The 115,343-nt window shown below is 55.1% G+C and carries 103 protein-coding genes, 1 tRNA gene, 1 other RNA gene, 4 pseudogenes and 1 other annotated feature (1 of these 110 running past the window's edge); of the genes and pseudogenes, 60 read left to right on the top strand and 49 right to left on the bottom strand.

Annotated elements, in window-relative coordinates; genetic code table 11:
* From cyoA to EKN38_RS16950, 3 genes and pseudogenes are all read right to left on the bottom strand, one after another.
* Positions 1-809 (bottom strand): annotated as a pseudogene (gene cyoA, locus EKN38_RS16960) (cytochrome o ubiquinol oxidase subunit II) (it extends 139 nt beyond the left edge of the window).
* 479 nt (positions 810-1,288) lie between these two features.
* Positions 1,289-2,764 (bottom strand): muropeptide MFS transporter AmpG, encoded by a 1,476-nt coding sequence (gene ampG, locus EKN38_RS16955; RefSeq protein WP_014830874.1) that lies wholly within the window; start codon positions 2,762-2,764, stop codon positions 1,289-1,291.
* A gap of 45 nt (positions 2,765-2,809) precedes the next feature.
* Positions 2,810-3,388 carry a lipoprotein gene (locus tag EKN38_RS16950; protein WP_014830875.1) on the bottom strand — a complete coding sequence of 193 codons (579 nt, stop codon included), beginning with the start codon at positions 3,386-3,388 and terminating at the stop codon, positions 2,810-2,812.
* Between the two features lie 305 nt (positions 3,389-3,693).
* On the opposite strand from EKN38_RS16950, the gene bolA reads away from it, so the two are divergent.
* The 9 genes from bolA (at position 3,694) to EKN38_RS16900 (ending at position 14,054) form a co-directional block, all read left to right on the top strand.
* Positions 3,694-4,011: a transcriptional regulator BolA gene (gene bolA, locus EKN38_RS16945; RefSeq protein WP_014830876.1), complete on the top strand. Its 318-nt coding sequence runs from the start codon at positions 3,694-3,696 to the stop codon at positions 4,009-4,011.
* Positions 4,012-4,341: 330 nt separating this feature from the next.
* The gene (tig, locus tag EKN38_RS16935; RefSeq protein ID WP_013095856.1) at positions 4,342-5,640 is read left to right on the top strand and encodes a trigger factor; all 1,299 of its coding nucleotides are present in this window, start codon (positions 4,342-4,344) and stop codon (positions 5,638-5,640) included.
* A gap of 258 nt (positions 5,641-5,898) precedes the next feature.
* Complete coding sequence (gene clpP / locus EKN38_RS16930) at positions 5,899-6,522, top strand: ATP-dependent Clp endopeptidase proteolytic subunit ClpP (protein ID WP_014069126.1); 624 nt, start codon at positions 5,899-5,901, stop codon at positions 6,520-6,522.
* A gap of 127 nt (positions 6,523-6,649) precedes the next feature.
* Complete coding sequence (gene clpX, locus EKN38_RS16925) at positions 6,650-7,924, top strand: ATP-dependent protease ATP-binding subunit ClpX (RefSeq protein ID WP_014830877.1); 1,275 nt, start codon at positions 6,650-6,652, stop codon at positions 7,922-7,924.
* 184 nt (positions 7,925-8,108) lie between these two features.
* Entirely contained in the window at positions 8,109-10,463 is a 2,355-nt protein-coding gene (lon, locus tag EKN38_RS16920; RefSeq protein ID WP_013095859.1) for an endopeptidase La, read from the top strand.
* A gap of 210 nt (positions 10,464-10,673) precedes the next feature.
* On the top strand, positions 10,674-10,946 hold the full coding sequence (gene hupB, locus EKN38_RS16915) for a nucleoid-associated protein HU-beta (RefSeq protein ID WP_002444653.1): 273 nt from the start codon (positions 10,674-10,676) through the stop codon (positions 10,944-10,946).
* A gap of 212 nt (positions 10,947-11,158) precedes the next feature.
* On the top strand, positions 11,159-13,030 hold the full coding sequence (gene ppiD / locus EKN38_RS16910; RefSeq protein ID WP_014830878.1) for a peptidylprolyl isomerase: 1,872 nt from the start codon (positions 11,159-11,161) through the stop codon (positions 13,028-13,030).
* Between the two features lie 148 nt (positions 13,031-13,178).
* Entirely contained in the window at positions 13,179-13,556 is a 378-nt protein-coding gene (locus EKN38_RS16905; RefSeq protein WP_014830879.1) for a helix-hairpin-helix domain-containing protein, read from the top strand.
* A 99-nt stretch (positions 13,557-13,655) separates the two neighbouring features.
* The gene (locus EKN38_RS16900) at positions 13,656-14,054 is read left to right on the top strand and encodes a YbgC/FadM family acyl-CoA thioesterase (RefSeq protein ID WP_014830880.1); all 399 of its coding nucleotides are present in this window, start codon (positions 13,656-13,658) and stop codon (positions 14,052-14,054) included.
* Between the two features lie 63 nt (positions 14,055-14,117).
* On the opposite strand, the gene queC is transcribed toward EKN38_RS16900, so the two are convergent.
* Positions 14,118-14,813: a 7-cyano-7-deazaguanine synthase QueC gene (gene queC / locus EKN38_RS16895; RefSeq protein ID WP_013095864.1), complete on the bottom strand. Its 696-nt coding sequence runs from the start codon at positions 14,811-14,813 to the stop codon at positions 14,118-14,120.
* 66 nt (positions 14,814-14,879) lie between these two features.
* Entirely contained in the window at positions 14,880-16,580 is a 1,701-nt protein-coding gene (locus EKN38_RS16890; protein ID WP_014830881.1) for an SgrR family transcriptional regulator, read from the bottom strand.
* 101 nt (positions 16,581-16,681) lie between these two features.
* Here EKN38_RS16890 and cof point away from each other — a divergent pair, with 101 nt between their 5' ends.
* Complete coding sequence (cof, locus tag EKN38_RS16885; RefSeq protein ID WP_014830882.1) at positions 16,682-17,500, top strand: HMP-PP phosphatase; 819 nt, start codon at positions 16,682-16,684, stop codon at positions 17,498-17,500.
* A 40-nt stretch (positions 17,501-17,540) separates the two neighbouring features.
* Here cof and EKN38_RS16880 read toward each other — a convergent pair whose 3' ends face one another.
* Positions 17,541-18,587, bottom strand: coding sequence for a PLP-dependent cysteine synthase family protein (locus EKN38_RS16880; protein ID WP_014830883.1), 1,047 nt, complete (start codon positions 18,585-18,587; stop codon positions 17,541-17,543).
* A gap of 115 nt (positions 18,588-18,702) precedes the next feature.
* Here EKN38_RS16880 and EKN38_RS16875 point away from each other — a divergent pair, with 115 nt between their 5' ends.
* The 5 genes from EKN38_RS16875 (at position 18,703) to amtB (ending at position 24,621) form a co-directional block, all read left to right on the top strand.
* A complete protein-coding gene (locus tag EKN38_RS16875) occupies positions 18,703-19,161 on the top strand; it encodes an Lrp/AsnC family transcriptional regulator (RefSeq protein WP_008503307.1) in 459 nt (152 codons plus the stop codon).
* A 30-nt stretch (positions 19,162-19,191) separates the two neighbouring features.
* Positions 19,192-20,964, top strand: coding sequence for a SmdA family multidrug ABC transporter permease/ATP-binding protein (locus tag EKN38_RS16870; protein WP_014830884.1), 1,773 nt, complete (start codon positions 19,192-19,194; stop codon positions 20,962-20,964).
* Complete coding sequence (locus tag EKN38_RS16865; protein WP_014830885.1) at positions 20,957-22,738, top strand: SmdB family multidrug efflux ABC transporter permease/ATP-binding protein; 1,782 nt, start codon at positions 20,957-20,959, stop codon at positions 22,736-22,738. The genes EKN38_RS16870 and EKN38_RS16865 overlap by 8 nt, the downstream gene beginning before the upstream one ends.
* A gap of 222 nt (positions 22,739-22,960) precedes the next feature.
* On the top strand, positions 22,961-23,299 hold the full coding sequence (gene glnK, locus EKN38_RS16860) for a P-II family nitrogen regulator (protein WP_008503304.1): 339 nt from the start codon (positions 22,961-22,963) through the stop codon (positions 23,297-23,299).
* 35 nt (positions 23,300-23,334) lie between these two features.
* A complete protein-coding gene (gene amtB / locus EKN38_RS16855; RefSeq protein ID WP_014830886.1) occupies positions 23,335-24,621 on the top strand; it encodes an ammonium transporter AmtB in 1,287 nt (428 codons plus the stop codon).
* 96 nt (positions 24,622-24,717) lie between these two features.
* On the opposite strand, the gene tesB is transcribed toward amtB, so the two are convergent.
* Positions 24,718-25,578 carry an acyl-CoA thioesterase II gene (gene tesB / locus EKN38_RS16850; protein ID WP_014830887.1) on the bottom strand — a complete coding sequence of 287 codons (861 nt, stop codon included), beginning with the start codon at positions 25,576-25,578 and terminating at the stop codon, positions 24,718-24,720.
* Positions 25,579-25,781: 203 nt separating this feature from the next.
* On the opposite strand from tesB, the gene EKN38_RS16845 reads away from it, so the two are divergent.
* The gene (locus EKN38_RS16845) at positions 25,782-26,309 is read left to right on the top strand and encodes a YbaY family lipoprotein (protein ID WP_014830888.1); all 528 of its coding nucleotides are present in this window, start codon (positions 25,782-25,784) and stop codon (positions 26,307-26,309) included.
* A gap of 28 nt (positions 26,310-26,337) precedes the next feature.
* On the opposite strand, the pseudogene EKN38_RS16840 reads toward EKN38_RS16845, so the two are convergent.
* A pseudogene (locus EKN38_RS16840) lies at positions 26,338-26,652 on the bottom strand (MGMT family protein); the annotation flags it as partial.
* Positions 26,653-26,818: 166 nt separating this feature from the next.
* Between EKN38_RS16840 and ffs the strand changes: the two are divergent.
* The 3 genes from ffs to EKN38_RS16825 all read left to right on the top strand — a co-directional run bounded on the left by ffs (position 26,819) and on the right by EKN38_RS16825 (position 27,644).
* An RNA gene (gene ffs / locus EKN38_RS16835) (signal recognition particle sRNA small type) lies at positions 26,819-26,915 on the top strand.
* Between the two features lie 265 nt (positions 26,916-27,180).
* Positions 27,181-27,432 carry a hypothetical protein gene (locus EKN38_RS16830; protein ID WP_014830890.1) on the top strand — a complete coding sequence of 84 codons (252 nt, stop codon included), beginning with the start codon at positions 27,181-27,183 and terminating at the stop codon, positions 27,430-27,432.
* Positions 27,429-27,644, top strand: a complete 216-nt coding sequence (locus tag EKN38_RS16825) for a hypothetical protein (RefSeq protein WP_013095877.1) — start codon at positions 27,429-27,431, stop codon at positions 27,642-27,644. The genes EKN38_RS16830 and EKN38_RS16825 overlap by 4 nt, the downstream gene beginning before the upstream one ends.
* Positions 27,645-27,725: 81 nt before the next feature.
* Here EKN38_RS16825 and EKN38_RS16820 read toward each other — a convergent pair whose 3' ends face one another.
* Positions 27,726-29,147 (bottom strand): PLP-dependent aminotransferase family protein, encoded by a 1,422-nt coding sequence (locus EKN38_RS16820; RefSeq protein WP_043951576.1) that lies wholly within the window; start codon positions 29,145-29,147, stop codon positions 27,726-27,728.
* A gap of 86 nt (positions 29,148-29,233) precedes the next feature.
* Between EKN38_RS16820 and EKN38_RS16815 the strand changes: the two genes are divergently transcribed.
* The 3 genes from EKN38_RS16815 (at position 29,234) to EKN38_RS16805 (ending at position 34,189) form a co-directional block, all read left to right on the top strand.
* Complete coding sequence (locus EKN38_RS16815) at positions 29,234-29,845, top strand: YczE/YyaS/YitT family protein (RefSeq protein WP_014830892.1); 612 nt, start codon at positions 29,234-29,236, stop codon at positions 29,843-29,845.
* Positions 29,846-29,922: 77 nt separating this feature from the next.
* Positions 29,923-30,993: a LacI family DNA-binding transcriptional regulator gene (locus EKN38_RS16810; RefSeq protein ID WP_014830893.1), complete on the top strand. Its 1,071-nt coding sequence runs from the start codon at positions 29,923-29,925 to the stop codon at positions 30,991-30,993.
* 103 nt (positions 30,994-31,096) lie between these two features.
* Entirely contained in the window at positions 31,097-34,189 is a 3,093-nt protein-coding gene (locus EKN38_RS16805; protein WP_126522458.1) for a beta-galactosidase, read from the top strand.
* 36 nt (positions 34,190-34,225) lie between these two features.
* On the opposite strand, the gene EKN38_RS16800 is transcribed toward EKN38_RS16805, so the two are convergent.
* Positions 34,226-35,104: a nickel/cobalt efflux protein RcnA gene (locus EKN38_RS16800; protein WP_126522455.1), complete on the bottom strand. Its 879-nt coding sequence runs from the start codon at positions 35,102-35,104 to the stop codon at positions 34,226-34,228.
* A gap of 134 nt (positions 35,105-35,238) precedes the next feature.
* Here EKN38_RS16800 and EKN38_RS16795 point away from each other — a divergent pair, with 134 nt between their 5' ends.
* Positions 35,239-35,514, top strand: coding sequence for a metal/formaldehyde-sensitive transcriptional repressor (locus EKN38_RS16795; RefSeq protein WP_014830896.1), 276 nt, complete (start codon positions 35,239-35,241; stop codon positions 35,512-35,514).
* On the opposite strand, the gene EKN38_RS16790 is transcribed toward EKN38_RS16795, so the two are convergent.
* Positions 35,495-37,072, bottom strand: coding sequence for an EAL domain-containing protein (locus tag EKN38_RS16790; protein ID WP_014830897.1), 1,578 nt, complete (start codon positions 37,070-37,072; stop codon positions 35,495-35,497). The genes EKN38_RS16795 and EKN38_RS16790 overlap by 20 nt on opposite strands.
* Before the next feature lie 232 nt (positions 37,073-37,304).
* Between EKN38_RS16790 and EKN38_RS16785 the strand changes: the two genes are divergently transcribed.
* Entirely contained in the window at positions 37,305-37,565 is a 261-nt protein-coding gene (locus EKN38_RS16785; protein ID WP_010428154.1) for a type B 50S ribosomal protein L31, read from the top strand.
* 2 nt (positions 37,566-37,567) lie between these two features.
* A complete protein-coding gene (gene ykgO, locus EKN38_RS16780) occupies positions 37,568-37,708 on the top strand; it encodes a type B 50S ribosomal protein L36 (protein ID WP_003859006.1) in 141 nt (46 codons plus the stop codon).
* On the opposite strand, the gene EKN38_RS16775 is transcribed toward ykgO, so the two are convergent.
* Positions 37,705-38,415, bottom strand: a complete 711-nt coding sequence (locus EKN38_RS16775) for a GNAT family N-acetyltransferase (protein WP_014830898.1) — start codon at positions 38,413-38,415, stop codon at positions 37,705-37,707. The two genes, ykgO and EKN38_RS16775, sit on opposite strands and share 4 nt — an antisense overlap.
* 101 nt (positions 38,416-38,516) lie before the next feature.
* Between EKN38_RS16775 and EKN38_RS16770 the strand changes: the two genes are divergently transcribed.
* Positions 38,517-39,977: a PLP-dependent aminotransferase family protein gene (locus tag EKN38_RS16770; protein WP_014830899.1), complete on the top strand. Its 1,461-nt coding sequence runs from the start codon at positions 38,517-38,519 to the stop codon at positions 39,975-39,977.
* Here EKN38_RS16770 and EKN38_RS16765 read toward each other — a convergent pair.
* From EKN38_RS16765 to acrA, 6 genes are all read right to left on the bottom strand, one after another.
* Positions 39,949-40,416 carry a YlaC family protein gene (locus tag EKN38_RS16765; protein ID WP_014830900.1) on the bottom strand — a complete coding sequence of 156 codons (468 nt, stop codon included), beginning with the start codon at positions 40,414-40,416 and terminating at the stop codon, positions 39,949-39,951. The genes EKN38_RS16770 and EKN38_RS16765 overlap by 29 nt on opposite strands.
* A gap of 115 nt (positions 40,417-40,531) precedes the next feature.
* Positions 40,532-41,083, bottom strand: coding sequence for a maltose O-acetyltransferase (gene maa / locus EKN38_RS16760; RefSeq protein ID WP_014830901.1), 552 nt, complete (start codon positions 41,081-41,083; stop codon positions 40,532-40,534).
* A 209-nt stretch (positions 41,084-41,292) separates the two neighbouring features.
* Positions 41,293-41,511, bottom strand: a complete 219-nt coding sequence (locus EKN38_RS16755) for an HHA domain-containing protein (protein WP_013095889.1) — start codon at positions 41,509-41,511, stop codon at positions 41,293-41,295.
* 27 nt (positions 41,512-41,538) lie between these two features.
* A complete protein-coding gene (tomB, locus tag EKN38_RS16750; RefSeq protein ID WP_008499288.1) occupies positions 41,539-41,913 on the bottom strand; it encodes an Hha toxicity modulator TomB in 375 nt (124 codons plus the stop codon).
* A 512-nt stretch (positions 41,914-42,425) separates the two neighbouring features.
* On the bottom strand, positions 42,426-45,572 hold the full coding sequence (acrB, locus tag EKN38_RS16745; protein WP_014830902.1) for a multidrug efflux RND transporter permease subunit AcrB: 3,147 nt from the start codon (positions 45,570-45,572) through the stop codon (positions 42,426-42,428).
* A gap of 22 nt (positions 45,573-45,594) precedes the next feature.
* Positions 45,595-46,788, bottom strand: a complete 1,194-nt coding sequence (acrA, locus tag EKN38_RS16740; protein ID WP_014830903.1) for a multidrug efflux RND transporter periplasmic adaptor subunit AcrA — start codon at positions 46,786-46,788, stop codon at positions 45,595-45,597.
* Between the two features lie 141 nt (positions 46,789-46,929).
* Between acrA and acrR the strand changes: the two genes are divergently transcribed.
* Together acrR and mscK are read left to right on the top strand one after the other, a co-directional pair.
* Positions 46,930-47,583, top strand: a complete 654-nt coding sequence (gene acrR / locus EKN38_RS16735; RefSeq protein WP_014830904.1) for a multidrug efflux transporter transcriptional repressor AcrR — start codon at positions 46,930-46,932, stop codon at positions 47,581-47,583.
* Positions 47,584-47,695: 112 nt separating this feature from the next.
* On the top strand, positions 47,696-51,043 hold the full coding sequence (mscK, locus tag EKN38_RS16730) for a mechanosensitive channel MscK (protein ID WP_014830905.1): 3,348 nt from the start codon (positions 47,696-47,698) through the stop codon (positions 51,041-51,043).
* An 11-nt stretch (positions 51,044-51,054) separates the two neighbouring features.
* Here the strand turns inward: mscK and rsmS are convergent.
* Together rsmS and priC are read right to left on the bottom strand one after the other, a co-directional pair.
* A pseudogene (gene rsmS, locus EKN38_RS16725) lies at positions 51,055-51,253 on the bottom strand (pleiotropic regulatory protein RsmS).
* Between the two features lie 12 nt (positions 51,254-51,265).
* Positions 51,266-51,793 (bottom strand): primosomal replication protein N'', encoded by a 528-nt coding sequence (gene priC / locus EKN38_RS16720; RefSeq protein WP_014830907.1) that lies wholly within the window; start codon positions 51,791-51,793, stop codon positions 51,266-51,268.
* A gap of 50 nt (positions 51,794-51,843) precedes the next feature.
* Between priC and EKN38_RS16715 the strand changes: the two genes are divergently transcribed.
* From EKN38_RS16715 to EKN38_RS16675, 9 genes are all read left to right on the top strand, one after another.
* Positions 51,844-52,221, top strand: a complete 378-nt coding sequence (locus EKN38_RS16715) for a DUF454 family protein (protein WP_014830908.1) — start codon at positions 51,844-51,846, stop codon at positions 52,219-52,221.
* Positions 52,222-52,372: 151 nt separating this feature from the next.
* Positions 52,373-52,924: an adenine phosphoribosyltransferase gene (gene apt / locus EKN38_RS16710; RefSeq protein ID WP_000127359.1), complete on the top strand. Its 552-nt coding sequence runs from the start codon at positions 52,373-52,375 to the stop codon at positions 52,922-52,924.
* An 88-nt stretch (positions 52,925-53,012) separates the two neighbouring features.
* On the top strand, positions 53,013-54,941 hold the full coding sequence (gene dnaX, locus EKN38_RS16705) for a DNA polymerase III subunit gamma/tau (protein ID WP_014830909.1): 1,929 nt from the start codon (positions 53,013-53,015) through the stop codon (positions 54,939-54,941).
* Positions 54,271-54,335, top strand: a sequence feature (DnaX frameshifting element). It overlaps the preceding gene by 65 nt.
* Before the next feature lie 53 nt (positions 54,942-54,994).
* On the top strand, positions 54,995-55,327 hold the full coding sequence (locus EKN38_RS16700) for a YbaB/EbfC family nucleoid-associated protein (RefSeq protein WP_003858972.1): 333 nt from the start codon (positions 54,995-54,997) through the stop codon (positions 55,325-55,327).
* Entirely contained in the window at positions 55,327-55,932 is a 606-nt protein-coding gene (gene recR, locus EKN38_RS16695; protein ID WP_014830910.1) for a recombination mediator RecR, read from the top strand. The genes EKN38_RS16700 and recR overlap by 1 nt, the downstream gene beginning before the upstream one ends.
* Positions 55,933-56,042: 110 nt before the next feature.
* A complete protein-coding gene (gene htpG, locus EKN38_RS16690; RefSeq protein WP_014830911.1) occupies positions 56,043-57,917 on the top strand; it encodes a molecular chaperone HtpG in 1,875 nt (624 codons plus the stop codon).
* Positions 57,918-58,112: 195 nt separating this feature from the next.
* Entirely contained in the window at positions 58,113-58,757 is a 645-nt protein-coding gene (gene adk, locus EKN38_RS16685; RefSeq protein WP_006809841.1) for an adenylate kinase, read from the top strand.
* A gap of 124 nt (positions 58,758-58,881) precedes the next feature.
* Positions 58,882-59,844 (top strand): ferrochelatase, encoded by a 963-nt coding sequence (hemH, locus tag EKN38_RS16680; protein ID WP_014830912.1) that lies wholly within the window; start codon positions 58,882-58,884, stop codon positions 59,842-59,844.
* Positions 59,845-59,906: 62 nt separating this feature from the next.
* Positions 59,907-61,211, top strand: a complete 1,305-nt coding sequence (locus EKN38_RS16675) for an inosine/guanosine kinase (RefSeq protein WP_014830913.1) — start codon at positions 59,907-59,909, stop codon at positions 61,209-61,211.
* Between the two features lie 92 nt (positions 61,212-61,303).
* Here the strand turns inward: EKN38_RS16675 and ybaL are convergent, their stop codons facing one another.
* Together ybaL and EKN38_RS16665 are read right to left on the bottom strand one after the other, a co-directional pair.
* Positions 61,304-62,980 carry a YbaL family putative K(+) efflux transporter gene (gene ybaL / locus EKN38_RS16670; RefSeq protein ID WP_014830914.1) on the bottom strand — a complete coding sequence of 559 codons (1,677 nt, stop codon included), beginning with the start codon at positions 62,978-62,980 and terminating at the stop codon, positions 61,304-61,306.
* 228 nt (positions 62,981-63,208) lie between these two features.
* Entirely contained in the window at positions 63,209-64,429 is a 1,221-nt protein-coding gene (locus tag EKN38_RS16665; protein WP_014830915.1) for an MFS transporter, read from the bottom strand.
* 163 nt (positions 64,430-64,592) lie between these two features.
* Here EKN38_RS16665 and ushA point away from each other — a divergent pair, with 163 nt between their 5' ends.
* Positions 64,593-66,245 (top strand): bifunctional UDP-sugar hydrolase/5'-nucleotidase UshA, encoded by a 1,653-nt coding sequence (gene ushA / locus EKN38_RS16660; protein WP_014830916.1) that lies wholly within the window; start codon positions 64,593-64,595, stop codon positions 66,243-66,245.
* A 110-nt stretch (positions 66,246-66,355) separates the two neighbouring features.
* Here the strand turns inward: ushA and ybaK are convergent, their stop codons facing one another.
* From ybaK to copA, 3 genes are all read right to left on the bottom strand, one after another.
* Positions 66,356-66,835: a Cys-tRNA(Pro)/Cys-tRNA(Cys) deacylase YbaK gene (ybaK, locus tag EKN38_RS16655; RefSeq protein ID WP_014830917.1), complete on the bottom strand. Its 480-nt coding sequence runs from the start codon at positions 66,833-66,835 to the stop codon at positions 66,356-66,358.
* Positions 66,836-67,034: 199 nt separating this feature from the next.
* Positions 67,035-67,829 (bottom strand): TraB/GumN family protein, encoded by a 795-nt coding sequence (locus tag EKN38_RS16650; RefSeq protein WP_014830918.1) that lies wholly within the window; start codon positions 67,827-67,829, stop codon positions 67,035-67,037.
* A 148-nt stretch (positions 67,830-67,977) separates the two neighbouring features.
* Positions 67,978-70,476: a copper-exporting P-type ATPase CopA gene (gene copA, locus EKN38_RS16645; RefSeq protein WP_014830919.1), complete on the bottom strand. Its 2,499-nt coding sequence runs from the start codon at positions 70,474-70,476 to the stop codon at positions 67,978-67,980.
* 108 nt (positions 70,477-70,584) lie between these two features.
* Here copA and cueR point away from each other — a divergent pair, with 108 nt between their 5' ends.
* A complete protein-coding gene (gene cueR / locus EKN38_RS16640; protein WP_014830920.1) occupies positions 70,585-70,995 on the top strand; it encodes a Cu(I)-responsive transcriptional regulator in 411 nt (136 codons plus the stop codon).
* On the opposite strand, the gene EKN38_RS16635 is transcribed toward cueR, so the two are convergent.
* Both EKN38_RS16635 and EKN38_RS16630 read right to left on the bottom strand, forming a co-directional pair.
* Positions 70,992-71,444, bottom strand: coding sequence for an NfeD family protein (locus tag EKN38_RS16635; RefSeq protein ID WP_014830921.1), 453 nt, complete (start codon positions 71,442-71,444; stop codon positions 70,992-70,994). The two genes, cueR and EKN38_RS16635, sit on opposite strands and share 4 nt — an antisense overlap.
* A complete protein-coding gene (locus EKN38_RS16630) occupies positions 71,441-72,355 on the bottom strand; it encodes an SPFH domain-containing protein (protein WP_014830922.1) in 915 nt (304 codons plus the stop codon). Before EKN38_RS16630 ends, EKN38_RS16635 begins: the two co-directional genes overlap by 4 nt.
* 155 nt (positions 72,356-72,510) lie before the next feature.
* Here EKN38_RS16630 and fetA point away from each other — a divergent pair, with 155 nt between their 5' ends.
* The gene (gene fetA, locus EKN38_RS16625; RefSeq protein ID WP_014830923.1) at positions 72,511-73,182 is read left to right on the top strand and encodes an iron efflux ABC transporter ATP-binding subunit FetA; all 672 of its coding nucleotides are present in this window, start codon (positions 72,511-72,513) and stop codon (positions 73,180-73,182) included.
* Positions 73,175-73,957: an iron efflux ABC transporter permease subunit FetB gene (gene fetB / locus EKN38_RS16620; protein WP_014830924.1), complete on the top strand. Its 783-nt coding sequence runs from the start codon at positions 73,175-73,177 to the stop codon at positions 73,955-73,957. Before fetA ends, fetB begins: the two co-directional genes overlap by 8 nt.
* 70 nt (positions 73,958-74,027) lie before the next feature.
* Here fetB and EKN38_RS16615 read toward each other — a convergent pair whose 3' ends face one another.
* From EKN38_RS16615 to tesA, 3 genes are read right to left on the bottom strand one after another with little or no spacing between them, the layout of a single operon-like run.
* Positions 74,028-74,882: a co-chaperone YbbN gene (locus EKN38_RS16615; RefSeq protein ID WP_014830925.1), complete on the bottom strand. Its 855-nt coding sequence runs from the start codon at positions 74,880-74,882 to the stop codon at positions 74,028-74,030.
* A 58-nt stretch (positions 74,883-74,940) separates the two neighbouring features.
* A complete protein-coding gene (locus EKN38_RS16610; RefSeq protein ID WP_013095912.1) occupies positions 74,941-75,711 on the bottom strand; it encodes an SDR family oxidoreductase in 771 nt (256 codons plus the stop codon).
* A gap of 28 nt (positions 75,712-75,739) precedes the next feature.
* A complete protein-coding gene (gene tesA, locus EKN38_RS16605) occupies positions 75,740-76,363 on the bottom strand; it encodes a multifunctional acyl-CoA thioesterase I/protease I/lysophospholipase L1 (protein ID WP_014830926.1) in 624 nt (207 codons plus the stop codon).
* Between tesA and ybbA the strand changes: the two genes are divergently transcribed.
* The 3 genes from ybbA (at position 76,334) to EKN38_RS16590 (ending at position 80,759) form a co-directional block, all read left to right on the top strand.
* On the top strand, positions 76,334-77,020 hold the full coding sequence (gene ybbA, locus EKN38_RS16600) for a putative ABC transporter ATP-binding protein YbbA (RefSeq protein ID WP_013095914.1): 687 nt from the start codon (positions 76,334-76,336) through the stop codon (positions 77,018-77,020). The two genes, tesA and ybbA, sit on opposite strands and share 30 nt — an antisense overlap.
* Positions 77,017-79,431, top strand: a complete 2,415-nt coding sequence (gene ybbP / locus EKN38_RS16595; RefSeq protein ID WP_014830927.1) for a putative ABC transporter permease subunit YbbP — start codon at positions 77,017-77,019, stop codon at positions 79,429-79,431. The genes ybbA and ybbP overlap by 4 nt, the downstream gene beginning before the upstream one ends.
* A 182-nt stretch (positions 79,432-79,613) precedes the next feature.
* Positions 79,614-80,759, top strand: coding sequence for a porin (locus tag EKN38_RS16590; RefSeq protein WP_014830928.1), 1,146 nt, complete (start codon positions 79,614-79,616; stop codon positions 80,757-80,759).
* 123 nt (positions 80,760-80,882) lie between these two features.
* Here the strand turns inward: EKN38_RS16590 and mnmH are convergent, their stop codons facing one another.
* The 7 genes from mnmH to ppiB all read right to left on the bottom strand — a co-directional run bounded on the left by mnmH (position 80,883) and on the right by ppiB (position 85,604).
* Positions 80,883-81,953 (bottom strand): tRNA 2-selenouridine(34) synthase MnmH, encoded by a 1,071-nt coding sequence (gene mnmH / locus EKN38_RS16585; protein WP_014830929.1) that lies wholly within the window; start codon positions 81,951-81,953, stop codon positions 80,883-80,885.
* 95 nt (positions 81,954-82,048) lie between these two features.
* Positions 82,049-83,116 (bottom strand): 5-(carboxyamino)imidazole ribonucleotide synthase, encoded by a 1,068-nt coding sequence (gene purK, locus EKN38_RS16580; protein WP_014830930.1) that lies wholly within the window; start codon positions 83,114-83,116, stop codon positions 82,049-82,051.
* Positions 83,113-83,622, bottom strand: a complete 510-nt coding sequence (gene purE, locus EKN38_RS16575; protein ID WP_013095919.1) for a 5-(carboxyamino)imidazole ribonucleotide mutase — start codon at positions 83,620-83,622, stop codon at positions 83,113-83,115. The genes purK and purE overlap by 4 nt, the downstream gene beginning before the upstream one ends.
* A 160-nt stretch (positions 83,623-83,782) precedes the next feature.
* Positions 83,783-83,968 (bottom strand): hypothetical protein, encoded by a 186-nt coding sequence (locus EKN38_RS16570; RefSeq protein ID WP_014830931.1) that lies wholly within the window; start codon positions 83,966-83,968, stop codon positions 83,783-83,785.
* A gap of 65 nt (positions 83,969-84,033) precedes the next feature.
* Complete coding sequence (locus tag EKN38_RS16565) at positions 84,034-84,243, bottom strand: YdgH/BhsA/McbA-like domain containing protein (RefSeq protein ID WP_013095921.1); 210 nt, start codon at positions 84,241-84,243, stop codon at positions 84,034-84,036.
* Positions 84,244-84,383: 140 nt separating this feature from the next.
* Positions 84,384-85,106 carry a UDP-2,3-diacylglucosamine diphosphatase gene (gene lpxH / locus EKN38_RS16560; RefSeq protein WP_014830932.1) on the bottom strand — a complete coding sequence of 241 codons (723 nt, stop codon included), beginning with the start codon at positions 85,104-85,106 and terminating at the stop codon, positions 84,384-84,386.
* Positions 85,107-85,109: 3 nt separating this feature from the next.
* A complete protein-coding gene (gene ppiB, locus EKN38_RS16555) occupies positions 85,110-85,604 on the bottom strand; it encodes a peptidylprolyl isomerase B (protein WP_126522453.1) in 495 nt (164 codons plus the stop codon).
* 174 nt (positions 85,605-85,778) lie between these two features.
* Here ppiB and cysS point away from each other — a divergent pair, with 174 nt between their 5' ends.
* Positions 85,779-87,164 (top strand): cysteine--tRNA ligase, encoded by a 1,386-nt coding sequence (cysS, locus tag EKN38_RS16550; RefSeq protein WP_014830933.1) that lies wholly within the window; start codon positions 85,779-85,781, stop codon positions 87,162-87,164.
* A 52-nt stretch (positions 87,165-87,216) separates the two neighbouring features.
* Here cysS and EKN38_RS16545 read toward each other — a convergent pair whose 3' ends face one another.
* From EKN38_RS16545 to folD, 5 genes are all read right to left on the bottom strand, one after another.
* On the bottom strand, positions 87,217-87,744 hold the full coding sequence (locus EKN38_RS16545) for a metal-dependent hydrolase (RefSeq protein WP_014830934.1): 528 nt from the start codon (positions 87,742-87,744) through the stop codon (positions 87,217-87,219).
* A 74-nt stretch (positions 87,745-87,818) separates the two neighbouring features.
* Complete coding sequence (malI, locus tag EKN38_RS16540) at positions 87,819-88,835, bottom strand: Mal regulon transcriptional regulator MalI (RefSeq protein WP_014830935.1); 1,017 nt, start codon at positions 88,833-88,835, stop codon at positions 87,819-87,821.
* Between the two features lie 83 nt (positions 88,836-88,918).
* Positions 88,919-90,418, bottom strand: a complete 1,500-nt coding sequence (locus tag EKN38_RS16535; protein ID WP_126522451.1) for a PTS transporter subunit EIIC — start codon at positions 90,416-90,418, stop codon at positions 88,919-88,921.
* Between the two features lie 234 nt (positions 90,419-90,652).
* The gene (gene ybcJ, locus EKN38_RS16530) at positions 90,653-90,865 is read right to left on the bottom strand and encodes a ribosome-associated protein YbcJ (RefSeq protein WP_014830937.1); all 213 of its coding nucleotides are present in this window, start codon (positions 90,863-90,865) and stop codon (positions 90,653-90,655) included.
* A 1-nt stretch (position 90,866) separates the two neighbouring features.
* Positions 90,867-91,733, bottom strand: a complete 867-nt coding sequence (gene folD / locus EKN38_RS16525) for a bifunctional methylenetetrahydrofolate dehydrogenase/methenyltetrahydrofolate cyclohydrolase FolD (protein ID WP_013095929.1) — start codon at positions 91,731-91,733, stop codon at positions 90,867-90,869.
* A gap of 310 nt (positions 91,734-92,043) precedes the next feature.
* On the opposite strand from folD, the gene fimA reads away from it, so the two are divergent.
* From fimA to sfmF, 6 genes are all read left to right on the top strand, one after another.
* Positions 92,044-92,607 (top strand): type 1 fimbrial major subunit FimA, encoded by a 564-nt coding sequence (fimA, locus tag EKN38_RS16520; protein ID WP_014830938.1) that lies wholly within the window; start codon positions 92,044-92,046, stop codon positions 92,605-92,607.
* Positions 92,608-92,675: 68 nt separating this feature from the next.
* Positions 92,676-93,221 (top strand): type 1 fimbrial protein subunit FimI, encoded by a 546-nt coding sequence (fimI, locus tag EKN38_RS16515; protein WP_126522449.1) that lies wholly within the window; start codon positions 92,676-92,678, stop codon positions 93,219-93,221.
* Between the two features lie 34 nt (positions 93,222-93,255).
* Positions 93,256-93,948 (top strand): type 1 fimbria chaperone FimC, encoded by a 693-nt coding sequence (gene fimC, locus EKN38_RS16510; RefSeq protein WP_014830940.1) that lies wholly within the window; start codon positions 93,256-93,258, stop codon positions 93,946-93,948.
* Positions 93,949-93,962: 14 nt separating this feature from the next.
* The gene (locus EKN38_RS16505; protein WP_014830941.1) at positions 93,963-96,527 is read left to right on the top strand and encodes a fimbrial biogenesis usher protein; all 2,565 of its coding nucleotides are present in this window, start codon (positions 93,963-93,965) and stop codon (positions 96,525-96,527) included.
* A gap of 13 nt (positions 96,528-96,540) precedes the next feature.
* A complete protein-coding gene (gene fimH, locus EKN38_RS16500) occupies positions 96,541-97,545 on the top strand; it encodes a type 1 fimbria D-mannose specific adhesin FimH (RefSeq protein WP_126522446.1) in 1,005 nt (334 codons plus the stop codon).
* 9 nt (positions 97,546-97,554) lie between these two features.
* Positions 97,555-98,079, top strand: coding sequence for a fimbria assembly protein (sfmF, locus tag EKN38_RS16495; RefSeq protein ID WP_014830943.1), 525 nt, complete (start codon positions 97,555-97,557; stop codon positions 98,077-98,079).
* Positions 98,080-98,130: 51 nt separating this feature from the next.
* Here sfmF and fimZ read toward each other — a convergent pair whose 3' ends face one another.
* From fimZ to EKN38_RS16475, 3 genes are all read right to left on the bottom strand, one after another.
* A complete protein-coding gene (gene fimZ, locus EKN38_RS16490; RefSeq protein WP_014830944.1) occupies positions 98,131-98,763 on the bottom strand; it encodes a fimbria biosynthesis transcriptional regulator FimZ in 633 nt (210 codons plus the stop codon).
* Positions 98,764-99,568: 805 nt separating this feature from the next.
* Positions 99,569-100,291, bottom strand: a complete 723-nt coding sequence (locus EKN38_RS16480) for a response regulator transcription factor (RefSeq protein WP_043951577.1) — start codon at positions 100,289-100,291, stop codon at positions 99,569-99,571.
* Positions 100,292-100,315: 24 nt separating this feature from the next.
* A complete protein-coding gene (locus EKN38_RS16475; protein WP_014830946.1) occupies positions 100,316-101,014 on the bottom strand; it encodes an EAL domain-containing protein in 699 nt (232 codons plus the stop codon).
* A gap of 278 nt (positions 101,015-101,292) precedes the next feature.
* On the opposite strand from EKN38_RS16475, the gene EKN38_RS16470 reads away from it, so the two are divergent.
* Positions 101,293-101,369, top strand: a tRNA-Arg gene (locus tag EKN38_RS16470).
* A gap of 84 nt (positions 101,370-101,453) precedes the next feature.
* On the opposite strand, the pseudogene EKN38_RS26175 reads toward EKN38_RS16470, so the two are convergent.
* The 4 genes and pseudogenes from EKN38_RS26175 to EKN38_RS16450 form a co-directional block, all read right to left on the bottom strand.
* Positions 101,454-101,573 (bottom strand): annotated as a pseudogene (locus tag EKN38_RS26175) (integrase); the annotation flags it as partial.
* 9 nt (positions 101,574-101,582) lie between these two features.
* A complete protein-coding gene (locus EKN38_RS16460; protein ID WP_014830947.1) occupies positions 101,583-101,879 on the bottom strand; it encodes a contact-dependent growth inhibition system immunity protein in 297 nt (98 codons plus the stop codon).
* 3 nt (positions 101,880-101,882) lie between these two features.
* Complete coding sequence (locus EKN38_RS16455) at positions 101,883-102,707, bottom strand: RNase A-like domain-containing protein (protein WP_126522444.1); 825 nt, start codon at positions 102,705-102,707, stop codon at positions 101,883-101,885.
* A 114-nt stretch (positions 102,708-102,821) separates the two neighbouring features.
* Entirely contained in the window at positions 102,822-103,379 is a 558-nt protein-coding gene (locus EKN38_RS16450) for a DUF6037 family protein (protein ID WP_014830949.1), read from the bottom strand.
* 310 nt (positions 103,380-103,689) lie between these two features.
* On the opposite strand from EKN38_RS16450, the gene EKN38_RS16445 reads away from it, so the two are divergent.
* The 8 genes from EKN38_RS16445 (at position 103,690) to pheP (ending at position 115,333) form a co-directional block, all read left to right on the top strand.
* Positions 103,690-104,910, top strand: a complete 1,221-nt coding sequence (locus tag EKN38_RS16445) for a cytochrome P450 (protein ID WP_014830950.1) — start codon at positions 103,690-103,692, stop codon at positions 104,908-104,910.
* Positions 104,911-105,260: 350 nt separating this feature from the next.
* Entirely contained in the window at positions 105,261-106,277 is a 1,017-nt protein-coding gene (locus EKN38_RS16440) for an iron ABC transporter substrate-binding protein (protein WP_014830951.1), read from the top strand.
* A 24-nt stretch (positions 106,278-106,301) separates the two neighbouring features.
* Positions 106,302-107,876: an ABC transporter permease gene (locus EKN38_RS16435; protein ID WP_014830952.1), complete on the top strand. Its 1,575-nt coding sequence runs from the start codon at positions 106,302-106,304 to the stop codon at positions 107,874-107,876.
* Position 107,877: 1 nt separating this feature from the next.
* Positions 107,878-108,918 carry an ABC transporter ATP-binding protein gene (locus EKN38_RS16430; protein ID WP_014830953.1) on the top strand — a complete coding sequence of 347 codons (1,041 nt, stop codon included), beginning with the start codon at positions 107,878-107,880 and terminating at the stop codon, positions 108,916-108,918.
* A 140-nt stretch (positions 108,919-109,058) separates the two neighbouring features.
* Positions 109,059-109,334: a DUF1471 family periplasmic protein YahO gene (yahO, locus tag EKN38_RS16425; RefSeq protein WP_126522443.1), complete on the top strand. Its 276-nt coding sequence runs from the start codon at positions 109,059-109,061 to the stop codon at positions 109,332-109,334.
* Positions 109,335-109,558: 224 nt separating this feature from the next.
* On the top strand, positions 109,559-111,742 hold the full coding sequence (locus EKN38_RS16420) for a TonB-dependent receptor (protein ID WP_014830955.1): 2,184 nt from the start codon (positions 109,559-109,561) through the stop codon (positions 111,740-111,742).
* A 126-nt stretch (positions 111,743-111,868) separates the two neighbouring features.
* Positions 111,869-113,842 carry a PhoX family protein gene (locus EKN38_RS16415; protein WP_126522440.1) on the top strand — a complete coding sequence of 658 codons (1,974 nt, stop codon included), beginning with the start codon at positions 111,869-111,871 and terminating at the stop codon, positions 113,840-113,842.
* Positions 113,843-113,944: 102 nt separating this feature from the next.
* Complete coding sequence (gene pheP / locus EKN38_RS16410; RefSeq protein ID WP_014830957.1) at positions 113,945-115,333, top strand: phenylalanine transporter; 1,389 nt, start codon at positions 113,945-113,947, stop codon at positions 115,331-115,333.
* Positions 115,334-115,343: the final 10 nt, after the last annotated feature.

Here is a 115,343-nt window from a genome sequence, read left to right as displayed (position 1 = left end):
TTCACGTTAGAGAAGTACTCCACCTTGTTGTATTCGCTAGGTGCAGCCACTTTTTCGAACGCCGCCATGTCAGACATGGTGTTTGGAGACTGCTTCGCTTTTGCAACCCACTGGTCGAAAGCGGCACGGTCCGGCGTCGCAATAGCTTTGAACTTCATACCTGAGAAGCCCGGGCCGCTATAGCTGGCGGAGATACCATCATAGGTGCCTGCTTCATTCGCGATCAGGTGCAGGTTGGTCTGCATACCGGCCATCGCGTAAATCTGGCTACCCAGACGTGGGATGAAGAAGGAGTTCATTACGGAGTTGGAGGTCACTTTGAACTGAACCGGAGTGTTCGCCGGGAAGGCGATTTCATTCACGGTAGCAATGCCCTGCTCTGGATAGATGAAGAACCATTTCCAGTCCATGGAGACCACTTCGATGGTAATAGGTTTTTCATCGTGAACCAGCGGTTTGCTTGGCTCAAGTGCGTGAGTGGTTTTCCAGGTCAGTACAGCGAGGAACAGGATGATCAGAATAGGAACCGTCCAGACCACAGCTTCCACTTTATTGGAGTGTGACCAGTTAGGGCTATACTTCGCATCTTTATTGCTCGCACGATACTACCAGGCGAAACCAACAGCCATCAAAATGGCTGGAATAACCACAATCAACATCAGGCCAAATGCCGTCAGTATCAGTGAACGTTGTTCCAGTCCAATCTGTCCTTTGGGGTCTAGTAGTGCAGAATCACAGCCACTGAGTAATACAGTGCCTGCAAATAATGACAACCATCCCAAACTTTTATTGTATTTCCTGAGTCTCATTTAACGACCTCAATTCCACGGGAGTCTGGTGGCGTTTAAAGTGTGGGGGCATTTTACGGGAAGGTTACATTACTGTAAACATCATTAGGCCTGTGTCAGGAAGGTGTTACCGGGTTCTGCCGCACGTGTCACAAGTGTTGCAAATTATGTCGGTTTTTATGACCGAAGCCGCATGGTATGGGCTTTATAACGAAAGGACCCCCAAGCATACCCTAAAAGGGGCAATTGGTATAACCATTGTTAAAAATAAACAAAAAATTAACAATTAATTATCAATAAAAAGACAACTAAAAAACGAAAATTCAATCTTTCTCATGCTGAATCGTTTAATGAAAAATAGCCAGATGGAAACGGCTCCAATAATTTCCAAATCCTATCCCGCACAAAACAACAAATATTTTTTTTAGCGTCTGTCGGTTATTTCACCGTTATAATTTCGGTTAGTGATTACAACGGGAAATAACCTTTCGTTTTTATCTTCAGGACATCTGCGTTTTACGCAACGCCACAAAATCGAGCAGCCCGCCGAGGAGGATCCCGGCGACCGCCAGCAGGGCGCCGACATCCAGGAGAAGGGCTTCGAGAGGAAGAGTCAGGGCGGTACTGGCATTGATAATGAGCACTACGAGCCATAACCCCAGCGCCAGACATCCCACCATTAACAGGCGTAGCGCAAAACGGTAGGCGCGCTGATATTCCGTTCGCGGCATAAAGTGTTCTGTCCTCTGGGTATATTCCAGCGTCTGGCGGCAGACCAGCAACAATAAAATGCCGGGTACGGCCGCCACCACGGAGAAGAGATAAAACGTCGGCCAACCGTGCGCCTCAACAAACCAGCCCGCAATCGGCCCAACATACACCCGACCCACGGCAGAAAGCGCCGACAGCAGAGCGAACTGCGTTGCCGAAAACGATTTGTTGCAGAGCGTCATCAGCAGGGCGACAAACGCCGCAGTACCCATTCCGCCACAGAGGTTTTCAAAGAACACCGCCGCCGCCATGCTGACCATGTGTTTATCGGTAATCGACAACAGCCAGTAACCTGCGTTAGACGCGCCCTGAAGAATGCCGAAGATTAGCAATGCGCGGAACAGCGTCAGGCGCTGCATCAACACGCCGCCGTACAGTGCGCCGACGATGGTGGCAAACAGTCCGAGGGTTTTATTCACTACTCCCACTTCACCGGCATCAAACCCGACACCGCGGATCAGAAACGTGGTGGTCAGACTCATCGCGAAGGCATCACCCAGCTTATAAAGGACGATAAGCAGCAGGATCAGCCAGGCATTGTTACGGCCAAAGAAATCACGCAACGGTTCGGCAACGGCCTGCTCCAGCGAACGGGGAACCGGGATTACGTCGCTCGGCTCGGGGGCGAGCAGGGTGGCAATAATGCACGGGATCAGCAGGGTGGCCATCAGCCAGTACATGCCCTGCCAGCCCAGATAGCGGTCCGCCAGCCATAACGCCAGACCGCCGGATACCAGCATGCCCAGACGATAGCCCAGCACGCTGATGGCCGCACCGGCTCCACGCTCTTCCGCGGGCAACACGTCCGTTTTCCATGCATCAAACACGATATCCTGTGAAGCGGAACAGAAGGCAATCACCACCGCAAGGGCGGCCATCCAGCGAAGCTGTGTTGACGGCTCCAGAAAGCCCATTCCTGCAATGGCCAGCAGCAGCAGGACCTGCGTCATCACCAGCCAGCCGCGACGACGGCCCAGGAACGGTGGGGTATAGCGATCCATCACCGGCGACCAGAGGAACTTAAAGACATACGCCTGGCCGACGAGCGAGAAGAAGCCAATGGTTTTGAGATCGATATTCTCAACCGTCATCCAGGCCTGCAGTGTGCCGGACGTGAGCGCGAGGGGTAAACCGGAGGCAAAGCCAAGGATCAGCAAAATGGCTGATTTGGGTTGCTGGAAAATGCGAAAGTAATGTCTGGACATGTTCTTAAAAACTGACCCGGCACACAACCGGGTCAGTCAGCAGGATTAACGCGCGTTTTGCTTGATAAAGTCGTGAATGCTCGTGTCCTGCGCCATATCGGCGATGGTATCGGTCAGCACGCTGTTTACGGCGTTAGCGATGTTCTGGTTAGATGCCTGGAAAGCCCCTTCTACGGAGTAGCTGGCGCGATAGTTTTTGGTCATCTTATTGCCGTTCTTCGCGGTTGCGATGATGGCAATGTCCGCTTTGGTAGCGATGTTGTAGCGAACGTTACCCTGGGAAACGTCAGCGTACAGGTTGTTAACGATGATCTGCAGATCAACCGCGCCGCTTGGGCCAATCATGTAACCACGGGAGGTCATCTGTTTCTCGAGCACTTCCTGCAGCAGGAAGCGCAGGTCACGGGAAGCGGTCAACGTCACCAGCTGGTTGTCGCGGGTCACTTTCGCCAGGGCCTGATCCTGACGCTGATCGGCACCGTTAATGCTCACGGTCACGCCCATCAGGCTTGGATCCTGCTGAGGCAGTGTGATTTTTGGTGAGACATCAATGGTGGTTGGTGGGGTAGCGCAGCCGGCCAGCATAAAAAGGGCTACCAACGGAAAGAAGAGTTTTTTTAACATTTTCGGGTTCTCAACGAATCGTAAGCATATAGAGAGAAAAATTGCCGCCATCATAACATCGCTAACGGCCAGGGGAAGTGGTCAACGCATGTAAATTCATCGCCTTGTCTGAAAACTGACCAGCTTACCCGTTTTCTCAACCTTAGAATGACAAAACGTATGAGTCTCACAGTGAACTTCATTCGTTTGAATGAGAAAATAAGATGAAAGCTAAATATTTGTTGTCTTGTTGTAATGGAACCGGTAAAAGCGGCTAACATTTAAAGGGATGGGTGACATCCTGGCGTTGTCGGAGGAGTAATTTCATGATGATACGTGAGCAGATAGAAGATAAATTAAGGGCAGCGTTCAACCCTGTGTTCCTCGAAGTCGTCGACGAAAGCTATCGTCATAACGTGCCGGCAGGTTCTGAAAGCCACTTTAAAGTGGTTCTGGTTAGCGATCGCTTCACGGGAGAACGTTTCCTGAACCGACATCGCATGATCTACAGCACCTTGACGGATGAACTCTCCACAACCGTACATGCCCTGGCGTTGCATACCTACACCATTAAGGAGTGGGAAGGCTTGCAGGATACGGTATTTGCATCCCCGCCTTGTCGCGGTGCAGGCACCATCGCCTGATAAATCGGATTTGCAACCGCTGGAGTTTTTCCAGTATGTTGCTTACAGATTTCCTCAAAACGGCCTCCGGGCCGTTTTGTTTTGTCTGAGTTTTGAGCGGATGGTGCGATTTTAAGGCTAAAAATAGCCTTAAAGTGTGAAAAAAGCCGCAGCAACATGCCCCAACCGTTCTCGACTCACCTAAGTGATGCCGCTATAATGCCGCGTCTTATTGAATGTCTTCGGGATGATTCTGGCGACAGGGAATGTGAATCTGCACTAAGAGAGCATCCCGGTAAAACAGACAGATTCAGAGTTGACCGAGCACTGTGATTTTTTTGAGGTAACAAGATGCAAGTTTCAGTTGAAACCACTCAAGGCCTTGGCCGCCGTGTAACGATTACTATCGCTGCTGACAGCATCGAAACTGCTGTGAAAAGCGAGCTGGTCAACGTAGCAAAAAAAGTACGTATTGACGGCTTCCGTAAGGGCAAAGTACCAATGAATGTTGTTGCTCAGCGTTATGGCGCTTCCGTGCGTCAGGATGTGCTGGGTGAACTGATGAGCCGCAACTTTATCGATGCGATCATCAAAGAAAAAATCAATCCGGCCGGTGCGCCGAACTACGTGCCAGGCGAATACAAACTGGGCGAAGACTTCACCTACTCTGTAGAGTTCGAAGTGTATCCGGAAGTTGAACTGAAAGGTCTGGAATCTATCGAAGTTGAAAAACCGATTGTTTCCGTGACTGACGAAGATGTCGACGGCATGCTGGATACCCTGCGTAAGCAGCAGGCTAACTGGAAAGAAAAAGAAGGCGCTGTTGACGCTGAAGACCGTGTCACCATCGACTTCACCGGTTCTGTAGACGGCGAAGAGTTCGAAGGCGGCAAAGCGACTGACTTCGTACTGGCTATGGGCCAGGGTCGTATGATCCCAGGCTTCGAAGACGGTATTAAAGGCCACAAAGCGGGCGAAGAGTTCACCATCGACGTGACCTTCCCGGAAGAGTACCACGCTGAAAACCTGAAAGGTAAAGCGGCGAAGTTCGTCATCAACCTGAAGAAAGTTGAAGAGCGCGAGTTGCCAGAACTGACTGAAGAATTCATCAAGCGTTTCGGCGTGGAAGATGGTTCTGTTGCAGGTCTGCGTACTGAAGTACGTAAAAACATGGAACGCGAGCTGAACGGCGCTGTGCGTAACCGTGTGAAATCTCAGGCGATCGAAGGTCTGGTGAAAGCGAACGAAATCGACGTTCCAGCAGCCCTGATCGACAGCGAAATCGACGTACTGCGCCGTCAGGCTGCTCAGCGTTTCGGTGGTAACCAGCAGCAAGCGATGGAACTGCCACGCGAGCTGTTCGAAGAGCAAGCAAAACGCCGCGTTGTAGTTGGCCTGTTGCTGGGCGAAGTGATTCGTACCCACGAGCTGAAAGCTGACGAAGAGCGTGTGAAAGGCCTGATCGAAGAGATGGCGTCCGCATACGAAGATCCATCAGAAGTTATCGAGTTCTACGGTAAGAACAAAGAGCTGATGGACAACATGCGTAACGTTGCCCTGGAAGAGCAGGCGGTTGAAGCGGTACTGGCGAAAGCGAAAGTGACCGAAAAAGCGACCTCTTTCAACGAACTGATGAACCAGCAGGCGTAATTTCGCCCCGAAGGTTTAAAGTTTGAACAAAAACCCGTTGCCTTCCGGCAACGGGTTTTTTTTATCGCACCAATAGCCCAGGAAGGGTGCTAAAACGCCCTTTCGGTGTTAGCGTAACAACAAAAGGTTGTTATGCTTGAAATAGGGCAATGTAAACCCCATAAGTGTGTAATCAGATGAATGAGACTGGCTGATAATCCGTCCGTAAGGTTACAATCAGTACAGCAGGTGTTTTCAATTTTGATCCAGGAGACGGAAATGTCATACAGTGGCGAACGAGATAACTTTGCACCCCATATGGCTCTGGTGCCAATGGTTATTGAACAGACCTCACGTGGTGAGCGTTCTTTTGATATCTATTCCCGTCTGCTCAAGGAACGCGTTATCTTTCTGACCGGCCAGGTGGAAGACCACATGGCGAACCTGATCGTGGCGCAGATGCTGTTTCTGGAAGCGGAAAACCCGGAAAAAGACATTTACCTGTACATTAACTCCCCAGGCGGCGTGATTACGGCGGGTATGTCCATTTATGACACCATGCAATTCATCAAGCCTGATGTGAGCACTATCTGTATGGGTCAGGCAGCATCTATGGGCGCTTTCCTGTTAACCGCAGGGGCAAAAGGCAAACGTTTCTGCCTGCCGAATTCCCGCGTGATGATTCACCAGCCGCTGGGTGGTTACCAGGGGCAGGCGACGGATATCGAAATCCACGCCCGCGAAATCCTGAAAGTAAAAGCGCGCATGAATGAACTTATGGCGCAGCATACGGGTCAATCTCTTGAGCAGATCGAGCGCGATACCGAGCGCGATCGCTTCCTCTCAGCTCCAGAGGCAGTAGAGTACGGCTTAGTCGACTCCGTTTTGACCCATCGTAATTGATGCCCGCGACGCGAGTGTGCCGCTATACTAAGGTAAAGCGGCACTCTGCTTGAGAGCAGCTTGCGTCTGAGAATGGCATTTGCGTCGTCATGTGCGGCACAAAGAACTTAAAAAGAGGTTTGGACTCATGACAGATAAACGCAAAGATGGTTCGGGCAAACTGCTGTACTGCTCTTTTTGCGGCAAAAGCCAGCATGAAGTGCGTAAACTGATTGCCGGGCCGTCCGTGTATATCTGCGACGAATGTGTTGATTTATGTAATGACATCATTCGCGAAGAGATTAAAGAAGTAGCCCCTCACCGTGAGCGTAGCGCGCTGCCGACACCGCATGAAATTCGTCATCACCTTGACGACTATGTCATCGGTCAGGAGCAGGCGAAGAAAGTGCTGGCGGTGGCGGTGTATAACCACTACAAACGCCTGCGTAACGGTGATACCAGCAATGGCGTGGAACTGGGTAAAAGTAACATTCTGCTGATCGGCCCAACCGGTTCCGGTAAAACGCTGCTGGCTGAAACGCTCGCACGCCTGCTGGATGTGCCGTTCACCATGGCGGATGCCACCACCCTGACCGAAGCCGGTTATGTGGGTGAAGATGTGGAAAACATCATCCAGAAACTGCTGCAGAAGTGCGATTACGACGTACAGAAAGCCCAGCGCGGGATCGTCTATATCGATGAGATCGACAAGATCTCCCGTAAATCAGACAACCCGTCTATCACCCGTGACGTATCAGGTGAAGGTGTACAGCAGGCATTACTGAAGCTGATCGAAGGGACCGTTGCCGCAGTACCGCCGCAGGGTGGCCGTAAACATCCGCAGCAGGAGTTCCTGCAGGTTGATACCTCCAAGATCCTGTTCATCTGTGGTGGTGCTTTCGCCGGTCTGGATAAAGTTATTTCCCACCGTGTTGAAACCGGCTCCGGCATTGGTTTTGGCGCAACGGTGAAAGCGAAATCAGAGAAAGCGAACGAAGGCGAACTGCTGTCCCAGGTTGAACCAGAAGATCTGATTAAATTTGGTCTGATCCCTGAATTCATTGGTCGTCTGCCGGTTGTCGCCACGCTGAATGAGCTGAGTGAAGAAGCGCTGATCCAGATCCTGAAAGAGCCGAAAAACGCGCTGACCAAGCAGTATCAGGCACTGTTCAATCTGGAAGGCGTAGAGCTGGAATTCCGCGATGAAGCGCTGGATGCGATTGCGAAGAAAGCGATGATCCGTAAAACCGGTGCACGTGGTCTGCGTTCCATCGTTGAAGCGGCGCTGCTTGATACCATGTACGACCTGCCTTCTATGGAAGATGTCGAAAAAGTGGTTATCGACGAATCCGTTATCGGCGGTCAGACCAAGCCACTGCTGATTTACGGTAAACCGGAAGCACAGCAGGCATCTGGCGAATAATTCACCAAATCATACAAGCAGTTAATCAAAAAGGGGGGATTTTATCTCCCCTTTACTTTTTCCGTATTCATGGCGTTGAATGTGTGGGAAACATCCCCATATACTGGATTACATGTTAATGGTTGTGTGAAGCACAGTTACATGACCAGTTTACCTGGCGGACACTAAACTAAGAGAGAGCTCTATGAATCCTGAGCGTTCTGAACGCATTGAAATCCCCGTATTGCCGTTGCGCGATGTGGTGGTTTATCCGCACATGGTCATACCCTTATTTGTAGGGCGGGAAAAATCTATCCGTTGCCTCGAAGCCGCCATGGATCATGATAAAAAAATCATGTTGGTTGCGCAGAAGGAAGCTTCAACGGATGAGCCGGGTGTAAACGATCTTTTCACCGTCGGGACCGTGGCCTCTATTTTGCAGATGCTGAAGCTGCCTGACGGCACCGTTAAGGTGCTGGTAGAAGGTCTGCAGCGTGCGCGTATTACCACCCTGTCAGACAATGGCGAACACTTCTCTGCCAAGGCAGAGTACCTTGATTCGCCTCAGCTTGATGAGCGCGAGCAGGAAGTGCTGGTGCGCACCGCGATTAGCCAGTTTGAAGGCTATATCAAGCTGAACAAGAAAATCCCACCAGAAGTGCTGACGTCGCTGAACAGCATCGACGATCCTGCGCGTCTGGCTGACACCATCGCAGCGCATATGCCGCTGAAGCTGGCTGACAAACAGTCCGTGCTGGAGATGTCCGACGTTAACGAACGTCTGGAATACCTGATGGCGATGATGGAGTCTGAAATCGATCTGCTGCAGGTTGAGAAGCGTATTCGCAACCGCGTGAAAAAGCAGATGGAAAAATCACAGCGTGAGTACTATCTGAATGAGCAAATGAAAGCCATTCAGAAAGAGCTCGGCGAGATGGACGACGCGCCGGACGAAAACGAAGCGCTGAAGCGTAAGATCGACGCGGCAAAAATGCCGAAAGAGGCCAAAGAGAAAGCGGAAGCTGAACTGCAGAAGCTGAAAATGATGTCTCCGATGTCGGCTGAAGCGACAGTGGTGCGTGGCTACATCGAGTGGATGGTTCAGGTGCCGTGGAACGCCCGCAGCAAGGTCAAAAAAGACCTGCGTCAGGCGCAGGAGATCCTGGATACCGACCACTACGGCCTGGAGCGTGTTAAAGACCGCATCCTTGAGTACCTCGCAGTACAAAGCCGTGTAAACAAACTGAAAGGCCCAATCCTCTGTCTGGTTGGACCGCCAGGGGTAGGTAAAACCTCTCTGGGTCAGTCAATTGCGAAAGCGACCGGACGTAAATATATCCGTATGGCGCTGGGTGGCGTACGCGACGAAGCGGAAATCCGCGGTCACCGTCGTACCTACATCGGTTCTATGCCGGGTAAATTGATCCAGAAGATGGCGAAAGTGGGGGTTAAAAACCCATTGTTCCTGCTCGATGAGATCGACAAAATGTCGTCGGACATGCGTGGCGATCCGGCCTCGGCTTTGCTGGAAGTGCTTGATCCAGAACAGAACGTGGCGTTCAGCGATCACTATCTGGAAGTGGACTACGATCTGAGCGATGTGATGTTCGTGGCGACCTCCAACTCCATGAACATTCCGGCTCCGCTGCTGGATCGTATGGAGGTGATCCGTCTGTCTGGTTATACCGAAGACGAGAAGCTGAACATTGCGAAACAGCATTTGCTGCCGAAACAGATTGAGCGTAATGCACTGAAAGCCAACGAGCTGACCGTAGAGGACAGCGCGATCATCGGCATCATTCGCTACTACACGCGTGAAGCGGGTGTGCGTAGTCTTGAGCGTGAAATCTCGAAACTGTGCCGTAAAGCGGTGAAACAGCTGCTGCTGGATAAGAGCCTGAAACACATCACCATTAACGGCGATAACCTGCATGCCTATCTGGGCGTTCAGCGTTTCGACTATGGTCGTGCGGACAACGAAAACCGCGTGGGTCAGGTCACCGGTCTGGCATGGACGGAAGTGGGCGGCGATCTGCTGACCATCGAAACCGCCTGTGTGCCAGGGAAAGGTAAACTGACTTATACCGGTTCTCTGGGCGAAGTCATGCAGGAGTCCATCCAGGCGGCCTTGACCGTGGTACGCGCGCGTGCGGAGAAACTGGGCATTAACCCGGATTTCTACGAAAAACGCGACATCCACGTTCACGTCCCGGAAGGGGCAACGCCGAAAGATGGCCCAAGCGCAGGTATCGCGATGTGTACCGCGCTGGTCTCCTGTCTGACGGGCAACCCGGTCCGCGCTGATGTGGCAATGACCGGTGAAATCACCCTGCGCGGTCAGGTTCTGCCAATCGGTGGTTTAAAAGAAAAACTGCTGGCGGCACATCGTGGTGGGATCAAAACCGTATTGATTCCTTACGAGAACAAACGCGATCTGGAAGAGATTCCGGACAACGTGATTGCCGATCTGCAGATCCATCCTGTTAAGCGAATTGAGGAAGTTCTTACTCTCGCATTGCAGAATGAACCGTCCGGAATGCAGGTTGTAACCGCAAAATAGTGACCTCGCGCAAAGAGCGTCAATAAAAACAAGGCTGGTAAGTCATTTCGCACTTGCCAGCCTTTTTTTGTATAGCTAATTTAGATTGCTGATTAGGTCAGCCATCAACAACGGGTGTTGTAAGGTCATGGCAGGCCTGATATAACTGCTGCGCGGTCGCGTTGTGAAGGATTCAGGCGCGATATAAATTATAAAGAGAGGAAGAGAACAGTGAATAAATCTCAACTGATTGACAAAATTGCTGCTGGTGCTGATATTTCTAAAGCTGCAGCTGGACGTGCGTTAGATGCATTAATTGCTTCTGTTACTGAATCTCTGCAGGCTGGGGACGACGTTGCACTGGTAGGCTTCGGTACTTTTGCTGTTAAAGAGCGTGCTGCCCGTACTGGCCGCAACCCTCAGACCGGTAAAGAGATCACCATTGCTGCCGCTAAAGTGCCGGGTTTCCGTGCAGGTAAAGCGCTGAAAGACGCAGTAAACTGATTGCTTTCCCGTTTCAGGGAAGCCGAAAAGTACAAGGGCGCATCATTTGATGTGCCTTTTTTGTTTGTCCAGACCTGATTTGTGCGAGTTTATGCGAGTTGTGGGCTGACAATCGCCCCGTTTTCTTGTCACAATACGTCTTTACGCGCGACGGTCAGGATTTTCCGTTAGCGTCAGGTAACCAGTCACCTACAGCGGAGTGTTGTTACACCATGATGGACAGCTTACGCACGGCTGCTAACAGTCTCGTGCTCAAGATTATTTTCGGTATCATTATCGTGTCGTTCATATTGACCGGCGTGAGCAGTTACCTTATCGGCGGTGGCGCGAACTATGCCGCAAAAGTGAATGGCCAGGAAATCAGCCGTGGGCAGTTCGAGAATGCGTTTGCCGGTGAACGTAACCGTATGCAGCAACAGCTGGGCGACCAGTTCTCTGAACTGGCAGCGAACGAAGGATACATGAAAACCCTGCGCCAACAGACACTGAACCGCCTTATTGACGAAGCGCTCCTGGATCAATATGCCAAAAAACTGGGTCTGGGTATCAGCGATGAGCAGGTTAAAAAAGCTATCTTCTCAACTCAGGCATTCCAGTCTAACGGCAAATTCGACAACGCCCGCTATAACAGCATTGTGAATCAGATGGGCATGACGGCCGATCAATACGCTCAGGCGCTGCGTAACCAGCTGACGACGCAACAGCTGATCAATGCGGTGGTTGGCACTGATTTTATGCTCAAAGGTGAAACTGACGAACTGGCAGCCCTGGTGGCGCAGCAGCGTGTCGTGCGCCAGGCGACCATCGATGTGAATGCGCTCGCGGCGAAGCAGCAGGTGAGTGATGCAGAGATTAACGCGTACTACGAGCAGAACAAAAATAGCTTTGTTGCACCTGAACAGTTCCGCGTGAGCTACATCAAGCTGGATGCTGCTGCGTTGCAGGAAACCGCCACTGATGCGGAAATCCAGTCTTACTACGATCAGCATCAGGATCAGTTCACTCAGCCTCAGCGTAACCGCTACAGCGTGATTCAGACCAAAACAGAAGCCGATGCCAAAGCCGTTCTGGATGAGCTGAATAAAGGCGCAGATTTCGCGACCGTTGCGAAAGCAAAATCCACCGACATCATCTCTGCGAAAAATGGCGGTGATATGGGCTGGCTGGAAGCGGCGACTACACCGGATGAGCTGAAAAATGCTGGTCTGAAAGACAAAGGCCAGCTGTCGGGTGTGATTAAATCATCCGTTGGTTTCCTGGTTGCGCGTCTGGATGATATCGAACCCGCTAAAACCAAGCCTCTGGCTGAAGTGCGTGATGATATCGCCGCCAAAGTGAAACAGGAAAAAGCGCTGGATGCTTACTATGCTCTGCAGCAGAAAGTGAGCGATGCAGCGAGCAACGACAATGAATCTCTGGCGGGTGCAGAGCAGGCCGCAGGCTTGAAAGCGGTTGAGACCGGCTGGTTTGGTCGCGACAACCTGCCGGAAGAGCTGAACTTCAAACCGGTTTCGGATGCCATCTTCAACGGTGGTCTGGTGGGCGAGAACGGTACGCCGGGCAGCAACTCCGATATCATTACCGTTGACGGTGACCGTGCGTTTGTTCTGCGCGTGAGCGAGCACAAGCCTGAAGCGGTAAAACCGCTGGCGGAAGTGAAAGATCAGGTTGTTGCGCAGGTTAAACATAACAAAGCGGAACAGCAGGCAAAACTGGATGCTGAGAAGATCCTGGCTGACCTGAAAGCCGGTAAAGAAGACGCCCTGAAAGCAGCGGGTCTGAGCTTCGGTGACGCGAAAACGCTGAGCCGCACCGGTCAGGACCCAATCAGCCAGGCTGTGTTTGGTCTGAGCCTGCCTGCGAAGGACAAGCCAAGCTTCGGCACGACAACCGACATGCAGGGTAACGTCGTTCTGCTGGCGCTGGACGAAGTGAAAGCCGGCACCATGCCAGAAGAGCAGAAGAAAGCGATGGTTCAGGGTATCACCCAGAACAATGCCCAGATTGCTTTCGAAGCGATGATGAGCAACCTGCGTAAAGAAGCCAAAATCAAGCTGGGCGATGTGATGACTCAGCAGCAGTAATTACGTATCTGCTCGCAGATTTTCGTAACGCTCTGCAAAACCTGAAGGCCGCTTTCGCGGCCTTTTCCATTTCTGCAATCTCATGTTTGAGCCTGTTTTTGCTGACGGCTATCGTGATGTGGCTGTCAACAAACAAGGAGATAACAGCATGAAATGTGGAATCAAAGCACTGTTAATTACACTGGCTATTGCCACCGCCGGGATGAGCGCAGGCGCACTGGCGGCCCCCGCAGCAAAAACGCAGTCTGTACAGAGCAAAACTGACCCCACTGCACAGGCTCCCGCCCAAACTAAAGCCGCTGAACCTGGCAAAAGCACAGAGGACGACGGTACACGCGTTAGCATCAATACGGCCTCGGCTGAAGATCTCGCCCGGGTGATGAACGGCGTAGGGCTCAAAAAAGCCCAGGCTATCGTAAGCTACCGTGAAGAGTACGGCCCGTTTAAAACGGTTGACGATCTCAGGCAGGTTCCGGGGATGGGCAGTTCACTGGTTGAGCGCAACCTCTCACACCTGACGTTGTAATCTCAGTTTTACTTGCACAGCCGCAAAAGTTTGCCAGGATAAAGAGGTCATACCAGTCTTGACCTCTTATCCTATAACAACAGTAAAGGCTATTGCGCTATGCAGACAAAAATCAAAGTACGCGGTTTCCATCTTGATGTTTACCAGCACGTGAATAACGCCCGCTATCTCGAATTTCTTGAAGAGGCGCGCTGGGATGGGCTGGAAAACAGCGAAAGCTTTCAATGGCTGACTGCGCACAACATCGCGTTCGTGGTCGTCAATATTAATATCAACTACCGTCGCCCGGCCGTGCTTGGAGATGTCCTTACCGTTACCAGCCAGGTTCAACAGCTAAACGGGAAGAGTGGTGTACTCAGTCAGGTCGTGACGCTGGATCCTGAAGGGCAGGTGGTGGCTGATGCGCTGATCACCTTCGTTTGTATCGATCTGAAAACGCAGAAGGCACTACCGCTGGAAGGGGAGTTGCGGGAAAAGCTGGAGTTGATGATCGTGTAGGGAGCATTTATCTGAATGCCTGTGCTGTCGACTTTATCAGTGCGACAGCACAGTGAAGTAACCTTATTTCAGCCCGGTTTTTTTCTGCATCGCGGCCATCACACCGGCTTTATCTGCCAGGTAGTGATTCAAGCCATTGGCACGCAGGTTACAGGCGGCGCACTGGCCACATCCGTCGCCTTTAATGCCGTTGTAGCAGGTCAGGGTTTCGCTGCGAACCAGATCCAGTTTGCCCCAGTAGTCCGCCAGCGCCCAGGTTTCCGCTTTATCAAGCCACATTAGCGGCGTTTCAAAGCGCGTCTCCTTGGCCATCCCCAGGTTTACCGCGTGATTTAGCGCTTTCACAAACTCGTCGCGGCAGTCCGGATAACCGGAGAAGTCGGTTTCGCAAACGCCGGTGATCACCGCTTCGGCTTGCACCTGGTAGGCGTAGATGGCCGTCAGGGTCAGAAAAAGAATATTACGGCCCGGCACAAAGGTATTGGGAATACCGCTGGCGTCAGGTTTGTAGTCAGGAACAGGAATGCTGTCGCGGGTGAGGCTACTGACGGCCAGTTCGTTTAACAGCGTGACGTCCAGCACCTTATGCGCGCGCGCGCCCAGTTTCAGCGCCAGTTCGCGGGCTACGTCGATTTCTGCGCGATGACGCTGACCATAATCGAAAGTCACACAATGAACTTCATCGTACTGATGAAGGGCCTGAACCAGGCAGGTAGTGGAATCTTGTCCTCCGCTGAACACGACGACGGCACGTTTCATAAATCATCTCGACAGTTACGGTAAAAACATTATGTTACCGTCTGACTTCGGCGGCGACCAGCTTCTTCACGACCTGGGTGCCGGAAGCCAGGCTTCAGTGAAATCAAACCAGCCACGGGTATTCAGTCGTATTCCGTTTACCCCCGGCGGCGCGCTGATTTGATACTGGTAATTAAACAGTGGCGTCAGTACCGCCTCTTCCATCAGCCGGGTGAAGATGGCCCTCAGGCCAGCGTGTCTTGCCTGTTCATCGGCCTGAGTCTGTACGGCATCCAGCGTGGCCTGCAGATGAGCAAAGTGCGGCGCGCTCAGCAGATGCGGCCAGAGGGGATCGCACCTAAGCCACTGTTCAAGCGTGTACTCCGGCGCTTCGCCAATCAGTCTGTCTCCCATCATCATGTCCGCATCGGCAAGCTGCTGACACCCATCCCACGTTTTAGCATCGTAAAAGATAACGGTGAGTTCACACCCTTGCTGCGCAAGGTACTGTTTTAACTGGTTTGCCATGGTGTGTAACTCAACGGGCAAATGGTAAACGAGGGTCAACGTTTCCGGTAAAGGAACATGGGTTAAATCTGGCCACTGGGGAATACGCAGGCCTGGAAGCAGCTCTTCTGTCGGTGTAATCAACCCCTCGTTCAGCGGGAGCGTATGCAGCAGCGTTGAGAGATGGATGATATTGATTAGCCGTCGTGCCTGCATTTTACTCATCCGCTCGCTCTGTTTCAGCGTGAGGTAACAGAACCCCAGGCTGGTGCTGTTACTCACCAGCCTCAGGCTCTCCAGTTCATCAGGCTCGCCAATGGCGATCTGCACTGGATGACGACAGCTGGTCCCCAGCCCGTAATCAAAGAGCGTCGGGGTGATCCAGTATTCAATCGCCTTGATCAGCGGGTGGCTAAGATGGTACTGCTCATGGCTTTCCAGACGCACCAGATCGGGATCAAACACGCTCAGCCTGAAGGGGCCACTGCCCGTCACAGGCAGGTCAGGATGGGCCAGACGGCTGCAGTAGGTCGCCAGACGATGCGGCAGCCAGTAGTCTGGCTGATGCAGGGTAAACGTCAGGCACTGTGGGTGAGTGACCTCAATGTCTGACACGCTCTGGAACAGTTTGCGCAGAGCAGGCAGCGTCAGCAGGGCTTTCAGGCTCCGCTGCAGCTGTGCCGTCTCAATTTTGTCGCCGTTATGCCAGTGCAGGGTGGAGCGGATGTAAAAATGCCAGCGCAGGCCGCCATCCGACACCTCCCAGTGGTGGGCAAGATCGCCCGTTGGTTCGCTGCTGTTGCCGTTAAAGCGCGTCAGCCCGGAGAAAACCTGGCCTGCCAGGTGCTGCTCCGCCCGGCCGGGTAAAAAGCCAGGCTGCAGCGCATCCAGCGAGCGATAATAGGGAATGCGCAGCGTCGGCGTATCGTTTTGCCACTGTCCGCCCAAAAAGGGATGCAGCAACTCCCGCAACTCTTCCGGCGCAAGCTGGGCCAGCTCCAGCGCGTTATGCTGCTGCCCCTGCTTCAGCGCCTCTTCCATCATCGCATTACGCAGCGATTCCGGGGTGACATGAAACGTGAGCTCGCCGCGCTTGCCGCGACCGGACTGCGCATGCCAGCGTAACCAGCCAGCCTCCTGCGCCTGACGCAGCAGGGTGCGCACATGCCGCTCGCTGCAAAAACAGCGGCTGGCGAGCTCCGCAATGGTGACCTGCTGCGGTGCACCTTCGGAGGGCTGCCACAGGCGTTGATACTGTTTGAGGCGGTTGAGCTGTCGCATAAAAAACCCGGAACAATAATTGTCATCTATTCACTATTACTTCCGTATATCTCACGCAATACTGATGCACAAGTTAACCGCATCACATTTCGGGAGTAATCATGGCTCGGCTCGCAGCATTTGATATGGACGGTACGTTGTTAATGCCGGATCACCGTTTAGGGGAGAAAACCCTGAACACCCTGAAGCGTCTGCGCGAGCGCGATGTGACCCTGACGTTTGCCACTGGCCGCCATGTGCTGGAGATGCGTCATTTGCTGGGGGCATTCTCCCTGGATGCATTTCTGATCACCGGTAACGGGACACGTATTCATTCGGTCGAAGGGGAGGTTCTGCACCGTCAGGATCTCAACCCGGAAGTGGCGGATATTGTGTTGCATAGTACCTGGGATACCCAGGCCAGCGTTCATGTCTTTAACGATAACGGCTGGTTTACCGGGCGCGAGATCCCTCAGCTTCTCCATGCGCATGTCTACAGTGGTTTTCGCTATCAGCTGATCGATTTGCGCCGTATCCCTGCCCATGCGGTGACCAAGATCTGTTTCTGCGGCGATCATGACGATCTCCGTCGCCTGCGTATTCAGTTGAATGAGGCGTTAGGCGACCGGGCACATCTGACCTTTTCGGCGGTGGATTGTCTGGAAGTGCTGCCGGTGGGGTGTAACAAAGGTTCTGCCCTGGCGGTCCTGAGCGACCACCTGGGCTTAACGCTGCAGGAGTGCATGGCGTTTGGTGACGCCATGAACGACCGCGAGATGCTGGGCAGCGTCGGGCGCGGTTTGATCATGGGGAATGCAATGCCCCAGCTGATTTCAGCGCTTCCTCATCTGCCGGTTATCGGGCACTGCCGAAATGAAGCGGTGTCCCATTTTTTAACACATTGGCTGGACAACAACACCCTCCCATATTCCCCCGAATAGTGAGACCCTTCCAGCAAGCCAGACTTCGGTCTGGCTTTTTTTATTTCACCAGCTGTGCAATTTGCGCTTTCCACGGCGCAATATCACCGATGTTTGCCTGCACCCATTCCGCGTTGTAATAGGTCTCCAGGTAGCGCTCTCCGCTGTCGCACAGCAGCGTGACGATGGAGCCCGTGCGGCCCTCTTCACGCATGCGTGCCGCCAGCTGCAGCGCGCCCCACATATTGGTCCCGGTCGAGGCACCCACTTTGCGGCCCAACTGCGTCTCCAGCCAGTGCGCCGTTGCGACGCTTGCGGCATCCGGCACGCGAAGCATTTCATCCACCACATCAGGAATGAACGACGGCTCAACGCGCGGGCGGCCAATTCCTTCAATTTTACTGCCCACCGGACTGCGCAGATTGGCATCGCGGCGTTGCCAGTAGTCGAGGAAAACCGAGTTTTGCGGATCAACCACCATCAGTTGCGTATCGTAGCCCTGACAGCGGATATAGCGGCCAATGGTGGCCGAAGTACCGCCCGTACCGGCGCTCATGACGATGTATGACGGAACCGGATGAGGCTCATGAGTCATCTGGCGGAAAATACTGTCGGCAATGTTGTTGTTGCCACGCCAGTCGGTTGCACGCTCGGCGAAGGTGAACTGGTCCATATAGTGGCCGTTCAGCTCACGGGCCAGCATTTCCGAGGCGGCGTAAATTTCGCAGGCACTTTCCACAAAGTGGCAGCGTCCGCCATAAAATTCGATCTGTTCGATTTTGCGTTTCGCGGTGCAGGAGGGCATGACGGCGATAAACGGCAGACCGAGCAGGCGGGCGAAATAGGCTTCGGATACGGCGGTTGAACCGGATGAGGATTCAATGATGGTCGTACCTTCCTTAATCCAGCCGTTGCATAACCCGTACAGGAACAGAGACCGCGCCAGCCGATGCTTCAGGCTGCCTGTAGGATGGGTGCTTTCATCTTTCAGATACAGCTGAATACCCGCAAATCCTGGCAGGGTGAGGCGGATTAAATGGGTGTCGGCCGAGCGCTGGTAGTCGGCATTGATTTCGCTGATGGCATGTTTAACCCAGTTGCTATTCATCGTAATTATCCGTTTGTCATTTTGTGCCCAGCATAGCGAAAAGCACAGAAAAAATTGTTGCTATCTGGCCTTTAAAATAGAATGAAGGGAGAAAAATTTTCTCTGTGAGGTGGGTATGCTAGATAAAATTGACCGCAAGCTGCTTTCATTGCTGCAAAGTGACTGCACCCTCTCTTTGCAGGCACTGGCAGATGCCGTTAATCTGACCACCACACCGTGCTGGAAGCGCCTCAAGAAGCTGGAAGATGACGGTATTCTGCTGGGGCGTGTCGCGTTATTAGATCCCGAAAAACTGGGGCTGGGCCTGACGGCTTTTGTCCTGATAAAAACGCAGCACCACAGCAGCGAATGGTATTGCCGCTTCGTGACCCAGGTGTCAGAGATGCCGGAGGTCCTCGGCTTCTGGCGTATGGCCGGGGAGTACGATTATCTGATGCGTGTCCAGGTGGCAGACATGAAGCGCTATGATGATTTCTACAAGCGGCTGGTGAACAGCGTACCGGGGTTGTCGGACGTTACCTCAAGCTTTGCCATGGAACAGATTAAATACACCACAGCATTACCCATTGAATAACTTCGTAAAATACCTTCAGGAACAAACCGCGTGCGATTATTTGCCCAACTAAGCTGGTACTTTCGTCGGGAGTGGCAGCGCTACCTCGGCGCAGTTCTCCTGCTTATCATCATTGCCATCTTGCAGCTGATCCCGCCGAAAGTGGTGGGATACGTCGTGGATGGCGTCACGGAACAGCATTACACCACCGCACGGGTGTTGATGTGGGTCGGCACGCTGGTGTTGACGGCCGTCATTGTCTATCTGCTGCGCTATGTCTGGCGCGTGCTGCTGTTTGGCGCGTCCTATCAGCTGGCCGTTGAATTACGCGAGGATTTTTACCGTCAGCTGAGCCGCCAGCATCCAGAATTTTACCTGCGCCATCGCACCGGGGATCTTATCGCCCGCGCCACCAACGATGTCGATCGCGTGGTGTTCGCCGCCGGGGAAGGGGTATTAACGCTGGTGGATTCGCTGGTGATGGGCTGTGCGGTCCTGATTGTGATGTCGACTCAGATCAGCTGGCAGCTCACCCTGCTGGCATTGCTGCCGATGCCGCTGATGGCGCTGGCGATCAACCGCTATGGCGAACAGCTGCACGAGCGCTTCAAGCTGGCGCAGGCGGCGTTTTCGTCGCTGAACGATCGCACGCAGGAGAGTATGACCAGTATCCGCATGATCAAAGCCTTTGGTCTGGAGGATCGGCAATCAGCTCTGTTTGCGGCCGATGCTGCAGACACTGGCGCAAAAAACATGCGCGTTGCGCGTATCGATGCGCGCTTTGACCCGACGATCTATATCGCTATTGGCATGGCTAATCTGCTGGCGATTGGCGGCGGGAGCTGGATGGTTGTACAAGGCACATTGACCCTGGGGCAGTTGACCAGTTTTGCGATGTACCTGGGGCTGATGATTTGGCCGATGCTGGCGCTGGCCTGGATGTTTAACATCGTGGAGCGCGGCAGTGCCGCCTACAGCCGTATTCGCGCCATGCTGTCTGAAGCGCCAGTGGTCAACGACGGTACCGAGCCGGTACCGGAAGGACGGGGTGTGATGAACGTCGATATCCGTACGTTTATTTATCCGCAGACAGAACACCCGGTGCTTGAAAACGTCAGCTTTACGCTGCAACCGGGTCAAATGCTGGGGATCTGTGGCCCGACCGGATCCGGTAAAAGCACTGTCCTTTCGCTGCTCCAGCGTCACTTTGATGTTACGCAGGGGGATATTCGTTTCCACGATCTTCCCCTGACGACCCTGCAACTGGATGACTGGCGTCGCCGTCTGGCGGTGGTCAGCCAGACGCCGTTCCTCTTTTCCGACACCGTGGCGAACAACATAGCCCTTGGCTGTCCGTCGGCCACGCAGGAAGAGATTGAGCACGTGGCGCGCTTAGCCAGCGTCCATGACGATATTTTGCGTCTGCCGCAGGGTTATGAAACCGAGGTGGGTGAACGTGGCGTGATGCTGTCCGGCGGGCAAAAACAGCGAATTTCCATTGCCCGTGCGCTACTGCTGAATGCCGAAATCCTGATTCTGGATGATGCGCTTTCTGCCGTGGATGGCCGTACCGAACACCAGATCCTGCATAACCTGCGCCAGTGGGGCGAGGGGCGGACCGTGATCATCAGTGCCCACCGTTTGTCGGCGCTGACGGAAGCCAGTGAAATTCTGGTGTTGCAGCACGGGCACATTGCCCAGCGTGGGCAGCATGACCAGCTTGCGGAGCAACCGGGCTGGTATCGCGATATGTATCGCTATCAGCAGCTTGAAGCGGCACTCGACGATGCTCCGGAACAGGAAGAGGAGGACGCTAATGCGTAAATCAAAAACGCAGTGGCCGACGCTAAAACGCCTGCTGGCCTACGGTTCGCCATGGCGAAAACCCCTTGCCCTTGCCGTCGTGTTGCTGTGGATTGCGGCGATTGCGGAAGTGAGTGGTCCGCTGCTGATCAGTTATTTCATCGACAATATGGTCGCGAAAAGCTATTTGCCGCTGGGACTGGTTGCGGGGTTAGGCGTGGCTTATGTGGGGCTACAGCTGGCGGCGGCCGGGCTGCACTATGCGCAGTCGCTGCTCTTTAACCGGGCGGCGGTGGGCGTGGTGCAGAAGTTGCGTACCGATGTTATGGATGCCGCACTGCGCCAGCCGCTGAGCGAATTTGATATCCAGCCGGTCGGGCAGGTGATTTCGCGGGTGACCAACGATACCGAGGTGATCCGCGATCTGTACGTGACCGTCGTGGCGACCGTATTGCGCAGTGCCGCGCTGATTGGCGCCATGCTGGTGGCAATGTTCAGTCTCGACTGGCGCATGGCGCTGGTGGCGATCACGATTTTCCCGGCGGTGCTGATTGTGATGGTTATCTATCAGCGCTACAGCACGCCCATTGTGCGTCGGGTGCGGACCTACCTGGCCGATATAAACGATGGCTTCAACGAAGTGATCAACGGCATGAGCGTCATCCAGCAGTTCCGTCAGCAGGCTCGCTTTGGCGAACGCATGGGCGAAGCCAGCCGTTCGCACTATATGGCGCGTATGCAGACGTTGCGCCTTGACGGTTTCCTGCTGCGTCCGCTGCTGAGTCTTTTCTCGGCGCTGGTGCTTTGCGGCCTGTTGATGCTCTTTGGCCTCAGTGCAGGCGGTACGATTGAGGTGGGGGTTCTGTATGCTTTCATTAGCTATCTGGGACGCCTGAACGAGCCGTTGATTGAGCTCACGACCCAGCAGTCCATGTTGCAGCAGGCAGTAGTTGCCGGAGAACGCGTCTTTGAGCTGATGGACAGACCGCGTCAGACCTATGGCGAGGATACTACGCCTCTGCAAAGCGGGGCGATCACGTTTGACCATGTCTCGTTTGCCTACCGGGAAGACAGGCTGGTGTTGCAGGACATCACTCTTGATGTGCCGTCGCGCGGTTTTGTGGCGCTGGTGGGTCATACCGGCAGCGGCAAGAGCACGCTCGCAAGCCTGTTGATGGGGTACTACCCGTTAACGAAAGGTGAGATTCGCCTGGACGGACGTCCGCTGGCGTCGCTCAGCCACAGCGTATTGCGTAAAGGCGTGGCGATGGTGCAGCAAGATCCGGTTGTGCTGGCCGATACGTTTTACGCCAACGTGACGCTGGGACGGGACTATACCCAGGAGCAGGTGTGGGCGGTGCTGGAAAAAGTGCAGCTGGCGGAACTGGCCCGCGGTTTTAGCGACGGAATCAACACCCGGCTGGGTGAGCAGGGGAATAACCTCTCTGTTGGACAAAAACAGCTCCTGGCGCTGGCGCGTGTGCTGATTGAAACGCCACAGGTGCTAATTCTGGATGAAGCGACGGCCAGCATCGACTCCGGTACCGAACAGGCGATCCAGCAGGCGCTGGCTGCCGTGCGTGACCACACGACGCTGGTGGTTATCGCGCACCGTCTTTCAACGATTGTCGACGCAGATACCATTCTGGTGCTGCATCGCGGGCAGGCCGTTGAACGCGGTACGCACCGGGCGCTACTGGAAGCGAAGGGGCGCTACTGGCAGATGTATCAGCTGCAGTTGGCGGGGGAAGAGCTGGCGGCCAGCGTCCGTGAGGAAGAGTCGCTTAGCGCCTGATGCACCAAAAACAGGCAACGTGCTAACAGTCACCACTGTTGGTGCAAAACCGAAACGCGCCATGCACTGCCATGGTGCGTTTTTTTTCACCTGTCGATTATTCATGGTCTTTTAACGCGCATTGCGCCGCTTTTCTCTTCCGTTTTCATTTCTGGCACATCCCTTGCAATGTCTCCTGCGTGTTAGCTGCGGCCATTACCGAATTCTGACTGGAGGGGATCTATGAAGCTGGTTACGGTGGTAATCAAACCATTCAAACTCGAAGACGTGCGTGAAGCGTTGTCTTCAATGGGTATTCAGGGACTGACTGTCACCGAAGTGAAAGGCTTCGGTCGTCAGAAGGGTCATGCCGAGCTTTATCGCGGGGCGGAATACAGCGTTAACTTCCTGCCAAAAGTAAAAATTGATGTCGCGATTGCTGACGACCAGCTCGATGAAGTCATCGACGTGATCAGCAAAGCGGCCTACACCGGCAAAATTGGCGACGGCAAAATTTTCGTTGCCGAACTGCAGCGCGTCATTCGCATCCGTACCGGCGAATCTGACGAAGCGGCACTGTAAGTAACTCCTGGCACACAGTGATAGGGATCGAGAAAATGAAGATAGCAACAATCAAAACGGGTCTGGGTTCGCTGGCACTGCTGCCGGGCCTGGCAATGGCTGCTCCTGCGGTGGCAGACAAAGCCGACAACGCCTTTATGATGATCAGCACCGCGCTGGTGCTGTTCATGTCTATTCCGGGCATTGCGCTGTTTTACGGCGGTCTGATCCGTGGCAAAAACGTTCTCTCCATGCTGACGCAAGTTGCCGTGACGTTCGCGCTGGTTTGCGTGCTGTGGGTGGTCTACGGCTACTCTCTGGCCTTCGGTGAAGGTAACGCCTTCTTCGGCAACTTCAACTGGGCGATGTTGAAAAACATTGAACTGACCGCGGTAATGGGCAGTTTCTATCAGTACATCCACGTCGCGTTCCAGGGGTCGTTCGCCTGTATCACCGTGGGGCTGATTGTCGGGGCGCTGGCTGAGCGTATTCGCTTCTCCGCGGTCCTGATCTTCGTGGTGGTCTGGCTGACGCTCTCCTATGTGCCGATTGCTCACATGGTCTGGGGTGGCGGTCTGCTGGCGTCGCATGGCGCGCTGGATTTCGCGGGCGGTACTGTTGTCCACATCAACGCCGCGGTGGCGGGTCTGGTAGGGGCATACCTGATTGGTAAACGCGTGGGCTTCGGTAAAGAAGCGTTCAAACCACACAACCTGCCGATGGTCTTTACCGGTACGGCGATCCTCTATTTTGGCTGGTTCGGCTTCAACGCCGGTTCTGCAAGCGCCGCTAACGAAATCGCCGCACTGGCCTTCGTGAACACGGTTGTGGCCACGGCGGGTGCGATCCTCTCCTGGGTGTTCGGTGAGTGGGCAGTTCGCGGTAAACCTTCCCTGCTGGGCGCATGCTCTGGTGCGATTGCAGGTCTGGTCGGTATCACGCCTGCATGTGGTTACGTCGGTGTCGGTGGTGCGCTGCTTGTTGGCCTGGTGTCAGGTCTGGCCGGTCTGTGGGGTGTGACGGCGCTGAAACGTCTTCTGCGTGTGGATGACCCGTGTGATGTGTTTGGTGTGCACGGCGTGTGCGGTATTGTCGGTTGTATCATGACCGGTATCTTCGCCGCCAAATCGCTGGGTGGCGTGGGTTACGCAGAAGGTGTCACCATGGTTCACCAGGTGCTGGTGCAGCTGGAAAGTATCGCCATCACCGTCGTCTGGTCTGCTGTGGTGGCCTTCGTTGGCTATAAACTGGCGGATATGACAGTGGGTCTGCGTGTACCGGAAGAACAGGAACGCGAAGGTCTCGACGTCAACAGCCACGGCGAGAATGCGTATAACGCATAATAAACAGCAAAACGGCAATCCCTGATTGCCGTTTTTAGTGTTTATTCCCTCTCCCCGTGGGAGAGGGCCAGGGTGAGGGCCATCAGGCCGCAAACATCACCCGCGATTACGCATCACCCCTTCCTGCACCGTAGAGGCGACCAGCACGCCATCCTGGGTATAAAACTCCCCGCGTACAAATCCGCGTGCGCTTGACGCCGAAGTACTCTCCACGCTGTAGAGCAGCCAGTCGTTCATATTGAATGGACGATGGAACCACATCGAGTGATCGATCGTTGCAACCTGCATCCCTTTTTCAAGGAATCCGACGCCGTGCGGCTGCAGTGCAACTGGCAGGAAGTTGAAATCTGATGCGTAGCCCAGCAGATACTGATGAACGCGGAAATCTTCTGGTACGGTGCCATTAGCACGGATCCAGACCTGACGTTTTGGCTCGGCAGTATGGCCTTTCATCGGGTTATGGAATTCAACCGGGCGGATCTCAAGCGGTTTATCACAGAGGAACTTTTCTTTGACCTGCGGTGGCAGCAAGTGGGCCAGCGCGCGGGCGATATCGGTCTCCGATTTGAGTTCGTCCGGCGACGGGGCCGCAGGCATCGCTTTCTGGTGCTCATAACCCGGTTCCGGTGCCTGGAAAGAGGCGGTCATGTAAAAGATGGGCTTGCCATTCTGAATGGCCGCCACGCGGCGCGCGCTAAAACTGTTGCCGTCACGCAGTACTTCCACATCGTACACAATGGGTTTTGCGCTATCGCCAGGACGCAGAAAATAGCTGTGAAAGGAGTGCACCAGACGGTCTGCCGGGACGGTCTCCTTGGCAGCGTACAGTGCCTGTCCGACGACCTGCCCGCCGAAGACCTGACGCAAGCCCAAATCTTCGCTCTGTCCGCGAAAGAGTCCTTCCTCAATTTTTTCCAGATTCAGTAATGTCAGCAGATTGTTCAGTGCCTGACTCATAGTTGTCCTCAATAAACGCCGTGGCGAAAGATAGGCAGAGTATAACGCAGAAATGAAAGTGGTCCGACGGGTAGAATTATCTGAATATCGGGGCGAATTTAGGCATTAATCAGTGATCTGTGCCACACTTGAATACGATATGTGTTTGAAACGACATCGGATGGGATCGATCCCGCTGGTGCATTGATGATAAGGAGACTTCAATGAAACTCGTGCCCATGCTAAGTGGTGTAGCTATTGCGGTGGCGTTGTCCGCCTGTGCAGGTAAGAGCGCCCAGGTGCCGGTGCCAGCAGCAGATCCAAACGGGATTAATACACTTTCACAACAATCCATTCAGCAACCTAACGTTTCCGGTACTATCTGGATCAAACAGCGAGTCGCTTTACCACCGGATGCGGTATTAACGGTCACGCTGTCTGATGCTTCTCTGGCCGACGCGCCGTCGAAAGTGGTGGCCCAGCGTGCTGTGCGTACCGAAGGTAAGCAGGCACCGTTTAGCTTCGTGCTGCCGTATAACCCGGCAGACGTACAGCCTAACGCCCGTATCCTTCTGAGCGCCGCGGTAACCATCAACGGTAAGCTGGTGTTTATTACCGATACGGTCCAGGAAGCCATCAACAACGGTGGGACGAAAATCGACCTGAACCTGGTGCCGGTGCAGCAAACCGAAGTACCTGTTGCACCACAGACGAACCAACCGTCTGTACCAACACCGCCGACGCAGCTGTAATGATTTCCCTTCTCCTTCGGGAGAGGGGTCAGTACACCCAGCGATATTTCTGCAAATCGATCTGTCCTGACCCGGACACCTGAATCCCTTCCGAAAGTAATGCCTGACGCTGGCGCTGCAAATCCGGCCCGGTCAGCGAGATGGCGCCATGACGATTCACAACCCTATGCCAGGGCAATGTACTTCCTTCAGGGAGTCGTTTTAGCACGCCACCCACCTGACGCGCCGCACGGGGGGAACCGGCAAGACGCGCGACGTCACCATAGGTTGTCACGTAGCCTTCCGGAATGGAGGCCACAATTTGCCACACTCGTTGTGGAAAGGCGTCGTGTTCGTCCATCAGTACACCTGTGGGGATGAGTGAAATGCCATGTTAAACGAAGATCGCCCCGATTGCTGCGCCTGTTTGCGCAAGAAACCACCATCCAGTTGCTGGCGGCTTGCAATTGACCGTTAGCACAGGGATAATGCGCCAGCGCGTTGGGTAACAACGCTCTCAATGGGGGCTCTGTTGGTTCTCCCGCAACGCTACTCTGTTCACCAGGTCAGGTCCGGAAGGAAGCAGCCAGGGCAGACGACGTGTGTGCCGGGATGTAGCTGGCAGGGCCCCCACCCATTTGTGCCTCCGGCAACATGCCTCCCGTTTTTACGCCTCCCTGCATGACTATCCCACAGAATTAAAAGGGTTTTAATTTGTGATGTAATATATATTTCATTTCGATGAAATATTACTGTCATAAACCTGTAATAATAGACTGTCATTTTATTTCTGGGCGTCTTTTTTCTGTCATAAGTCAAAAATATATATCTGGATTACATTGTTAACATCGTGTATTAAATAAAGCACTTATTCCGAAGGGAAGTGACAATTATGGCTACTGCGGTATTAAATGTTAAGATTGATGAAGCGCTAAAAGAAAGACTTCGCCACTATGCGGAAGTGAATAACGAGAACTTAAGCGTGACCACAGAGAAATTGCTGCTGCTGGCGTTTGAAGCAGCAGAAGAGGCGGGAGTATCGGAAGAGGATATTGATAATCAGCATACGGAAGAAGAGAGTGTTTCTCCTTTTACTCCTAAAGAAATCAAAGCTCTACGTAAACTTCTGAAGAAGAGAAAATGAAACAACAACTGTCAACCGCCAGTGACTACAAAGAGGCCTGCGATCTGTTGCGTTCGGGCTACGTGAAGCATGTACGTCTTGGCTGGAATGTAGGAAGTGATGAGTTCTTTCGTATTGCGTCTGACTGGTGTGATACCGGCGCGAAAATAAAGAAAGACGGTGAAAGCTTCGTTATTTCATTGAAAGGTTTCCCCATTCCTCCTCAGCACTGATTCGTGACTGGTGAAAACTGCTGACTGCCTGTATGACAGTCAGCAGTTTTTATTTTATGATCCACTTCAAATTTTTTAATATCAAACCAGGCTGCGTTTTATCGATGGCGCTGTTTTATTTAATGCAAGCCACAACGGTTTGATTCTCAGTAGCGCCTGCTCAAGCTCTGCCGGCTCAAGCGAGAAGGGCATACGTAGATAGCGGTCAAACGCCCCCGATAAACCAAACCGCGTGCCGGTTCCCAGATTAATCCCCAACATCTCTGCACGTGCGGCAAGCTGCGTCGCCTGCATGCCCGGCAGTTCGATCCAGTAGGAAAGCCCACCTTCGGCCTCCTGAAACCGCCACTGCGGGAAATGTTCGCGCAGCAACTCACTGCAGCGGTCGCGTCGCTCTGTCAGCATCTTCCGGCGCGCAGGCAGAAATGTCTCGCTGTTGTTGATAAGCCACAGTGTCGCCAGTTGTTCCAGCAGCGGCGAGCCTAAATCCAGCGTGTCACGCGTCTGGGCAAGCGTAGCAATGGTGCGTGAAGAGGCGCGGATCCAGCCGAGACGCAGCCCGCCCCAGAAGCTTTTTCCGGCCGAACCCAGCGTGATCACCGTTGCCTGCGGGTTAAACGACGCCAGAGGCGGTGGCGGCGGTGCCTCAAACCAGAGATCGACCATCGTTTCGTCGACCACCAGCGTGGTGCGGGTGTTTGCCGCAATGTCGGTTATCGCCTGGCGGGTGGCGATATCCATACACCGACCTGTCGGGTTATGAAAATCCGGCATCAGGTACGCCAGGTGCGGTGCAGTCTGAGCCAGCGTGGCCGCAAAGCCATCCGTGTCCCAGCCGGTTTCCGGTAATGACACGCCCACCGGCCGACACAGCGCCCCCTCAATAGCCGCAATCGCCAGCGGATAGGTAGGGTGATCGACCACCACGCGATCGCCCGGACCAGTCATCATCCGCAATACCAGCGCAAAACCACTGACGGCGCCATTGACCACCATCACTTCGTCAGCCCGGGTCGGCAGCCCGCGCGCGGTATAGCGGGCGGCAATGGCTTCACGCAGAGCCGCCAGACCGAGCTGGTCGTAACCGGTCAGCGCAAGGTGCTGGGTGATTGCGGTGAGCGCCCAGGTGTAAGCCTGGTGGATCTCTGGCCCGGCATTCAGGGCGGCAGTGGAGAGATCCAGCGCCGCACTTGCCGCTGAAAGCGTCGGTACGGCACGGGTATCGGGCAGGATCACCCGTGAACCGCTGCCGTGTCGGCTCTCCAGATACCCTTCCTCTCGCAGATGGGCCAGCGCGCTACTGATGGTCGTCCGGCTTACATCTAACGCCGTGGCCAGTTCGCGTTCACCGGGCAGGCGCGTACTCAACGCCAGCCTGCCGTCGAGGATCAGCAGACGCAAGGCGTCGGCCAACTGTCGCCAGAGTGGGGTTCGGGACGGGGTTTGTTGCCAGTGGCCCAAAAGGCGAACCAGCGACTGACTTCCGAAACGGCGTGATGACATATGCAGTCCACTATTTGAAAACTGGACATTAATCATAGTGCCATTTTCGAACAAGATGAAAGCCTGGTTCACTGGAGAAGCTAAAAATGGTACGTCGTCTGCTGCAACTGTACGTTGGTTTAGGCCTGTATGGGCTTTCAACCGCGATGTTTATTCGTTCGGATCTGGGGGTTGACCCGTGGGATGTGTTTCACCTTGGGGTGGGATTACAGCTGGGGATGACCATCGGTACGGTGATTATTTTGACCGGCGCTGCGGTGCTGCTGCTGTGGATCCCGCTGCTTCAGATGCCAGGGCTGGGAACGCTCAGTAACGTTGTCTGTATTGGCCTGGCGGCAGATGCCTCGATGGCCCTTATCCCCGAGCTGGATCTTCTCCCCATTCGGATTGCTCTGCTGCTTGGGGGCATTGTGTTGAACGCGATAGCAACCGGTATGTATATCGGTGCCGGGTTCGGGGCGGGTCCACGCGATGGACTGATGACCGGCATTCACGCCCGGCTGGGGTGGTCAATCCGCAGCGTTCGGACCTCAATTGAAGTGAGCGTCCTGCTGATTGGCTGCGTTCTTGGCGGAACGTTTGGCGTCGGGACGGTACTGTATGCCCTGACCATCGGCCCGCTTATCCAGCTCTGTTTGCCGTGGTTCCGTCAGAAGCCGCGTACGGAGAATGTTCCTCAGCCAGAGCGGGTTGTTTAATTTTGCGAAGCGCTCACAGGTATTAATGGCCGCGCTGTGCCACAATAGACGGCTCTGTTAACACGAAGCCGGAACGCATGAAAGCCATTACCCTCTATGATGTTGCCCTCCTTGCGGGGGTGTCTTATCAGACCGTTTCTCGTGTGATTAACGACGCGGAGCATGTTTCTGCCCGCACACGGGAAAAGGTGCAGCAGGCCATGGCGGAGCTGCACTACGTCCCTAACCGTGGCGCGCAGCAGCTGGCGGGTAAGCGCACTCGTACGCTGGGGCTCATCACTACCGATCTGGCGCTGCACGCCCCTTCGCAAATTGTCTCTGCGGTAAAATCCCGGGCGGTAGAAAAGGGGGCGAGCGTGCTGATCTCGATGGTGGAACATCCACAACAGTGTCAGTCCGCGCTTCAGGAGTTGCTGGCACAGCGCGTGGAAGCCCTGCTGGTGAACGTGCCGCTTGACGATCCTGACGCTGAACAACTCAAGGTACTGGCATCCCCCGTGCCGGTGCTGTTTCTGGATGTCTCTTCGTCGGCAGCGGTCAACAGTCTGGTGTTCAATGCCGAACAGGGCGCCCGACTGGGGGTTGAACATGTGCTCTCTCTGGGGCACCAGCGTATTGCGTTGTTAAGCGGGCCAGAAAGTTCTGTTTCCGCCCGCGCCCGTCTGGCGGGATGGAAAGCGACGCTGGCGCAGGCCGGGCTTGAGGCTGCGGCGGTGGCATACGGCGACTGGAGTGCGGCGAGCGGATATGAGAAGGGCCATGCCCTGTTGTCTGCTGCAGCGTTACCGGATGCCATTCTGGTGGCTAACGATCAAATGGCGCTGGGCGTGATGCGGGCCTGCGCGGAAAAAGGGGTGGCGATCCCGGGCCAGATAGCGATCGTGGGCTTTGACGATACTGCCGACAGCGCCTGGTTTTCGCCTCCGCTTACCACCGTCCGTCAGGCGTTTCGCGAGGCGGGCGAACAAAGTGTGGAGTGGCTGCTGGCGCCCACCCGCAGTGAAGCATGCTGGCAGGTTCAGTTGCCCGTTACGTTGATCAGCCGACAATCCAGTGCCCGTCGCGCGCCGCAGCAGTCCGATCGTGAGGATCTGGCGCAGCAGCTCCGAACCCTGGCCCTGCTGGCCGAGAAGCTTGCCCGCGAATAACGCTTTTGTGATCTGCCTCGCTATGCGGCGATCCCACGCTTTACCGCAGCAGTTTGTCAGGGCATGTTGACTTAAATTGTGAGCGCTTCGCAAAGAGGAAAACATGTCCAATACCGTATCGCTGTCGCTCAGCGCACTTCTGGCCCGTCGGGACTGGGAAAATCCCGGCGTCACGCAATGGAACCGGCTGGCGGCGCATGCGCCATTTCACAGCTGGCGTAAAGAAGACGCAGCCAGAGAGGACGCCGCATCCGTCAGCCGACCTTCCCTGAACGGGGAGTGGCGATTTAGCTTCTTTTCTGCGCCTGAACAGGTTCCGCAGGCATGGACAGGTGAAGATTGCCCGGATGCGGTTGCGATGCCGGTGCCGTCAAACTGGCAGATGCAGGGATTTGATACCCCCATCTATACCAACGTCACCTATCCCATTCCCGTCAATCCGCCCTTTGTTCCGGCAGAGAATCCGGTTGGTTGTTACTCGCTCACATTTGAGATGGAGGACGCCTGGCTTGAGTGCGGCCAAACCCGCATTATCTTTGATGGGGTGAACTCGGCCTTTCATCTCTGGTGCAACGGCCAGTGGGTGGGGTATTCCCAGGACAGTCGACTGCCTGCTGAATTTGATCTCTCGTCCGTGTTGCGTGCCGGGCAGAACCGGCTGGCGGTGATGGTTCTGCGCTGGTGCGATGGAAGCTATCTGGAAGATCAGGACATGTGGCGCATGAGCGGTATTTTTCGCGATGTGTCGCTGCTGCATAAGCCGGAGACGCACATCGCGGATTATCACGTTGTCACCGATCTGAATGCGGAGCTGGATCGCGCCGTGCTGAAGGTGGATGTCGCCCTGGCAGGGGCTCGCTATACGGAGTGCGATGTGGCAATAACGCTGTGGCGCAACGGTGAACGCTGTGCCAGCGCCACCCGGCGGCCAGGGTCTGCCATTGTGGATGAACGCGGTAACTGGGCCGAGCGGTTAACGGTGGCGATCCCGGTTACGTCCCCCGCGTTATGGAGCGCTGAGACACCCGAGCTTTATCGTCTGACGATCGCGCTGGTGGACCCGCAGGGCGACGTGCTGGAGATTGAAGCCTGTGACGTGGGCTTCCGCCGCGTTGAAATCAGCAATGGCCTGCTGAAGCTCAACGGCAAGCCACTGCTGATCCGCGGGGTCAACCGGCATGAACATCACCCGGAAAATGGCCAGATGATGGACGAAGCGACGATGCGTCGCGATATCGAAATCATGAAGCAGCATAACTTCAACGCCGTGCGCTGCTCGCACTATCCAAACCATCCTCTGTGGTACCGGCTTTGCGATCGCTACGGCCTGTATGTGGTTGACGAGGCCAATATCGAAACCCACGGCATGGTGCCGATGAGTCGTCTCGCTGACGATCCCCGCTGGCTGCCCGCCATGAGCGAGCGCGTGACCCGCATGGTGCAACGCGATCGTAATCATCCTTCAATTATTATCTGGTCGCTGGGCAATGAGTCTGGTCACGGTGCAAACCACGACGCACTGTATCGCTGGCTAAAAACCGCCGATCCGACGCGCCCGGTTCAATATGAAGGCGGTGGGGCGAACACGGCGGCGACCGATATCGTCTGCCCGATGTATGCCCGCGTCGATCAGGATCAGCCGTTCCCGGCGGTCCCGAAATGGTCCATCAAAAAATGGATCGGTATGCCAGATGAAACCCGACCGCTGATCCTCTGCGAATACGCCCACGCGATGGGTAACAGCTTTGGTGGTTTCGCCAGATACTGGCAGGCATTTCGCAGCCACCCGCGTCTGCAGGGGGGATTTGTCTGGGACTGGGTTGACCAGGCGCTGACGAAGAAAGATGAACATGGCATCCCGTTCTGGGCCTATGGCGGCGATTTTGGGGATAAACCCAATGACCGGCAGTTCTGCCTTAACGGGCTGGTGTTCCCCGATCGTACGCCGCATCCGGCGCTGTATGAGGCTCAGCGTGCGCAGCAGTTCTTCACCTTTACGCGGGTAAGCACGTCTCCGCTGGTGGTGGACGTACAAAGCGACTACCTGTTCCGTCGTACGGATAACGAGTTGCTCAGATGGTCGGTGACCCGTGACGGCACGGTGCTGGCGAACGGGGAGGTTACGCTCTCCATCGCGCCTCAGGAGACTCAGCGTCTGGAGATCACCCTGCCGGCGCTGACGGCAGAGCCCGGCGAGCTCTGGCTGAATGTTGAGGTTTACCAGTTGAAGGCGACACCGTGGTCACCGGCGAACCATCGCTGTGCGTGGGATCAGTGGCCACTCCCGGCACCGTTGTTTATCGCCCCGCCCGCACCGGTGGGTGTGCCGCCGGTACTGTCACAGACCGATGACGTGCTGACGCTGACGCACCAGCAGCAGCGATGGATATTTGACCGTACCTCAGGAAACCTGACGCAATGGTTGAACAATGGCGTTGAAACGCTGCTCTCGCCGCTGACGGATAACTTTACCCGCGCGCCGCTGGATAATGATATCGGCGTGAGCGAAGCCACCCGAATTGATCCGAATGCCTGGGTTGAGCGCTGGAAGGCGGCAGGGATGTACGCGTTGATCCCGCGGGTGCTGCGTTGTGACGGGGAGCAGCATACCGGTGAAGCGATAGTCACGACGCTGCATGCCTGGGAACATCGTGGCAAAGCGCTGTTCCTGAGCCGTAAAGTCTGGCGGGTAGACGATCAGGGTGTGTTGCACGGAGACGTTGAGGTTGAGATTGCGTCTGATATCCCCGAGCCTGCGCGTATTGGTCTGAGCATGCATCTTGCCCGGCCGCCGGAAGCCGTGCACTGGCTGGGGCTGGGGCCGCATGAAAACTACCCGGACAGAAAGCTGGCGGCACAGCAAGGGCGCTGGACGTTGCCGCTGCAGGCAATGCATACGCCGTACATCTTCCCGACGGAAAACGGTTTGCGCTGCGATACCCGCGAGCTGGTGCTGGGTGAGCATCAGTTCAACGGCCAGTTCCATTTTTCTGTGAGCCGCTACAGCCAGCAGCAGCTGCACGAGACAACCCATCATCATCTGCTACGTGATGAGCCGGGGTGTTGGCTCAATCTTGATGCGTTCCATATGGGCGTGGGCGGAGATGACTCCTGGAGCCCCAGCGTTTCACCGGAGTTCATCCTGCAACATCGCCAGCTTCGCTATCGCTTTAGCTGGCGTCAGAACCTCAACTGACCTCTGCGTGGCGGCCACGTGCAGTGGCCGCCTGGTTCAGGCCAGGATACCGCCTAACCCGTGCAGGATCATGTACCCCCCCACAAGGATGATCAGTGCTGCAGAGAACCACGGTGCTTTGCGGGAAAACTCGCTGAACCCCGGCCAGCGTTTTGTCGCATGTTTAAGGCTTAACGCGGCAATCGCGCCCGACGCCATCAGCGTTAACGCCAGACCAATACTGAAGCTAAACACCAGCGTGGCGCCCAGGGCAAAGTGCTTCAGTTGCAGGCAGATCAGCAGGACGGTGATTGACGCCGGGCAGGGGATTAGCCCGCCGGTGAGGCCAAACATCGCAATTTGTCCGGTGGTGACGTTTTGTCCGTTAAAACGACGATTGATATCCTGCGCATGGGCGCGCTGGTGGGCGTCTTGCCACTCCTCTGCAACCAGTTGATGTTCATGGTGGTGATGATCATGATGGTGGTCATGGTCATGGTCATGGTCATGGTCATGGTCATGGTCATGGTCATGGTCATGGTCATGGTCATGGTCATGGTCATGGTCATGGTGGTGGTGATGATGATCGTGCGGCTGATTCTCCTTCCAGGTACGCCACGCCATCCACAGCGCGATCAAAACGATCAATACCCCAGAGATAAGCTGGAACCAGGGTTCAGAGGTTTGCGCATCCCAGCCGCGACCAAACCATAATCCCGCCATGGCAATGATCCAGACTACCGCGGTATGGGAAAGCGTGGCCGCCAGCCCCAATAATACCGCCTGTTTCAGCGTGCCGCGGATCGCCACAATAAAGGCCGCCATCATCGTTTTAGAGTGGCCCGGCTCAAGACCATGCAGGGCACCGAGCAGGATCGCGCTGGGAATGAATAGCCATGCGTTGCCCTGTTGCAGGAGAGAAGCAAAATCGTTCATTACAAAATCCGCACTGGAAAAGGTGCCGAGATAGTACTCCCCCCCAGTAGGTCAATACTACCCCCCAGTAGAAAAATACTCAGGGGGAGTAGGGCGTGTTATGCTTTACCCGCCAGAAGAAGAAGGATGCAGAGATGTCACATACCGTTCGTCACAAGAAGATGTTATTGACTCGCCTGAAGAAAATTCAGGGACAGAGCACAGCGCTGGAAAAAATGCTCAGCAACGACGAGCACGAGTGTGCCGAGGTATTGCAGCAGCTGGCCGCGATCCGTGGTGCGGTGAATGGCATGATGCTGCAGGTGATCGAAGGCCATTTAACCGATCACGTCGTCAAAGAGCCTGAAGAAGATCAGCGCGAAGCCGATCTTGGCGTGGTTTTACAGGTGATCAAATCCTATCTGAAGTAGGAGAGGCGTTGAGATTTTTTTCTGCCCATGCCATAAATTCCGCTTTTGGCAGCGCCTTACTGTAGTACCAGCCTTGCCCATATTGCACGCCGTGACGGTGCAGCCAGGCGAGCTGCCCTGCAGTCTCTACGCCCTCTGCAACCATCGCCAGCTTCAGTGATTTCGCCATTTCAATGATGTGTGGCGTCACGTTTTTGTACTCCAGCGCATCCACGAACGACTTGTCAATTTTTAGCGTGTCGACGTCCAGATCCTGCAGATAGCTCAGGCTCGAATAGCCCGTACCAAAATCATCGATATAAATCGCATGGCCCGAGCGGCGGAAGGCGGCAATGGCCGGTGCGCTGATTTTGGGATCGGCAAAGCCGCGTTCGGTTAATTCAAGCGCGATCTGTTCGGGGCGGACTTGCCATTTATTTAACAGCTGGCTCAGGAGCGGCGGCAGCTTGCCCGAGGTTAAATCCGCAGGCGCGAGGTTGATGGAGATGTGCTGATCGGCATGAAGGTGCAGCCAGTTGCCCATATCCTCGAACACTTTTTCGATCACCAGATGCGTGAGGCGCGAGATAAGCCCCGTTTGTTCCGCCAGCGGGACGAAAATATCAGGCGACAGGCTGCTCCCGTCAGGCTGAGGCCAGCGCGTTAGCGCCTCCGCGCCCACCATTTTCCCGCTGCAGAGCGCAACAATAGGCTGGTAGTGAACCTCAAACTCGCGGTTGTTAATCGCATCCAGCAGCCGGTTACGTGGCGACTGAATGCGACGCAGTATCCGCAGAACAAAGAGCGCGGCAAGCAGGCTTATCAGCATGCCAAACGGCAGCCAGAAAAGAAGTTGTTTGTGCCAGGTTTCCGCCAGCGGTTTAAGCGCGGCCCAGGCGACAACATTCATTCCCAGCTCCGGAACGGGTTTAATGACATACATGGAGCCGTTGTACTGGATGCTGACCTTCTCCCGATCTTTGATCATGTCGCGGATATGCGGATCCAGTTTATTGCTGCTGGCGAAAACGAGATGTGTTGTACTCCCCACCAGCGCGGCATCGATAGCGATATCGCCAAACGGGATCACATCTACCAGCGAGGCGGGATCGACCAATACCAGGTAATGCTCTTGCCCCAGTACCGCCATGTAGCGGTTAAAACCAAGATCGTTTTGCGTTGTAAGCCACGCACTATATCCATCTTCCGTAATCCGCATAGGGGGTGGGAATGAGGCCACTTTACTGACTTGTTCCAGCGACGAGCACAGCGGTCTCAGGTTATCGACATAGATCACTTCCTGGACATAGCGCCAGGAGAATGCGACCCGGCGCATTTCCCGTAAATGCAGATGACTACACGGGGGGCCTTTGAACGTCTGTAGCTGCGTGAGCGCTTCTTTTGCCTGTTCAACGACCCTGTCCGTACGCAACAGCACGCGTGACGCATAGCTGTCCAGCGCATCGACAAATTTTTCTTCTGCCTGGCGATGCGCCAGCCAGATACTGAGGCAAATCGGTATCAGCACAGAAAAGATCAGAATGCCTGTCACCAGGCTGACCAGATGTCGGGTTTTCATGCTGCCGTGTCCTTCCTCAAATGCCCGCTCCAGGGCACTGAGACGCTTGCCTGAAGAGAAAGTTTTTACCGCGAAATGATATAGTTATAGCACGTGAGCGTCATGGTTTTCGTTTCGCAGCGGCGAAATCAGAAAATATCATCGGAAAAGGCAGGGCACGATCGGGGCTTGTTTTTACCGCAGAGCCTGGATATTATTTTGTTATGTTATAACAAAACATGAGTGATTCACGATGAAACCAGATATCCATCCAGCCTATCGCACTGTGGTGTTTCACGACACCAGCGCCAATGAATATTTTAAAGTTGGCTCAACCATCAAGACTGACCGCGAAATTGAACTCGACGGTGAAACGTATCCCTACATCACCATCGAGGTCTCTTCAAAATCCCATCCGTTTTACACCGGTAAGCAGAAAACCTTCTCGACGGATGGCAGCGCCGCGCGCTTCCGTAAACGTTTTGGCGGCTTTCTTAATGCGAAGCGGGGGTGATCATGCAGGTACTTAACTCGTTGCGGAGTGCGAAACAGCGTCACCCGGATTGCCAGATAGTCAAACGTAAGGGACGCCTGTATGTGATTTGCAAATCAAACCCGCGCTTTAAAGCGGTTCAGGGACGTAAAAAAAGACGCTAGACGCCCGCTTCACGCCAGCTTTCCAGGGATCTTTTCTGTTTGCCATCGGCAGTAAAATTGTCGGTGGCAAGCCAGTTCTCAAAGGCGATCGCCAGCGCTGGCCACTCTTTGTCGATGATCGAAAACCAGTCCGTATCCCGGTTATGGCCTTTTGTGACCAGCGCCTGACGAAAACGCCCCTCAAACAAAAAGCCCAGACGCAGCGCAGCTTTGCGGGAAGGCTCATTCAGGCTGTTGCACTTCCATTCATAACGCCGGTAGCCCAGGGTATCAAACACGTATTGCATCAGCAGGTACTGCGCTTCCGTGGACATCGGTGTGCGGCTTAACAGCGGCGAGAAATGAACGTGTCCCACCTCCACAACGCCATTTTTTGGGTCGATACGCATCAGGGCCAGAGTTCCCACCGGTGACTGGGTCTGATTATCGAAGACGGTAAAGTGTATCGGATCAGATAATTCACTCACGCTTTCCACCCATGCGGCAAACTCACCGGCCGTAGCATCAGGTTCACGCAGTAGCCATGTCCAGCTTCGGGTATCTTCGGCCTGAGAATAAGCGGCAAACAACGCATCAGCATGCTCCACCCGCAGCGGTTCAAGACGACAGTAGCGGCCCTGAAGGACCACCCGGGAAGGATGCTGACGGGGTTGCCAGTCAACAAGCGCTTCGCCCACAGGCTGCCCAAACTGATTGAAAGTATTCATCTTCATCTCCGTGACGTTGTAAAGAGTTCCAGACTAGTGAAGAAGTGGTTCCTTAAAAAGAACCAACAGGCTATGTTTTGGTGGTACCACGAGGAGGGGCAATGAATATTCCCGGTGATGAATTGTATACCTTGCTGAATGCGGCGCTGAAAAAACGCGGACAAGAGACGCTACAGCGCGCGCTTTATCTTTCTCTGCGGGAGTATATATTGTCCGGCAGATTACAGTCCGGTAGTCGCCTGTCGGGTTCCCGGACGCTGGCCCGGCAACTCTCCCTTTCCCGAAACACCGTTAACGCGGCGCTGGAACAGCTCACGCTCGAAGGGTATCTGTTGCGTAGCCGCCAGGGAACGCGGGTGGCTTCGCTGGCGGCCCGTCAGCTCGCGCAGGATTTACCGGCGCCCGCGGTTGCGCTTGCCGGGCGGGTTAGCGCACTGCCTGCCCCTGTTCCGCGTACCACGCCGGTTCTGGCCTTTACGCCGGGGACACCGGCCATCAACTATTTTCCCTTGCCGCTCTGGCGGCGCTTGTACGATCGCGTGTTACGGGAGGAGGGAAGCGCCCTGTTGGGTTACGGCGATCCCGCCGGGGAACCTGCTTTGCGGGCGGCCATTGCCCGTCACCTTGCGCTTTCCCGCGGGATTGACTGCGACGCCAGCCAGATAGTGATCACCGAAGGGGCGCTGGAAGGCGTGAATCTCTGCACCCTGCTGTTGAGTGAGCCCGGCGATGTAGCCTGGGTGGAAGATCCCGGCTTTGCCGGGGCAAAAAGCGCCTTTGTGAAAGCGGGTTTAGCCATGACGGGAATACCGGTTGATGGAGAGGGTATGTGCTGGGAAGGCGCAGAGGCGCCATCTCCTTCGCTTATTTTTACGTCTCCTTCGCATCAGTTCCCGTATGGAAGCGTCCTCAGTGCAAGGCGGCGTCTGGCCTTACTGGACGTGGCGCGACAACATAACGCCTGGATTATCGAGGATGATTATGACAGCGAGTTTCGCTATAGCGGTGAGCCGATCCCGGCGATGCTGGGAATGACAAACCATGCGCCCGTTGTTTATCTGGGAACATTCAGCAAAACGTTATTCCCGTCGCTCAGAATGGGGTTTATGGTTTTCCCCCCAGCGCTGGCGAAAGCGGCACGCCCGGCCATCGGTTCGTTATTGCGCGGTGGACATCGTGCTGAGCAGCGTACCCTGGCCCTGTTCATTGAAGAGGGTCACTATGCCCGCCACCTTGCGGCGATGCGTCGTCTCTATCGTAAACGCTACCGGCAACTGCGTGAGGCCCTGAATGCGGAACTTCATGTGCCACACCGGGTTCTGGCGGGGGAAGGGGGAATGCACCTGACGGTGGCGATTGACGGAATTGACGACAGGCAACTGGTGGAACAGGCCAGGGGGTTTCAGCTGGCTCCCGCGGCATTGAGCGGGTATTACCTTGATACGAAACAGCGGCAGAGCGGTCTGGTATTAGGCTACGGGAATACGTCGGCTTCACTGTATGCGTCGGCTATCCGACGCATACAGACACTCATCACGCAACAGCAGGGCGGGAAAGGGTAAACACATCGTAGAAGGAGAGCTGGCCTTTGGTTGAGACCATTTTCTGCAGTTTCTCTTTTTGTTCGGTTTCTACCGCAGGAGAGTGCAGAATGCTGTCGATAAGCTCCGGGGGGACAAAACGGGTGTTGTACCATTCGCCGTTGTAGCAGACCCGGAAATCGAGCACGTCGATATCTTCATAACGATAACGCGGATGCACGTCAAAAAAGAAAAACGCGTTAAACACTACAAACAGCACCACAAGCAGCCAGACGGAGTCCACCAGCGTTTCGGACTTCAGCATGACAATCAGCGTTGCCAGCCAGGCCGCATACATTGCCAAAAACAGGCCTGGGTGTTTGCGGATAAAACTAATGCTAAAGCGCGGGCGGTTGTCGCGCTTTTCGCGGATGTTGAGATCGTCGATGGTGGCGGTAAGCAGGCGCTGTATTTCGGTCATTTTTAGCCTTCATGATTATTGAATACAGAGGATCTGCCTATTTTAGGGGAGCCATTTGACTGAAAAAAGTAACAGTTACGCGCTGAAAGACCATAACAGTTGACCCCCCACACCTTCACAGCATTTTGATAATTTTCGCCGGGTTACCCCCGACGACGGCATTGGCTGGGACATCTTTGGTGACCACAGCACCGGAGGCGATCACCACATTATCACCCACAGTGACGCCCGGGTTAATGACCGCCCGTCCGCCGATCCAGACATTATTGCCAATGCGTACGGGTTTGCCATACTCAATCCCGCTGTTGCGTTCGTCCGCATCCAGTGGATGGGTGGCCGTATAGATATGCACGCCGGGCGCGAGCATACAGTTATCGCCAATATGGATAGGGCAGACATCCAGCATCACGCAGTCAAAGTTAGCGTAAAATTCTTTGCCCAGGTAAATGTTATAACCATAGTCACAGCGAAAGCTTGGCTCAATGTACGCGCCTGCGCTTTGACCCAGCAGTTCCGCCAGAATGTTCTGGCGTTCTGTTTTCTCATCGGGGGCGGTATGGTTATAGCGGTGAACCAGATGGCGGGCACGCAGTCGATCGGCCCGTAATGTTTCATCGCCAGGACGGTAATGTTCACCCGCAATCATTTTCTGTTTTTCTGCGCTCATAGGTTACCTCTCTGTAATCGATTACAGCAGGGTAATCGGGATAAGCCAGGAAGGGAACGTTCCCGAAGGGCGCATGTGACTAACGTCACAACATAGTTGCTAATGATCGCGTTTTACACGGAGACCTGGCTTTTATACCGGGATCGTAATTCGAAAGGTGTAGACAACTCAGAATGTGGCGTAGAACCTCTACAGACACACTTCAAAGGTTAACGGACAAATTTCCACACGGAAGGGGGGATTTTGTCATACAGTTTATTCATGGTCAGCTCAGCAAGACGGTGGTCCGCCGCAGAATAAAATACAGTCAGTTCATTATCAGAAAGCTCGTATTTATTTTTTTCAATAACACGTTCGAGCGTGTCAATTGATTGACAGCGTCGTAAGCGCATCAAATAATCGGTTTTTGTGAGTGGTTTATCAGACATAAAATCACCTTAGTCATTGTAATAATTTTAACAGGAAAGGCTAACCGGGTTAGCTCTGCTCACGTTGACGAAACAACGGAATAGCCGGTTTCCAGATTTACGCCATTTCTGCAAATCCTGTGCGTTAATGCCGTAGCTGCTGAACAACATAAAGGTGTCATCCAGGTATTCGTCAATTTGCTCAATCAGCTTATTATCTTCATTGTACTTAATTTTATAATTAAGTGCGAAGGTCGCGATATGCTCTATCAACTCATTCAATTGTAAATTGATGGCAGACGTTGGATCGTTCACCCAGCCATGATTACTTTCATCAAGATTGGCAAGGCAGTCATGGTACAAGGATTCGCAGAGAAATTTCAACTGCGCGATATCATGCCTTTTTGGCGAGTACTCGTCCATAGCGCATCCCCTTCTGAGTGATTTCTTACTCACCGAACATCATTGTCGGGATGGATACTACTTACTAAGCCCTACGGGTGCTGTGCTCCTGTTAACTCTAACTATAAGCCACTCTGATCAGGATTTCACCGCGCTATTACGAAAAATTACAATTAAAACCAGATCCTGCGAGCGTTCACGCAATAGAGCATCCTCAAATGAACACATTTATCCAAATTAACGCTGGCTTTTTTTCGCTTCCTTACGTTTCATTGATTTAGCTTAAACACCTGGATGAAGTCCGGATTCAGAGTTCTCTGGGTATGGACTTGTTATTAGGAATATTCCTAATAACTTAAGCGGTGAAATGGAATTAAAACAATCCTGAGTTCACACATTAAGTTATCAGCTAATTATGATATGTCTTATTAAGATGGCAGAAAATAAATAGAACGACAATAAGCGTATTTTATGATTTTTTTCTGAAATGAAAAAGGCCGCTAATGCGGCCTTTTTATCCTATGAAACCGGTATCAGTGAGGTTCTACCGAATGACTGTGCTCAATATCTTCATTCTTCCGGCTGAAGCGGCGGCGAACCACCACGAAGAATACCGGTACGAAGAAGATAGCCAGTACGGTCGCGGTGATCATACCGCCCATTACACCTGTACCTACCGCGTTCTGTGCACCGGAACCCGCACCAGAGCTGATAACCAGCGGCAGTACCCCGAGGATAAATGCCAGTGACGTCATCAGAATAGGGCGCAGACGCATGCGAACGGCTTCAAGCGTGGCCTCGATCAGGCCTTTGCCTTCTTTCTCCATCAGATCTTTGGCGAATTCAACGATAAGTATCGCGTTCTTCGCCGACAAGCCAATGGTTGTCAGCAGGCCTACCTGGAAGTACACGTCGTTGGTCAGCCCACGGAACGTTGCGGCAAGCAGCGCACCGATAACCCCCAATGGCACCACCAGCATAACGGAGAACGGAATTGACCAGCTCTCATACAGTGCCGCCAGACACAGGAACACCACAATCAGTGAAATGGCGTACAGGGCAGGGGCCTGGTTACCGGACAGACGTTCCTGATAGGACATACCGGTCCAGTCATAGCCAATACCCGCAGGCAGTTTGCTGGCTAATTCTTCCATCAGGTTCATGGCTTCACCGGTGCTTCGACCCGGTGCGGCCTGACCCAGAATTTCCATGGATGGAAGCCCGTTATAACGTTCCAGACGCGGTGAACCGTATTCCCAGCGCGAGGTAGAGAAGGCCGAGAATGGCACCATCTGACCATTGCTGCCGCGAACGTACCAGTTGTTGATATCGTTCGGCAACATACGGTATTGCGCCTCTGACATCACGTACACTTTCTTCACACGACCGCGGTCGATGAAGTCGTTAACGTAGCTACCGCCCCAGGCTGCGCCCAGTGTGGTATTGATGTCGCTGATGGACACACCCAGCGCCTGCGCTTTCTCCTGATCGATGTCGATCTTGTACTGCGGTGTATCTTCCAGACCGTTAGGACGCACGCCGACCAGCAGGTCAGGGTGTTTAGCCACTTCACCAAACAGTTGGTTACGTGCCTGAGTCAGTTTTTCGTGGCCCAGACCGCCCTGGTCAATCAGCTGGAAGTCGAAACCGGTCGCGGTACCCAGTTCAACAATCGCTGGCAGGTTAAAGGCGAAGACCATCGCATCTTTTATCTGCGAGAAGGTGCCCATTGCACGGCCGGTGATAGCCTCCACCTTATTCTCTTCGCCCGGACGTTCAGACCAGTCTTTCAGAGAGACGAAGGCAATACCGGTGTTCTGACCGCGACCCGCAAAGCCAAAGCCGTTAACCGCAAACACCGATTCAACGTTCGCTTTTTCTTTGGTGAGGTAGTAGTCCGTCACTTCATCCAGCACTTTCTGGGTACGCTCTTGCGATGCACCCGCCGGAAGCTGCGCCATTGTCAGGAACACGCCCTGGTCTTCATCAGGCAGGAACGAACTTGGCAGACGCACGAACAGATAGGCCATGCCGACCACGATGATGATATAGAGCAGCAGATAACGACCGGTGCTGCGCAGAATGTTGCCTACGCTGTCGGTGTAGTGGTGCGTGCTCTTATCAAACATGCGGTTAAACCAGCCGAAGAACCCTTTATGCTCGCCGTGACCGCCTTTCTGAACCGGTTTCAGCATGGTGGCACACAGCGCTGGCGTCAGGATCAACGCCACCAGTACCGACAGCGCCATCGCAGAAACAATGGTGATGGAGAACTGACGGTAAATCGCACCGGTAGAGCCCCCGAAGAAGGCCATCGGAATAAATACCGCGGACAGCACCATCGCGATACCGACCAGCGCGCCCTGGATCTGACCCATGGATTTACGGGTTGCTTCCTTCGGCGGCAGACCTTCTTCCGCCATAACACGCTCGACGTTTTCTACGACCACGATGGCGTCATCCACGAGCAAGCCGATGGCGAGCACCATCCCGAACATCGTCAGGGTATTTATCGAGTAGCCAAATATCGCCAGTATGGCGAAGGTTCCGAGCAGGACGACCGGTACGGCGATGGTTGGGATCAACGTCGCGCGGAAGTTCTGCAGGAACAGATACATCACCAGGAAGACGAGGATGATCGCTTCTACCAGGGTTTTAACCACTTCGTGAATCGAAATTTTAACGAACGGCGTGGTGTCATAGGGATAAACGATCTTCAGACCTGACGGGAAGAACGGTTCCATCTTCTTCAGCTCTGCACGGATAGCCGTTGCGGTGTCCAGGGCGTTAGCACCGGTCGCCAGTTTGATACCCAGACCGGAAGCCGGTTTGCCGTTAAACTTCGCAATGATGTCGTAGTTTTCGCCACCCAGTTCCACTTTAGCCACGTCACGCAGGCGAACCTGCGAACCGTCCTGATTCACTTTCAACAGAATTTTGCTGAACTCATCGGCGGAGGTCAGACGGGTCTGCGCGATGATAGACGCGTTAAGCTGCTGGCCTTTCACCGGCGGTGTACCGCCTAATTGACCGGCTGCCACCTGGGCGTTCTGCGCTTTAATGGCGTTGATGACGTCAACCGGCGTCAGCTGGAAGTTGTTCAGTTTGTTCGGATCCATCCAGATACGCATCGCGTACTGGGAACCGAACAGCTGAACGTCACCCACACCGGAAGTACGGCTGATGGCGTCCTTCATGTTGGCGCCCACGTAGTCGGAAATATCCTCCTGCGTCATGGTGCCGTTGGTATTGATAACGCCAACAACCATCAGGAAGCTACTGGACGATTTCTCGACGCTCACACCCTGCTGTTGTACTTCCTGCGGCAGCAGTGGCATCGCCAGCTGCAGTTTGTTCTGCACCTGCACCTGCGCGATGTCCGCATCGGTACCTGACTCGAAGGTCAGGGTGATCTGGACCGTACCGGTGGAGTCACTGTTTGAGGACATGTACATCAGGTTATCGATACCGTTCATGTTCTGTTCGATAACCTGCGTAACGGTATCCTGCACCGTTTTCGCATCAGCCCCCGGGTAGGTTGCGGAGATCGTCACCGCCGGTGGCGCAATGGTCGGATATTGCGCAACAGGCAGCTTCAGGATCGCAAGTCCCCCGGCCAGCATGATAATAATGGCGATCACCCATGCGAATATGGGGCGATCGATAAAGAAATTAGGCATGTCTTAACGGCTCCTGTTTAAGTTAAGACTTGGTTTGTTCTGACTGGCCAGCGGCCGAAGCTTGTTGTTTATCGTCAGACTTCACTTCCTGTGCTTTTACCTGAGCGCCAGGACGAACTTTTTGCAAACCAGTAACAATCACGCGATCGCCATCTTTCAGACCTTCCGTCACCAGCCATTTATCGCCAATCGCCTGCGTTGCAGTGATATTGCGCGTTTCGACTTTGTCACCGGCACCCACAACCAGTGCGCTCGCATCGCCGCGTGGCGTACGGGTCACACCCTGCTGTGGAACCAGAAGCGCGGTTGGATTCGTTCCTTCTTCCAGACGGGCGCGAACGAACATACCTGGCAACAGGGTGTGGTCAGGGTTCGGGAAAATCGCACGTAAGGTAATGGAACCGGTGGTCTGGTCGACCGTCACATCAGAGAATTCCAGCGTACCTGCCTGCGGGTATTTGATGCCGTCGTTGGTCACCAGCTCCACTTTGGCTTTGCCGTTTTCCTGCTTCAGGGTGCCGTTTGCCAGCTCCTGTTTCAGGCGCAGGAAATCGTTGCTGGACTGCGTCACGTCTACGTAGATCGGATCAAGCTGCTGCACGGTAGCCAGTGCCGTGGCCTGACCGTTCTGCACCAGAGCCCCTTCCGTGACGGAAGATTTACCAATACGACCGCTGATAGGGGAGGTCACTTTGGTATAGGCCAGGTTGATGCGCGCGGTTTCGACAGCCGCTTTCGCTGCCACGACGGCCGCGTTAGCCTGCTGTGCATCCGCCAGAGCAGTGTCGTAATCCTGTTGGCTGATGTACTGCGTACCGAGCAGTTTTTTGTAACGATTCAACGTCAACTGAGAGATTTTGGCCGCCGCTTCCGCTTTCGCCAGGTCGCCTTTCGCACTTTCATAAGACGCCTGATAGGTTGCAGGATCAATCTGATACAGAGACTCACCGGCTTGCACATCGCCGCCTTCGGTGAAGTTACGTTTCAGGATAATGCCGCTTACCTGAGGACGAACTTCCGCAATACGATACGCATTTGTACGGCCAGGTAATTCGGTGGTGATCTGGAGAGGTTCGGATTTGAGCGTCACAACGCCAACTTCCGGCATCTGCTGCGCTCCTTGTTGAGCCTGTTTGTCGTCACATCCTGTAAGCGCTAAGCTGCCTGAGAGCATCAGAACGACCGCCAGAGGCGTTAACCCTCTGTTTTTGTTCATATGTAAACCTCGAGTGTCCGATTTCAAATTGATCAATGGTCCTGAGTCCAAAAACCCATTGCTGCGTTTATATTATCGTCATGCTATGGTACATACATTCACAAATGTATGTAAATCTGACGCCTGTAAATTCACCCACTTATGGCACGAAAAACCAAACAACAAGCACTTGAAACCCGACAACACATTCTGGATGTGGCAATCCGTTTGTTTTCTCAGCAGGGTGTTTCGTCAACCTCGCTGGCTCAGATTGCTCAGGCCGCAGGTGTTACGCGGGGAGCGATTTACTGGCATTTTAAAGACAAGTCAGATCTGTTCAGTGAAATCTGGGAGCTTTCAGAGTCCAGCATTAGCGATCTCGAGAGTGAGTATCGGGCAAAATTCCCTGACGATCCACTCTCAGTATTAAGAGAAATATTAGTATATATCCTTGAAGCGACGGTAGTTGAAGAGCGTCGTCGGTTAATGATGGAAATTATTTTCCACAAATGTGAGTTCGTGGGAGAGATGGCTGTCGTGCAGCAGGCGCAACGCAGCCTTAGTCTGGAAAGCTATGACCGTATTGAACAGAACCTGAACCAGTGCATGCAGGCTAAACTGTTACCGGCCAATCTCCTGACCCGCCGGGCGGCTATTCTGATGCGCAGTTACATTTCGGGCCTGATGGAAAACTGGCTTTTTGCCCCGCAATCCTTTGACCTTAAAGCGGAAGCCCGCAGCTACGTGGCGATTTTACTGGAAATGTTGCAGCTTTGCCCGACGCTGCGCAGTGGCGAATCTTCACTGCCCGCCTGACGCTTTCCAGGATTTATCTCAGAGGCTCACGTTCGCGCTATTCTGCTTCAGGCGAGCGTGATATCCTGCACGCCGGACTATTTTCGGTCATCTTCTGACATCACTCACAACTATGCTGCACACCAATCGCTCGCAACATCCTGTATTTGCATTGCTCTTTGCGACGCTGTTTTTCTTCGCTACGGCCCCGCTTTCCTGGGCCCGCGCCGATAACGGCAATGACATCCCATCACGTGCTGATGTTCAGTCGCAACTCGACACCCTGAATAAACAAAAAGATCTCACGCCTCAGGAAAAACTCATCCAGCAGGACCTGACGGAAACGCTGGAATCGCTGGATAAAATTGAGCGCGTCAAGGCGGAAACCACCCAGCTTCGCCAGAAGGTGGCGCAGGCGCCTGAAAACATGCGCAAGGCAACGGATTCGCTGAGTGCCCTGAGCGATGTGGATAATGACGATGAAACGCGCAAAACGCTGGCAACGCTGTCGCTGCGTCAGCTGGAGTCGCGTGTCGCGCAACTGCTCGACGATCTGCAAAATGCACAGTCGGATCTCGCGACCTACAACAGCCAGCTTGTCTCACTGCAGACTCAGCCCGAACGCGTGCAAAACGCGATGTACGCCGCGTCTCAGCAACTGCAGCAAATCCGCAACCGGCTGAACGGCACCACGGTGGGTGAAGGCACGCTGCGCCCTACGCAGCAAACGCTGCTGCTGGTTCAGCAGGCGTTACTCAATGCGCAAATCGAACAGCAGCGTAAAAGCCTGGAAGGGAATACGGTGCTGCAGGACACGCTGCAAAAACAGCGTGACTACGTGACTGCCAACATTAACCGCCTGGAACACCAGCTTCAGCTGCTGCAGGAGGCGGTGAACAGCAAGCGTCTGACGCTGACGGAAAAAACGGCCCAGGAGGCGGTATCGCCGGACGAAACCGCCCGTATTCAGGCCAATCCGCTGGTGAAGCAGGAGCTCGACGCGAACCATCAGCTGAGTGAGCGTCTGATTCAGGCGACCGAAAGCGGCAACTCGCTGGTTCAACAGAATATCAAAGTCAAAAACTGGCTGGACCGTGCGCTGCAGTCTGAACGCAACATCAAAGAGCAGATTGCGGTCCTGAAAGGCAGTCTTCTGCTGTCACGCATTCTCTACCAGCAACAGCAGACGCTGCCGTCCGCCGACGAGCTGGAGGACATGACCAACCGCATTGCCGATTTGCGTCTGGAACAGTTTGATGTCAACCAGCAGCGCGACGCCCTTTTCCAGAGCGATACCTTTGTCGCCAAAATAGAAGAGGGCCACTCCAGCGAAGTGAACCCGGAAGTGCACGACGCGCTGTTGCAGGTAATCGATATGCGCCGAGAGCTCCTCGACCAGCTCAATAAACAGCTGGGTAACCAGCTGATGATGGCGATTAACCTGCAGATCAACCAGCAGCAATTGGTGAGCGTGTCTAAAAGTCTGCAGGAGATTTTGACCCAGCAGATTTTCTGGGTTAACAGCAACAAACCGATGGACTGGGACTGGGTTAAATCCTTCCCGGAGACGCTGAAAACGCAGATTAAGGGCATGAAAATCACCGTCAACTGGGAGAAAGCCTGGCCCGCGGTGATGATTGCCTTCCTGGCGGGATTACCGCTGTTACTGATTGCCGGCCTGATCCGCTGGCGTCTGGGTTGGCTGAAGAACTATCAGGCGAAGCTGGCGTCAGAAGTGGGGCAACTGCGCAACGATAGCCAACTCCATACGCCAAAAGCGATTCTGATCGATCTTATTCGTGCGCTGCCGGTGTGTCTGATCATTCTGGCGGTTGGCCTCATCCTGCTCACGATGCAGCTTAACGTCAGCGATTTGCTGTGGGCCTTCAGTAAAAAACTGGCGCTGTTCTGGCTGGTGTTTGGCGTGTGCTGGAAAGTGCTGGAAAAAGACGGCGTGGCGGTACGTCACTTCAACATGCCGGAACAACTGACCAGCCACTGGCGTCGTCAGATTGTCCGCATCAGCCTGGCGCTCCTGCCGCTGCACTTCTGGTCGGTGGTCTCGGAGCTTTCTCCGCTGCATCTGATGGATGACGTCCTGGGTCAGCTGGTCATTCTGCTGAACCTGCTGCTGATAGCTATTCTGATGTGGCCGATGTGTCGCGATAGCTGGCGTGATAAAGAGTCCCATAATCTTCGTCTGGCCACCGTCACGGTGCTGGCAATCATTCCGCTGGCGCTGATGGTGCTCACGGCGACGGGCTACTTCTATACCACGCTGCGTCTGTCCGGACGCTGGATCGAAACGGTCTATCTGGTGATCGTCTGGAATCTGCTCTATCAGACCGTGCTGCGTGGCCTGAGTGTGGCGGCTCGCCGTATCGCTTATCGTCGCGCCATCGCGCGTCGTCAGCATCAGGTGAAAGAGGGCGCTGAAGGGGCGGAGCCGCAGGAAGAGCCGACCATCGCGCTGGAGCAGGTTAACCAGCAGACGCTGCGTATCACCATGCTGGTGATGATCGCCCTGTTCGCGGTGATGTTCTGGGCTATCTGGTCTGATTTGATTACCGTCTTCGCTTATCTCGACAGTATCACCCTCTGGCAGTACAGCGGGACCGAAGCTGGCGCTGCGGTGATGAAGAGCGTCACCATGGGTAGCCTGCTGTTTGCGGTGGTGTCGTCGATGGTGGCCTGGGCGCTAATTCGAAACCTGCCGGGCCTGCTGGAAGTGCTGGTGCTGTCGCGCCTGAACCTGCGTCAGGGGGCCTCCTATGCCATTACCACCATCCTCAACTACGTCATTATTATTGTCGGGGCGATGACGGTCTTTGGCTCGCTCGGCGTGTCGTGGGATAAACTGCAGTGGCTGGCGGCAGCCCTCTCTGTGGGTCTCGGTTTTGGCCTGCAGGAGATTTTCGGTAACTTCGTTTCCGGCCTGATCATCCTGTTCGAACGTCCGGTGCGAATCGGCGATACGGTGACCATCGGGACCTTCTCCGGTACCGTCAGCAAGATCCGCATTCGTGCGACCACCATTACCGACTTCGATCGCAAAGAGGTGATCATCCCGAACAAAGCGTTCGTGACCGAGCGTCTGATCAACTGGTCGCTCTCTGATACGACTACGCGTGTGGTGATCCGCCTCGGCGTAGCCTACGGTTCGGATCTGGATAAGGTGAAAGAGGTATTGCTGAAGGCCGCAAAAGAGCATCCAAAGGTTATGCACGAGCCTGCGCCAGACGTCTTCTTCACCACCTTCGGGCCGAGTACGCTGGATCACGAGCTGCGTTTATACGTGCGTGAGCTTCGCGATCGCAGCTACACCGTGGATGAACTGAACCGCTCCATCGACCGTCTGTGCCGTGAAAACAATATCAATATTGCTTTCAACCAGCTTGAGGTTCACCTGCATAATGAGAAAGGTGACGAGCATACGGAAGTGAAGCGTGAGATTAAGGGTGACGATCCGACACCAGCCTGATCTCTATTCCCTCAGCCCTCAGGGCTGAGGGAACGATTTTCTCCCTCTCCCTTAGGGAGAGGGCTGGGGTGAGGGTAATTTTCCCTCAAAATCCCGCCGTACAATCTCCAGCGCCTTCAGCACCGTTTCCGCCGGGATCTCATGATTCTCCAGCAGCATAATCAAATCGACGGCCAGTTTGACCTCATCCGGGGCATTTTCCAGCGACATGTGTGGCTCCTTTTAACGTGTCAGGCGTTCAATCACGCGTTCTATCTCTTCCAGCGCCTGACGGCAACGGACAAGACGTCCTTCCAGCGCGTCAATCTCGCGCATTAGTATCTGCTGTTCTTCCAGCGTTTCACTGTTGTTCAGACGCGCTTCCCGCTCGCGCTTCATCTCAAACAGACGGCGTTCAAACTCCTGGTGCTCCAGCCGTTTGCGCTGCCATTTTCCGAGGCCCGGTGACGCGCTGTCCCAGCTGCGCAGGGGCCAGGCTGCGATCTCCCGGTACAGGGCGGTGATCTGGCTGGTGAGGTGCTCCGCAAGCCAGGCCACCTGCTCATGTTTACCGTCATTCACGGCCTGACGCAGTTCATCGAGGTTGGTCTGCGCTTCGTCAAGATAGTCTTTCATCAGTGTTCTTCGGGTATGAAATAACTGCCGGTCAAAGCGCGGTTTGAGCGTCGCATGCTGCATCAGCGGTGACGCCTGCGTGCGCAGGGCAATGAGCTGATTTTGCAGCGTCTCTAAAAGCAGGGCTATTTTCAAGGCGCGCTCCAGTGGTAAAGTAGCCGTTCAGTTTGATAACGATTCGCATTATGCAGCGTACTATTTTAATCATCATTGGCTGGCTCGCGGTAGTGTTGGGCACGCTGGGCGTGGTTTTACCGCTTTTGCCCACGACGCCGTTTATTCTGCTGGCAGCCTGGTGTTTTGCCCGCTCATCTCCGCGTTTTCACCACTGGCTGCTGTATCGCTCGTGGTTTGGCGGGTACTTGCGCTACTGGCAAAAACACCGTGCCATGCCGCCCGGGGCGAAGCCGCGCGCGATTGCAGTGATCCTCATCACTTTCGCTGTTTCATTATGGCTGGTGAAAATGATGTGGGTGCGGATCCTGCTGCTGATCATTCTCTCCTGCCTGCTTATCTTCATGTGGCGGATCCCCGTGGTTGATGAAAAGCAACAAAAGCACTGAAGCCTTATAATGGCTGTTGCAATTATTGCGCGCAGCCAGTAAATTCGACCGTTTTCGAGCACAGGTGCGCCTGGTTAAAGGTTAAGCAATTGTTACCTTTACCGACTCTTTGCGCGCTGTGAGTAACACTGTTTCATTTAGGCACAAACCGATGACCGCAACTGCACAGCAGCTTGAATATCTGAAAAACAGCATCAAAAGCATCCAGGACTATCCAAAACCTGGCATTCTTTTCCGTGATGTCACCAGCTTGCTGGAAGACCCGAAAGCGTACGCCCTCAGCATTGAACTGCTGGTAGAGCGTTATAAAAACGCCGGGATCACCAAAGTAGTAGGTACCGAAGCCCGTGGCTTCCTGTTCGGCGCACCAGTGGCGCTGGCTATGGGCGTGGGTTTTGTGCCGGTGCGTAAACCGCGCAAACTGCCACGTGAAACCATCGCGGAGAGCTATGAGCTGGAATACGGCACCGATCAGCTGGAAATCCATGTTGATGCCATCAAGCCTGGCGACAAAGTGCTGGTGGTTGACGATCTGCTGGCAACCGGTGGCACCATCGAAGCGACCGTGAAGCTGATCCGTCGTCTGGGTGGTGAAGTGACCGATGCGGCATTCATCATCAACCTGTTCGATCTGGGCGGTGAACAGCGCCTGGAAAAACAGGGTATTACCAGCTACAGCCTGGTGCCATTCCCGGGTCACTGATCCCGGTTTTCACAACCTCGCTCAATGGGTGAGGTTGTGATAGCATTCCCCTCCATAAATTCACCTTCCAGCGTTGCAGAGCCTGCCCATGAGTTATCAGGTGTTAGCCCGTAAATGGCGACCACAAACCTTTGCCGACGTTGTCGGTCAGGAACATGTGCTGACGGCCCTGGCGAACGGCTTGTCGCTAGGTCGTATCCATCACGCCTATCTCTTCTCCGGTACCCGCGGCGTCGGTAAAACCTCTATTGCCCGTTTACTGGCAAAAGGTCTGAACTGCGAAACCGGGATCACCGCCACGCCGTGTGGCGTATGTGACAACTGCCGTGAGATCGAGCAGGGGCGCTTTGTCGATCTGATCGAGATCGACGCCGCCTCGCGCACCAAAGTTGAAGATACCCGCGATCTGCTGGATAACGTGCAGTACGCCCCGGCGCGTGGCCGCTTCAAGGTCTATCTGATCGATGAAGTCCACATGCTGTCGCGTCACAGCTTCAACGCCCTGCTGAAAACGCTGGAAGAGCCGCCGGCCCATGTGAAATTCCTGCTGGCGACGACCGATCCGCAAAAGCTGCCGGTCACCATTCTGTCGCGCTGCCTGCAGTTCCATCTGAAGGCGCTGGACGTTGAGCAGATCCGTGCGCAGCTGGAACACATTCTCGATGAAGAGCACATTGTCCACGAACCGCGCGCCCTGCAACTGCTGGCCCGCGCGGCGGACGGCAGCCTGCGTGATGCGCTAAGCCTGACCGATCAGGCGATTGCCAGCGGTGACGGTAAACTGTCGACGGACGCGGTCAGCGCCATGCTCGGCACGCTGGATGACGACCAGGCGCTGTCTCTCATTGAAGCCATGATTGCCGCTAACGGTGAGCGCGTCATGTCGCTGGTGAACGCGGCCGCGGCCCGTGGCGTCGAGTGGGAAGCCCTGCTGGTCGAGATGCTTAGCCTGCTGCACCGCGTGGCGATGCTACAGCTTTCTCCGTCGGCGATTGGCGCGGATATGGCGACCATTGAACAGCGGATGCGTGAACTTGCCCGCACCGTACCGCCTGCTGATGTGCAGCTTTACTACCAGACCTTGCTGATTGGCCGTAAAGAGCTGCCGTTTGCGCCGGATCCTCGAATGGGCGTTGAAATGACGCTGCTGCGTGCGCTGGCGTTCCATCCGCGTATGCCGCTGCCAGAGCCAGAAGTGCCGCGGCAGTCTTTCGCCCCGGCTGCCCCTACGGCGGTGATGTCGCCGCAGCAGGTACCAGCACAGCCGGCAGCGCCGCCGCCACAAAATGTGCCGCTGTCGGATGCCACCAGTTCGGTGCTTGCCGCCCGCAGCCAGTTGCAGCGGGCGCAGGGAGCAACCAAACCAAAAAAGAGTGAACCGGCAGCGCCAGGAAGAGCGCGGCCGGTTAACAACGCCGCGCTTGAACGACTGGCCTCGGTAACGGAGCGCGTACAGTCGCGCCCGGCACCGTCCGCGCTCGAGCAAAAAGCCCCGGTGAAAGAAGAGGCTTACCGCTGGAAGTCGACGACCATCGTCGAAGAGGTGAAGAAAGAGGTCGCCACGCCAAAAGCGCTGAAAAAAGCGCTGGAGCATGAAAAAACACCGGAGCTTTCCGCGAAGCTCGCGGAAGAGTCTATCGCGCGTGACGCCTGGGCTGCAGAGGTCAGTAAACTGCAGCTGCCGAAGCTGGTCGAGCAGGTCGCGCTGAATGCCTGGAAAGAGCAGGACGGTAATCAGGTGCGTTTGCATCTGCGTCCGGGTCAACGGCACCTGAATTCCCCTGGCGCGCAAAAGGCGCTGGCGGAGGCGCTCGCCACATTACAGGGTGCACCGGTTGAATTGACTATCATTGAAGATGATAATCCGGCGGTGCGAACGCCACTGGAGTGGCGACAGGCCATTTATGAAGAGAAACTCGCGCAGGCGCGTGAGTCGATTATTGCGGATAACAATATCCAGACCCTGCGCCGGTTCTTCGACGCCGATCTGGATGAAGAGAGTATTCGCCCCATTTGATCGTGAGTCTGACTTACGGTTGTCATCGTTAAACGTGAAAGAGAGAGAAGCCTATGTTTGGTGGAAAAGGCGGTCTGGGTGGCCTGATGAAGCAGGCTCAGCAGATGCAGGAAAAAATGCAGAAGATGCAGGAAGAGATCGCTCAGCTGGAAGTCACGGGTGAATCCGGTGCCGGTCTGGTCAAGGTGACCATCAACGGTGCGCATAACTGCCGCCGCGTTGAAATCGATCCAAGCCTGCTCGAAGACGACAAAGAGATGCTGGAAGATCTGGTTGCAGCCGCGTTTAACGATGCTGCGCGCCGTATCGACGAAACCCAGAAAGAGAAAATGGCCTCTGTTTCCAGCGGTATGCAACTGCCGCCGGGCTTCAAGATGCCGTTCTGATGCAAACCAGTCCGCTGCTCACGCAGTTAATGGAAGCGTTGCGCTGCCTGCCGGGCGTTGGCCCGAAGTCGGCGCAGCGTATGGCGTTTACGCTATTGCAGCGCGACCGCAGCGGCGGGATGCGCCTGGCGCAGGCTCTGACCCGCGCCATGTCAGAAATTGGTCACTGCGCGGATTGCCGTACCTTTACCGAGCAGGACGTCTGTAACATCTGCTCAAATCCGCGTCGTCAGGAGAACGGTCAGATTTGCGTGGTGGAGAGTCCGGCGGACATCTACGCCATCGAACAAACCGGGCAGTTCTCTGGCCGCTATTTCGTGCTGATGGGGCATCTCTCCCCGCTGGACGGTATCGGTCCGGATGATATCGGTCTTGATCGCCTTGAACAGCGTCTGGGATCCGAGACCATCAAAGAGCTGATCCTCGCCACCAACCCCACGGTGGAAGGAGAGGCAACCGCTAACTACATCGCCGAGCTGTGCGCGCAGTATGGCGTTGACGCCAGCCGTATCGCTCACGGTGTGCCGGTTGGCGGTGAGCTGGAGATGGTTGATGGCACCACGCTGTCGCACTCTCTGGCCGGTCGTCACAAGATTATTTTCTGACCAAACGGAGGCGGCGTTCGCGGCCTCCGCTTGAAAATTTCCCCGCTTATCCCCATCTCTCCCTCAACGTTTTACAACCCCATTAAATGGCATTGTTGAGGTCGACTTAGATGAAAGGACAAGAAACCCGTGGTTTCCAGTCAGAAGTAAAACAGCTTCTGCACCTGATGATCCATTCCCTGTATTCCAACAAAGAAATCTTCCTGCGTGAGCTGATTTCCAACGCCTCCGATGCGGCGGACAAGCTGCGCTTCCGCGCGCTGTCTAACCCGGATCTGTATGAAGGCGACGGCGAGCTGCGCGTGCGCGTCTCTTTCAATAAAGAGAACCGTACCCTGACCATCGCCGATAACGGCATCGGCATGAACCGCGACGAGGTGATCGACCACCTCGGGACTATCGCCAAATCCGGGACTAAAGCGTTCCTGGAATCTATGGGCTCTGACCAGGCGAAAGACAGCCAGCTGATTGGCCAGTTCGGCGTGGGCTTCTATTCGGCGTTTATCGTGGCGGACAAAGTCACCGTGCGTACACGTGCGGCGGGCGACAGCGCGGAAAACGGCGTGTTCTGGGAATCCAAAGGTGAAGGTGAATACACCGTTGATGACATCACCAAAGCGGATCGCGGCACCGAAATCACCCTGCACCTGCGTGAAGGCGAAGACGATTTCCTGAACGACTGGCGTGTGCGCTCCATCATCAGCAAATATTCCGACCACATTGCCCTGCCGGTTGAGATTGAAAAACAGGAAGAGAAAGACGGTGAAACCGTGGTCTCCTGGGAGAAAATCAACAAGGCGCAGGCCCTGTGGACGCGCGGTAAGGCTGAAATCAAGGACGACGAATACAACGAGTTCTACAAACACATCGCCCACGACTTTACCGATCCGCTGACCTGGAGCCATAACCGTGTGGAAGGTAAGCAGGAGTACACCAGCCTGCTGTATATCCCGTCGCAGGCGCCGTGGGATATGTGGAACCGCGATCACAAGCACGGCCTGAAGCTTTACGTTCAGCGCGTCTTCATCATGGACGACGCCGAGCAGTTCATGCCGAACTACCTGCGCTTTGTCCGTGGCCTGATTGATTCCAACGATCTGCCGTTGAACGTCTCCCGTGAAATTCTGCAGGACAGCACCGTGACCCGCAACCTGCGTAACGCGCTGACCAAACGTACGCTGCAGATGCTGGAAAAACTGGCGAAAGACGACGCGGAAAAATACCAGACCTTCTGGAAACAGTTCGGCCTGGTGCTGAAAGAAGGCCCGGCGGAAGACACCGCGAACGTGGAAGCGATCGCTAAACTGCTGCGCTTTGCCTCTACGCACACCGACTCCTCCGCGCAGACCGTGTCGCTGGAAGAGTACGTCTCCCGCATGAAAGAAGGGCAGGAGAAGATCTACTACATCACCGCCGACAGCTACGCCGCGGCGAAGAGCAGCCCACACCTGGAACTGCTGCGTAAGAAAGGCATCGAAGTACTGCTGCTTTCTGACCGCATCGACGAGTGGATGATGAACTACCTGACCGAGTTCGACGGTAAGCCATTCCAGTCTGTTGCCAAAGCCGACGAGTCCATCGATAAGCTGGCGGATGAAGTGGATGAAAGCGCGAAAGAAGCCGAGAAGGCGCTGGAGCCGTTCGTTGAGCGCGTGAAAACCCTGCTGGGCGACCGTGTGAAAGAGGTGCGCTTCACCCACCGTCTGACCGATACCCCGGCGATTGTGACCACCGATGCGGACGAAATGGGTACCCAGATGGCGAAACTGTTCGCCGCGGCGGGTCAGGCGATGCCAGAAGTGAAATATATCTTCGAGCTGAACCCGGATCACCCGCTGGTGAAACGCGCGGCGGATACTCAGGACGAAACCCGTTTTGCCGAGTGGGTTGAACTGCTGCTGGATCAGTCTCTGCTGGCCGAGCGCGGCACGCTGGAAGATCCTAACCTCTTCATTAAACGTGTGAATGCGCTGCTGCTGGCGTAATTGACCACGCCTCCCCTGGTCTTCTCCCTCTCCCCGTGGGAGAGGGCCGGGGTGAGGGCACCAGACCGCACTCCCCCAAATAATCTCCCTTCATTAACCGTTTCAGCCCTCCTGCCTTCCTTGAGCCACATCCGTTCTGGTGGTATTGTTTAGCGCTTTTGAAAAATTGAATCGACTTTTGAGGGGATTTTCGCAATGCGTATTATTCTGCTTGGCGCTCCGGGCGCGGGTAAAGGAACTCAGGCTCAGTTCATCATGGAGAAATACGGTATTCCGCAAATCTCCACCGGTGATATGCTGCGCGCCGCTGTTAAATCTGGCTCCGAGCTGGGTAAACAAGCGAAAGACATCATGGACGCAGGCAAGCTGGTGACTGACGAGCTGGTTATCGCTCTGGTCAAAGAGCGCATTGCTCAGGAAGACTGCCGTAACGGTTTCCTGCTGGACGGCTTCCCGCGTACCATTCCTCAGGCTGACGCCATGAAAGAAGCGGGCATCAACGTGGATTACGTACTGGAGTTCGATGTACCGGACGAGCTGATCGTTGATCGTATCGTGGGCCGTCGCGTACACGCTGCTTCTGGCCGCGTTTACCACATCAAATTCAACCCACCTAAGGTTGAAGGTAAAGACGACGTGACCGGCGAAGAGCTGACCACCCGTAAAGACGATCAGGAAGAGACTGTGCGTAAGCGCCTGGTGGAATACCATCAGATGACTGCGCCGCTGATCGGCTACTACACCAAAGAAGCGCAGGCGGGTAACACCAAATACGCGAAAGTTGACGGCACCAAAGCCGTGGCTGATGTGCGTGCAGAGCTGGAAAAAATCCTCGGCTAATTGCACCCCTCTCACCCGGGCTCCCGGGTGAGAATATTTCTCATCTCACCTATTACAGCAATGGGTTCCGTTTAAACGCATTTCCGCTACAATTGACAACCATTCAAATGGTTAAGAGGCGTGAATGAGTCAGGCGAAAACCGGCATCCTGCTTGCCAATCTGGGCACTCCAGAAGCACCTACATCAGACGCGGTAAAACGCTACCTGCGACAATTTTTAAGCGACACGCGCGTCGTGGATTTTCCGCGACTGCTGTGGTGGCCGCTGCTGCGTGGCGTCATTCTGCCGATTCGTTCTCCGCGCGTCGCCAAACTCTATCAGTCCGTGTGGATGGAAGAGGGTTCTCCACTGATGGTCTACAGCCGTCGCCAGGAGAAGGCGCTGGCCGCCCGCCTGCCGGATATGCCCGTCGCGCTCGGTATGAGCTACGGAAAACCGTCCCTCGAAAGCGCGGTGGAAACACTGCTTGCGCAGGGCGTGGACCACATCGTCGTGCTGGCACTCTACCCACAGTACTCCTGCTCGACGGTCGCTGCGGTTTGGGACGAGCTGGCCCGCATTCTGGCGACCCGCCGCCGCATTCCGGGCGTGACGTTTATTCGCGACTACGCCGATAACGAACTGTACATCAAAGCGCTTGCCAACAGCGCGCGCGCGTCGTTTGAAAAACACGGCGAGCCGGATCTGCTGCTGCTCTCCTATCACGGCATTCCGCAGCGTTTCGCCAACGAAGGGGATGATTATCCGCAGCGCTGTCGCGATACCACCCGTGAGCTGGTCTCCGCGCTCGGCCTGCCGCCGGAGAAGGTGATGATGACTTTCCAGTCGCGCTTTGGTCGCGAGCCGTGGTTGACGCCGTATACGGATGAAACCCTCAAAATGCTCGGCGAGAAAGGCGTGAAGCATATTCAGGTAATGTCCCCGGGCTTCTCGGCCGATTGCCTGGAAACGCTGGAGGAGATCGCGGTGCAAAACCGGGAGTTCTTCCTTGAGGCTGGCGGTGAGAAGTACGAGTACATTCCGGCACTTAACGACTCCCCTGAGCATATCGACATGATGGTCTCGCTGGTGAAAAACAGCCGCTGATCGCACTTCGGGCCGGGTTTGTGCTACCATTCCCGGCCCATATTCTTTGCACAGTTCAGACCATGAAATTTCCCGGTAAACGCAAATCCAAACACTACTTCCCCGTTGATGCCCGCGATCCGCTCCTGCAGCAAATTCAGCCAGAAAATGAAACCAGTGCGGCATGGGTCGTCGGTATCGATCAGACGCTGGTGGACATTGAAGCGAAAGTGGATGATGCGTTTGTCGCCCGTTATGGTCTGAGCGCCGGGCACTCGCTGGTGATCGAAGATGACGTTGCCGAAGCCCTGTATCAGGAGCTGGTGCGTGACAATCTGATCACCCATCAGTTTGCCGGCGGCACCATCGGCAATACCATGCACAACTACTCCGTTCTGGCAGACGACCGCTCGGTGCTGCTCGGCGTGATGTGCAGTAACATCGAAATTGGTGGCTACGCCTATCGTTACCTGTGTAACACCTCCAGTCGTACCGACCTGAACTATCTCCAGGGCGTCGACGGCCCGATTGGCCGCTGCTTTACGCTGATCGGGGAATCCGGTGAGCGAACCTTCGCCATCAGCCCAGGCCACATGAACAAGCTGCGTGCAGAGAGTATTCCGGAAGAGGTGATTGCGGGCGCGTCGGCGCTGGTGCTCACCTCCTACCTGGTGCGTTGCAAGCCGGGCGAGCCGATGCCGGAAGCAACCATGAAGGCGATTGAGTACGCGAAGAAGTACGATGTGCCGGTGGTCCTGACGCTGGGAACGAAATTTGTGATTGCCGACAACCCGGAGTGGTGGCAGGCCTTCCTGAAAGAGCATGTCTCCATTCTGGCGATGAACGAAGAAGAGGCTGAGGCCCTCACCGGCGAGAGCGATCCGCTGCTGGCGTCCGACAAAGCGCTGGACTGGGTGGATCTGGTGCTCTGCACCGCCGGACCGGTCGGTCTGTATATGGCTGGCTTCACGGAAGAAGAGAGCAAGCGTAAAACCCAGCATCCGCTGCTGCCTGGCGCCATCGCCGAGTTCAACCAGTATGAGTTCAGCCGCGGTATGCGTTTTAAAGACTGTGTTAATCCGCTGCGTATCTACTCGCACATCGCTCCGTATATGGGCGGGCCGGAGAAGATCATGAACACCAACGGCGCGGGCGACGGTGCGCTGGCGGCGTTGCTGCACGATATCACCGCCAATGCTTATCACAAAACCAACGTGCCGAATTCCAGCAAGCATAAGTTCAGCTGGCTGACCTATTCGTCGCTGGCGCAGGTATGTAAGTATGCGAACCGCGTAAGTTATCAGGTGCTGAACCAGCACTCCCCGCGCTTAACGCGTGGTCTGCCGGAAAGGGAAGACAGCCTCGAAGAGGCGTACTGGGACAGGTAAAAGCAAAACGGCAACGCATGTTGCCGTTTTTAGTGTTTATTCCCTCTCCCGGTGGGAGAGGGCCAGGGTGAGGGCATCAGGCCGCACGAAACTTACCTCGTCACAGCTTCTTCAACCGGCGGCTTCGCCAGCAGCGTCAGCATCGTGTTCGCAATTTCACGCTCACCCATCACCACTCGATCCGCACCGCGTTCGGTGATGTACTCCACCTCGTCGTCATAATGCGCGCGGGCTATGATCTCAATCGTTGGGCATTTCTCGCGTGCGGTTGCCACAATTTCACCCGCTTCATAGCCGTTTGGAATGGTCAGCAGCAGCCAGCGGGCGCAGTCCAGATGCGCCAGGTTCATTATTTCTTCATTCGCTGCATTGCCCAGCACTGCGCGAATACCGCGCTCACGCAGCTCATCAACGCGGGTGCGTGAGGTCTCAATCACCACCAGCGGAATACCCTGCTCCATCAGCTTCTCGCCAAGCAGGCTACCCACGCGGCCAAAGCCGACCAGCAGGGCATGATTGCAAATATCCACCGGGATCTGCTTCTCTTCTTCGATGGCCTCTTCGAGCGTCTGCTCTTCAAGGGTTTCCGTTTTATCGAGATATTTTTCCAGCAGCGCGAACAGCACCGGGTTGAGCATAATGGAGAGGATCGCCCCCGCCAGCACCAGATTCTGTCCGGCCTGCGGCAGCAGGTTCAGTGCCATGCCCAGACCCGCCAGAATAAAGGCGAATTCACCAATCTGTGCCAGGCTGGCGGCGATGGTCAGTGCCGTACGCGGCGAGTGGCCGAACATTCGCACCAGGAAGAAGGCAGCGACTGACTTACCAAAGATGATAATCGCCAGCGTCCCCAGTACGGCCAGCGGCTGCTGAACCAGAATCATCGGATCAAACAGCATCCCGACGGAGACAAAGAACAGCACCGCAAACGCATCACGCAGCGGCAGCGTATCGTGCGCGGCGCGGTGGCTCAGCTCGGATTCATTCAGCACCATCCCGGCGAAAAACGCACCCAGAGCAAAGGAGACATCAAACAGCTCCACCGCACCAAAGGCAATCCCCAGTGCCAGCGCAAGGACGGAGAGGGTAAACAGCTCGCGCGAGCCGGTGGCCGCGCTGCGCGACATGATCCACGGCACCAGTCGGCGGCCTACCAGCATCATGATGGCGATAAACGCCACGACTTTACCGATGGTGATACTCATATCCAGCGCCAGCGAGGCAAAGCCGACGTTGCCCTTTTCCATCATCCCGGCGACGGCAGGCAGCAGCACCAGGGTCAGCACCATCACCAGGTCTTCAACAATCAGCCAGCCTATCGCGATTTGTCCACGCTGGCTGTCAATCAGCTGTCTCTCTTCAAGCGCGCGCAGCAGGACCACGGTACTGGCGGTTGACAGACACAGCCCAAACACGATACCGGTCATTAACGACCAGCCCAGCACAGCTGAAAGCGCCATCCCCAGCAGCGTCGCTACCCCTATCTGGGCGATCGCTCCCGGTATGGCGATAGACTTTACCGCCATCAGATCCTTCAGTGAGAAATGCAGACCCACACCAAACATCAGCAGAATCACGCCTAATTCCGCCAGTTCAGGCGCCAGTTTGGTATCCGCCACGAAACCTGGCGTAAACGGCCCTGCCAGTACACCGGCTAATAAATAGCCCACGAGAGGGGAAATACGCAGTTTATTGGCAATCATGCCGAGAATAAAAGCGAGCACAAGTCCACCAACAATGGTGGTGATAAGCGGTGTGGCGTGGTGCATTCCGTCTCCTTTCGTTGTGGGTGTTCCATTTTGGTGAAAACCAAAAACCAGGTAATAGTTTATGACAATTTTTACCCTTATGTTTATGAATAATTGTTGAAGTTTGAATAAAACAGCAATATGCGTGTAAAAAAGCAAGTTTTGGCAAATTCACAGGAGGGAAGGAGAAGAAAGCCTTATGCCATCGGGGAGGTGGGCTGCCAATGTTAAACTTTGGCAGCCGTGAAATTACGCTTTGTGACGATTATCAGGCAGGAATATGGTCAACATCCCCAGAAGTGGCAGGAAAGCGCAGATTTTATAAACCAGGAAGATACTGGTGTGGTCGGCAACCATGCCTAACACGGCTGCACCAAGGCCGCCCATGCCAAAGGCGAAACCAAAGAAGAGCCCGGAAACCATACCAATACGCCCCGGTAACAACTCCTGCGCATACACCAGAATAGCCGAGAACGCCGAGGCGAGAATAAAACCAATGATCACCGTTAAAATGCCCGTCCATTCAAGGCTGGCGTAAGGCAAAATAAGGGTAAAGGGGGCAACGCCAAGGATAGAGCCCCAAATAACATATTTACGGCCAATTTTATCCCCGACTGGCCCGCCTATCACCGTCCCTGCCGCGACGGCAAACAGGAAGGCAAACAGGTGGAACTGCGCGTTTTGTACCGATAATCCAAATTTTTGCATCAGGTAAAAGGTGTAATAGCTGCTGATGCTCGCCATATAGAAATATTTCGAGAAAATCAGCACCAGCAGCACGGACACCGCGAGAATAACCTTATTGCGGGGAAGGGGATTGATAACTTTTGCTTTAGGTTTGCCTTTGTTTACGCGGTGCTGCGCGGCATACCAGCGACTGATCTGCGCGAGCACAACGATCGCCAGCAGGGCGGCCAGCACAAACCAGGCGACGTTACCCTTGCCGTATGGCGCAATGATCACTGCCGCCAGCAGCGGGCCGAGGGAGCTGCCAAAATTACCGCCCACCTGGAAGAGTGACTGCGCCAGCCCGTGACGCCCGCCAGAGGCCATGCGTGCCACGCGGGAGGATTCCGGATGGAAGACCGACGAGCCGGTGCCGACCAGCGCCGCGGCAAGCAGCACCGCTTCAAAACTGCCCGCCATAGCCAGCAGCACCAGCCCGCTCAGGGTGAAGCACATGCCAATCGGCAGTGACCAGGGCATCGGATATTTGTCCGTCCAGTACCCGACAATGGGTTGCAGTAGCGAAGAGGCCAGCTGGAAGGTCAGGGTAATCATCCCGATCTGCACAAAGGTTAACGAAAACTCGGACTGCAGCAGCGGGTAAATCGCCAGGATCAGCGACTGGATCATGTCGTTGAGCAGATGGGAGAGGCTAATAGCGCCTAAGACTTTAAATGAGGTGCGCGAGGGTGGCGGCGAAGCCGGCGCGCCCGAAACGGACTGGGTTGATTCACTGATTGCCATAAATACCACGTCGTGAGTGATGGAAAATGCAGGGTGTAATTATTATCCAACTAACATACCTGCCAGCGACATTTGAAGAAAGTCGCAATTATGAAAACTTATTTGTCTATTCTTGTTACTCACTGTAATTTTTGCGTTTGTCTATTGGTCAGGGAGAGAGAAGATGAAGTTAATGAAGCATGGCGTTGCGCTGGCGCTGCTCGCCGCATGGGGTCTGGTAAGCCTGCCCGCACAGGCGTATGAAAAAGACAAAACGTATAAAATTACTATCCTGCATACCAACGACCATCATGGCCATTTCTGGCGCAGTGAGTACGGCGAATATGGCCTGTCGGCGCAAAAAACGCTGGTGGACGGCATTCGCAAAGAGGTGGCCGCCGAAGGGGGCAGCGTGCTGCTGCTGTCGGGCGGCGATATCAATACCGGTGTGCCGGAGTCCGATTTACAGGATGCCGAGCCTGATTTTCGCGGCATGAATTTAATCGGTTACGATGCGATGGCCGTCGGAAACCATGAGTTTGATAACCCACTGAGCGTCCTGCGTCAGCAGGAGAAGTGGTCAAAATTCCCGTTCCTCTCCGCCAATATCTATCAGAAAAGCACCGGCGAGCGCCTGTTCAAACCGTGGGCGCTGTTTAAACGTCAGGATCTGAAAATCGCGGTGATTGGCCTCACCACGGACGACACGGCAAAAATTGGCAACCCGGAGTTCTTTACCGATATCGAATTCCGTAAACCGGCAGACGAAGCGAAGCTGGTGATTCAGGAGTTGCAGCAAAACGAAAAGCCGGACGTGATCATCGCCACCACCCATATGGGCCATTACGACAACGGCGAGCATGGTTCTAACGCACCGGGCGACGTTGAAATGGCGCGCAGCCTGCCTGCTGGCTCACTGGCGATGATTGTGGGTGGTCACTCACAAGATCCGGTGTGCATGGCGTCAGAGAATAAAAAACAGGTGGATTATGTTCCGGGCACGCCGTGTGCACCAGACCGTCAGAACGGGATCTGGATTGTGCAGGCGCACGAGTGGGGTAAATACGTTGGCCGTGCCGACTTTGAGTTCCGTAACGGCGAGATGAAACTGGTGCATTACCAGCTCATCCCGGTCAACCTGAAGAAAAAAGTGACCTACCCGGACGGGAAAAGTGAGCGCGTACTCTACACCCCGGAGATCCCTGAGAACCCACAGATGCTCTCCCTGTTAACCCCGTTCCAGAATAAAGGCAAAGCGCAGCTGGACGTGAAAATCGGTACGCTGAACGGGCGTCTGGAAGGGGACCGCAGCAAAGTCCGTTTCGTACAGACCAATATGGGTCACCTGGTGCTGGCGGCACAAATCGCGCGCACCGGCGCTGATTTTGGTGTGATGAGCGGCGGCGGGATCCGTGATTCCATCGAAGGCGGGAATATCACCTATAAAGATGTGCTGAAGGTGCAGCCGTTTGGCAACGTGGTGGTTTATGCCGACATGAGCGGGAAAGAGGTGATTGAGTACCTTACCGCCGTGGCGCAGATGAAGCCGGACTCCGGCGCCTATCCGCAGTTCGCTAACGTCAGCTTTGTGGCGAAAGACGGCAAGCTCAACGATCTCAAAATCAAGGGGGAGCCGGTTGATCCCGCGAAAACCTACCGTCTGGCAACCTTAAGCTTTAACGCCACCGGCGGTGATGGTTATCCGCACATCGATAACAAACCGGGCTATGTGAATACCGGCTTTATTGATGCCGAGGTCCTGAAACAGTTTATCGAGCAGAATTCACCGATCGACGTGAATGCGTATGAGCCGAAAGGCGAGGTGAGCTGGCAGTAGCGTTGTGGGGCCTGATGCCCCCTCCCACCGGGAGAGGGCGCGAACACAAAAAACGGTAACGCCTGTTACCGTTTTGCTTTTACCTCGCAGCCGCCACCCGGCTTTTTCTTTTAATCCCGGCGCGCAATATCCGCAAACTTCGCATCCAGCATTTTGGCCAGATCGCCTGCGGCCAGTTCGATATCCAGCCCGCGCTTGCCGCCAGAAATATAGATGGTTTCAAATTCCTGCGAAGGGGCGTCAATCAGCGTTGGCAGGCGTTTTTTCTGCCCGAGCGGGCTGATCCCGCCCACCAGATAACCCGTGGTGCGTTGCGCAACAATTGGGTCTGCCATATCTACCTTTTTCGCTCCCAGTGCTTTGGCCACTTTCTTCAGATCCAGTTGCCCCGCCACAGGCGTGACTGCGACGGCAAGGTGCTTCATATCGCCATTCACGGCCACCAGCAGCGTTTTATAGACCTGGTCGGCGTTCAGCCCCAGTTTGCGCACCACTTCATCACCAAAATTGGTTTCATTCGGATCGTGATCGTAAGTGTGGATCCGGAAAGAAATTTTGTTTTTTTCGAGTAATTTAACGGCGGGAGTCATAGCTATCCTTCTTACGACAGACAATTCATGCTGACAGCATACGCCTGACGTTTGTCTAAAAAATAGCACCATCTTGCGCAATAGTATTGGCAGTGATGGTCACTTTGAGCGACAATCGGCTCAACCGAAGGTCTCCTTCGGCATAATAAAAACGATGAAATTCCTCTTTGACGGGCCAATAGAAATATTGGCCATTTTTTTATTTCAGCAGCGACGGCAAATTCCCTTCTCCGTACAAATGTAATGCCCCCACCGCAACCACGTAATGCCCGGCAGGTAACGCATGCAGCGTCTGCCGCCATGCCGCATTGCGTGCGTTCATCAGCACATCGTACAGCGATTCACTGAACGTTGACGGCAACGTTAATTTCCCCTCAGCAGGCGGGGCATCGAGCCACCAGCCAATCATGGTTTGCAGCAAACGGGCGTTGGTATGCCAGTGCGTCAGCGTATCATCAAGCAGGATGAGACCATCATCAGGTAACTGGCGAAGGAGGGCAATCTGACTGTCGGTACCTTCCAGCTCAATGATCGGCAGACGGCGTGCCCGGGCCGCATTCAGCAGCTGGTAATCAATACCGTAATCACCGCGCAGCCCCAGACGCTGCGCCTGCGTCGCCTGCAATATCATGGCAATCTGCCAGAGCGGCAGGGTGTCCAGCATCGCGAGCGATACGCCGGTTTCATCCGCCACGCGCGTCAGTTCGGCGAGCTGAGCCTCGTCCAGACGGTCGGCCAGGGTGAGATCGCTCTCCAGCCCGGCAAAGGGAGACTCGTGGCCTGAAATATCCGCCTCAACCACCAGCGCATCGGCCTGCTTCAGGAGGGATAACAGACCAGAGGGCAGCGGGGACATATCCTGCGTGCCCATATGTATGCTGCCCACCAGGTGCAGATGCTGACCGCCGGGGAGCGAGATATCCATTCCGGGCCAGGAATAACGGCGGGGGAAGAGGGCGCGAAACGATGTTTTTATACGGCGAAACAGACTCATACGCGCTCCATAAACGGAAAGGTTCATGCTAACGCGTGGGGAAGGGCGGCGCAACAGGTGAACGTCGGCACGTTTCGTAGGCCTGATAAGCGCAGCGCCATCAGGCAAAAAAGCCGGGTGGCGCTGCACTTACCCGGCCTGCAACGTATTACGCTTTCGGTTTAAAGCGCAGCAACCGGTTGGCATTGCTCACCACGGTAATGGAGGAGAGCGCCATCGCCGCACCTGCGACCACCGGGTTAAGCAGCGTACCGGTCAGGGGCCACAGAATGCCGGCAGCAATCGGGATACCGAGCGAGTTATAGATAAACGCCCCCAGCAGGTTCTGCTTCATGTTGCGCAACGTGGCTTTCGAAATCGCCAGCGCATCGGCAACACCCATCAGGCTGTGTCGCATCAGTGTGATGGCTGCCGTCTCAATGGCCACGTCGCTCCCGCTTCCCATGGCAATCCCCACCTCTGCCTGTGCCAGCGCCGGAGCATCGTTAATACCGTCGCCAACCATCGCGACCTGGCGCCCCTGCTGTTGCAGCGCCTTAATGGCGTCCGCTTTGCCGTCCGGCAGGACACCAGCAATGACTTCGTCGATCCCCGCTTCTCTGGCGATGGCATTAGCCGTGGTTGGGTTATCCCCGGTTAACATCACCAGACGGTAGCCCGCGCGGTGCAGTCGTTGTAAGGCATCCACACTGTCCTGACGTAACGGATCGCGCACGGCCAGCAGGGCCGCAATGTGACCGTCTACCGCGAGCAGGACAGGGGTTGCGCCCTGTGATGCCTGGGCATTCAGTTCACTTTCCAGCGCTGAAGTTGCTATGCCGTTTTCATTCATCAGGGCCTGGTTACCCAGCAGCAGTGTGTGTCCTTCGGCCTCACCGCTGACGCCTAATCCGCGCAGGGTGCGGAAGTTGTTCACCTGCGGCAGGCTGGCCTCACCGGCTTTCTCAATGATGGCACGCGCCAGCGGGTGGCTGGAGCCTTGTTCTAAGGCCGCGGCGAGACGCAGCGCGTCAGCCTCCGCGAAGCCTGAGGTATGCACGGATACAACCTGCGGTTTACCTTCGGTCAGGGTACCGGTTTTATCAAAGACCAGCGTGTCGAGAGTGCTGGCGCGTTGCAGGGCGTCGGCATCACGCACCAGCACGCCAAATTCGGCGGCACGACCCACGCCGGAGATAATCGACATCGGCGTCGCAAGGCCGAGCGCGCAAGGACAGGCGATAATCAGTACCGTGGTGGCGATCACCAGGGTATAGACAATTTGCGGCGCCGGGCCGAAGAAATACCAGATAGCCGCGCTCAGTAGCGCGATGCCCACTACTACCGGCACAAAAATGGCGGAGATTTTATCGGCCAGCTGACCTATTTCAGGCTTACTGCTCTGTGCCTGGCGCACCATGCGGATAATACGGGACAGCGTGGTGTGGCTTCCCACCGCACTGGCAGTGAACAGCACGCTACCGTCCTGCACCACCGTACCGGCATGCACGCCATCACCCTGTGATTTCTGCTGCGGAATAGGTTCCCCGGTGAGCATCGCTTCGTCAAACCAGGCTTCGCCCTGCGTGATGTCTCCGTCCACGGGAACGCGGTCACCGGTGGTCAGACGCAGCGTCATACCGGGCTGAACCTCGGCCAGCGGAACGCTTTTTTCTCCGTCGTCAGTAACCACGCGGGCGGTCGGCGGGGTTAAATCCAGCAGCCGCTCCAGCGCTTTTGAGGAGCGCTGACGGGCGCGGGCTTCCAGCATATGGCCCAGGTTAATCAGGCCGATGATCATCGCGCTCGCTTCATAGTAGAGATGGCGTGCTTCCATCGGGAACCACTGCGGCCAGACGTTCACGTTCATGGAGTAGAGCCATGCTGCACCGGTGCCAAGGGCCACCAGCGTATCCATGGTTGCGGTGCGGTTTTTCAAGCTCTTCCAGGCGCTGGAGTAGAAATGCCCGCCTGCAAATACCATTACACCAAGCGTAATGATACCAATGACCAGCCACAGCGTGCGGTTGTCGTCGGTGACCATCATGTTGTCACCAATCATGCCCCACACCATCACCGGGATCCCGATCAGCAGCGCAACAATGGCCTGCCAGCGGAAGCGTTTCATGGTGGCGATAGCCGTTTCCTGCTGGCGTTCGCGACGTTTGGCATCATCTTCGATGGCCTCTGCGCCATAGCCCGCTTTTTCAACGGCCTGCACTAATTCTGCGGCGGAGGCACTGCCCATCACCAGCGCAGTACGCTCCGCAAGATTGACCCGTGCCTGTGCAACTCCGGGTACCGCCTGCAAGGCATTTTGCACCCGGGAGACGCAGCTGGCGCAGCTCATGCCGTTGATCAGCAGCTGTTGGCTGTCATCGATATCATCAGCTGCCGGAAGCTCAGAAGTGGCCGCTGTCAGTGCTTCCGACGGGGATGATGACTCTGCCAGCGGTTTAGCCTTTGGGTGGCTCAGCTCCGCCCCATAACCTGCCTGTTTGATGGTATCAATCAGCGCTTGCGCACTGGCGCTGCCGGTGACGGCGGCGTGATCAATCGTAACGTCAGCTCTTTCAACATCAGGACGCTGTTCCAGACTTTCTTTAACGCGTTTGACACAGTGGCCGCAGGAGAGGCCGTCCAGTGTCAGGTCAATTGTGTGAGACATAACAAAACTCCCGTATAATGAACTGGTCAGTTGTTGACCGGAGTAACGCTTTTCGCTAACTGTTATGAAGGTTAAACCTTCCATCAAGGGGAAGGTCAAGGGGGAAATGTGAATATCAGTGATGTTGCGAAAAAAACCGGATTGACCAGCAAAGCGATCCGTTTTTATGAAGAGAAGGGGCTGGTGACGCCGCCGCTGCGCAGCGAAAACGGCTACCGCAGTTATACGCAACTGCATCTGGATGAGCTGACGTTACTGCGTCAGGCACGGCAGGTGGGTTTTAACCTTGAAGAGTGCGGTGAGCTGGTTAATCTGTTCAACGATCCAAAACGCCACAGCGCAGACGTGAAAAAGCGCACGCTGGAAAAAGTGGCGGAGATTGAACGGCACATTACGGAGCTGGAGGCGATGCGCAAGCAGCTGCTGGCGCTGGCGGAGTCCTGTCCGGGGGATGACAGCGCCGACTGCCCGATTATCGATAATCTGGCCGGCTGCTGTCATCGTAAGGCGCATGCCTAGCAGGCTTTAACCCGAAGCGTAATTCCTTCCACCGCAATGACCTCAACCCGCGTCCCGGCGCTGAGGTCATCGTCGGCCACCACCGGCCATGAGCTATCGCCCACGCGCATGTGTCCGCGGCCGTTCACCAGCGCGGTCTCAAGCGTAAAACGTCTGCCGACAATCTGCTGTCCACGCTGATTGAGGTGGGCATCGACCGGCTTTTGCTCTTTAACCTGACGGTTGAGCCAGCGCCACCACAGCCAGGCGGCCACCAGCGTCAGCACGGCAAACAGCGCGCCCTGCCACGCCCAGTCCAGGGGCAGCAGCCAGACCAGCAGCCCGGTAATGACCGCGGCCACACCGCTCCAGAGCAGATAACCGTTGCCACCAAGCATCTCTGCGGCCAGCAGTAAGCCGCCCAGGCTTAGCCAGAAAGCATGAGGATGTGCGACGATCAGCTCTATCATTTTTTGCGCTCGTTTCCGCTGTCTTTAATCAGTTCAGCAATCCCGGCGATAGAGCCCATCAGACTGCTGGCATCCAGCGGCATCATGACCACTTTGCTGTTATTTGCCGAGCCGATCTCTTTCAGCGCATCGGTATATTTTTGCGCGACAAAGTAGTTCACGGCCTGGATGTCACCGGCGGCAATAGCCTCGGATACCATCTGGGTTGCGCGGGCTTCCGCTTCGGCAGAACGCTCACGCGCCTCCGCCTGCAAGAAGGCGGACTGGCGATCCCCTTCCGCCTTCAGGATCTGCGACTGTTTTTCCCCTTCGGCTTTCAGGATCTCCGCCTGACGCACCCCTTCGGCTTCCAGAATATAGGCACGCTTGGTTCGCTCAGCCTTCATCTGGGCGTTCATCGAGGCGATGAGCTCGGCAGGAGGACGAACGTCCCGGATCTCAATACGGGTCACTTTAATGCCCCACGGGTTTGTCGCTTCATCAACAATATGCAGCAGACGGGTGTTGATGCTGTCACGCTGAGAGAGCATTTCGTCCAGCTCCATAGAGCCGAGTACCGTACGGATGTTGGTCATCGTCAGGTTGACAATCGCCAACTCCAGGTTGCTCACCTCATAGGCGGCTTTTGGCGCATCGATAACCTGAATAAAGCAGACGGCATCGATGGTGACGTTGGCGTTATCCTTGGAAATAACTTCCTGCGAGGGGATATCCAGTACCTGTTCCATCATGTTGATCTTACGACCAATTCTGTCCATGAAGGGAACAATCAGGCTTAAACCTGGCTGGAGTGTATTGGTGTAGCGGCCGAAGCGTTCAACGGTCCACTGATATCCCTGCGGGACAATTTTGGCCCCGGCGCCCACGATAACCAGGGCAACGAAAATAAGGACAGGAACAACGATAAGCATAAAAACCTCCTGTTTTGCATGCTGTTGATGAGTGAAAGTGCATGTTTATTGTTCATTAGTATATCGGCTATCGGGTTGAAATTCGCCTCTGAAAACAGGCTGGAAAAAGATTATGCTACAGACGATTCTTACAAGACGCGGTTAATGGAAGCGGAATGAGCGATAAAACAAACGTATTACACCTCAGGGATGTTGGATTTCGTGTCGGGAATAACACGATCCTTCAGCACGTCGGGTTTTGCCTTGCACCGGGCGAGTTTAAATTAATCACCGGGCCGTCAGGTTGCGGCAAAAGCACATTACTGAAGATTGTGGCTTCACTGTTAAGCCCCACGGAAGGAACCATTCTGTTTGAGGGTAACGATATTGCGACCCTCTCCCCGGAACGCTATCGCCAGCAGGTCTCGTACTGCGTCCAGACCCCTTCGCTGTTCGGCGAAAAGGTTTATGACAACCTGATCTTCCCGTGGCAGATTCGCCAGCAAACGCCGGATCCTGAAAAATTTATCGCTGACCTGGCCCGCTTTGGCCTGGCGCAGGAGACGTTGACCAAATCCATCAATGAACTGTCCGGGGGCGAAAAGCAGCGCGTCTCGCTGATTCGTAACCTGCAGTTTTTACCGAAGGTGCTGCTACTCGACGAAATCACCAGCGCGCTGGATGAGGCCAATAAGCGCAACGTGAACGACATCATCCATCGCTACGCCAGCGAACAGAATATCGCCGTGCTATGGGTGACACACGACTCAAACGAAATTGCCCATGCGGATGATGTCATCACGCTGCAGCCGCAGGGTGGAAAATGGCAGGAGGCAAACCATGGGTGAGCATAATATCACCAACGAATCGCTGGCGTTTTCGATGGTACTGGTACTGGTGGCGATTGTCGTGAGCTACCGGGAAAAGCTGGGGCTGGAGAAAGATATCCTCTGGAGCATCTGCCGTGCGGTGATCCAGCTCATCATCGTTGGCTATGTGCTGAAGTACATCTTTAACGTCAACCATGCGGTGCTGACGCTGTTGATGGTGCTGTTTATATGCTTCAACGCGGCGTGGAATGCGCAGAAGCGCAGCAAATATATCGATAAGGCATTTGTCTCGTCGTTTATTGCCATTACGACCGGGACCGCACTGACGCTGGCGGTGCTGGTGTTATCTGGCTCTATAGAGTTTACACCGATGCAGGTGATCCCTATCTCCGGGATGATCGCCGGGAACGCCATGGTGGCGGTAGGGCTGTGTTACAACAACCTTGGCCAGCGTTTTAGCAGTGAGCAACAGAAGCTGCAGGAGAAGTTAAGCCTGGGGGCAACCCCGAAAGTGGCGTCGGCGCGGCTGATTCGCGAGAGTATTCGCTCCTCGCTGATCCCCACGGTGGATTCGGCGAAAACCGTCGGGCTGGTGAGTCTGCCGGGGATGATGTCAGGGCTGATCTTCGCCGGCATTGATCCGGTAAAAGCGATCAAATATCAGATCATGGTGACCTTTATGCTGCTCTCCACGGCGAGCCTGTCGACCATCATTGCCTGTTACCTGACCTACCGGAAGTTCTATAACGCCCGGCATCAGCTGGTGGTGACGCAGTTGAAAAAGGTGCGGTGATTATGCCGGGCCTGCAGGTCTGAAGATGTCTTGCAGGCCCGGTAAGCGATAGCGCCACCGGGCTTTTTTATCAGTACAGCAGCGCGTACAGCTGACGACGGTACTTCGACGCCAGCGCATCGCCGGTACCCAGTGCGGCCAGGATCTCCTGGAACATTTTCCGCGCCTGACCGTCTGCGGCCGCCAGATCGTTTTGCAGATGGCTGAACAGCAGTTCCAGTGCCTCTTCGTTTCGGCCCACCTGATGCAGCTGGAGTGCCAGCTGGCTTGCCAGCGCGGCGTCGGCCGGGTTATCGGCAACCTGCTGCTGCAGTTGCTGGATTTCCGGGGTATCCGCCGCCTGTTTTAGCAGCTCAATTTGCGCCACGAGGCCCTGGTAGCGGGTGTCCTGATCCTGCAACGGGATCGTCTTCAGCACGGCTTCAGCGTCTTCTGAGCGGTGCAGGGCAATCTGCGTTTCAGCCAGCAGCAGGCCAATCTGGCTGTTCTGCTTAGAGAGCTGCCAGGCGTCTTTCAACAGCGGCAGCGCGTCGTCGTATTGACCTTCCTGCATCAGCGCCATGGCTTCCTGCGCTTTTAGCTCCTCCTCACGCGGCAGCACTTTATCCAGCAGGGCGCGGATCGCCTCTTCAGGTTGCGGCCCCTGGAAGCCATCGACAGGCTGTCCGTTCTGGAAAAGGTAAACCGTTGGGATGGCACGCAGGCCAAACTGAGAGGCCACCATGGGTTCTGCATCACAGTCCAGTCTGGCGAGAATGAACTGGCCATTGTATTGGGCGGCAAGGCTTTCGAGGACCGGCGTCAGCTGCAGACAGTGTTGGCTGCGTTCAGACCAGAAGTAGAACAGTACCGGTTTAACCATCGACTGTTCGAGGACCTGTTGCAGGTTTGCTTCAGTAATATTGACGATATTCTGTACGGACATGCGGCATTCTCTTTTATCGGTGTGTTATTTACATGGGGATGAGCGTCGTCGCTTCAACTCAACCGTGTAAAATTTTGTCCATCATCCGGCCCGGCAGCAGGCGTTTTAACCAGCCTACGGCATGGGTGACCAGCGTTACCGGGTAGCGCATTTTGGGGTTATCGCTCTCAAAAGCATGGCGCACTTTCGCGACAACCGCTTCCGGCCCAAGGGTAAAACGTGCGGCAATGCCGGGGTTTTCGACCGGTTTGTCCGCCTGCGTCTGGTTAACGTTATCCGTAAACCGGGTGCGGATGGGACCGGGTTCAATCAGGCTCACCTTAATCCCGCTGTGACGCAACTCCATGCGCAGGGCGTCCGACCATGCTTCAAGCGCATATTTGCTGGCGGCATACGCGCCGCGGCCGGGGGTAGAAATCAGCCCCATCACCGAGGAGGTCATCACGATACGCCCTTCACCGTGTGGCAGCATCGCCGGAAGCAGGCGCATGGTGAGCTGATGCACACCGAAAAAGTTGCTGGAAAACTGTTGTTCAAGCTGTTCGCGGGAGATCGTATTCAGCGGGCCATAGAGACCGTAACCGGCATTATTGAACAGACCGTACAGACGGTTGCCGGTAAGGGCGATCACCTCATCGGCGGCGCGTTCAACGCTTTCTGGTGAGTCCAGATCCAGCAACACGCTGGTGAACCCCATCCCGTTGAGGCGTTCCACATCGTCAGGTTTACGGCAGGCCGCCAGCACCTGAAATCCCTGACGCTTTAATTCGAGCGCACTTTCAAGACCAATTCCGCTGGAACATCCTGTAATTAAGACCGATTTTTGCATAACTTTACCTGTCAGGATCTCCGCTTAATCAGGAGTCATGGTTAACTAAAGGAGCCAGCCGCGTTGCCATCCAGTCGGCAATAAACGGCTGCGCATCGCGATTGGGGTGGATCCCGTCATCCTGCATCCAGTTGGGTTTGAGATAGACCTCTTCCATGAAAAATGGCAGCAGCGGAATATCAAACTCGTTGGCAAGCTTAGGGTAGATCGCACTAAAGGCTTCATTATACCGACGACCGTAGTTGGCGGGCAGGCGAATTTGCATCAGCAGCGGCTGGGCGTTCGCGGCTTTAATGTCCTTCAGGATGGTGCGCAGGGTTTGTTCCGTTTGCTGAGGCTGGAAGCCACGCAATCCGTCGTTACCGCCCAGCTCCACCAGTACCCATCGCGGTTGATGCTGTTTGAGCAAGGCTGGCAGACGCGACAGGCCCTGCTGCGAGGTATCACCGCTGATGCTGGCGTTGATAACAGCTGTTTTGCTCTGCCATTTTTCGTTGAGCAGAGCCGGCCAGGCCGCACTGGCGGCCATACGATAGCCTGCGCTGAGGCTGTCGCCGAGAACCAGTAACGTGTCCGCTGCCGCCGCGCGGAAAGTCATCAGAATCAAAAACAGGAAGGGCAAATGCCAGCGGAAAACATTGTTGAAGTTCATCGTCTTAAGAAGTCCGTCGGTCAGGGGGAACACGAGCTTTCCATCCTCACCGGAGTTGAACTCGTTGTCAAACCTGCCGAAACCATTGCGCTGATTGGCGAATCCGGTTCCGGAAAGTCCACGCTGCTGGCTATTCTGGCCGGACTGGACGACGGCAGCAGCGGCGAGGTTAACCTGGTCGGACAGCCGCTGCATCAGCTTGATGAAGAGGCGCGTGCCGCGCTGCGTGCCCGTCACATCGGCTTTGTGTTTCAATCCTTCATGCTGATCCCCACCCTGAACGCGCTGGAAAATGTTGAGTTGCCCGCGCTGCTGCGCGGTGAAAGCAGCCGTGAAAGCCGCGATCATGCGAAGGCATTGCTGGAACAGCTGGGGCTGGGGAAACGCCTTGACCATCTTCCGGCGCAGCTTTCCGGTGGAGAGCAGCAGCGCGTGGCACTGGCCCGTGCATTTAATGGTCGCCCGGAGGTGCTGTTTGCCGATGAACCCACCGGGAACCTGGACCGTAAAACCGGAGATAAGATTGCCGATCTGCTGTTCTCGCTCAACCGGGAACATGGCACCACGCTGATTCTGGTCACGCACGATCCGCAGTTGGCCGCCCGCTGCGATCGTCGCCTGCGGCTGGTCAACGGTGAATTGCAGGAGGAAGCATGATTGCCCGCTGGTTCTGGCGCGAGTGGCGCTCGCCTTCGCTGCTGATTGTCTGGCTGGCGTTGAGCCTGGCGGTGGCCTGCGTGCTGGCGCTGGGCAGCGTCAGCGATCGCATGGAGAAAGGGCTTAGCCAGCAAAGCCGCGAATTTATGGCGGGCGACAGGGCGCTGCAAAGCTCGCGCGCCGTTCCGCCGGGCTGGATAGACGAAGCGCGCAAGCGGGGGCTGAAGGTCGGGGAGCAGATAAGCTTCCAGACCATGACCTTCGCCGGTGACACGCCGCAGCTGGCCAGCGTCAAAGCCGTGGATGATATCTACCCGATGTACGGTGAACTGCAGACCAGCCCGCCAGGCGTCAAGCCGAAACCCGGTACGGTGCTGCTGGCACCGCGACTGATGGCGCTGCTGAACCTGAAAACCGGTGACAGCATCGACGTGGGGGACGCGACGCTGACCATTGCCGGGGAGGTGGTTCAGGAACCCGATTCCGGCTTTAATCCGTTCCAGCTCGCCCCACGCTTGCTGATGAACACCGCAGACGTGGCGAAAACCAACGCCGTGCAGCCGGGGAGCCGCGTCACCTGGCGCTATAAGTTTGGCGGCACGCCTGCGCAGCTGGAGGCGTATGAAAAATGGCTTCTGCCGCAGTTAAAACCGGAGCACCGCTGGTACGGGCTTGAGCAGGATGAAGGCGCGCTCGGCAAGTCTCTTGAACGCTCTCAGCAGTTTCTGCTGCTCTCGGCGCTGTTAACCCTGCTGCTGGCCGTGGCGGCGGTAGCCGTGGCGATGGGGCACTACTGCCGCAGTCGCTACGATCTGGTGGCGATCCTCAAAACCCTTGGCGCGGGCAGGGCGCAATTGCGGAGGCTGATTGTCGGCCAGTGGCTGATGGTGCTGGCGCTGTCGGCCGTCACCGGTGGGGCAACAGGTCTGCTGTTTGAAAAGCTGCTGATGATGCTCCTGAAACCGGTACTGCCTGCCGCGCTGCCGCCAGCAAGCCTCTGGCCGTGGCTGTGGGCGATTGGCGCGATGACCGTGATTTCATTGCTGGTGGGGTTGCGCCCGTACCGGCTCCTGCTCGCCACCCAGCCGCTGCGCGTGCTGCGCCGTGATGTGGTGGCCAGCGTCTGGCCGCTCAAATACTACCTGCCGGTGATGATTGCCGTGGTGGTCGGGCTCCTTGCCTGGCTGATGGGCGGGAGTACCCTGCTGTGGGCCGTGCTGGTCGGGGCGGTGGTTCTGGCGCTGCTGTGTGGCGTGCTGGGCTGGATGTTGCTCACTGTTCTGAAAAGGGTAACGATAAAATCCCTTCCCGTGCGGCTGGCGGTGAACCGTCTGCTGCATCAGCCGTGGTCAACGCTGAGCCAGCTTTCGGCGTTTTCGCTGTCGTTTATGCTGCTGGCGCTTCTGCTGGTGCTGCGCGGGGATCTGCTGGATCGCTGGCAACAGCAGCTTCCGCCGGAAAGCCCGAACTATTTTCTGATCAATATTGCCCCCGAACAGGTGACGCCACTGAAGGGTTTCCTGTCCGGGCATCACATTATTCCTGAGTCGTTCTATCCGATCGTGCGTGCACGCCTGACGCAGATCAACGGTCAGTCGACGGAGGGGAATAAAGATGAGTCGCTCAATCGTGAGCTAAACCTGACCTGGCAGGAGAAGCGCCCGGATCACAACCCGATCACCGCCGGAAGCTGGCCGCCGAAGGCAGGGGAAGTGTCGATGGAAGAGGGGCTGGCGGAGCGTCTGAAGGTGAAGCTGGGAGACAGCGTGACCTTTACCGGCGACACGCAGGACTTCAGCGCCAGGGTTACCAGCCTGCGCAAGGTTGACTGGGAAAGCCTGCGGCCTAACTTCTTCTTTATCTTCCCGCCGGGCGCGCTGGACGGGCAGCCGCAGAGCTGGCTGACCAGCTTCCGCTGGGAAAACGGCAACGGCATGCTGACGCAGCTTAACCGGGAGTTTCCGACGGTGAGCCTGCTGGACATCGGTGCGATCCTCAGACAGGTCGGGCAGGTGCTTGAGCAGGTCAGCCGCGCGCTGGAGGTGATGGTGGTGCTGGTGACGATCTGCGGCGTGCTGTTGCTACTGGCGCAGGTACAGGTAGGCATGCGTCAGCGTCACCAGGAGCTGGTGGTCTACCGCACGCTGGGCGCAGGCAAGCGACTGCTGCGCGCCACGCTCTGGAGCGAGTTCGCTCTGCTGGGGCTGGTGGCAGGCCTGGTGGCAGCCATTGGCGCAGAGGCGGCGCTGGCAGTACTGCAGGCGAAAGTCTTCGACTTCCCGTGGGAGCCAGACTGGCGTCTGTGGCTGACGCTGCCGGTGTGCGGTGCGCTTCTGCTTTCACTTTGCGGCGGCTGGCTCGGAACGCGGCTGTTAAAAGGCAAAGCACTGTTCCGCCAGTTTGTCAGTTAGTTCACAGACGTGATGGTTGCGTACCGGTTTAAATGCTGGTACGCAGCCTGTTAACAGCACAAATCGATAATACCCACTCATTTAGTAGCACAAAACATTAAAAACCCACCCACACAGTCCGTTTATTTCCAGTTAATATTCACACGCTAAATATTTAGCAGCGTGTCTATTAAGGAAAAATAATGACTATAAAAACAACCGCGCTGGCGACAGCTATTGGCGCAGCAGTGGCATTAACCTCCTTCGCATCTCAGGCGGAAATCACGGTTCTTAAGCAAGATCCGCAGGCGGGTAACCCGCTGAGCCGTCTGAACTTTACCGTTGGCGGCAGTATTCGTCCTCAGTTCCAGAACATGACGGGCGACGACGGTAAAAACAGCTACAAACGCAACGGCTTCGACGGCGGCACCCGTTTCCGTTTTGCGGCAGATTACTATCTGTTCGACGACATCAGCTGGATCAGCTACTACGAGCTGGGTGTGAATATCCCTGCCCAGTTCAACTGGGATCATCACTATGCTGACGGTGCCCACGACACCACGCGCCGTATGCTCTACACCGGCCTGAAGAGCGACACCTGGGGTACGCTGACCTTCGGTCAACAGAACAGCGTGTACTATGATGTGGTGGGTGTGAAAACCGATATCTGGGACTACGACATGATCGCCCAGGCACCAGGTAACGGCATCAACGGCGACTACGATGGCTCTTATCGTTCACGCAATATGCTGAAATATAAGAAAACCGTTGGCGATGCTGATATCTACGCCTCTTACCTGTTTGAAGACAGCGAATACCTGCCGGGTAACGGTCTGCGCTACAAGCGTAAAGGCGGCGGTTCCCTGGGTATTGATTACCACCTGACCACCGACCTGACCTGGGGTGCGGCATGGAACTACACCCGTGCGGACATGCGCAACCCGGACAACGGCGACAGCAAAACCTATGACCAGAACATCCTCGGTACCGCGCTCAGCTGGACGCCGGATAACTGGACCTTCTCTGCTGGCGGCGGCTGGTATCAGAACTTCCTGACCACCAAAAAAGTGTCTGTGAACGACTACTTTGCCGGTGACGCATGGGGTATCGAATACTTCGCAGGGTACAAATTCCCAATCAATCAGTATGCGGTTAAATCCATCCAGCCTTACTTCATGGGTGACCGTATCGAGTACGTGAACGGCCGTAACTACCAGCGCATCGACAACGGTGTGGGTATCAGCTTCCAGCTGGATTACGGTTTCCGTGTGGATTACGAACACGTGTTCACCTCCAGCACCGACAACCTGGGCGATATGAACCTGGTGCGTCTGCGTTACGACTTCTAAGGTCGAAACACAGGGTGCAGTCTGATGCCCTCACCCTGGCCCTCTCCCACAGGGAGAGGGTACAAACATTAAAAACGGCAACCAGGTTGCCGTTTTGCTTTTACCTTGCCACCCGGCTTTCTTTCAGCGATCAAGCCAGTCAGCGACCTCGCCATACGTCCCGCGATACACAATCTTCTCCGCTTTCTTCTCCAGCTGATAGCCGTACATCGGGTCGTAATAATCTCTGAGCAGCGGCGCAAGCCAGCTAAAGTGTGCGTCAGTGCTGCCAGAGCGTTGTTGTTCCAGCAGCGCGGAATCTAACAGCGCGGTGAATTCCGCATAACGCTGCAGCCCCAGACGGCGGCGAATGGCGAACAGGCCGTGGTGCAGATACTCGCTATACTCCTTCCAGCCAGCCTCTTCGCCGTAGGCGGCAGAAAAATCGGCCCACATATGGTCGAAATACTCTTCGCGCAGGCGCTCAAGACGAATGTCAAACGGATCCTCTACCACCACGATAGGGGCTTCGGTCATCCGGTCGCGCAGGCATTCCGGCAGATGGTTAGAGCCAATCATCCTGCCCTCATCCTCCAGCACCCAACGTGCAGCATCCTTTTTCAGCAGTTCGACGGCAAGGTGATTTTCAAAGCTTGCCTGGGAAAGCTGTGGTGTGAGCGTGCGGCCAAACGACGAGCCGCGATGGTGAGCCAGCCCTTCCAGATCGATCCCCTGCGCGTGCTGCTTCACCAGCAACGTTTTACCGTTTCCGGTACAGCCGCCAATAAGCACCATCGGTTTTTGTGACTGCTCGAGGGTGAGCTGAATCGCCGCCTGACGCAGGGCTTTATAGCCACCGCGGATCAGCGGGTAATCCACACCCGCCTCTTTCAGCCAGGCCTGTGAGATATGCGAGCGCTGTCCACCGCGCGCGCAGCAGAGATAGCCTTCAGGACGGGCAAGACAGGCTTCGCGCCAGGCGTTGATTCGGGCCTCACGCGTGTCGCCGCTCACCAGGCTGTGGCCGAGCGCCAGCGCAGCGTCGGGCCCCTGGCGTTTGTAGCAGGTCCCCACGGCGGCGCGTTCGTCGTCATTCATTAAAGGCAGGTTGATTGCCGCAGGCATCGCACCCTGCGCAAATTCTATCGGCGCGCGAACGTCGATTAAGGGGGTATCGGACGCGAGGATCGCGCGATAATCCGTTCCATCGTTCATGGTTATTCCAGAAATCAAAACAGCAATGGAGGGGGATTTTACGCGCGTGGGGAGAGGCCGGGGAAGGGGAAGATCAACTCCCCGGCATTTATCGCTTATTTGAGCTTTGACTGCGCCCAGACAATCCCGCTTGCGTATTCCGGCGGCAGGAGAGGGATCATTGCTTCCAGGGTCGCGCTCAGGCGGCCTGCGTCGCTGTCGTTCAGGTTCAGGTGACCCACTTTACGACCCGGACGAACCTCTTTGTCGTACCAGTGCAGATGCACCAGCGGCAGCTTCAGCCAGTCGTAGTTCAGATCGGTACCGATCAGGTTGATCATCACCGACGGGCTGTTGACCACCGGCTGCGGCAGCGGCAGGTCAGTTATGGCGCGCAGGTGCAGCTCAAACTGGCTGATTGATGCGCCGTTTTGCGTCCAGTGGCCGCTGTTGTGAACGCGCGGTGCCAGTTCGTTGATCAGCAGACCGGACGGCGTCACAAAACACTCCATCGCCATCACGCCCACATAACCCAGTTCATGCATAATGGCCGAGAGCATCTCTTCCGCCTGGGCCTGCTGTTCAGCATTGGCCTGGGGGAAGGCGACGCTGGTGCGTAAGATCCCGTCCTGATGCAGGTTATGGGTCAGAGGATAAAATACGGTACGCCCGTCGTGGCCGCGAGCGCCAACCAGCGACACTTCACCGCTGAAGTTAATGCCCTGCTCAACGATGCACTCTCCGTAGCACTCTTCCGGCAGTTCAGCTGTTTCGTGCGCGCGCAAACGCCACTGTCCGCGGCCGTCATACCCGCCGACGCGACGCTTTACAATCGCCAGTTCGCCCAGCATTGCGAAGACATCGTTCCACTCGCTTTTATCAGACAGCAACTGCCACGGCGCGGTCGCCAGGCCGAGCTTGTCGAACAGCTGTTTTTGCGTTAAACGGTCAGCAATGATGGGGAACACGTCGCGGTTCACAAAAGCGTTATGGCGCGCCAGTTCACGGGTCAGCGGGGTTTCCGGCCAGCGTTCGATCTCGGCGGTTATGACGCTCTGGTGGAACGGCACGGCTTCGGGTTCGGCATCCAGACCGACCGGCCAGACGGCAATGCCCAGCGGTTCGCCGGCCTGGCGCAGCATGCGGCCTAACTGACCGTTACCGAGAACGCAAACCTGCTTCATGCCGCACCCCGCGGGTCCGGGTTGTCCAGCACCTCGTCGGTCTGGGCTTTACGCCAGTCCGCCAGACGCTGGTGTAACGCTTTATCGTGCGTCGCCAGGATTTGTGCTGCCAGCAAAGCCGCGTTTGCCGCGCCCGCTTTACCGATGGCCAGCGTACCCACAGGAATACCGCGCGGCATCTGCACGATGGAGTAAAGGCTGTCGACACCACTCAGTGCCGCGCTCTGCACCGGAACACCCAGTACCGGCACCAGCGTTTTGGCGGCAATCATGCCCGGCAGATGTGCTGCGCCACCCGCACCGGCAATGATCACCTCGTAACCGTTCTCTTGCGCGCTTTCGGCGAAGCTGAACAGTTTATCCGGCGTGCGGTGTGCGGAAACCACTTCAACGTGGTGAGGAACATTCAGGATTTCAAAGATTTCGGCGGCGAACTGCATGGTAGCCCAGTCGCTTTTGGACCCCATCACGATGGCGACACGCGCCGGATTATTGCGGGAAGACATGCGTCTTAAAACTCCTGTGGTGCGAAACACACTGCTTTCGAGGGCACAGAGAATAGCATGTAATACGGGCAAGGAAAACGGTTGCGCGGTTAAAAACTGAGCCGTTGTGGTGCACTAGAATAACAAAACAGACCGGGTTCAGGCGGTCTGTTTTGAGAGGTTACTGAAGATCCCCTGCGGTCAGGTTCTCTTTGTCGAACGCGTGGTTGACATCAATATGATTCACCAGGCTGGTGTCGATATTCGAGCCTGCTTCCGGTGTGGAGAAGCCTTTCTCCGCCGCCATCGCGCCAGTGGACAGTCCGGCCGCCAGCAGCAGGGCACTTACGATGCTGATTTTTTTCATTCTCTTTCCTTCCTCATCGTCTTGTCGCTGTCGCAGATGGACTGGCGGCACGGCAATCAGTGGTCTTATTTAGTCAGTTCTGCGGTCATGTGCACGCGGTTGTTGAACTGTGCGCTGGTGATTTTGTAAGACGCGCCCTGTTCAGCAGCCTGAGCGGCAATTTTCGCTTCTGCACGGTCAAGGGTAGAGGCTGTCGCGCTGACGCTTTGTGCGAAAGAACCGAAAGAGATCAGAGACAGAGCGGCAACTGCAACGAAAGTTTTGATAGATTTCATGGTCGTATTCCTTAAGTGTTTTGTTTGGGATAGGGCGTGTTGCCCTGATGTGATAAATGATAGGCCGACCACGGGCTGATTAAAATCGAAACAATTTGCCGATATCGTTCAAAAAAATAGAATGAATTTTGCGGGAGAGATTAAAACGGAAAAGCGATCAGTTCCACGCCTTCAGGCGTGACTTTAACCATCGATCCTTCGCTGTGCCAGGCACCCAGTACCACACGGTGAGCCGGTTCGCCGTTGGCGACCAACGTATGCACGTCGGGACGGTGGGTATGACCGTGGATCAACCACTGGACGTGGTGTTTCTCCATCACGTTCACCACCGCCTGCGTGTTGACGTCCATGATGGTCATCGACTTGCTGCTGTTGGCGGCTTTACTGCCCGCGCGCATTCTGGCGGCGATACGGTTACGGATAAACAGCGGCAGGGCAAGGAATACCTTTTGGATCCATGGGGTGTGGACCTTCGCACGAAACGCCTGATAGCCGGTATCGTCAGTACAGAGCGTGTCACCGTGCATGATCAGGACTTTTCGACCATAGAGATCAAGCACCTGTTCTTCTGGCAGCAGCGTCATGCCGCTTTCGCGGGCGTAGCGAGGACCGACCAGAAAATCGCGGTTGCCGTGAATGAAGTAGCAGGGAACGCCGGAGGTGACCAGCGCGTGAATGGCGGCAGCCATTTCACGATGCAGAGGGTTCGGGTCGTCGTCGCCGATCCAGGCTTCAAACAGGTCGCCAAGGATGTAAAGCGCGTCGGCGCTTCTGGCTTCACCCGCTAAAAAACGCAGAAAACCGGCGGTGATCGCCGGTTCTTCTGTTTGCAGGTGCAAATCTGCAATAAAGAGTGTCGCCACGAATTACTCGCTGACGGTCACGCTGGTAATCACAACGTCTTCTTTTGGAACGTCCTGATGCATGCCGCTGCGGCCGGTGGAAACGGCTTTGATCTTGTCGACCACGTCCATACCTTCAACCACTTCTGCGAATACGCAGTAGCCCCAACCCTGCAGGCTTTCGCCGGAGAAGTTCAGGAAGTCGTTGTCAGCCACGTTGATGAAGAACTGCGCGGTGGCAGAGTGAGGTGCCTGAGTACGCGCCATCGCCAGCGTGCCACAGGTGTTTTTCAGACCGTTGTTGGCTTCGTTTTTGATCGCTTCTTTGGTTTCTTTCTGGCGCATGCCAGGTTCAAAACCGCCGCCCTGGATCATAAAACCGTTGATCACACGGTGGAAGATGGTGTTGTTGTAGAAACCTTCGCGGCAGTAGTCCAGGAAGTTTTTAACTGTTTCAGGCGCTTTGTCATCAAAGGTTTTGATTACGATATCGCCATGATTAGTGTGGAAAGTAACCATTTTTGCATCCTGTTCCGTTATTGTGGTACGTCGACCCGCGTTCGGGTCATATATAGGGGCCTGTTATAGCATAACCACAGGATGCGATCACCTTGCATTGTGTGCTGCTTCGGGTTTGAATTACGGGTAGAATACCCGGTTTTCGTCCACACACGTGTTTACATGGAATCTTCGATGTTAAAAATATTTAATACAATGACGCGCCAGAAAGAGGAATTTAAACCTATCCATGCCGGGGAAGTCGGCATGTACGTGTGTGGTATTACGGTTTACGATCTCTGTCATATCGGCCATGGCCGTACCTTTGTCGCGTTCGACGTGGTGTCCCGTTACCTGCGTTTCCTCGGGTATAACCTGAAGTACGTGCGCAACATCACCGATATTGACGACAAAATCATCAAGCGCGCTAATGAAAATGGCGAAAGCTTTGTCGCGCTGGTGGATCGTATGATCGTTGAGATGCACAAAGATTTCGACGCGTTAAACATTTTGCGCCCGGACAGCGAGCCGCGTGCAACCCACCATATTCATGAAATTATCGACATCACTGAAAAGCTGATCGCACGCGGTCATGCGTACGTTGCGGACAATGGCGACGTGATGTTCTCGGTGCCAACCGATCCCACCTACGGCTCGTTGTCCCGTCAGGATCTTGACCAGCTTCAGGCCGGCGCGCGCGTTGACGTGGTCGACGTGAAGCGTAACCCAATGGACTTTGTGCTGTGGAAGATGTCCAAAGAGGGCGAACCAAGCTGGCCATCTCCATGGGGTGAAGGGCGTCCAGGCTGGCACATTGAGTGCTCGGCGATGAACTGCAAACAGCTGGGCAAACACTTCGATATTCACGGCGGCGGTTCAGACCTCATGTTCCCGCACCACGAAAACGAAATCGCGCAGTCCACCTGTGCGCACGGCGGCGAGTATGTGAACTACTGGATGCACTCCGGGATGGTGATGGTTGATCGCGAGAAGATGTCTAAATCGCTGGGCAACTTCTTCACTGTACGTGACGTGCTGAAGTATTACGATGCGGAAACCGTACGTTACTTCCTGATGTCCGGTCACTACCGCAGCCAGCTGAATTACAGCGAAGAGAACCTGAAACAGGCGCGCTCGGCGCTGGAGCGTCTGTACACCGCGCTGCGCGGTACCGACAAGTCCGTGGAGGCTGCGGGTGGCGAGGCGTTCGAGGCCCGTTTTGTTGAGGTGATGAACGATGATTTCAACACGCCGGAAGCCTACTCCGTGCTGTTCGACATGGCGCGTGAAGTCAACCGTCTGAAGTCAGAAGATATGGCGGCAGCGAATGCGCTGGCTTCTCACCTGCGCAAACTCTCTTCCGTGCTCGGCCTGCTGGAGCAGGAGCCGGATGCCTTCCTGCAGAGCGGCGCACAGGCGGATGACGGTGAAGTGGCGGAGATTGAAGCGCTGATTAACGCACGTCTCGAAGCCCGTCAGGCTAAAGACTGGGCGGCAGCAGATGCGGCGCGTAACCGTCTGACCGAGATGGGGATCATCCTGGAAGATGGCCCTCAGGGGACCACCTGGCGCCGTAAGTAATTTTCCTCTCACCCTAACCCTCTCCCTGTGGGAGAGGGCCGGGGTGAGGGCATCAGCGCGCACGCTTTCGCCACCACAACAATCCCATCAGCACCACCCCCGGCAGCCATACCCACAGCAGTTCAGAGATAATCACCTGATGCCCGTACGGCGTGGTGTAGCGAGACAGCGCAAACGGCGCGACCTTGATCACCTGCCACGGCGCAAAGAACCGTTCATCTGACCACGGCCACAGCCAGCCGACGCCTTTCCCGCCGGTGGTGATGGAATCGAGCAGGCTGTGCGACAGCAGCGACACGGTTAAAAACAGCCAGCAGCGCGTCAAACTTGCCCTGAACCATCGTCGCCCGAACAGTACGCAGAGTATCGGCACCACGAAGGCAAACAGCAGTGAATGGGTAAAGCCGCGATGGCCGAAAACGTTGCCGTAAGCAACGCCGAACTTAAACGCCAGCACGTCGGCATCGGGCAGCATTGCGAGCACGACACCGGCGAAAAGCAGGCGGGGAGGGATAACCCGGGTTCCCAGACCTAATCCCAGGCAAAGCGGAACAGCAGCGTGAGTAATAACGGTAGGCATCGTAATTTTCCATGACAAATCATGGCAATATAGCAGCGATTTTGCTGGAACTGACCTGTGCTAAATTCCGATTTTTACGCCGATTCCCGCGCGATAAGCTGGCCGGAGAGGGTAATGCGCTGCGTCTGCAGCTCTGGCTCTTTCAGCTTACGAATGATAAGACCCGCCGCCTGGCGGCCTGTCTCGTCACTGGCGGAGGAGACATAGGTAAACGACGGCGAGGTCAGGTTGACGTGCAGCATATCTTCAAAGCCCACCACTGCGACCTGCTGCGTCAGAAACACGTCTTTTCCCACGGTGCGGCCCACCTGATGAATGCCGCTAATGCAGCCGATCATCGCATCCGGTGAATGGCAGAGCAGGGCGGTGATGGTGTTGTTTTTCTCAAGCAGCTGGCGGGTCGCCATCGCCGCGGCTTGCGTGTCATCGCTGCAGGCCGGGGAGCTTTCATCGCGCCACACCAGCCCGTTCTGGGTCATTGCGCTGCGAAATCCGAGCAGGCGTTGCTCGCGAATAAGGCAGCCTTCCCGCCCGCCAATGTAGGCGATGTTGCGGTGCCCACGTTCAATAAGATAGCGCGCGGCCAGGTTCGCCGCCTGGCGGTTATCGCGCATCACCAGGTTGCATTTTTCGTCCAACAGAGACTGCGAGACCACCACCAGCGGCAGCGGACACTGGCGGATCTGCTCCGGCAGGGTTGAGGAGCGCGTATCAGAGGCGAGATAGATCACGCCCGCCACGCCCTGTTGCTTAAAGGAGAGCAGAGTACGCTCTAAATGTTCCTGATCGTTCAGCGGCTGGCCGAGAAAAACCATATACCCCTGCTTCTCCAGCTCCTGGACGATACTCGCCATGACTTTGATGGAAAAGCTGTCGCTAAAATCACGCAGGATCAGGCCGATCAGGTTGGAGGTGTTGGCGCGAAGGTTGGCAGCGGCAACGTTATGAACATAGCCTAGCGTCGTGATGGCGGCATTGACCTTCTCGATCGTTGCTTCGGAGATTTTCCCTTTCTGGCGCAGCACCAGCGATACGGTAGAGACCGACACCCCCGCGTGCTTTGCGACATCAATGATGCTGACTTTCTTCAAAACCGCTCCCTGAAATTTACCGATTATCAGCCAGATACGACACGTCTCTCAGCCTACAGGAGACGTGTCGTTCCGGCATCTTATTATTTGCCAATCATGGTGGACATGGTCTGGGCGATAAACTGTGCTCTGGCACCGAAAATCACCTGAATACCGTTATCACCCACGAAGACCACGCCGCGCGCGCCGAGCCCGTTCAGGCCATCTTTATCCACCGCATCGCTTTTTGCCACTTCCAGGCGCAGACGGGTGATACAGGAGCCAACGGAGTCGATGTTGTGCGCACCGCCCAGCAGGGTAATGATTTCGGTGGCGAGTTCAGAATCGGATTTATCATCCGCGCTGGCGGTTACTTCGGTACGGCCCGGCGTTTTCACGTCAAAGCGACGGATCACGAAACGGAAGGTGAAGTAATAAATCAGGCCCATCGGAATACCAATGATAATGGCATTGAGGAAGTTGGTCTGATAGCCGTTAAATGACGGCAGGATCCCGAACGACAGATAATCGATAAAGCCTGCTGAGAACGACTTGGCGATATGGGCGTGCAGCAGATACATGGTCATGTACGCCAGACCCGCCATAATGGCGTTGAAGACATAGAGGATCGGCGCAACGAAGATGAACGTGAATTCCACCGGTTCGGTGATCCCCGTCAGGAAGCAGGTGAGTGCCGCAGAGAACAGAATACCGGCCGCGATTTTCTTATTTTTGGTGTGTGCTTCATGATACATCGCCAGACACGCCGCAGGCAGTGCGAACAGCATCAGCGGGAATTCCCCTTGCATGAACTTACCGGCGTTCTGGTAAGTGTCGCTGCTGAAGGATTTCACCCCTTCTTCCAGCATCTTGAACCAGATAGTCTGGTCGCCGTGGATCACCTGGCCCGCCTGAGTGGTGTAATCACCAAATGAATACCAGAAAGAGGGATACCAGATGTGGTGCAGACCGAGCGGGATCAGCGCACGTTCGACCAGGCCGAAGATAAAGGTCGAGGCGGCCTGATTATCGCCGTTCACCACCACGGAGAGCGCGTCGATACCGGCCTGGATGTGTTGCCAGACGTAGGGCAGCAGCAGGCCGAGCAGGAACGAGAGAAACGCCGTGGCAATCGCCACAAAGCGTTTGCTGGAGAAGAAGCCGAGGAACTCCGGCAGTTGCATAGTGTGGAAACGGTTATAGCACCACGCCGCCAGAATACCGCAGATCAGCCCGCCAAAGACGCCCATCTGCAGCGTCGGGATGCCGACCACCATAGCGTATTTTCCGCCCTGAGAGGCCATTTCCGGCGTGATGCTCAGCACGGTACTGATGGTGATATTGGTGACAAACACCGAGACGGCGGCAGACAGCGCGGCAATGCCGGATTCCGATGCCAGACCTACGGCGGAGCCAATGGCAAACAGCATCGGCAGGTTATCAAAGATAACCCCACCCGCGTTCATCATCAGCGGCAGGTGAAACTTATCGCCAAAGGCCAGCAGCAGGCCCGCAGCGGGAAGCAGTGAAATTGGCAGCATTAAGGCGCGACCAATCATCGATAACTTAGACAGCGATTTAACAAACCCTGATATCAGACTCATGCTGATTTCCCCCGAGAAGCGCTTTTTTTGGCGCTGTTATTGTAAGTAGAACGTTTTAGTAGAACGTTCTACTTATCGTGGGCAAAGCGTGAAAAACGCGCAACTCAATTTTCACTTTTCAGCAGATGAAATAGTGATTATTTGAAGTTGATCGATAATTAACCGTGATGGGTATGGGGGGATTGTCATCCCCTCTCCCTGTGGGAGAGGGTTAGGGTGAGGGCATCAAACGACTCAGGCCGTAACCGTCACGCTCTGGCCGTCAAAGCTGACAGTCTGACCGGCAACAATCTTGCAGCGCTTACGGGTTTCTACCACGCCGTCGACGAAAACCTGCCCGTCGGCAATCACGATCTTGGCCTGCGCGCCGCTTTCGCTCCAGCCTTCCAGCTTCAGCAGATCGCACAGTTCAACGTGTGGGTGTTTACCTAATGAAAATGTCGCCATGTTACGCGTCCTCTACGTCGTGATACTCCTCGCATGCCTGCAAGGTATTCTGAATCAGGGTGGCAACGGTCATCGGGCCTACGCCGCCCGGCACCGGGGTGATGTAAGAGGCACGCGCCGCGGCGTCTTCGTAAACCACGTCGCCGACCACTTTGCCGTTTTCCAGACGGTTAATCCCGACGTCCACGACAATTGCCCCTTCCTTAATCCATTCCCCTGGAATGAAGCCTGGCTTACCGACCGCGACGATCAGCAGATCGGCGTTCTCAACGTGATGACGCAGGTTCTTGGTGAAGCGGTGGGTCACGGTGGTGGTGCAGCCGGCCAGCAGCAGCTCCATGCTCATCGGACGGCCCACGATGTTGGAGGCGCCAATCACTACGGCATTCAGACCGTAGGTGTCGATGTTATAACGCTCCAGCAGCGTCACGATACCGCGCGGGGTGCAGGGACGCAGGCGCGGCGCGCGCTGGCACAGACGGCCAACGTTGTACGGGTGGAAACCGTCCACGTCTTTATCCGGCGCGATACGCTCCAGCACCTTCACGTTGTCGATGCCTGCCGGCAGCGGCAGCTGGACCAGAATACCGTCGATCTCTTTATCGGCATTCAGGGTGTCAATAAGTTCCAGCAGTTCTGCTTCGGTGGTGGTTTCTGGCAAATCGTAAGAGCGGGAGACGAACCCCACCTCTTCACACGCTTTGCGCTTGCTGCCGACATAAATCTGCGATGCCGGGTTGCTACCAACCAGCACAACGGCGAGCCCTGGTGCGCGAAATCCAGCCGCTTTACGCGCCTTCACTTTTTCCGCGACCTCAGAGCGAACCTGCTGCGCAATCGTTTTACCGTCAATAATCTTTGCTGCCATCAGAGAGAAGATTCCGTCTGTAACGTTTGAAAGGGGGGATGGCCTGTATTTTGTCAGAAGCGAGCGCCGCTGTCAGTCACCCTTTGCGAGTTTTCCTCCGGCGGGCGTAAAGACCCTTCCCGGATGATGGTCAATTTCTTAGGCGGGATTAGGATGTGACCTGGTAAAATGGCAGCGTTTTGACATATTTAAAAATAGTTTCCTGAGCTACTTTGTCTCCTCCGAAATAAGCTTTCAATTTTTCAATTGAACGTATTTCTTATTCCCGATTATTCGCGGGAAGGGTTATTTACATTTTAAAGGAATAGACATGAAACTCAGCAACATTGCTTCTACTGTTATTGCTTCACTGGCCCTGGTCGCGGGTGCCGCTCACGCTGCGGATCCGGTTACGCCAGTTTCTGTAAATGGCGGTACCGTGCATTTTAAAGGTGAACTGGTTAATGCTGCATGTTCAGTAAATACCGATTCTTCCGAGCAGACTGTTAATCTCGGTCAATACCGTACCGCGAAATTCACCAAAGTGGGTGACACGACGTCTAATATTCCATTCACCATCGAACTGAACGATTGCGATCCGCTGGTGGCGAAAACGGCTGCTGTAGCGTTTACCGGTCAGATCGACGCGACCGACAAAACCCTGCTGGCAGTGACTTCCGGTAGCAACGACAACACCGCGAAAGGTGTTGGTATCGAGATCCTCGACAGCAAATCCAGCGTTCTGACCCCAGACGGTGCCACCTTCTCTGCAGCGCAGAACCTGATCCAGGGTACCAACACCCTGAACTTCAGCGCGCGTTATAAAGCAACGGCGGCGACCACTGAACCAGGCCAGGCGAACGCTGACGCCACTTTCGTTATGAAATACGAATAATTCCTCCGTACAGGGATGTTTTGGCCTCACGGATGAGGCCCGTTATACGCTCAGGCCAGGAACGAAGGATGACAAGGACAGGAACACTACTGCTGTTAACCCTTGCGATGGCTTCTCAGGCATTCGCCCATACGGTGGTGATTGACGGCGGCAAAGTACACCTCAGAGGTGAACTGCTGAACGGCGGCTGCGCCGTGGCGCCGGACAGCCAGAATATGCGCATCGACATGGGGCAGTACCGAACCAACTCATTTTCCGGGGTGGGCAGTTTTTCCACGGTTAATGTGCCTTTCACCGTGCGGCTGCTGGATTGCAGCGTGGATGTCTCACGCACCGTCGGGATCCAGTTTCAGGGCATCACGCCCGCAGAAGATCCGCAGGTTTTTCTGGCGACATCGCGGCCAGGTGAAACACCCATCAGCAGCGGGGTGGGGCTGGCGCTCTTTGACGAACAACAGCGTCAGATTATCCCCAACGCCACGGCGGTCAGCTGGTTGCCGATTGAGACCCGCGAGCTTGCGTTTCATTTTAGCGCCCGTTATCGCGCTATTTCCGAACACCTTGTACCAGGCAATATTCAGTCGGATGTCTGGTTTACGTTGATTTATCCATAACACCTGCGAACACATTATTAAAGGTACGGTTTTGATGAATACGCTAATTAAACCAGGACTGATTTTATCGTTTATTTTAATGATGGTTTCTGCATGCGCGAATGCGTCCGGTGGTATTGCTCTCGGAGCCACGCGTGTTATTTATCCGGCAGATGCTAAACAAACTTCACTGGCGATCACCAACAGCAACAAACAAGAACGCTATTTAATAAACGCATGGATCGAAAATGCGAACGGGCAAAAGGAAAAGACCTTTGCCGTTACGCCTCCGCTGTTTGTCAGTGAACCGGACAGCGAAAACACCCTGCGCATTATTTATGCCGGCCCCGAGCTGCCCGCCGATCGTGAATCGCTCTTTTACATGAACGTGAAAGCGATCCCGTCAGTGAACAAAGCCAAAACCGAAAACAACAACGTGCTGCAACTGGCCATCCTGTCGCGTATCAAGCTGTTTGTGCGCCCGAACAATCTGGCGATGCAGCCGGAAGAGGCGCTCTCTCAGTTGCGCTTTGAGCGTGTTGGCACCCATCTGAAGATCAGCAACGCGTCACCGTATTACATCACGCTGGTCAATCTGAAGCTGGGCGGTCAGACGCTGGACAACATTATGATCGCGCCAAAGAACTCGGCGCAGCAGACGCTGCCGGCCGGCGCGGGCGGTACGCTCTCCTGGCAGAGCGTTAATGACTACGGTGCCATTACTCCGGCGCGTAGTGTCAACCTGTGAGCAGAGTCAGGGCGATGAATAATCATCAATGGCGTTACTGCCCGGTTGCACTGGCGCTGATGGCAACGCTCTGGCCGCAGGCGGGCTGGAGCGAAAGCTACTTTAACCCGGCCTTTTTGTCCGACGATACCGCCAGCGTGGCGGATTTATCGCGTTTTGAACAAGGTCATCAGCAGGCACCCGGCGTGTATCGCGTGGATATCTGGCGTAACGATGAGTTTATCGCGACCCAGGACGTGCGCTTTGAGCAGGCCGACGATACGCCCCCGGTCGCGGGTGGGCTGGCGCCGTGCATCACGCGTAAAATGCTCGAGCGGTTTGGCGTTAACATCGCCGCGTTTCCCGATCTCGTTAACGTGCAGGGCGATACCTGTGTCCCGCTGGCAAAAGCGATCCCCGGGAGCCTGGTCGCGTTTAACTTCGCCTCACAGCGTCTGAATATCAGTCTGCCGCAGGTGGCGATGCAGAACAGCGCCCGTGGCTATATCCCGCCTGAACAGTGGGATGAAGGGATCCCCGCCGCGCTGTTGAACTACAGCTTTACCGGCAACCGGGGAAGCGAGGACGACAGCTACTATCTGAACCTGCAGAGCGGGCTGAACTATGGCGCCTGGCGTTTACGCAATAACGGTGCCTGGCGTTATACGCAGAACAACGGCCAGCGGCACAGTAACTGGCAGAACATTGGCACCTGGGCGCAGCGTACCGTCATTCCCCTCAAAAGCGAACTGGTGCTGGGCGACAGCAATACCGGCAATGATGTCTTTGACAGCGTCGGTTTTCGCGGCGGGCGGCTGTTCTCGTCCGACAGCATGTACCCGGACAGCCTGCAGGGCTACGCGCCAACCGTGCGCGGTATCGCCCGGACGCCAGCCAAAGTGGTCGTTCGCCAGAACGGCTACGTTATCTATCAGAGCTACGTCCAGCCTGGTGCGTTTGCCATCACCGATCTGAACCCCACCTCCTCAAGCGGCGATCTGGAGGTGACGGTGGAAGAGAAAGACGGTAGCCAGCAACGCTATACCGTGCCGTACTCCACCGTGCCGCTGCTGCAGCGTGAAGGACGCTGGAAATATGACCTCGTGGCAGGGGATTACCGCAGCGGTAACAGCGATCAGGACACGCCGTTCTTTACCCAGGGCACGCTGATTACCGGTCTTGCCAATGGCTTCACCCTGTACGGCGGTACGCAGCTGGCGTCGCGTTATACCGCAGTGGCCATTGGTGCCGGGAAAAACCTCGGTGACTGGGGCGCGGTGTCCGTCGATGTCACCCATGCCCGCAGCCAGCTGGCGGACGACAGCCGCCATGAAGGCCAGTCCCTGCGTTTCCTGTATGCAAAATCACTTAACGGATTCGGCACCAACTTCCAGCTGCTGGGATATCGCTACTCCACGAAAGGGTTTTACACCCTGGATGATGTGGCCTGGCGTTCGATGGAAGGCTATCAGTATGCCGACAGCCAGGATGATGACGGCGTGCCGGACGTGCAGAGCTATCACAACCTGACATGGAATAAAAAAGGGCGCTTCCAGCTCAATATCTCTCAGTCGCTGGGTGATTACGGCTCAGTCTATGTTTCCGGCAGCGAGCAGACCTACTGGGGCACCAGCCAGTCGAACCTCTGGTATCAGCTCGGCTATGCCGGGGGCGTAAAAGGGATCAACTACTCCCTGTCATGGTCGTGGAACAAGTCCGTCGGGATCGAGGGCACGGACCGGATCGCGTCGTTTAACGTCTCGGTGCCGTTCAGCCTCTTTACCCGTCAGGGGTATCGCCGGGACAGTGCCATCGACCGCGCCTACGCCACGGCGTCAGCCAGCCGCAACAGCGACGGTGATACCAGCTGGCAAACCGGGGTCAGCGGCACCCTGCTGGAAGATCGCAACCTGAACTACAGCGTTACGCAGGGGCACACCAGTACCAACGGCTCAAGCGGTAGCGCCAGTGCGAACTGGCAGGCGACCTACGGCACGCTGGGTGTGGGCTACAACTACGCGCGCGATCAGCACGATCTCAACTGGCAGCTCGCCGGTGGGGTGGTGGGCCATGCCGACGGTGTCACCTTCAGCCAGCCGCTGGGGGATACCAACGTCCTGATTAAAGCGCCGGGAGCATCGGGCGTCAGCGTGGAAAACCAGACCGGGGTGAAAACCGACTGGCGAGGCTACGCGGTGATGCCGTATGCCACCGTCTACCGCTATAACCGCGTGGCGCTGGATACCAACTCCATGAGTAACAACACCGACATCGAAAATAACGTCAGCAGCGTGGTGCCGACCAAAGGCGCGCTGGTGCGCGCCAGCTTCGATACCCGTATTGGCGTGCGTGCCCTGCTGACCGTGACGCGCGGCAACCAGCCAGTGCCGTTTGGTGCCGTGGTCCGTGAAACCCAGAGCGGGGTCACCAGCATGGTGGGCGATGACGGGCAGATTTACCTGAGCGGCCTGCCGCTGGAAGGGGAGTTGCTTATTCAGTGGGGCAATGGGATGCAGTCCCAGTGTCGTGCGCACTATCGTTTATCGCCTGAAAGCCAAAACCAGGCCATTACCATGGCGGGGGCAAGCTGTGACCGTTAACAGGAACCCAAAGATGCGCAGTTTACGCAATGTGTTTAGCTTAGCGCTGCTCTGCAGCACGATGCCCGCGTGGGCGACGGTCTGCCAGAACTCTACGGGCGTGGCAAAGGATATCTCGTACGATCTTTCAAACGTCTTTAACAGTTCCAATAACAAACCGGGGCAGATTGTGACCCTTGCGCAAAAATCCGGGCTGGTAGGCGTTAATGCTATTTGCCCCAGAGGCACAACCGGGAAGTCGACGATGCGTAGTTACGTCACCAGCCTGCCGATAACGACGGTGATTGATAGCTATAAGTATGTGAAGCTGAATGACTACCTTGATGGTGCAATGCAGATCCACGATGACTACGCGGGCACCTTCTACCCGCCGGCAAACTACATCCAGATGGGGCAGCACCCTAACGTTCCGAACAACAAGGCGTTTCCTGTCACCGATTCGAAGCTGGTCTTTCGTCTGAGAGTCACGCGGCGGTTTATCAACATGGTGGTGATCCCTCAGCAAACCATGTACACCGTCTATGTGACCACCACGTCATCCGACCCGCTGAATACCCCGGTGTATACCATTAGCTACAGCGGCACCATTCAGGTACCTCAAAGCTGTGCGATTAATGCCGGGCAGGTGGTGGAATTTGATTTTGGTGATATTGGCGCGTCGTTGTTCAGCCAGGCGGGGGCCGGCAATCGTCCTCAGAATGTCTCACCCCAAAGCAAAACCATTGCCATTAAGTGCACCAATGTGGAGGCCAATGCGTATCTGACGATGCGCATCGAGGCGGAAAAAATCTCGGGTAATGCGCTGGTTTCCGATAACCCGGATTTAGGGTTTGTCGTGGCTAACGATAGCGGTACGCCTCTGACGCCTAATAACCTGAACAGTAAAATTCCGTTCCGCCTGGATGACAGTGCCCAGGCGCAGGTCGGGATCCGGGTCTGGCCGGTGAGCATTACGGGGAATAAGCCAGCAGAAGGCCGGTTCACCTCTCGCGGCTATCTGCGCGTGGATTACGATTAAGGGGGAGAGATGCGGAACTGGAAATGGCCTTTCGCTGTGCTGGCCCTGACGATGTGTCAGGCAAATGCGTGGTCAGCCACAGCGCTGGGCGAGATCAATATTCAGATGTACGGCAATATCGTTGATTTTACCTGCGTGGCAGAGGGTAACGACAGCGACAAGACTGTTACGCTGGGCACCTGGCCGACAAAACAGCTCAGCACCACGGGGAGTCGTACGCAGCCCATGCCTTTTACGCTAAAGCTAACCGGCTGTCCGCCAGGCGCGGCATCGATTACGTTTTCCGGGAAAACGGACGGGAGTGACAGCGGATTGCTGGCGCTGAACGATGCCAGCACGGCGAATAACGTCGCGGTGGAGATCAGGGATGCGGATAAAACGCGTCTGGCGTTGCAGCAGGCCAGCCAGCCGGTGACGGTGGATGCGCAGGGAAATGCCGTGCTGTCATTCTATGCTAATTATATTGCCACTGCGGATAACCCCCAGCCCGGGCGCGCCGATGCGGATGCTACCTTTATGATTAATTATAATTAGCGCTGACCGCACTCCCTGCAGCTCAGATAAACTGCAGGGAGTGAATTCAGGTTATAGCAGCTCGTGTGCCTTGGCGTAATCGATTAATTCCACAATGCTTTGCACGCCGAGCTTGGAATAAATATTGGATTTGTGCGCGCTAATGGTTTTGTTACTTAATAGTAGTTGTTCAGCAATTTCCTTATTCGATAATCCATTCGCCAGATAGCGCAATACCGTGACCTCGCGATTCGATAATGGCATATCTGCCGCCATCCCTTTCCCTGAACCCAGATGATTAATAAAGTTCAGCGTTTCTGACGGGAAAAAAGAATAGCCCATCAGGATCATTTCCACAGCGTTGTAGATCTCACCTAAATCTTTTCGTTTACTGACAAACCCATTTGCACCGGCACGAATGGCGCGCCCCGCGTAAAAGGATTCCGATTTGGAAGAGAGGAACAAGACCTTGATGTCTTTGTTTAAGTTTCTGATTCTTTTCAGTAAAGCGAAGCCATCGGTGCCCGTGAGTTCAATGTCCAGGATCACCAGATCGATGGCGTGATTGCGGATACAGTCAAGGACTTCGTGGCTGTCGCCAGACTTCAGTTTGACTGTGATATTTTTATTTTTCTGTAGCAGGACTTCTATCGACATTCTGACGATAGGGTGTTCGTCCATAATGATAACGGATGCCGGTTTCATTTTTTATGCCTCAGATTGTTAAAAGCGTTATGCTGAGTTTGGTTCAAACTCTCGAAATGCCGGAAGGATAAATTTGCAGATCCTTATAGGGTGGTATTTCCCTGGAAAGAGCGAAAGCATCCTTGTTAACGTAGCGGTAATGTCATTGCCTCAGCGCGGTCTTCTCATTTGGCTGGTATCGGCAAAAAGGTTTTTCTTATTCATATTTGGTACGCGTCTTATTATACCGTGTAAGTTTTTTCCGAAAAGCCTGCAGATTAATTCACAATTATTGGTTTGTATTATCTTCTGGATCTGAATGGCTATTTTTTTAATTTTAGCGGAAATATCCTGTTATTCCATTTACCGCATCTTTTCATCTTTATGTAATAACAAAAAATAACAGATACCACTATATGTTGCAAAATTGTTAATGAAATAGCGGGGCAGTAAAACGTCTCAGCTGCTGCTGAAGTGGCGTGAATTTGCACAGATAGCGCGTCTCATCCTCATCCCGATGCCTCTCCCCGATATCAGAAAAATACTATGCCGGAAGAGCAAAATCTTCTGCGACCTTCACTTTGTGCGCCTGGCACATGCAGCCAAATTGCTTGTTTTTACATCATTATCATCCTGTTAACGGAACCATCAATCCCTTAACGCATGGATGAAAGTGCTGCACTTTACGTATTCTTTGATATTTCACGTGGTTCAGAGTCAAAAATTAGGAATAGTTGTAATTTCGACTTTAGTGTTAACAGTTAACATTAAATTAACATTTTTGGTAAGTAATTTCCTAAAGGCCTTTAGGAAAGAAGGGGTTAGGTTAAGAGTAAAACGAGCAGTCGGAGAGATTATTGAGAAGATGCAGCAGTTCCTGGCGATGGCTCAGCCCGAGCTTTACCAGAATGCAGCTCAGGCGATAGATAATGCGGCTATAGGGGCGGTTCTGCAGCAGGGCGATCTGACGTAGCGTCTTCCCCCGCGAGAGCTCCTGTAAAATGGGCCACTCGCCACGCGAGAACCACTCTTTACTGGAGCCCTGCGGGGGGCTGATATCCATCAGGCTGTGCTGGAGCGCCGCCGCCGTTGACTGGCGTTCGAGGACATGAAACGGACCTGCCGCTTTGCAGAACAGACGGGTGTCATAATTATCCGCCCTGACCAACAGATACGGCGTCAGATACGGCGGATATAGGCTGTGTCTTCGCAGCTGATCCAGCTTTTCCATAAGCGCCGTGGTACGGCTTTCAATATCCACCACCAGACGGGCAGCAGGCCACTGGTTCAGCGCCTGAAAGGCATCATCCAGCGTCGGGTAATCGCTACAGCTGCTCAGGGGAAACTGACCGTTCAGAAAACCGGTGCGCAGGAAATGATCTTCCGTGACCAGAATAATAAAGGGCGCGTCTGTTTTGCGGTGCTGGTGGATGGACTGGCTCAAAAATTCGAGTCGGTCGAAAAAGGGGGGAGCAAAAGGCGAGTGCGTAAATCCCAGTGCATCACTTCCTGTACGCCGCCGCCGGTAACGGCGCACTGTCATTCGCATGGCTTCCCTCCTGGAAATGGCTTTTTATTCCTCCGGCCATTTCCAGGACGGCCAGTAGTACCCCTGGCCGAGTCCTGCTCCTGCCTGTTGTGCCCGGATACGATCCTTTTCAGTCTCAATACCTTCAATAAGCACCTTGTCGGCAAGCTGAAAGCAACGTGTTACCAGTTGCCCGAGCGCAGGGGGGGCGCGTAAACGCCAGAATGCTTCCTTATCGATTTTTATGCCGGTTAACGGCAACCGGCAGGACAGAAATGGTTGGACGGTTACTTCATCAATATCGTCCAGCCAGATACCGTGACCTTGCCTTCTGAGCTGTTGCAGTCGCTGGAGAACGTCCTGCCGCTTTGCGTCAGACAGCGCCAGAAAGCGTGCCGGGTCGACAATTTCAATATTCAGCGGTGCGGCATGCAACCGGATAAGCCGTTGAAAAGCGTCCGGCTGTGTGAATACGGTTATCGGCAAATTGACGTAAAGATTATGACAGTGCGGGGCCTTTTTTAGCGCGGCAAGTTGCGCTTCAAGCAGCGCAATTGACCACTCCGCAGACCGATCGGTGAAAAATGCCTCGCTTTGCTCTGTTGCTGACAGGACGCTCAACACTTCCACCCCAACCTGGCGCTGCGAGGAGAGGGCGACGATAGGCTCAAGTTTGATGCCCGCAATGTCCTGAGAGAGGTGCTGTAAGCCGGGGGACGTATCGATCAGGTTTTGCGCTGTCACTCCATTGTCCTGTTGTCTGTCAGCCTCCAGGCGGCCGGGATACCTCACACTAGTGTGACGAGCTGGCGCTCAGGAAAACAGCAGGCGTTACTTAAATGCAGCTAAGCCTTTTCGCAGTGCTAAAGTGTACGGAAGAAAAGCGGGGAATGTTGAAAAAACAGTCATATTTACAATCAACTAGCCCTATTCAGGGTCGAATACGGAAAAGGCATTGACTCACCTGCCATTGACCGTATAATTCTTCGCGTTTCACCACCGCGAAGTTCACTCTTCTCAGTGCGCCCTTAGCTCAGTTGGATAGAGCAACGGCCTTCTAAGCCGTAGGTCGTAGGTTCGAATCCTACAGGGCGTGCCATTTAATATCAGGCATTTACACGTCTTTCGCTCCCTCCTGATTACCCTTGTGGGACAAACTTGGGACATCAACCCCAAAAAGTTAGCCAATTTGCTTAGCATGCTCAGTTAAATGATTATGTGCTAAGTGGGCATAGCGACGGACCATTTCGATACTTTCCCAGCCATCCATTTACCGCAATACAGATACCGGAACGCCAGCCTGAAAAGACCCTTACTTTTGTACATCCAGATAATGGGAAGCCTGTGTCGATATCATCGTCAGGAACTGCTTTGCGGTAATCCCCCATAAAGACGGGTTAAAATCGAACTTATATAAGTTGAGAAACTCAAGCTCCACATCGTCATTTCTGTTGATGAAGTTATTGCAATCCTCAATCAGCCCCTTTGCATTTTCTGGCCCTTCGCATTTCAGATATTCCTCCATCACCTCTTCGATGGTCTCGCCAAACAGGTCATAATCTTGGTTAAAGTAAGCACCCATTAGGTGATCTAAAAATTTATTAATCATGATTTATCTCAGTACCGGGAAAGCAGTCAGTACATAGTAAGGTTTGTTGTTATACAACTGGAGTTCAAGAACAACGCGCATTTTATGCGATTTGATCATGGGACCAGTCGCAGACTCAATGCCAAAGCCAATTTCCTTGCCTGCAAAAAAATCGATGTTCAATTTTGAGCCAGCTCGTGCAGTTTTGGCCCAGTTAGCTACATAAGACGCGTTAAATTTCAGCGCACGGGAAATGGCATCCTCAGCAATGCGTCTGTTATAGAAAGTACTACTTCCTGAGAGCGTGGGTCTGTTGGTTAATCGTGTTCTGAGGTCTGCTTCACTTAACCCTACATGGCGGGAGAGCGTATGACCACCGGGTTTATATCCAGCAGCAGATTCATGTTCAATAAGTCTAATTCTGCCGACACGAACCGATGCGACGCGGACAGCACCGAGGGTAAGACCAAAAGCCACTGGCACCGCGATATCGACAGTCAATCCAATATGAATTGCGGTATTTTCATCAGCTCCAAGATGGCGGGCGGTATCAACAGCTAACTGGTACGCCGCTGTCCGGGTGTCTCGGCCAGAAAGAGTCTGGTCAATAGCGGCATTGAGGCTATCGAGGCCATGCGCACCAACGACAATGCAAGCCGCTTTGGTTAACGTCGTTGGGTCTGGAGCTGCGCACAGAATTGTCGCCCCTGCGAGTTCAACAGTACTCATTGCTACACTGAGTCCGCCCAACAACCGATTCTGCAGTGTTTCTGCTTCAGTTACTGTTTTATCAGATAACACTGCAGCCATCTGAACCGGAGACATAACTACCTGTAATCCTTCACCCACACTAATGCTCCGTTTATGTTATTTCTCAATGATAAAAAGTAATAGTGCGTTACGCAAAAAGCGCTGTCGTCTGCCTGGCACAATCAAATCGACACACCGGTTAATCATCCAATATCAGTTTGAGTTTTTCTTCTCATTACTGGACCAGCAACTGCTGATATTCCGTTCAGAGCAGAATTCAGCTATCTCACTTCCAAAGGCTTTTCGTGTTTTTTCGAGATTAAGGGGTGTCACATGGCTGTTTACCCCATTGTTTTTCCAGTACTTAAAGTAAATTTTTTCTCCATCATCATTCAGTTCTGCTTGAGATTTTGCTGGCGTTGCAGGTTCTTTTGTTGAGGTGACGGAATGAGGAACGGCATCAGCAAAATGTCGAAAAAATTTTGCTGTACTGAAAGGGTTTTTTGGGTCGTACTCAATGCCCAAAACACGACATAAATCGTTATATGCCGATTTAGGTTGTAAGAAAGGATCGATTGAATAGCCTGGCTTGACATTTACCACGAAACAACACTTTTCTCCTATAGCGCCGAAAAGTAGCTTGTATGGGGAGCCATCGGTGAAAAACAGCACATCAAAGACTACCTGATTATGTCTGTACTGAAACTGAGTCCGGGTAACACCATTTTGCCTCATATTTTTATGTAGTTCTTTCAGTCCTGAAATCTGCATGGTAACTCCTCAGTTCTAATGTCTTGTTTAATATGACTAATTATTCTTACGTATTATGTGATCTGCCTCATTTTCGATGAGTTTGTGGCCGGATAAATATCTGATTTTTCTCGTTACGTTGAGGGGCTCCCCCCGCGTATGACTCTTTTGCTCAGTCGCTGGCATGGTCGAGTGAAAACTGATGGGTTGCAGGTTCAGATCCAGCATTGTCATCTGGAATCAAAACTCTCCCATCACACCAGCATTGCTTGAACTGAAACATATCCCTGCTTAACTCAATGGTGATTAATCCTGTGATGAGGGTTCACCTGTGGCATATGTCGACAAAGCACTTCGGTTTAATCCGGCCTCACCTGTTTTTCAGGAAAATCTGCACAACGTGTATCACCATATGCGCAACCACCAACCTGTGGCGCGCATCGGGAAAACGTGGGTACTCACTCGCTACAAGGATGTTTATCAGGCGCTGAAAGAGCGCGCGTTTATCTCTTCAGGGATACCTGAAGACGTCCATCGCGCACTGGAAAAAGAACGTTTTAGCCTGTCGCCCCCTTTACTGTCCCTGCTTTATGGCATCGTGCTGTTTGAAGATGGTGGCGTCCATCGCATGCACCGTCAGGCGTTACAGTCACTGTTCATGGGCGAATCATGGGAGGCGTTAACCACTATCATCACTCGCGAATCACAGTCGCTGGTGGCTGGGCTCTCAACCGCGTATCCCTTTGATGGTATTCGCCAGATTGCGGCTCCTCTCTGGGGAAAACTGTTTTCTGCATGGCTCAATCTGCCAGATGAACTGCAGGCCGTGGTGGAAGAGGAGAAAAGCGCCATTCGTCTTTTACTGGATCCCAGTTCCATCGACAGACAGGGTCTTGAACGCCTGTTAAAGGCACTTTCCCATCTGGATGAGGGGTTTAGTCAGCTCGCGCAGGCGCACAGAAAAGGTTACGACTCTCTTTTTTATCGCAGCTTGCTTAACGGGTACGGTGGAGATGATGATGCGCTCAGGGAACGCTTCAGTACTGATTGCGTCACTATGCTCATCGGTGGCAGTGAAACCAGTGAGGCGCTCACCGGGAATCTGCTGTATATGCTTGCACAGCATCCTGAGTTACAGGAACGCGTGCAGGATAATACTGTGCGGATGAAAGATATCGTCAGCGAAACCATGCGCTTTGAATCTCCGTTGCAGATGGGACGGCGAAAGGTTGCGGCTCCCGTGGAGTTTCTGGGGCGTAAGCTCAACGTGGGGGATAACGTGTTGCTCTGTCTTGGGTCTGCCAACCGGGATGAAACCGTCTTTGAAGAGGCAGGGCGCTTTATGCCCGACAGAAAAAATGTGCAACGCCAGCTGGGATTTGGCGCCGGTGTACACCAGTGTATTGGACAACTGCTGGCGCAATGTCAGGCGGAAAATCTGGCGATGGCTGTCAGTGAGCGAGGGATTATCGCCCTGGAGGACGAGGCGAAATGGTCGAACGGAAGCCTGATTCTGAGAACGCTGGAAAGCCTGCCTGTGAAAATCATCTGATTGTCGTTCTATATGGGTTCCGCTAATGCATGGGAACCCGTCAATGGATGGCAAAAAACACCGTTTTTATACTGAACGTTATCACTCCGTCATTCCGTGAAATTTAATACCTTAATAATAAATAGAAGACTAATTAATTATTATTTCCAGGCCTTAAGGTTTTCTTAATATTTAATTTCCCCTTCTTATTAATTTAGTTTTTTATCAGTTTAAATCTGGCAATAAAGAAATTTTACACTTTTACGCTTAAACTGGATTGATACTTATTATCATTAGTATTGTTGTATGCTTTAATCCTGTCCCACACAGCCCTTTGTTGTTTATCACGTTGGTCTATTAAGGATATGTTCATGAATTCTCGCCTGCTGTCATGCTTCTCGCTTGCCCTGTTGTCTTCATCACTTTTCCTTTCAACTCAATCGGTTGCCGCTGATAACAACGAAGGTATCGTTGTTTATAACGCGCAGCATGAAAATCTGGTGAAGTCGTGGGTAGACGGTTTTACCAAAGAAACGGGTATTAAGGTCACGCTGCGTAATGGCGATGACAGCGAGCTGGGCAACCAGCTGGTGCAGGAAGGCAGCGCATCACCTGCGGACGTATTTTTGACTGAAAACTCGCCGTCAATGGTGCTGGTTGATAACGCCAAACTGTTTGCGCCATTAGATGCAGAGACATTAAAGCAGGTACCGGCGGAATATCGCCCGGCACACGGCCGCTGGATCGGGATTGCCGCTCGCAGCACGGTGTTTGTCTATAACCCGAAAAAACTGAGCGAGCAGCAACTGCCAAAATCGCTGATGGATCTTGCTAAACCCGAGTGGAAAGGCCGCTGGGCTGCTTCTCCGTCAGGTGCCGATTTCCAGGCGATCGTCAGCGCAATGCTGGCCCTGAAAGGCGAGCAGGCCACCCTTGAGTGGCTCAAAGCGATGAAAGCCAATTTCGTTGCCTATAAAGGCAACAGCACGGTGATGAAAGCCGTTAACGCCGGTCAGATTGATGGCGGGGTGATTTATCACTACTACCGTTTTGTCGATCAGTCCAAAACGGGTGAAAACAGCAAAAACACTAAGCTCTACTACTTTAAACACCAGGATCCGGGCGCCTTTGTTAGCCTCTCTGGCGGCGGCGTGCTGGCGTCCAGCAAACACAAAGCGCAGGCTCAGGCCTTCATCAAATACATCACCGGCAAAGAAGGTCAGGAGAGCCTGCGCACCAACAACGCCTTCGAATATGCGGTGGGCGTGAACGCGGCCTCTAACCCGAAACTGGTGCCGCTGAACGAGCTGGATGCACCGAAAGTAGAACCTTCCACGCTTAACAGTAAAAAAGTTATCGAGCTGATGACGCAAGCTGGCCTGCTGTGATCCTGAGAGTAAAGTGAACGTCCTATGTCTGGTCTGAGTCTCGACATCGGCAAAAACAGAGTGCGGGAGCCTGCCCGCAGGCGTCCTGCGCTGCCGATGGTTGCGTTAGCTGTCCTGTTTTCATTAATGGCGCTTCTGCCTTTGGGCTTTATCATTGCCATAGGCATTGAGACGGGCTGGGAAACCATTAAGGCGCTGGTGTTCCGCCCGCGTGTTGCTGAACTGCTCAGCAACACGCTGTGGCTGACGGCCTTAGCGGTGCCACTCTGTATCGTCACCGGCGTGGCGATAGCCTGGCTGACGGAACGTACTCAGCTCGCCGGGCGGAGGATCTGGTCTGCGCTGGCGGTGGCCCCGCTGGCTATTCCTGCGTTCGTACAAAGCTACGCCTGGGTGAGCGTGGTGCCTTCCATGCATGGGCTTTCTGCGGGCGTGTTTCTCTCCGTGTTAGCCTATTACCCGTTTATCTATATGCCCGTGGCGGCGGTGTTGCGCCGTCTTGATCCAACGCTTGAAGATGTTGCCGCTTCGCTCGGCACGCCGCCGTGGCGGGTCTTTTTTCGCGTGGTGTTACCGCAGCTTAAGCTCGCGATTTGCGGCGGTGCGCTGCTTGTGGCGCTGCATCTGCTGGCGGAATATGGCCTGTACGTGATGATCCGCTTTGATACCTTCACCACCGCTATCTACGACCAGTTCCAGTCGACATTCAGTGGCCCGGCGGCAAATATGCTGGCGGGTGTGCTGGCGCTATGCTGTCTGGCCATCTTGCTGCTGGAAGGGGTCACCCGCGGGAAAGCCCGCTATGCGCGCATAGGCGCAGGGGCGGCACGTGAACAGACGCGCTGGCCGCTGAAGCCTGTTGCAGCGGCGTTGGGCCAGCTGTTTTTCCTCGTACTGATTATGCTGGCGCTGGGCGTACCGCTCATTGTGCTGTGTCGCTGGATATGGCTTGGCGGCGTACAGAACTGGATGAGCGCCGATCTCTGGCACTCGCTGCGCCAGACGCTGATGCTCGGCGTGGGCGGCGCGCTGCTGACCACCGGCTGTGTCATTCCCATCGCCTGGCTCGGTATTCGTTACCCGCACCGCATTTTCCGGATGCTGGAAGGGTGTATTTACATCACCAGTTCGTTGCCGGGGATCGTCACCGCTCTCGCGCTGGTCACGGTCACCATTCACTATGCACGCCCGATTTATCAGACCGAAATTACGCTGTTCCTGGCTTATTTGCTGATGTTTATGCCCCGTGCGCTCATTAACCTCCGGGCCGGGATTGCGCAGGCGCCGGTGGAACTGGAAAACGTGGCGCGCAGTCTGGGCAGCACGCCCGCGAAGGCATTGTGGAGCGTCACCATGCGGCTGGCCGCGCCTGGTGCGGCGGCAGGGGCGGCGCTGGTCTTCCTTGGCGTTAGTAACGAATTGACGGCGACGCTGCTGCTCTCCCCGCTGGGAACGCGCACGCTGTCCACCGGTTTCTGGGCGCTGACCAGCGAGATCGATTATGTTGCCGCTGCGCCTTACGCCATGTTGATGATTTTGATTTCACTTCCGCTGACCGCCATTCTTTATATGCAGTCCAAAAAAATTGCAGGGCTATGAGATGCTTGAATTAACGTCCATTTCTAAATCGTTTTCCGATGCGCAGGTGCTCGACAGCTTAAACCTGAGCGTTGCGCCGGGAAGCCGGACGGCGATTGTCGGGCCGTCAGGGTCGGGTAAAACCACGTTGCTGCGTATCCTTGCCGGATTTGAAACGCCGGATAGCGGACGGATCGTGATGCAGGGCCGAACCCTGTTCGACGAAAACCACGTTGTACCTGCACATCTGCGCAAAATTGGCTTCGTTCCTCAGGAAGGCGCGCTCTTCCCGCATCTTAATGTGGCAGACAACATCGCCTGGGGATTAGACGGTACCCGCCACGAAAAGCGCCAGCGCGTGGAAGCACTGATGGAGATGGTCTCGCTTGACAGACAACTCGCCACGCACTGGCCGCATGAGATTTCCGGCGGCCAGCAGCAGCGCGTGGCGCTCGCCCGTGCGCTGGCGCAGCGTCCCTCTCTGATGCTGCTGGATGAACCCTTCTCGGCACTGGATACCGGCCTGCGCGCCATGACGCGTAAAGCGACGGCCGATCTGCTGGCGGAAGCGGGGGTGGCCTCGATCCTGGTCACCCACGATCAAAACGAAGCGTTGTCCTTTGCCACGCAGGTGGCGGTCATGCGATCCGGGCGTTTCACTCAGGTCGGTACCCCTTATCAGGTCTACTCTCAGCCTGTGGACGAAGAGACAGCGCTGTTTCTGGGTGATGCGGTGATCCTGCCGGCACAACTCGCCAGCGGTTATGCGCAGTGTGCGCTGGGCGAGGTGCCCACGGACAACGCCCAGGCGACGGGGCAGGGCAGAGTGATGTTGCGTCCTGAGCAACTGCGCGTGACGGCATGCGCGGCGCACGAAAGCCCGGTGTCGATTGTGGATGTGGATTTCACCGGCCAGCTCTCCACGCTGACGCTGGCGTTAGCCGGGCAAACGGAGCCGATTACCCTGAAAACCGTCAGCCAGCCTGGATGGAACCCGGGCGCGGCGGTGCGTATTGATATTGCTGGTACGGCGCGCGTTTTTGAATATTTTAATGTTCGTTAGTAATTTAATACAACGGGTTGTTATAAAAGAATTTTCCTTATCGTGTGGCATTTCCTGAGATTCTCTACCATGCTCATAAAACCTCACCATTATGTGTGAGGTTTTTCGTAGTTGCTGATTAATCTCAAGGAAAAAAGGTTATGAAAAAGACGACTGCTATTTTGCTGGGAACAGCGTTTCTGTTTACCACCAATGCCTTTGCCGCTGAACTGCTGACGAAAAATGATTTCGAGAAAGTCGAATCGCAGTATGAAAAAATCGGTACAGTCAGCACTTCAAATGAAGTCTCCATTGATGATGCGAAGAAAGAATTAATTGAAAAAGCAGACAAAGAAGGTGCCGATGTCCTGGTGCTCACGTCTGGTATTACCAACAACAAAATTCACGGCACCGCCGATATTTACAAGAAAAAATAATGCCCTGCAACCACCCCGGATCCGGGGTGGTTGTGCGTTACGTTTTCCCGCTGTAACCCTTCTCCGTTCCCCCGGTTTCGTTTAACCCATTTTCTCAGGCAGATACGCGCGGTTACACTTGCTAACGTATATATAATGCGTATAGTTCTCATTTGCATTGCTTATAACATCCTTCTAAGGCCCGACGACGGGCCATTTTTGCGCGCACGTTTAATGAGTTAATTATGAACAACACCAAAATGCATAAAACATTGCTGGCGCTTGCCGTTAGCACAGTGACGCACGCTGCTTTGGCAGCAGACGCGAAACCAGAAGACACCATGGTGGTCCAGTCTGCAGCTGGAAGCGATTTCAAACCCGGCGGCGACCAGCTGGTACCCGCTTTCCTGGACGGGCAGGTGGCAAACGGCGGCCGTATGGGGATGCTCGGTCAGCAGAACGCCATGGATGTGCCGTTTAATATCATCAGCTACACCTCGAAGCTGGTGGAAGATCAGCAGGCGAAAACCATTGCTGATGTGGTCGCCAACGATGCGGGCGTGCAGTACGTTCAGGGCTACGGTAATAGCGCCGAAACCTTCCGTATTCGTGGACTGAAGTTTGACGGCGACGACATGACCTTTGGCGGGCTGTCCGGCGTATTGCCGCGTCAGGTGGTGGATGCCCAGATGGTCGACCGCATTGAGATTTTCAAAGGGGCAAACTCGCTGATGAACGGCGCGGCAAGCTCTGGCGTGGGCGGGATGATCAACCTCGAGCCAAAACATGCGGGCGATACGCCGCAGGCGAAAGTGGGCGTGGACTACACCTCCGATTCACAGATTGGTACCACCCTCGATGCGGGCCGTCGCTTTGGCGATAACGACCAGTTCGGCGCGCGCGTGAACCTGGTTCACCGGGAAGGGGAAACCGGTGTGCCGAACGACCGCCGTCGCACCACGCTGCTCTCCACTGGTCTGGATTATAAAGGCGACAACTTCCGTACTTCCCTGGATATGGGCTATCAGAAGAAGACCTTCCACGGCAGTCCGACCAGCGTCAATATTTCCGGCGTGGACTTTGTGCCGGAGCCACCGAAAAACGATCGTAACTTCTCGCAGAAATGGGCCTACAGCAACATTGAAAACGAGTTCGGGATGTGGCGCAGCGAGTACGACATCACTGACAACTGGACGGCCTATACCGGCCTGGGCGCGCAGCACGCGCACGAAGAAGGGATCTACAGCGCACCGAAGCTGGTGGACAAGAGCGGTAAGGCCGTGGTCAGCCGTCTCGATACCAACCGTATCAGCGATTCCGTCAGCGGTATGGCGGGGATCCGCGGTCACTTCAATACTGGCTTTGTCTCGCACAAGGTTAACGTGGGGTACTCCGCGATGACCAAAAACGAAAAAATCGCCTGGAAAATGTCGGCGACGGCGGATAACCCGACCACCAATATCTACCACAACACCGGCGTCCCGATGCCGGACAGCTCCAACTTCAACGGCTCTGGCGGCAAATACAGCGATCCGCTGACCAGCGGGCGTACCCGCACTCAGGGCTGGCTGCTGAGCGATACCCTGGGCGTGTTGGATGACAAACTGCTGTTCACCGCCGGCGCACGTCATCAGAAAGTGGTCATTCGCGGGTACAACAAAATTACCGGTGCGGAAAACGACGCGGACGGTTTTGACGGCAGCCGCTGGATGCCAACCTACGGTGTGGTCTATAAACCGTGGGAGGAAATTTCCCTTTACGCCAACCACACCGAGGCGCTACAGCCGGGTAAAACCGCACCTAACACGGCGACGAACTATGGCCAGAGCACCGGTATCGTTCACTCTAAGCAGAATGAAGTGGGCGTGAAGGCGGACTTTGGCCGCGTGGGCGGCTCCCTGGCGCTGTTTGAGATCAAAATGCCGTCGGCGATCCTCGACGACAGCGGTCACTACGGCCTGGACGCTGAACAGCGTAACCGTGGTGTGGAGCTGAACGTCTTCGGCGAGCCAATGCTCGGGATGCGTCTGAACGCCAGCGCCACCTGGCTGCAGGCCGAGTTGACCAAAACCAAAAACGGCGTGAATCAGGGCAACGATGCCATTGGTGTCCCGAACTTCTACGCCGTGCTGGGCACAGAGTACGACATCAAACCGATTGAGGGCCTGACGGCTACCGCCCGCGTCAACCACTCCGGCACGCAGTACGCCGATCTCGCGAACAGCAAAAAGCTCGACAGCTATACCACGCTGGATCTGGGCATGCGCTATCGCTTCGCGGTGAACCACAATGAAAACCAGATGACGGTGCGCGCGGGCATCGACAACGTGACCAACGAAAACTACTGGTCCAGCGTTGACGATTCCGGCACCTACATCACGCAGGGCGAACCGCGTACCTTTAAGGTCTCGGTTGGCTACGAGTTCTAAGCGTTCCACCTCGTTATCCGGGGCAGGGATGCCCCCATCCTTCCGTATCGTGTTATAAAATTGTAATAAAAGCTTCTTACACTGGCCTCCAGACCTTTACCTCTTGGCCAATGACAGGAAGCCGCTATGGGCAGACCCCTCAAATCCGTATTTAAAAAAGAACATCGCTACGATATCACTAACCGCAGCGCTAACCCGGTATTCTCCGAGGTTGCGGAGGTATTCCTCTCTCGTCGCCGCTTTTTACAGATGGGCGCCGTAGCGGGCGCTGCCGTTTCATTCCCTTTTCTGATCAAACCCGAAAATGCCATTGCCGCGGTATCGAAGCCTTCCGCGCTGGCAAAAGCGGTTTCCCTGGGCTTTACCAGCATCGACGTCTCCACGGAAGATACGGTCAGGGTGCCGGAAGGCTATATTGCCCGCCCGTTTTATCGCTGGGGCGACCCGACGGGGATTAAAGATAAGATGCCGGCTTTCAAACCGGATGCCAGCAACACCACCGACGAACAGGCCGTGCAGGCGGGCATGCACCACGACGGTATGGCGTGGTTTAGCCTGCCGCAGGGGGAACAAAACCCTGAGCATGGCCTGCTGGCGCTGAATCACGAATACATTGATAACGGGATGCTGTTTACCGACGGCACGGCGAACTGGAGTCTCGACAAGGCCCGTAAGGGGCAGAACGCGATGGGCGTGTCGGTGGTAGAAGTGAAAAAAACGGGCAGCGACTGGCAGGTGGTTCGCCCGTCTTCGTATGCCCGCCGTATTACCGTCAGTACGCCGATGCAGCTTACCGGCCCGGCGCGGCATCAGGATTTAATGAAAACCGCCGCCGACCCGCAGGGGGAACGCGTACTGGGCACCATGCAAAACTGCGCCAACGGCCATACGCCGTGGGGCACCTATCTCACCTGCGAGGAGAACTGGTCGGATATTTTTGTCAAAAAAGCCGACCTTAACCCGCTGGAAAAACGCTACGGCATCAGCGACAGCGATGAATCCTACCGCTGGAACGAGGTGGATGACCGCTTCAGCGTCGATAAAACCCCTAACGAACCCAACCGTTTCGGCTGGGTCGTGGAGATTGATCCCTACGATCCGACCTCCACGCCGCGCAAGCACACCGCCCTGGGCCGCTTCAAGCATGAAGGCGCCGCCGTCACGCTCGCCGCCGATAACCGCGTGGTGGTCTATATGGGGGACGATCAGAAGTTTGAGTACATCTATAAATTTGTCTCGGACAAAAAATACGATCCTGCAAACCGTGAAGCCAACATGCAGTTGCTCACCTCCGGCACGCTGTACGTCGCCCGGTTCAACGAGGAGGGAAGCGGCGACTGGCTGCCCCTGATCTTCGGGCAGAATGGTCTGGATAAAAGCAACGGTTTTGAGAACCAGGGCGATCTGCTGATCAAAACCCGCCTGGCGGCCGACGTGGTGGGGGCGACGAAAATGGATCGTCCTGAATGGATAGCGGTCGATCCGCACGCCAGCGGCAGCGTCTACTGTACGCTCACCAACAACAGCGATCGCGGGAAGGAGGGCAAGGCGCCTGTTGATGCCGCTAACCCGCGCGCCAACAACGTGTTTGGTCATATTATGCACTGGCACGAAGAGGGAGCCGATCCTGCTTCTGCACGCTTTAAATGGGATATTCTGGTGATGGCCGGGCGTACCGACAGCGACGATCCGAAGGCCAAAGGCTCCATGCAGGGCGCGGCATTCGGCAGCCCCGATGGCCTGTCGTTCGATCACCAGGGCGTGCTGTGGATCCAGACCGATGTCTCTTCCAGCACCATTAATAAGAAAGCGTACGAAGGGATGGGCAATAACCAGATGGTGGCCACCATTCCGGGCACCAATGAGTATCGCCGTTTCCTGACCGGCCCACGCGGGTGTGAAATCACCGGGATTGCGTTTACGCCGGACAACCGCACGCTGTTTATTAACATTCAGCATCCGGGAGAGGGCGGGGATGATATTACCGACCCGGCCAATCCGCGTGCGGTTTCCAACTGGCCAGACGCGAACCCGAACGGACGTCCGCGTTCGTCAACGGTGGTGATCACCAAAGCGGACGGTGGGATCATCGGTTCGTGACGTTAATCCGCCGGGTGCACGCACTGGCCCGGCGTTAAACTTGCTACCACCAGCATGAAGTGTTAAAACGTGCCCCTTCTAAAAAAGAGACAGGGGTAGGACGTGAAAGACGCGTCATCCGCTTCAGGCAACGGTAGCACTGAAGCTTCGTTGGAACAGAACCCGACGCTGCAACGTGGTTTGCAAAATCGACATATTCAGTTAATTGCCCTTGGCGGCGCGATCGGTACCGGGCTGTTTCTCGGTATCGGCCCCGCCATTCAGATGGCTGGCCCGGCAGTGCTGCTGGGGTACGGTATCGCCGGGGTTATCGCCTTCCTGATCATGCGCCAGCTCGGCGAGATGGTCGTCGAAGAGCCGGTGTCAGGCTCGTTCGCTCACTTTGCCTATAAATACTGGGGCCCGTTCGCTGGCTTCCTCTCCGGCTGGAACTACTGGGTGATGTTTGTGCTGGTGGGAATGGCTGAGCTGACCGCCGCAGGCATCTATATGCAGTACTGGCTGCCCGAGGTGCCAACGTGGGTCTGGGCTGCGGCCTTCTTTATTATCATCAACGCCGTTAACCTCGTGAACGTGCGCCTGTATGGTGAAACCGAGTTCTGGTTCGCGCTGATCAAGGTGCTGGCGATTATCGGCATGATCGGCTTTGGCCTGTGGCTGCTGTTCTCCGGTCACGGCGGCGAGCGTGCCACTATCGACAACCTCTGGCAGCACGGCGGCTTCCTGGCGACGGGCTGGAAGGGGTTGATCCTGTCCCTGGCGGTGATTATGTTCTCGTTCGGCGGGCTGGAGCTGATTGGGATCACCGCAGCTGAAGCGCGCGATCCGCATAAAAGCATTCCGAAAGCGGTTAACCAGGTGGTGTACCGTATTCTGCTGTTCTACATCGGCTCGCTGGTGGTGTTGCTGGCGCTCTATCCGTGGGTGGAAGTGAAGTCCGACAGCAGTCCGTTTGTGATGATTTTCCACGATCTGAACAGCAACGTGGTAGCCTCGGCGCTGAACTTCGTCATTCTGGTGGCGTCGCTGTCGGTCTATAACAGCGGGGTGTACTCCAACAGCCGCATGCTGTTTGGCCTCTCCGTACAAGGTAACGCGCCGAAATTCCTCACCCGCGTCAGCCGCCGCGGCGTACCGGTCAACTCTCTGCTGCTATCCGGGGCCATTACGTCGCTGGTGGTATTGATTAACTACCTGCTGCCGAAATCCGCCTTTGGTCTGCTGATGGCGCTGGTTGTCGCCACGCTGCTGCTGAACTGGATCATGATCTGCCTGGCGCACCTGCGTTTTCGCGCCGCGATGCGCCGCAAAGGGCGTGAGACACAGTTTAAGGCGCTGCTCTATCCGGCAGGCAACTACATCTGTATCGCGTTCCTGGCGATGATCCTGGTGCTGATGTGCACCATCGACGACATGCGCCTGTCCGCGATGCTGCTGCCGGTGTGGGTGGTGTTCCTGTTTATCGCGTTTAAACTCTCACGCAAAAAGTAGCCCCTTTTCT

This window comes from Enterobacter sp. WCHEn045836 (assembly GCF_003965585.1).
GTDB lineage: Bacteria > Pseudomonadota > Gammaproteobacteria > Enterobacterales > Enterobacteriaceae > Enterobacter > Enterobacter dissolvens.
The sequence above is the reverse complement of the archived record's forward strand: the minus strand, read 5'-3'. Positions and strand labels throughout refer to the sequence as shown.

Excerpts from the sequence above, each read along its gene's own strand:
- EKN38_RS16785 (WP_010428154.1), top strand. The coding sequence starts at position 37,305 with ATGAAACCAGATATCCATCCAGCCTATCGCACTGTGGTGTTTCACGAC.
- ybcJ (WP_014830937.1), bottom strand. The coding sequence starts at position 90,865 with ATGGCGACATTTTCATTAGGTAAACACCCACACGTTGAACTGTGCGAT.
- clpP (WP_014069126.1), top strand. The coding sequence starts at position 5,899 with ATGTCATACAGTGGCGAACGAGATAACTTTGCACCCCATATGGCTCTG.
- EKN38_RS16615 (WP_014830925.1), bottom strand. The coding sequence starts at position 74,882 with ATGTCCGTACAGAATATCGTCAATATTACTGAAGCAAACCTGCAACAG.
- EKN38_RS16700 (WP_003858972.1), top strand. The coding sequence starts at position 54,995 with ATGTTTGGTGGAAAAGGCGGTCTGGGTGGCCTGATGAAGCAGGCTCAG.
- EKN38_RS16880 (WP_014830883.1), bottom strand. The coding sequence starts at position 18,587 with ATGAATAGCAACTGGGTTAAACATGCCATCAGCGAAATCAATGCCGAC.
- EKN38_RS16830 (WP_014830890.1), top strand. The coding sequence starts at position 27,181 with ATGGCTACTGCGGTATTAAATGTTAAGATTGATGAAGCGCTAAAAGAA.
- tig (WP_013095856.1), top strand. The coding sequence starts at position 4,342 with ATGCAAGTTTCAGTTGAAACCACTCAAGGCCTTGGCCGCCGTGTAACG.
- EKN38_RS16610 (WP_013095912.1), bottom strand. The coding sequence starts at position 75,711 with ATGCAAAAATCGGTCTTAATTACAGGATGTTCCAGCGGAATTGGTCTT.
- ybaL (WP_014830914.1), bottom strand. The coding sequence starts at position 62,980 with ATGCACCACGCCACACCGCTTATCACCACCATTGTTGGTGGACTTGTG.
- EKN38_RS16950 (WP_014830875.1), bottom strand. The coding sequence starts at position 3,388 with ATGTTAAAAAAACTCTTCTTTCCGTTGGTAGCCCTTTTTATGCTGGCC.
- fimA (WP_014830938.1), top strand. The coding sequence starts at position 92,044 with ATGAAACTCAGCAACATTGCTTCTACTGTTATTGCTTCACTGGCCCTG.
- EKN38_RS16665 (WP_014830915.1), bottom strand. The coding sequence starts at position 64,429 with ATGGCAATCAGTGAATCAACCCAGTCCGTTTCGGGCGCGCCGGCTTCG.
- ppiD (WP_014830878.1), top strand. The coding sequence starts at position 11,159 with ATGATGGACAGCTTACGCACGGCTGCTAACAGTCTCGTGCTCAAGATT.
- EKN38_RS16435 (WP_014830952.1), top strand. The coding sequence starts at position 106,302 with ATGTCTGGTCTGAGTCTCGACATCGGCAAAAACAGAGTGCGGGAGCCT.
- EKN38_RS16825 (WP_013095877.1), top strand. The coding sequence starts at position 27,429 with ATGAAACAACAACTGTCAACCGCCAGTGACTACAAAGAGGCCTGCGAT.
- EKN38_RS16815 (WP_014830892.1), top strand. The coding sequence starts at position 29,234 with ATGGTACGTCGTCTGCTGCAACTGTACGTTGGTTTAGGCCTGTATGGG.
- recR (WP_014830910.1), top strand. The coding sequence starts at position 55,327 with ATGCAAACCAGTCCGCTGCTCACGCAGTTAATGGAAGCGTTGCGCTGC.
- EKN38_RS16765 (WP_014830900.1), bottom strand. The coding sequence starts at position 40,416 with ATGACCGAAATACAGCGCCTGCTTACCGCCACCATCGACGATCTCAAC.
- fimI (WP_126522449.1), top strand. The coding sequence starts at position 92,676 with ATGACAAGGACAGGAACACTACTGCTGTTAACCCTTGCGATGGCTTCT.
- tesB (WP_014830887.1), bottom strand. The coding sequence starts at position 25,578 with ATGAGTCAGGCACTGAACAATCTGCTGACATTACTGAATCTGGAAAAA.
- EKN38_RS16650 (WP_014830918.1), bottom strand. The coding sequence starts at position 67,829 with ATGAGTCTGTTTCGCCGTATAAAAACATCGTTTCGCGCCCTCTTCCCC.
- EKN38_RS16635 (WP_014830921.1), bottom strand. The coding sequence starts at position 71,444 with ATGATAGAGCTGATCGTCGCACATCCTCATGCTTTCTGGCTAAGCCTG.
- amtB (WP_014830886.1), top strand. The coding sequence starts at position 23,335 with ATGAAGATAGCAACAATCAAAACGGGTCTGGGTTCGCTGGCACTGCTG.
- EKN38_RS16535 (WP_126522451.1), bottom strand. The coding sequence starts at position 90,418 with ATGAGTCTGATATCAGGGTTTGTTAAATCGCTGTCTAAGTTATCGATG.
- EKN38_RS16440 (WP_014830951.1), top strand. The coding sequence starts at position 105,261 with ATGAATTCTCGCCTGCTGTCATGCTTCTCGCTTGCCCTGTTGTCTTCA.
- EKN38_RS16565 (WP_013095921.1), bottom strand. The coding sequence starts at position 84,243 with ATGAAATCTATCAAAACTTTCGTTGCAGTTGCCGCTCTGTCTCTGATC.
- dnaX (WP_014830909.1), top strand. The coding sequence starts at position 53,013 with ATGAGTTATCAGGTGTTAGCCCGTAAATGGCGACCACAAACCTTTGCC.
- lon (WP_013095859.1), top strand. The coding sequence starts at position 8,109 with ATGAATCCTGAGCGTTCTGAACGCATTGAAATCCCCGTATTGCCGTTG.
- EKN38_RS16890 (WP_014830881.1), bottom strand. The coding sequence starts at position 16,580 with ATGCGACAGCTCAACCGCCTCAAACAGTATCAACGCCTGTGGCAGCCC.
- copA (WP_014830919.1), bottom strand. The coding sequence starts at position 70,476 with ATGTCTCACACAATTGACCTGACACTGGACGGCCTCTCCTGCGGCCAC.
- glnK (WP_008503304.1), top strand. The coding sequence starts at position 22,961 with ATGAAGCTGGTTACGGTGGTAATCAAACCATTCAAACTCGAAGACGTG.
- EKN38_RS16790 (WP_014830897.1), bottom strand. The coding sequence starts at position 37,072 with ATGAAAACCCGACATCTGGTCAGCCTGGTGACAGGCATTCTGATCTTT.
- EKN38_RS16805 (WP_126522458.1), top strand. The coding sequence starts at position 31,097 with ATGTCCAATACCGTATCGCTGTCGCTCAGCGCACTTCTGGCCCGTCGG.
- apt (WP_000127359.1), top strand. The coding sequence starts at position 52,373 with ATGACCGCAACTGCACAGCAGCTTGAATATCTGAAAAACAGCATCAAA.
- EKN38_RS16875 (WP_008503307.1), top strand. The coding sequence starts at position 18,703 with ATGCTAGATAAAATTGACCGCAAGCTGCTTTCATTGCTGCAAAGTGAC.
- ybbA (WP_013095914.1), top strand. The coding sequence starts at position 76,334 with ATGCCAGCGGAAAACATTGTTGAAGTTCATCGTCTTAAGAAGTCCGTC.
- acrA (WP_014830903.1), bottom strand. The coding sequence starts at position 46,788 with ATGAACAAAAACAGAGGGTTAACGCCTCTGGCGGTCGTTCTGATGCTC.
- fetB (WP_014830924.1), top strand. The coding sequence starts at position 73,175 with ATGGGTGAGCATAATATCACCAACGAATCGCTGGCGTTTTCGATGGTA.
- queC (WP_013095864.1), bottom strand. The coding sequence starts at position 14,813 with ATGAAACGTGCCGTCGTCGTGTTCAGCGGAGGACAAGATTCCACTACC.
- cof (WP_014830882.1), top strand. The coding sequence starts at position 16,682 with ATGGCTCGGCTCGCAGCATTTGATATGGACGGTACGTTGTTAATGCCG.
- cysS (WP_014830933.1), top strand. The coding sequence starts at position 85,779 with ATGTTAAAAATATTTAATACAATGACGCGCCAGAAAGAGGAATTTAAA.
- EKN38_RS16430 (WP_014830953.1), top strand. The coding sequence starts at position 107,878 with ATGCTTGAATTAACGTCCATTTCTAAATCGTTTTCCGATGCGCAGGTG.
- EKN38_RS16900 (WP_014830880.1), top strand. The coding sequence starts at position 13,656 with ATGCAGACAAAAATCAAAGTACGCGGTTTCCATCTTGATGTTTACCAG.
- mnmH (WP_014830929.1), bottom strand. The coding sequence starts at position 81,953 with ATGAACGATGGAACGGATTATCGCGCGATCCTCGCGTCCGATACCCCC.
- fetA (WP_014830923.1), top strand. The coding sequence starts at position 72,511 with ATGAGCGATAAAACAAACGTATTACACCTCAGGGATGTTGGATTTCGT.
- EKN38_RS16810 (WP_014830893.1), top strand. The coding sequence starts at position 29,923 with ATGAAAGCCATTACCCTCTATGATGTTGCCCTCCTTGCGGGGGTGTCT.
- EKN38_RS16480 (WP_043951577.1), bottom strand. The coding sequence starts at position 100,291 with ATGCGAATGACAGTGCGCCGTTACCGGCGGCGGCGTACAGGAAGTGAT.
- EKN38_RS16845 (WP_014830888.1), top strand. The coding sequence starts at position 25,782 with ATGAAACTCGTGCCCATGCTAAGTGGTGTAGCTATTGCGGTGGCGTTG.
- EKN38_RS16675 (WP_014830913.1), top strand. The coding sequence starts at position 59,907 with ATGAAATTTCCCGGTAAACGCAAATCCAAACACTACTTCCCCGTTGAT.
- fimC (WP_014830940.1), top strand. The coding sequence starts at position 93,256 with ATGAATACGCTAATTAAACCAGGACTGATTTTATCGTTTATTTTAATG.
- folD (WP_013095929.1), bottom strand. The coding sequence starts at position 91,733 with ATGGCAGCAAAGATTATTGACGGTAAAACGATTGCGCAGCAGGTTCGC.
- EKN38_RS16800 (WP_126522455.1), bottom strand. The coding sequence starts at position 35,104 with ATGAACGATTTTGCTTCTCTCCTGCAACAGGGCAACGCATGGCTATTC.
- EKN38_RS16545 (WP_014830934.1), bottom strand. The coding sequence starts at position 87,744 with ATGCCTACCGTTATTACTCACGCTGCTGTTCCGCTTTGCCTGGGATTA.
- ybbP (WP_014830927.1), top strand. The coding sequence starts at position 77,017 with ATGATTGCCCGCTGGTTCTGGCGCGAGTGGCGCTCGCCTTCGCTGCTG.
- yahO (WP_126522443.1), top strand. The coding sequence starts at position 109,059 with ATGAAAAAGACGACTGCTATTTTGCTGGGAACAGCGTTTCTGTTTACC.
- EKN38_RS16570 (WP_014830931.1), bottom strand. The coding sequence starts at position 83,968 with ATGAAAAAAATCAGCATCGTAAGTGCCCTGCTGCTGGCGGCCGGACTG.
- EKN38_RS16460 (WP_014830947.1), bottom strand. The coding sequence starts at position 101,879 with ATGATTAATAAATTTTTAGATCACCTAATGGGTGCTTACTTTAACCAA.
- EKN38_RS16755 (WP_013095889.1), bottom strand. The coding sequence starts at position 41,511 with ATGTCTGATAAACCACTCACAAAAACCGATTATTTGATGCGCTTACGA.
- ykgO (WP_003859006.1), top strand. The coding sequence starts at position 37,568 with ATGCAGGTACTTAACTCGTTGCGGAGTGCGAAACAGCGTCACCCGGAT.
- EKN38_RS16420 (WP_014830955.1), top strand. The coding sequence starts at position 109,559 with ATGAACAACACCAAAATGCATAAAACATTGCTGGCGCTTGCCGTTAGC.
- EKN38_RS16415 (WP_126522440.1), top strand. The coding sequence starts at position 111,869 with ATGGGCAGACCCCTCAAATCCGTATTTAAAAAAGAACATCGCTACGAT.
- tesA (WP_014830926.1), bottom strand. The coding sequence starts at position 76,363 with ATGAACTTCAACAATGTTTTCCGCTGGCATTTGCCCTTCCTGTTTTTG.
- EKN38_RS16775 (WP_014830898.1), bottom strand. The coding sequence starts at position 38,415 with ATGAATACTTTCAATCAGTTTGGGCAGCCTGTGGGCGAAGCGCTTGTT.
- EKN38_RS16795 (WP_014830896.1), top strand. The coding sequence starts at position 35,239 with ATGTCACATACCGTTCGTCACAAGAAGATGTTATTGACTCGCCTGAAG.
- ybaK (WP_014830917.1), bottom strand. The coding sequence starts at position 66,835 with ATGACTCCCGCCGTTAAATTACTCGAAAAAAACAAAATTTCTTTCCGG.
- mscK (WP_014830905.1), top strand. The coding sequence starts at position 47,696 with ATGCTGCACACCAATCGCTCGCAACATCCTGTATTTGCATTGCTCTTT.
- EKN38_RS16820 (WP_043951576.1), bottom strand. The coding sequence starts at position 29,147 with ATGTCATCACGCCGTTTCGGAAGTCAGTCGCTGGTTCGCCTTTTGGGC.
- maa (WP_014830901.1), bottom strand. The coding sequence starts at position 41,083 with ATGAGCGCAGAAAAACAGAAAATGATTGCGGGTGAACATTACCGTCCT.
- htpG (WP_014830911.1), top strand. The coding sequence starts at position 56,043 with ATGAAAGGACAAGAAACCCGTGGTTTCCAGTCAGAAGTAAAACAGCTT.
- purK (WP_014830930.1), bottom strand. The coding sequence starts at position 83,116 with ATGAAGCAGGTTTGCGTTCTCGGTAACGGTCAGTTAGGCCGCATGCTG.
- EKN38_RS16715 (WP_014830908.1), top strand. The coding sequence starts at position 51,844 with ATGCAGCGTACTATTTTAATCATCATTGGCTGGCTCGCGGTAGTGTTG.
- acrR (WP_014830904.1), top strand. The coding sequence starts at position 46,930 with ATGGCACGAAAAACCAAACAACAAGCACTTGAAACCCGACAACACATT.
- purE (WP_013095919.1), bottom strand. The coding sequence starts at position 83,622 with ATGTCTTCCCGCAATAATCCGGCGCGTGTCGCCATCGTGATGGGGTCC.
- ushA (WP_014830916.1), top strand. The coding sequence starts at position 64,593 with ATGAAGTTAATGAAGCATGGCGTTGCGCTGGCGCTGCTCGCCGCATGG.
- EKN38_RS16505 (WP_014830941.1), top strand. The coding sequence starts at position 93,963 with ATGAATAATCATCAATGGCGTTACTGCCCGGTTGCACTGGCGCTGATG.
- adk (WP_006809841.1), top strand. The coding sequence starts at position 58,113 with ATGCGTATTATTCTGCTTGGCGCTCCGGGCGCGGGTAAAGGAACTCAG.
- fimH (WP_126522446.1), top strand. The coding sequence starts at position 96,541 with ATGCGCAGTTTACGCAATGTGTTTAGCTTAGCGCTGCTCTGCAGCACG.
- EKN38_RS16450 (WP_014830949.1), bottom strand. The coding sequence starts at position 103,379 with ATGCAGATTTCAGGACTGAAAGAACTACATAAAAATATGAGGCAAAAT.
- hemH (WP_014830912.1), top strand. The coding sequence starts at position 58,882 with ATGAGTCAGGCGAAAACCGGCATCCTGCTTGCCAATCTGGGCACTCCA.
- EKN38_RS16770 (WP_014830899.1), top strand. The coding sequence starts at position 38,517 with ATGAATATTCCCGGTGATGAATTGTATACCTTGCTGAATGCGGCGCTG.
- EKN38_RS16865 (WP_014830885.1), top strand. The coding sequence starts at position 20,957 with ATGCGTAAATCAAAAACGCAGTGGCCGACGCTAAAACGCCTGCTGGCC.
- clpX (WP_014830877.1), top strand. The coding sequence starts at position 6,650 with ATGACAGATAAACGCAAAGATGGTTCGGGCAAACTGCTGTACTGCTCT.
- ampG (WP_014830874.1), bottom strand. The coding sequence starts at position 2,764 with ATGTCCAGACATTACTTTCGCATTTTCCAGCAACCCAAATCAGCCATT.
- EKN38_RS16590 (WP_014830928.1), top strand. The coding sequence starts at position 79,614 with ATGACTATAAAAACAACCGCGCTGGCGACAGCTATTGGCGCAGCAGTG.
- EKN38_RS16905 (WP_014830879.1), top strand. The coding sequence starts at position 13,179 with ATGAAATGTGGAATCAAAGCACTGTTAATTACACTGGCTATTGCCACC.
- fimZ (WP_014830944.1), bottom strand. The coding sequence starts at position 98,763 with ATGAAACCGGCATCCGTTATCATTATGGACGAACACCCTATCGTCAGA.
- bolA (WP_014830876.1), top strand. The coding sequence starts at position 3,694 with ATGATGATACGTGAGCAGATAGAAGATAAATTAAGGGCAGCGTTCAAC.
- ppiB (WP_126522453.1), bottom strand. The coding sequence starts at position 85,604 with ATGGTTACTTTCCACACTAATCATGGCGATATCGTAATCAAAACCTTT.
- tomB (WP_008499288.1), bottom strand. The coding sequence starts at position 41,913 with ATGGACGAGTACTCGCCAAAAAGGCATGATATCGCGCAGTTGAAATTT.
- sfmF (WP_014830943.1), top strand. The coding sequence starts at position 97,555 with ATGCGGAACTGGAAATGGCCTTTCGCTGTGCTGGCCCTGACGATGTGT.
- acrB (WP_014830902.1), bottom strand. The coding sequence starts at position 45,572 with ATGCCTAATTTCTTTATCGATCGCCCCATATTCGCATGGGTGATCGCC.
- EKN38_RS16630 (WP_014830922.1), bottom strand. The coding sequence starts at position 72,355 with ATGCTTATCGTTGTTCCTGTCCTTATTTTCGTTGCCCTGGTTATCGTG.